This window comes from Eikenella halliae (assembly GCF_001648475.1).
GTDB classification, from domain to species: domain Bacteria; phylum Pseudomonadota; class Gammaproteobacteria; order Burkholderiales; family Neisseriaceae; genus Eikenella; species Eikenella halliae.
On record NZ_LXSQ01000019.1, the window covers coordinates 1 to 109965 of the forward strand.

Annotated in this window: 118 protein-coding genes, 3 tRNA genes, 1 other RNA gene, 6 pseudogenes and 2 riboswitches (1 of these 130 only partly in view); of the genes and pseudogenes, 61 read left to right on the top strand and 67 right to left on the bottom strand. The window is 56.3% G+C overall.

The window, feature by feature from the left end; genetic code table 11:
- The 3 genes and pseudogenes from A7Q00_RS07140 to grcA all read left to right on the top strand — a co-directional run.
- Nucleotides 1–308 (top strand): annotated as a pseudogene (locus tag A7Q00_RS07140) (IS630 family transposase); the annotation flags it as partial.
- A 295-nt stretch (nucleotides 309–603) separates the two neighbouring features.
- Entirely contained in the window at nucleotides 604–942 is a 339-nt protein-coding gene (locus tag A7Q00_RS07145) for a cupin domain-containing protein (protein ID WP_064089901.1), read from the top strand.
- An 83-nt stretch (nucleotides 943–1025) separates the two neighbouring features.
- Nucleotides 1026–1415 (top strand): autonomous glycyl radical cofactor GrcA, encoded by a 390-nt coding sequence (grcA, locus tag A7Q00_RS07150; protein ID WP_064089902.1) that lies wholly within the window; start codon nucleotides 1026–1028, stop codon nucleotides 1413–1415.
- A 159-nt stretch (nucleotides 1416–1574) separates the two neighbouring features.
- Here grcA and A7Q00_RS07155 read toward each other — a convergent pair whose 3' ends face one another.
- The 3 genes from A7Q00_RS07155 to A7Q00_RS07165 form a co-directional block, all read right to left on the bottom strand.
- Entirely contained in the window at nucleotides 1575–1979 is a 405-nt protein-coding gene (locus tag A7Q00_RS07155; protein WP_156503768.1) for a hypothetical protein, read from the bottom strand.
- Nucleotides 1980–2304: 325 nt separating this feature from the next.
- Nucleotides 2305–3675, bottom strand: a complete 1371-nt coding sequence (gene glmU, locus A7Q00_RS07160) for a bifunctional UDP-N-acetylglucosamine diphosphorylase/glucosamine-1-phosphate N-acetyltransferase GlmU (RefSeq protein WP_064089904.1) — start codon at nucleotides 3673–3675, stop codon at nucleotides 2305–2307.
- 93 nt (nucleotides 3676–3768) lie between these two features.
- Nucleotides 3769–4038, bottom strand: coding sequence for a hypothetical protein (locus tag A7Q00_RS07165; protein ID WP_003824232.1), 270 nt, complete (start codon nucleotides 4036–4038; stop codon nucleotides 3769–3771).
- Between the two features lie 197 nt (nucleotides 4039–4235).
- Here A7Q00_RS07165 and A7Q00_RS07175 point away from each other — a divergent pair, with 197 nt between their 5' ends.
- The 4 genes from A7Q00_RS07175 (at nucleotide 4236) to A7Q00_RS07190 (ending at nucleotide 8318) form a co-directional block, all read left to right on the top strand.
- Nucleotides 4236–5147, top strand: coding sequence for a hypothetical protein (locus tag A7Q00_RS07175; protein ID WP_156503769.1), 912 nt, complete (start codon nucleotides 4236–4238; stop codon nucleotides 5145–5147).
- 230 nt (nucleotides 5148–5377) lie between these two features.
- Nucleotides 5378–5665: a co-chaperone GroES gene (groES, locus tag A7Q00_RS07180; protein WP_003824210.1), complete on the top strand. Its 288-nt coding sequence runs from the start codon at nucleotides 5378–5380 to the stop codon at nucleotides 5663–5665.
- 55 nt (nucleotides 5666–5720) lie between these two features.
- Complete coding sequence (gene groL / locus A7Q00_RS07185; RefSeq protein ID WP_023887198.1) at nucleotides 5721–7364, top strand: chaperonin GroEL; 1644 nt, start codon at nucleotides 5721–5723, stop codon at nucleotides 7362–7364.
- A 423-nt stretch (nucleotides 7365–7787) separates the two neighbouring features.
- Nucleotides 7788–8318, top strand: coding sequence for a hypothetical protein (locus A7Q00_RS07190; RefSeq protein ID WP_156503770.1), 531 nt, complete (start codon nucleotides 7788–7790; stop codon nucleotides 8316–8318).
- A 318-nt stretch (nucleotides 8319–8636) separates the two neighbouring features.
- Here A7Q00_RS07190 and ispH read toward each other — a convergent pair whose 3' ends face one another.
- Nucleotides 8637–9569 carry a 4-hydroxy-3-methylbut-2-enyl diphosphate reductase gene (gene ispH / locus A7Q00_RS07195; RefSeq protein ID WP_064089908.1) on the bottom strand — a complete coding sequence of 311 codons (933 nt, stop codon included), beginning with the start codon at nucleotides 9567–9569 and terminating at the stop codon, nucleotides 8637–8639.
- A gap of 50 nt (nucleotides 9570–9619) precedes the next feature.
- Nucleotides 9620–10126, bottom strand: a complete 507-nt coding sequence (gene lspA, locus A7Q00_RS07200) for a signal peptidase II (RefSeq protein WP_156503771.1) — start codon at nucleotides 10124–10126, stop codon at nucleotides 9620–9622.
- A 249-nt stretch (nucleotides 10127–10375) separates the two neighbouring features.
- On the opposite strand from lspA, the gene A7Q00_RS07205 reads away from it, so the two are divergent.
- Both A7Q00_RS07205 and A7Q00_RS07210 read left to right on the top strand, forming a co-directional pair.
- Nucleotides 10376–10576, top strand: coding sequence for a (2Fe-2S)-binding protein (locus A7Q00_RS07205; RefSeq protein WP_064089909.1), 201 nt, complete (start codon nucleotides 10376–10378; stop codon nucleotides 10574–10576).
- A gap of 98 nt (nucleotides 10577–10674) precedes the next feature.
- Nucleotides 10675–11178, top strand: coding sequence for a hemerythrin domain-containing protein (locus A7Q00_RS07210; RefSeq protein WP_064089910.1), 504 nt, complete (start codon nucleotides 10675–10677; stop codon nucleotides 11176–11178).
- A 249-nt stretch (nucleotides 11179–11427) separates the two neighbouring features.
- Here A7Q00_RS07210 and A7Q00_RS13875 read toward each other — a convergent pair whose 3' ends face one another.
- The 14 genes and pseudogenes from A7Q00_RS13875 to A7Q00_RS07265 all read right to left on the bottom strand — a co-directional run.
- Nucleotides 11428–11577, bottom strand: a complete 150-nt coding sequence (locus A7Q00_RS13875; RefSeq protein ID WP_179946215.1) for a hypothetical protein — start codon at nucleotides 11575–11577, stop codon at nucleotides 11428–11430.
- Between the two features lie 49 nt (nucleotides 11578–11626).
- Complete coding sequence (gene ftsH, locus A7Q00_RS07215; RefSeq protein ID WP_064089911.1) at nucleotides 11627–13651, bottom strand: ATP-dependent zinc metalloprotease FtsH; 2025 nt, start codon at nucleotides 13649–13651, stop codon at nucleotides 11627–11629.
- 79 nt (nucleotides 13652–13730) lie between these two features.
- Nucleotides 13731–14351 carry an RlmE family RNA methyltransferase gene (locus A7Q00_RS07220; protein WP_064089912.1) on the bottom strand — a complete coding sequence of 207 codons (621 nt, stop codon included), beginning with the start codon at nucleotides 14349–14351 and terminating at the stop codon, nucleotides 13731–13733.
- Nucleotides 14352–14452: 101 nt separating this feature from the next.
- Nucleotides 14453–14773, bottom strand: a complete 321-nt coding sequence (iscA, locus tag A7Q00_RS07225) for an iron-sulfur cluster assembly protein IscA (RefSeq protein WP_064089913.1) — start codon at nucleotides 14771–14773, stop codon at nucleotides 14453–14455.
- Between the two features lie 73 nt (nucleotides 14774–14846).
- Nucleotides 14847–15332: a toxin-antitoxin system YwqK family antitoxin gene (locus A7Q00_RS07230; RefSeq protein ID WP_156503772.1), complete on the bottom strand. Its 486-nt coding sequence runs from the start codon at nucleotides 15330–15332 to the stop codon at nucleotides 14847–14849.
- Between the two features lie 130 nt (nucleotides 15333–15462).
- Nucleotides 15463–15705 carry a Rossmann-fold NAD(P)-binding domain-containing protein gene (locus A7Q00_RS07235; protein ID WP_064089915.1) on the bottom strand — a complete coding sequence of 81 codons (243 nt, stop codon included), beginning with the start codon at nucleotides 15703–15705 and terminating at the stop codon, nucleotides 15463–15465.
- 147 nt (nucleotides 15706–15852) lie between these two features.
- Entirely contained in the window at nucleotides 15853–16119 is a 267-nt protein-coding gene (locus A7Q00_RS07240) for a DksA/TraR family C4-type zinc finger protein (protein WP_003824194.1), read from the bottom strand.
- A 1-nt stretch (nucleotide 16120) separates the two neighbouring features.
- A complete protein-coding gene (iscU, locus tag A7Q00_RS07245) occupies nucleotides 16121–16504 on the bottom strand; it encodes a Fe-S cluster assembly scaffold IscU (RefSeq protein ID WP_064089916.1) in 384 nt (127 codons plus the stop codon).
- A 64-nt stretch (nucleotides 16505–16568) separates the two neighbouring features.
- Nucleotides 16569–16745: a hypothetical protein gene (locus tag A7Q00_RS13530; protein ID WP_156503773.1), complete on the bottom strand. Its 177-nt coding sequence runs from the start codon at nucleotides 16743–16745 to the stop codon at nucleotides 16569–16571.
- Nucleotides 16746–16757: 12 nt separating this feature from the next.
- A complete protein-coding gene (locus tag A7Q00_RS14170) occupies nucleotides 16758–16892 on the bottom strand; it encodes a hypothetical protein (protein ID WP_281179007.1) in 135 nt (44 codons plus the stop codon).
- A 115-nt stretch (nucleotides 16893–17007) separates the two neighbouring features.
- On the bottom strand, nucleotides 17008–17301 hold the full coding sequence (locus A7Q00_RS07250; RefSeq protein WP_064089917.1) for a hypothetical protein: 294 nt from the start codon (nucleotides 17299–17301) through the stop codon (nucleotides 17008–17010).
- A gap of 86 nt (nucleotides 17302–17387) precedes the next feature.
- Nucleotides 17388–18602 (bottom strand): IscS subfamily cysteine desulfurase, encoded by a 1215-nt coding sequence (locus A7Q00_RS07255; protein ID WP_064089918.1) that lies wholly within the window; start codon nucleotides 18600–18602, stop codon nucleotides 17388–17390.
- Between the two features lie 87 nt (nucleotides 18603–18689).
- The gene (locus A7Q00_RS07260) at nucleotides 18690–19145 is read right to left on the bottom strand and encodes an Rrf2 family transcriptional regulator (RefSeq protein WP_064090008.1); all 456 of its coding nucleotides are present in this window, start codon (nucleotides 19143–19145) and stop codon (nucleotides 18690–18692) included.
- A 192-nt stretch (nucleotides 19146–19337) separates the two neighbouring features.
- Nucleotides 19338–19622, bottom strand: a pseudogene (locus A7Q00_RS07265) (glutamine--tRNA ligase); the annotation flags it as partial.
- Here A7Q00_RS07265 and A7Q00_RS07270 point away from each other — a divergent pair.
- A pseudogene (locus A7Q00_RS07270) lies at nucleotides 19518–20117 on the top strand (DNA topoisomerase IV subunit B); the annotation flags it as partial. The pseudogenes A7Q00_RS07265 and A7Q00_RS07270 sit on opposite strands and share 105 nt — an antisense overlap.
- Nucleotides 20118–20203: 86 nt before the next feature.
- Here the strand turns inward: A7Q00_RS07270 and A7Q00_RS07275 are convergent.
- The 7 genes from A7Q00_RS07275 to fur all read right to left on the bottom strand — a co-directional run bounded on the left by A7Q00_RS07275 (nucleotide 20204) and on the right by fur (nucleotide 25543).
- Complete coding sequence (locus A7Q00_RS07275; RefSeq protein WP_064089921.1) at nucleotides 20204–20713, bottom strand: hypothetical protein; 510 nt, start codon at nucleotides 20711–20713, stop codon at nucleotides 20204–20206.
- A 98-nt stretch (nucleotides 20714–20811) separates the two neighbouring features.
- On the bottom strand, nucleotides 20812–22503 hold the full coding sequence (locus A7Q00_RS07280) for a glutamine--tRNA ligase/YqeY domain fusion protein (RefSeq protein WP_064089922.1): 1692 nt from the start codon (nucleotides 22501–22503) through the stop codon (nucleotides 20812–20814).
- 138 nt (nucleotides 22504–22641) lie between these two features.
- Nucleotides 22642–23238, bottom strand: coding sequence for a bifunctional nicotinamidase/pyrazinamidase (pncA, locus tag A7Q00_RS07285; protein WP_064089923.1), 597 nt, complete (start codon nucleotides 23236–23238; stop codon nucleotides 22642–22644).
- 69 nt (nucleotides 23239–23307) lie between these two features.
- Entirely contained in the window at nucleotides 23308–24129 is an 822-nt protein-coding gene (gene dapD / locus A7Q00_RS07290) for a 2,3,4,5-tetrahydropyridine-2,6-dicarboxylate N-succinyltransferase (protein ID WP_064089924.1), read from the bottom strand.
- Nucleotides 24130–24195: 66 nt separating this feature from the next.
- Nucleotides 24196–24321, bottom strand: coding sequence for a hypothetical protein (locus tag A7Q00_RS14175; protein ID WP_281179008.1), 126 nt, complete (start codon nucleotides 24319–24321; stop codon nucleotides 24196–24198).
- Nucleotides 24318–25067, bottom strand: a complete 750-nt coding sequence (gene aat / locus A7Q00_RS07295) for a leucyl/phenylalanyl-tRNA--protein transferase (RefSeq protein WP_064089925.1) — start codon at nucleotides 25065–25067, stop codon at nucleotides 24318–24320. Before aat ends, A7Q00_RS14175 begins: the two co-directional genes overlap by 4 nt.
- A 47-nt stretch (nucleotides 25068–25114) precedes the next feature.
- Nucleotides 25115–25543, bottom strand: a complete 429-nt coding sequence (gene fur, locus A7Q00_RS07300; protein ID WP_064089926.1) for a ferric iron uptake transcriptional regulator — start codon at nucleotides 25541–25543, stop codon at nucleotides 25115–25117.
- Between the two features lie 123 nt (nucleotides 25544–25666).
- Here fur and A7Q00_RS07305 point away from each other — a divergent pair, with 123 nt between their 5' ends.
- From A7Q00_RS07305 to A7Q00_RS07335, 7 genes are all read left to right on the top strand, one after another.
- Nucleotides 25667–26050: an outer membrane protein assembly factor BamE gene (locus A7Q00_RS07305; RefSeq protein ID WP_064090009.1), complete on the top strand. Its 384-nt coding sequence runs from the start codon at nucleotides 25667–25669 to the stop codon at nucleotides 26048–26050.
- A gap of 18 nt (nucleotides 26051–26068) precedes the next feature.
- Nucleotides 26069–26884: a 4-hydroxy-tetrahydrodipicolinate reductase gene (gene dapB, locus A7Q00_RS07310; RefSeq protein WP_064089927.1), complete on the top strand. Its 816-nt coding sequence runs from the start codon at nucleotides 26069–26071 to the stop codon at nucleotides 26882–26884.
- 31 nt (nucleotides 26885–26915) lie between these two features.
- The gene (locus A7Q00_RS07315; RefSeq protein ID WP_064089928.1) at nucleotides 26916–27191 is read left to right on the top strand and encodes an oxidative damage protection protein; all 276 of its coding nucleotides are present in this window, start codon (nucleotides 26916–26918) and stop codon (nucleotides 27189–27191) included.
- Between the two features lie 97 nt (nucleotides 27192–27288).
- Nucleotides 27289–29079, top strand: a complete 1791-nt coding sequence (gene dnaG / locus A7Q00_RS07320) for a DNA primase (protein ID WP_064089929.1) — start codon at nucleotides 27289–27291, stop codon at nucleotides 29077–29079.
- Nucleotides 29080–29124: 45 nt separating this feature from the next.
- A complete protein-coding gene (rpoD, locus tag A7Q00_RS07325) occupies nucleotides 29125–31071 on the top strand; it encodes an RNA polymerase sigma factor RpoD (RefSeq protein ID WP_064089930.1) in 1947 nt (648 codons plus the stop codon).
- Nucleotides 31072–31119: 48 nt separating this feature from the next.
- Nucleotides 31120–31195, top strand: a tRNA-Ile gene (locus A7Q00_RS07330).
- A gap of 118 nt (nucleotides 31196–31313) precedes the next feature.
- Nucleotides 31314–31403, top strand: a tRNA-Ser gene (locus tag A7Q00_RS07335).
- Between the two features lie 135 nt (nucleotides 31404–31538).
- On the opposite strand, the gene trpE is transcribed toward A7Q00_RS07335, so the two are convergent.
- Together trpE and recA are read right to left on the bottom strand one after the other, a co-directional pair.
- Nucleotides 31539–33017, bottom strand: coding sequence for an anthranilate synthase component I (trpE, locus tag A7Q00_RS07340; RefSeq protein ID WP_064089931.1), 1479 nt, complete (start codon nucleotides 33015–33017; stop codon nucleotides 31539–31541).
- Nucleotides 33018–33307: 290 nt separating this feature from the next.
- Nucleotides 33308–34354: a recombinase RecA gene (gene recA / locus A7Q00_RS07345; RefSeq protein ID WP_064089932.1), complete on the bottom strand. Its 1047-nt coding sequence runs from the start codon at nucleotides 34352–34354 to the stop codon at nucleotides 33308–33310.
- A gap of 253 nt (nucleotides 34355–34607) precedes the next feature.
- Between recA and trmB the strand changes: the two genes are divergently transcribed.
- Together trmB and A7Q00_RS07355 are read left to right on the top strand one after the other, a co-directional pair.
- Nucleotides 34608–35303 carry a tRNA (guanosine(46)-N7)-methyltransferase TrmB gene (trmB, locus tag A7Q00_RS07350; RefSeq protein ID WP_064089933.1) on the top strand — a complete coding sequence of 232 codons (696 nt, stop codon included), beginning with the start codon at nucleotides 34608–34610 and terminating at the stop codon, nucleotides 35301–35303.
- 250 nt (nucleotides 35304–35553) lie between these two features.
- Complete coding sequence (locus A7Q00_RS07355) at nucleotides 35554–36132, top strand: DUF4184 family protein (RefSeq protein WP_064089934.1); 579 nt, start codon at nucleotides 35554–35556, stop codon at nucleotides 36130–36132.
- A 299-nt stretch (nucleotides 36133–36431) separates the two neighbouring features.
- On the opposite strand, the gene A7Q00_RS07360 is transcribed toward A7Q00_RS07355, so the two are convergent.
- The 3 genes from A7Q00_RS07360 to A7Q00_RS07370 form a co-directional block, all read right to left on the bottom strand.
- Entirely contained in the window at nucleotides 36432–36698 is a 267-nt protein-coding gene (locus tag A7Q00_RS07360; RefSeq protein ID WP_064089935.1) for a DUF4926 domain-containing protein, read from the bottom strand.
- Between the two features lie 183 nt (nucleotides 36699–36881).
- Complete coding sequence (locus tag A7Q00_RS07365; RefSeq protein ID WP_064089936.1) at nucleotides 36882–37601, bottom strand: beta-ketoacyl synthase chain length factor; 720 nt, start codon at nucleotides 37599–37601, stop codon at nucleotides 36882–36884.
- 145 nt (nucleotides 37602–37746) lie between these two features.
- Nucleotides 37747–38637: a LysR family transcriptional regulator gene (locus A7Q00_RS07370; protein WP_064089937.1), complete on the bottom strand. Its 891-nt coding sequence runs from the start codon at nucleotides 38635–38637 to the stop codon at nucleotides 37747–37749.
- Nucleotides 38638–38755: 118 nt separating this feature from the next.
- Between A7Q00_RS07370 and A7Q00_RS07375 the strand changes: the two genes are divergently transcribed.
- Both A7Q00_RS07375 and A7Q00_RS07380 read left to right on the top strand, forming a co-directional pair.
- On the top strand, nucleotides 38756–39331 hold the full coding sequence (locus A7Q00_RS07375; RefSeq protein WP_064089938.1) for an NADPH-dependent F420 reductase: 576 nt from the start codon (nucleotides 38756–38758) through the stop codon (nucleotides 39329–39331).
- Nucleotides 39332–39425: 94 nt separating this feature from the next.
- Nucleotides 39426–39908, top strand: coding sequence for a YybH family protein (locus A7Q00_RS07380; protein ID WP_064089939.1), 483 nt, complete (start codon nucleotides 39426–39428; stop codon nucleotides 39906–39908).
- Between the two features lie 157 nt (nucleotides 39909–40065).
- Here A7Q00_RS07380 and A7Q00_RS07385 read toward each other — a convergent pair whose 3' ends face one another.
- The 5 genes from A7Q00_RS07385 to A7Q00_RS07405 all read right to left on the bottom strand — a co-directional run bounded on the left by A7Q00_RS07385 (nucleotide 40066) and on the right by A7Q00_RS07405 (nucleotide 44255).
- Nucleotides 40066–41169 (bottom strand): beta-ketoacyl synthase N-terminal-like domain-containing protein, encoded by a 1104-nt coding sequence (locus A7Q00_RS07385; protein WP_064089940.1) that lies wholly within the window; start codon nucleotides 41167–41169, stop codon nucleotides 40066–40068.
- A gap of 17 nt (nucleotides 41170–41186) precedes the next feature.
- On the bottom strand, nucleotides 41187–41663 hold the full coding sequence (locus A7Q00_RS07390) for a hypothetical protein (protein ID WP_064089941.1): 477 nt from the start codon (nucleotides 41661–41663) through the stop codon (nucleotides 41187–41189).
- Between the two features lie 65 nt (nucleotides 41664–41728).
- Nucleotides 41729–42016, bottom strand: coding sequence for an acyl carrier protein (locus tag A7Q00_RS07395; protein WP_064083480.1), 288 nt, complete (start codon nucleotides 42014–42016; stop codon nucleotides 41729–41731).
- A gap of 1 nt (nucleotide 42017) precedes the next feature.
- Nucleotides 42018–43265, bottom strand: a complete 1248-nt coding sequence (locus tag A7Q00_RS07400; RefSeq protein ID WP_064089942.1) for an ABC transporter permease — start codon at nucleotides 43263–43265, stop codon at nucleotides 42018–42020.
- Nucleotides 43266–43361: 96 nt separating this feature from the next.
- On the bottom strand, nucleotides 43362–44255 hold the full coding sequence (locus A7Q00_RS07405; protein ID WP_064089943.1) for an ABC transporter ATP-binding protein: 894 nt from the start codon (nucleotides 44253–44255) through the stop codon (nucleotides 43362–43364).
- Nucleotides 44256–44411: 156 nt separating this feature from the next.
- Here A7Q00_RS07405 and A7Q00_RS07410 point away from each other — a divergent pair, with 156 nt between their 5' ends.
- Complete coding sequence (locus A7Q00_RS07410) at nucleotides 44412–45458, top strand: 2,3-butanediol dehydrogenase (protein ID WP_064089944.1); 1047 nt, start codon at nucleotides 44412–44414, stop codon at nucleotides 45456–45458.
- A 217-nt stretch (nucleotides 45459–45675) separates the two neighbouring features.
- Here A7Q00_RS07410 and A7Q00_RS07415 read toward each other — a convergent pair whose 3' ends face one another.
- The 10 genes from A7Q00_RS07415 to mltA form a co-directional block, all read right to left on the bottom strand.
- Nucleotides 45676–46287, bottom strand: coding sequence for a hypothetical protein (locus A7Q00_RS07415; RefSeq protein ID WP_064089945.1), 612 nt, complete (start codon nucleotides 46285–46287; stop codon nucleotides 45676–45678).
- A gap of 185 nt (nucleotides 46288–46472) precedes the next feature.
- Nucleotides 46473–47765: a 3-phosphoshikimate 1-carboxyvinyltransferase gene (gene aroA / locus A7Q00_RS07420; RefSeq protein WP_064089946.1), complete on the bottom strand. Its 1293-nt coding sequence runs from the start codon at nucleotides 47763–47765 to the stop codon at nucleotides 46473–46475.
- 276 nt (nucleotides 47766–48041) lie between these two features.
- Nucleotides 48042–49706: a DNA repair protein RecN gene (gene recN, locus A7Q00_RS07425; RefSeq protein WP_064089947.1), complete on the bottom strand. Its 1665-nt coding sequence runs from the start codon at nucleotides 49704–49706 to the stop codon at nucleotides 48042–48044.
- Nucleotides 49707–49815: 109 nt separating this feature from the next.
- Nucleotides 49816–51252 carry a signal recognition particle-docking protein FtsY gene (ftsY, locus tag A7Q00_RS07430; RefSeq protein ID WP_064089948.1) on the bottom strand — a complete coding sequence of 479 codons (1437 nt, stop codon included), beginning with the start codon at nucleotides 51250–51252 and terminating at the stop codon, nucleotides 49816–49818.
- Between the two features lie 126 nt (nucleotides 51253–51378).
- Nucleotides 51379–51747 carry a roadblock/LC7 domain-containing protein gene (locus A7Q00_RS07435; RefSeq protein ID WP_064089949.1) on the bottom strand — a complete coding sequence of 123 codons (369 nt, stop codon included), beginning with the start codon at nucleotides 51745–51747 and terminating at the stop codon, nucleotides 51379–51381.
- A 23-nt stretch (nucleotides 51748–51770) separates the two neighbouring features.
- Nucleotides 51771–52430 carry a roadblock/LC7 domain-containing protein gene (locus A7Q00_RS07440; RefSeq protein ID WP_003824087.1) on the bottom strand — a complete coding sequence of 220 codons (660 nt, stop codon included), beginning with the start codon at nucleotides 52428–52430 and terminating at the stop codon, nucleotides 51771–51773.
- 2 nt (nucleotides 52431–52432) lie between these two features.
- Nucleotides 52433–52969, bottom strand: a complete 537-nt coding sequence (locus tag A7Q00_RS07445) for a GTP-binding protein (protein ID WP_064089950.1) — start codon at nucleotides 52967–52969, stop codon at nucleotides 52433–52435.
- 11 nt (nucleotides 52970–52980) lie between these two features.
- Nucleotides 52981–54108, bottom strand: coding sequence for a hypothetical protein (locus A7Q00_RS07450; RefSeq protein ID WP_064089951.1), 1128 nt, complete (start codon nucleotides 54106–54108; stop codon nucleotides 52981–52983).
- A gap of 3 nt (nucleotides 54109–54111) precedes the next feature.
- A complete protein-coding gene (locus tag A7Q00_RS07455; protein WP_064089952.1) occupies nucleotides 54112–55620 on the bottom strand; it encodes a hypothetical protein in 1509 nt (502 codons plus the stop codon).
- Between the two features lie 222 nt (nucleotides 55621–55842).
- Nucleotides 55843–57150 carry a murein transglycosylase A gene (gene mltA / locus A7Q00_RS07460; RefSeq protein ID WP_064089953.1) on the bottom strand — a complete coding sequence of 436 codons (1308 nt, stop codon included), beginning with the start codon at nucleotides 57148–57150 and terminating at the stop codon, nucleotides 55843–55845.
- Nucleotides 57151–57414: 264 nt separating this feature from the next.
- Between mltA and mutS the strand changes: the two genes are divergently transcribed.
- The 7 genes from mutS (at nucleotide 57415) to A7Q00_RS07495 (ending at nucleotide 64604) form a co-directional block, all read left to right on the top strand.
- On the top strand, nucleotides 57415–60006 hold the full coding sequence (gene mutS / locus A7Q00_RS07465) for a DNA mismatch repair protein MutS (protein WP_064089954.1): 2592 nt from the start codon (nucleotides 57415–57417) through the stop codon (nucleotides 60004–60006).
- A 393-nt stretch (nucleotides 60007–60399) separates the two neighbouring features.
- On the top strand, nucleotides 60400–60870 hold the full coding sequence (locus A7Q00_RS07470; RefSeq protein WP_064089955.1) for a hypothetical protein: 471 nt from the start codon (nucleotides 60400–60402) through the stop codon (nucleotides 60868–60870).
- 254 nt (nucleotides 60871–61124) lie between these two features.
- Entirely contained in the window at nucleotides 61125–62282 is a 1158-nt protein-coding gene (locus A7Q00_RS07475) for an alpha-hydroxy acid oxidase (protein WP_064089956.1), read from the top strand.
- Between the two features lie 133 nt (nucleotides 62283–62415).
- Nucleotides 62416–62859 (top strand): hypothetical protein, encoded by a 444-nt coding sequence (locus tag A7Q00_RS07480; protein ID WP_064089957.1) that lies wholly within the window; start codon nucleotides 62416–62418, stop codon nucleotides 62857–62859.
- Nucleotides 62860–62969: 110 nt separating this feature from the next.
- Nucleotides 62970–63419, top strand: a complete 450-nt coding sequence (locus tag A7Q00_RS07485; RefSeq protein ID WP_064089958.1) for a hypothetical protein — start codon at nucleotides 62970–62972, stop codon at nucleotides 63417–63419.
- 88 nt (nucleotides 63420–63507) lie between these two features.
- Nucleotides 63508–63942 (top strand): hypothetical protein, encoded by a 435-nt coding sequence (locus tag A7Q00_RS07490; RefSeq protein WP_064089959.1) that lies wholly within the window; start codon nucleotides 63508–63510, stop codon nucleotides 63940–63942.
- Between the two features lie 101 nt (nucleotides 63943–64043).
- A complete protein-coding gene (locus A7Q00_RS07495) occupies nucleotides 64044–64604 on the top strand; it encodes a hypoxanthine-guanine phosphoribosyltransferase (protein ID WP_064089960.1) in 561 nt (186 codons plus the stop codon).
- On the opposite strand, the gene A7Q00_RS14300 is transcribed toward A7Q00_RS07495, so the two are convergent.
- The 3 genes from A7Q00_RS14300 to A7Q00_RS07505 form a co-directional block, all read right to left on the bottom strand.
- A complete protein-coding gene (locus A7Q00_RS14300; RefSeq protein ID WP_082887789.1) occupies nucleotides 64489–64875 on the bottom strand; it encodes an AHH domain-containing protein in 387 nt (128 codons plus the stop codon). The two genes, A7Q00_RS07495 and A7Q00_RS14300, sit on opposite strands and share 116 nt — an antisense overlap.
- A 14-nt stretch (nucleotides 64876–64889) precedes the next feature.
- Nucleotides 64890–65432 (bottom strand): SMI1/KNR4 family protein, encoded by a 543-nt coding sequence (locus A7Q00_RS07500; RefSeq protein WP_064089961.1) that lies wholly within the window; start codon nucleotides 65430–65432, stop codon nucleotides 64890–64892.
- 350 nt (nucleotides 65433–65782) lie between these two features.
- The gene (locus A7Q00_RS07505) at nucleotides 65783–66334 is read right to left on the bottom strand and encodes a nitroreductase family protein (RefSeq protein ID WP_064089962.1); all 552 of its coding nucleotides are present in this window, start codon (nucleotides 66332–66334) and stop codon (nucleotides 65783–65785) included.
- 161 nt (nucleotides 66335–66495) lie between these two features.
- On the opposite strand from A7Q00_RS07505, the gene A7Q00_RS07510 reads away from it, so the two are divergent.
- From A7Q00_RS07510 to guaA, 7 genes are all read left to right on the top strand, one after another.
- Nucleotides 66496–66942, top strand: a complete 447-nt coding sequence (locus tag A7Q00_RS07510) for a peroxiredoxin (protein ID WP_064089963.1) — start codon at nucleotides 66496–66498, stop codon at nucleotides 66940–66942.
- Between the two features lie 12 nt (nucleotides 66943–66954).
- The gene (locus A7Q00_RS07515) at nucleotides 66955–67416 is read left to right on the top strand and encodes a methylated-DNA--[protein]-cysteine S-methyltransferase (RefSeq protein WP_064089964.1); all 462 of its coding nucleotides are present in this window, start codon (nucleotides 66955–66957) and stop codon (nucleotides 67414–67416) included.
- Nucleotides 67410–68315: a site-specific tyrosine recombinase XerD gene (gene xerD, locus A7Q00_RS07520; protein ID WP_064089965.1), complete on the top strand. Its 906-nt coding sequence runs from the start codon at nucleotides 67410–67412 to the stop codon at nucleotides 68313–68315. Before A7Q00_RS07515 ends, xerD begins: the two co-directional genes overlap by 7 nt.
- 129 nt (nucleotides 68316–68444) lie before the next feature.
- On the top strand, nucleotides 68445–68981 hold the full coding sequence (locus A7Q00_RS07525; protein ID WP_064089966.1) for an RNA pyrophosphohydrolase: 537 nt from the start codon (nucleotides 68445–68447) through the stop codon (nucleotides 68979–68981).
- Nucleotides 68978–69769 carry an indole-3-glycerol phosphate synthase TrpC gene (gene trpC, locus A7Q00_RS07530; protein WP_064089967.1) on the top strand — a complete coding sequence of 264 codons (792 nt, stop codon included), beginning with the start codon at nucleotides 68978–68980 and terminating at the stop codon, nucleotides 69767–69769. The genes A7Q00_RS07525 and trpC overlap by 4 nt, the downstream gene beginning before the upstream one ends.
- A gap of 206 nt (nucleotides 69770–69975) precedes the next feature.
- Nucleotides 69976–70695 (top strand): CAP domain-containing protein, encoded by a 720-nt coding sequence (locus A7Q00_RS07535; RefSeq protein ID WP_064089968.1) that lies wholly within the window; start codon nucleotides 69976–69978, stop codon nucleotides 70693–70695.
- A 337-nt stretch (nucleotides 70696–71032) separates the two neighbouring features.
- Nucleotides 71033–72601 (top strand): glutamine-hydrolyzing GMP synthase, encoded by a 1569-nt coding sequence (guaA, locus tag A7Q00_RS07540; RefSeq protein WP_064089969.1) that lies wholly within the window; start codon nucleotides 71033–71035, stop codon nucleotides 72599–72601.
- A 95-nt stretch (nucleotides 72602–72696) separates the two neighbouring features.
- Here guaA and A7Q00_RS07545 read toward each other — a convergent pair whose 3' ends face one another.
- The 3 genes from A7Q00_RS07545 to A7Q00_RS07555 all read right to left on the bottom strand — a co-directional run bounded on the left by A7Q00_RS07545 (nucleotide 72697) and on the right by A7Q00_RS07555 (nucleotide 74512).
- Nucleotides 72697–73083 (bottom strand): hypothetical protein, encoded by a 387-nt coding sequence (locus tag A7Q00_RS07545; protein ID WP_064089970.1) that lies wholly within the window; start codon nucleotides 73081–73083, stop codon nucleotides 72697–72699.
- Between the two features lie 329 nt (nucleotides 73084–73412).
- The gene (locus A7Q00_RS07550; protein WP_064089971.1) at nucleotides 73413–74051 is read right to left on the bottom strand and encodes a DUF3304 domain-containing protein; all 639 of its coding nucleotides are present in this window, start codon (nucleotides 74049–74051) and stop codon (nucleotides 73413–73415) included.
- An 83-nt stretch (nucleotides 74052–74134) separates the two neighbouring features.
- Entirely contained in the window at nucleotides 74135–74512 is a 378-nt protein-coding gene (locus A7Q00_RS07555) for a hypothetical protein (RefSeq protein WP_064089972.1), read from the bottom strand.
- A gap of 552 nt (nucleotides 74513–75064) precedes the next feature.
- On the opposite strand from A7Q00_RS07555, the gene A7Q00_RS07560 reads away from it, so the two are divergent.
- Entirely contained in the window at nucleotides 75065–75937 is an 873-nt protein-coding gene (locus A7Q00_RS07560) for a YwqG family protein (RefSeq protein WP_064089973.1), read from the top strand.
- Between the two features lie 135 nt (nucleotides 75938–76072).
- Here A7Q00_RS07560 and tgt read toward each other — a convergent pair whose 3' ends face one another.
- Entirely contained in the window at nucleotides 76073–77188 is a 1116-nt protein-coding gene (gene tgt, locus A7Q00_RS07565; protein ID WP_064089974.1) for a tRNA guanosine(34) transglycosylase Tgt, read from the bottom strand.
- A gap of 211 nt (nucleotides 77189–77399) precedes the next feature.
- Between tgt and A7Q00_RS07570 the strand changes: the two genes are divergently transcribed.
- From A7Q00_RS07570 to A7Q00_RS07595, 6 genes are all read left to right on the top strand, one after another.
- A tRNA-Val gene (locus A7Q00_RS07570) sits at nucleotides 77400–77476 on the top strand.
- Nucleotides 77477–77838: 362 nt separating this feature from the next.
- On the top strand, nucleotides 77839–79758 hold the full coding sequence (gene thrS, locus A7Q00_RS07575; RefSeq protein ID WP_064089975.1) for a threonine--tRNA ligase: 1920 nt from the start codon (nucleotides 77839–77841) through the stop codon (nucleotides 79756–79758).
- Between the two features lie 136 nt (nucleotides 79759–79894).
- On the top strand, nucleotides 79895–80518 hold the full coding sequence (locus A7Q00_RS07580; protein ID WP_064089976.1) for a hypothetical protein: 624 nt from the start codon (nucleotides 79895–79897) through the stop codon (nucleotides 80516–80518).
- An 83-nt stretch (nucleotides 80519–80601) separates the two neighbouring features.
- Nucleotides 80602–81111, top strand: coding sequence for a hypothetical protein (locus A7Q00_RS07585; RefSeq protein WP_064089977.1), 510 nt, complete (start codon nucleotides 80602–80604; stop codon nucleotides 81109–81111).
- A gap of 125 nt (nucleotides 81112–81236) precedes the next feature.
- Nucleotides 81237–81785 (top strand): hypothetical protein, encoded by a 549-nt coding sequence (locus tag A7Q00_RS07590; protein WP_064089978.1) that lies wholly within the window; start codon nucleotides 81237–81239, stop codon nucleotides 81783–81785.
- A gap of 207 nt (nucleotides 81786–81992) precedes the next feature.
- The gene (locus A7Q00_RS07595; RefSeq protein ID WP_064089979.1) at nucleotides 81993–82583 is read left to right on the top strand and encodes an NAD(P)H-dependent oxidoreductase; all 591 of its coding nucleotides are present in this window, start codon (nucleotides 81993–81995) and stop codon (nucleotides 82581–82583) included.
- A 123-nt stretch (nucleotides 82584–82706) separates the two neighbouring features.
- On the opposite strand, the gene metK is transcribed toward A7Q00_RS07595, so the two are convergent.
- The 3 genes from metK to A7Q00_RS07605 all read right to left on the bottom strand — a co-directional run bounded on the left by metK (nucleotide 82707) and on the right by A7Q00_RS07605 (nucleotide 85797).
- On the bottom strand, nucleotides 82707–83876 hold the full coding sequence (gene metK, locus A7Q00_RS07600; protein WP_064089980.1) for a methionine adenosyltransferase: 1170 nt from the start codon (nucleotides 83874–83876) through the stop codon (nucleotides 82707–82709).
- 52 nt (nucleotides 83877–83928) lie between these two features.
- Nucleotides 83929–84051 carry a hypothetical protein gene (locus tag A7Q00_RS14180; protein ID WP_277600820.1) on the bottom strand — a complete coding sequence of 41 codons (123 nt, stop codon included), beginning with the start codon at nucleotides 84049–84051 and terminating at the stop codon, nucleotides 83929–83931.
- Nucleotides 84052–84597: 546 nt separating this feature from the next.
- Nucleotides 84598–85797, bottom strand: a complete 1200-nt coding sequence (locus tag A7Q00_RS07605; protein WP_064089981.1) for a hypothetical protein — start codon at nucleotides 85795–85797, stop codon at nucleotides 84598–84600.
- Nucleotides 85798–86384: 587 nt separating this feature from the next.
- Here A7Q00_RS07605 and nrdG point away from each other — a divergent pair.
- The 4 genes and pseudogenes from nrdG to A7Q00_RS13545 form a co-directional block, all read left to right on the top strand.
- A complete protein-coding gene (nrdG, locus tag A7Q00_RS07610) occupies nucleotides 86385–86939 on the top strand; it encodes an anaerobic ribonucleoside-triphosphate reductase activating protein (RefSeq protein ID WP_064089982.1) in 555 nt (184 codons plus the stop codon).
- 60 nt (nucleotides 86940–86999) lie between these two features.
- Nucleotides 87000–88802, top strand: a complete 1803-nt coding sequence (gene nrdD / locus A7Q00_RS07615) for an anaerobic ribonucleoside-triphosphate reductase (RefSeq protein WP_064089983.1) — start codon at nucleotides 87000–87002, stop codon at nucleotides 88800–88802.
- A 100-nt stretch (nucleotides 88803–88902) separates the two neighbouring features.
- Nucleotides 88903–89009 (top strand): annotated as a pseudogene (locus A7Q00_RS13540) (IS5/IS1182 family transposase); the annotation flags it as partial.
- Between the two features lie 141 nt (nucleotides 89010–89150).
- A pseudogene (locus A7Q00_RS13545) lies at nucleotides 89151–89257 on the top strand (IS5/IS1182 family transposase); the annotation flags it as partial.
- 86 nt (nucleotides 89258–89343) lie between these two features.
- Here the strand turns inward: A7Q00_RS13545 and A7Q00_RS07620 are convergent.
- Nucleotides 89344–89828, bottom strand: a pseudogene (locus A7Q00_RS07620) (Lrp/AsnC family transcriptional regulator).
- Nucleotides 89829–90204: 376 nt separating this feature from the next.
- Nucleotides 90205–90296, top strand: a riboswitch (glycine riboswitch).
- A gap of 33 nt (nucleotides 90297–90329) precedes the next feature.
- Nucleotides 90330–90423, top strand: a riboswitch (glycine riboswitch).
- A gap of 30 nt (nucleotides 90424–90453) precedes the next feature.
- Here A7Q00_RS07620 and gcvT point away from each other — a divergent pair.
- The 6 genes from gcvT to A7Q00_RS07650 all read left to right on the top strand — a co-directional run bounded on the left by gcvT (nucleotide 90454) and on the right by A7Q00_RS07650 (nucleotide 94864).
- Entirely contained in the window at nucleotides 90454–91554 is a 1101-nt protein-coding gene (gene gcvT, locus A7Q00_RS07625) for a glycine cleavage system aminomethyltransferase GcvT (protein ID WP_064089984.1), read from the top strand.
- 84 nt (nucleotides 91555–91638) lie between these two features.
- Nucleotides 91639–92412 (top strand): hypothetical protein, encoded by a 774-nt coding sequence (locus A7Q00_RS07630; RefSeq protein WP_156503776.1) that lies wholly within the window; start codon nucleotides 91639–91641, stop codon nucleotides 92410–92412.
- 83 nt (nucleotides 92413–92495) lie between these two features.
- A complete protein-coding gene (locus A7Q00_RS07635) occupies nucleotides 92496–92687 on the top strand; it encodes a YqaE/Pmp3 family membrane protein (RefSeq protein ID WP_064089986.1) in 192 nt (63 codons plus the stop codon).
- A gap of 207 nt (nucleotides 92688–92894) precedes the next feature.
- A complete protein-coding gene (gene gcvH, locus A7Q00_RS07640) occupies nucleotides 92895–93281 on the top strand; it encodes a glycine cleavage system protein GcvH (RefSeq protein WP_064089987.1) in 387 nt (128 codons plus the stop codon).
- 96 nt (nucleotides 93282–93377) lie between these two features.
- Nucleotides 93378–93998 (top strand): GDSL-type esterase/lipase family protein, encoded by a 621-nt coding sequence (locus tag A7Q00_RS07645; RefSeq protein WP_064089988.1) that lies wholly within the window; start codon nucleotides 93378–93380, stop codon nucleotides 93996–93998.
- Between the two features lie 287 nt (nucleotides 93999–94285).
- Nucleotides 94286–94864 (top strand): hypothetical protein, encoded by a 579-nt coding sequence (locus A7Q00_RS07650; RefSeq protein ID WP_064089989.1) that lies wholly within the window; start codon nucleotides 94286–94288, stop codon nucleotides 94862–94864.
- A gap of 239 nt (nucleotides 94865–95103) precedes the next feature.
- Here A7Q00_RS07650 and hscA read toward each other — a convergent pair whose 3' ends face one another.
- The 9 genes from hscA to hslU form a co-directional block, all read right to left on the bottom strand.
- On the bottom strand, nucleotides 95104–96963 hold the full coding sequence (hscA, locus tag A7Q00_RS07655) for a Fe-S protein assembly chaperone HscA (RefSeq protein WP_064089990.1): 1860 nt from the start codon (nucleotides 96961–96963) through the stop codon (nucleotides 95104–95106).
- Between the two features lie 167 nt (nucleotides 96964–97130).
- A non-coding RNA gene (gene ssrS / locus A7Q00_RS07660) (6S RNA) lies at nucleotides 97131–97309 on the bottom strand.
- A 17-nt stretch (nucleotides 97310–97326) separates the two neighbouring features.
- Entirely contained in the window at nucleotides 97327–97623 is a 297-nt protein-coding gene (locus A7Q00_RS07665; RefSeq protein ID WP_064084499.1) for a cell division protein ZapA, read from the bottom strand.
- On the bottom strand, nucleotides 97620–97955 hold the full coding sequence (locus tag A7Q00_RS07670; RefSeq protein WP_064089991.1) for a hypothetical protein: 336 nt from the start codon (nucleotides 97953–97955) through the stop codon (nucleotides 97620–97622). The genes A7Q00_RS07665 and A7Q00_RS07670 overlap by 4 nt, the downstream gene beginning before the upstream one ends.
- 158 nt (nucleotides 97956–98113) lie before the next feature.
- Nucleotides 98114–99094: an NAD(P)H-dependent glycerol-3-phosphate dehydrogenase gene (locus A7Q00_RS07675; protein WP_064089992.1), complete on the bottom strand. Its 981-nt coding sequence runs from the start codon at nucleotides 99092–99094 to the stop codon at nucleotides 98114–98116.
- A 97-nt stretch (nucleotides 99095–99191) separates the two neighbouring features.
- Nucleotides 99192–100439, bottom strand: a complete 1248-nt coding sequence (fabF, locus tag A7Q00_RS07680; protein WP_064089993.1) for a beta-ketoacyl-ACP synthase II — start codon at nucleotides 100437–100439, stop codon at nucleotides 99192–99194.
- A gap of 116 nt (nucleotides 100440–100555) precedes the next feature.
- The gene (gene acpP / locus A7Q00_RS07685; RefSeq protein ID WP_003824915.1) at nucleotides 100556–100792 is read right to left on the bottom strand and encodes an acyl carrier protein; all 237 of its coding nucleotides are present in this window, start codon (nucleotides 100790–100792) and stop codon (nucleotides 100556–100558) included.
- A gap of 278 nt (nucleotides 100793–101070) precedes the next feature.
- Nucleotides 101071–103095, bottom strand: a complete 2025-nt coding sequence (locus A7Q00_RS07690; RefSeq protein ID WP_064090010.1) for a prolyl oligopeptidase family serine peptidase — start codon at nucleotides 103093–103095, stop codon at nucleotides 101071–101073.
- Nucleotides 103096–103235: 140 nt separating this feature from the next.
- Complete coding sequence (hslU, locus tag A7Q00_RS07695) at nucleotides 103236–104573, bottom strand: ATP-dependent protease ATPase subunit HslU (RefSeq protein WP_003824898.1); 1338 nt, start codon at nucleotides 104571–104573, stop codon at nucleotides 103236–103238.
- A 392-nt stretch (nucleotides 104574–104965) separates the two neighbouring features.
- Here hslU and rpsP point away from each other — a divergent pair, with 392 nt between their 5' ends.
- The 4 genes from rpsP to rplS are packed head-to-tail and all read left to right on the top strand — an operon-like array spanning nucleotide 104966 to nucleotide 106875.
- Entirely contained in the window at nucleotides 104966–105214 is a 249-nt protein-coding gene (gene rpsP, locus A7Q00_RS07700) for a 30S ribosomal protein S16 (protein ID WP_023887900.1), read from the top strand.
- Between the two features lie 16 nt (nucleotides 105215–105230).
- Nucleotides 105231–105743, top strand: coding sequence for a ribosome maturation factor RimM (gene rimM / locus A7Q00_RS07705; RefSeq protein WP_064089994.1), 513 nt, complete (start codon nucleotides 105231–105233; stop codon nucleotides 105741–105743).
- Complete coding sequence (gene trmD, locus A7Q00_RS07710; RefSeq protein ID WP_064089995.1) at nucleotides 105743–106486, top strand: tRNA (guanosine(37)-N1)-methyltransferase TrmD; 744 nt, start codon at nucleotides 105743–105745, stop codon at nucleotides 106484–106486. The genes rimM and trmD overlap by 1 nt, the downstream gene beginning before the upstream one ends.
- A gap of 17 nt (nucleotides 106487–106503) precedes the next feature.
- Nucleotides 106504–106875 (top strand): 50S ribosomal protein L19, encoded by a 372-nt coding sequence (rplS, locus tag A7Q00_RS07715; protein WP_064089996.1) that lies wholly within the window; start codon nucleotides 106504–106506, stop codon nucleotides 106873–106875.
- Between the two features lie 386 nt (nucleotides 106876–107261).
- Here rplS and A7Q00_RS07720 read toward each other — a convergent pair whose 3' ends face one another.
- Nucleotides 107262–107609: a MerR family DNA-binding transcriptional regulator gene (locus tag A7Q00_RS07720; protein ID WP_064089997.1), complete on the bottom strand. Its 348-nt coding sequence runs from the start codon at nucleotides 107607–107609 to the stop codon at nucleotides 107262–107264.
- 68 nt (nucleotides 107610–107677) lie between these two features.
- Between A7Q00_RS07720 and A7Q00_RS07725 the strand changes: the two genes are divergently transcribed.
- The 4 genes from A7Q00_RS07725 to A7Q00_RS07740 all read left to right on the top strand — a co-directional run.
- Nucleotides 107678–108358 carry an RBBP9/YdeN family alpha/beta hydrolase gene (locus A7Q00_RS07725; RefSeq protein WP_064089998.1) on the top strand — a complete coding sequence of 227 codons (681 nt, stop codon included), beginning with the start codon at nucleotides 107678–107680 and terminating at the stop codon, nucleotides 108356–108358.
- Nucleotides 108351–108713, top strand: a complete 363-nt coding sequence (locus A7Q00_RS07730; protein ID WP_064089999.1) for an EthD domain-containing protein — start codon at nucleotides 108351–108353, stop codon at nucleotides 108711–108713. Before A7Q00_RS07725 ends, A7Q00_RS07730 begins: the two co-directional genes overlap by 8 nt.
- A 447-nt stretch (nucleotides 108714–109160) precedes the next feature.
- A complete protein-coding gene (rpsO, locus tag A7Q00_RS07735; RefSeq protein ID WP_003823508.1) occupies nucleotides 109161–109430 on the top strand; it encodes a 30S ribosomal protein S15 in 270 nt (89 codons plus the stop codon).
- A gap of 294 nt (nucleotides 109431–109724) precedes the next feature.
- Nucleotides 109725–109965, top strand: the start of a protein-coding gene (locus A7Q00_RS07740; protein WP_064090000.1) for a PTS sugar transporter subunit IIC. It continues 800 nt past the right edge of the window; the window shows 241 of its 1041 coding nt (coding positions 1–241); it begins with the start codon at nucleotides 109725–109727; its stop codon lies beyond the right edge, outside the window.

A 109965-nucleotide genomic window follows, 5' to 3' on the forward strand; every position in this document is an offset into this window, starting at 1 on the left:
TTGCTCCGATGGTTTATCAAAATACGATGACCGGAGTCTTTTTTGAAGCGTGGTTTCAGCAATGCCTACTGCCCGCATTGACTCAAAAATCGGTGATTATTTTAGATAATGCACGATTTCACCGTATAGGTGTCTTACGGGAAATGGCGGAAAAATTGGGACATAAGGTATTGCCTCTTGCACCCTATTCACCTGAGCTCAATCCGATTGAGAAGGTGTGGGCGAATATTAAGCGGTATCTTCGAACCGTATTGTCTGATTACGCCCGATTTGACGATGCGTTACTGTCCTATTTTGTTTTTAATTGACTATAATTCACTATACTTGGTTACTTTCTCTAATCAAACACAGCCGCCATGCCGGTTTGAAACAGCAGAGATTTGAGAAAACCCATTAAAATCTGTAAAATAGCTGCCAGGAGCAGAATAAGGCGGCAGGTTAGGAAGGCTGTTCACATCCTTATTTCCAACCTAAGCCACGCCAGCTTAACCAATGGCACATTTTCTGCCGTATTTAATTTAAAACCGAACGTTTGCCGCATTCCAACGGCCTATCGCAGCATATCCCGGCCTTGGCGGCATCCGGATTTTCAGGAGAAATACCATGCGAGGCTATCAGCTAGACCCACACCAAACCGTAGGCGGCGTGATTGCGGAGGACGCCGACCAGCAAATCGTGCAGCTCAACCTGCAAAAAGGCAACGAAGTGCCGCCCTACTCCGCCGAAGCCATCATCACCATCACCGTGCTCTCCGGCGCGGTGTGCCTGAAAACCGAGCAGGGGCAGATTGATTTGCAGCCGATGACCCTGGCGCGGCTCGAGCCGCATGAAACCCATGCCTTGGTGGCCCTGGAAGACAACACTTCCGTGCTGGTGGTGAAACAGCTGTGCTACCACGCCCTGCTCAACCAAAAACTGCGCTTTGGCCGCTGCTGCATTTAACCGTTTTCACACCGTATTGCCCGGCAATGCGGAATGATTTTAAAACCATGGCTTTACAACACAACTTTTGGAGATGAATCATTATGATTAAAGGCATTCAAATCACTCAATCCGCCCAACACCCCGCCTTGGTGCACTCTTTCTGGCTGTTGGACGACGAAACCCGTCAGGCACGCTGCCTGTGCAGCAAGGACGAGCATTTCGCCGCCGACCAAACCGTTACCCTGAGCGACTTGGGCGATGTGGCCTACCGGGAAGTGGCCGTAGACAGCTACGTGCGCCCGAAAGTGGAAGGCGGCCAGCACCTGAACGTGAACGTGATGAGCCGCGAAATGCTGGAAGACGCAGCCGCCAACCCCGACAAATACCCGCAGCTCACCATCCGCGTATCCGGCTATGCCGTGCGCTTCAATTCCCTCACGCCCGAGCAGCAGCGCGACGTGATCACCCGCACCTTCACGCAGCATATGTAAGCCTGTAAGCCGGAATCGCAACACAGCCCCGCCGTTTCAGATGGCGGGGCCGGTTTTTGTGCGTACGGTAAAGGGGCTACCTGAAAATCTATAGCCGGTAGGCGAAAGATATCGTTGGTTAGCAAATATCGTGATATTTGAAACGGATAGAGGCGGCATTCACCGCACCGTAAAGCCGTCAAACCGGTTTATCTCTTTCTCAATATCGGCCATGGCCTGCAGGCAGCGGGTGGTTTCGTGGCGGAAGGCGTTGCGCTGGTTTTCGGTTTGGGCGCAGTTGAGCTTGGCGTTCCACGCGCGAAATTGGCGCTCCAGAGCCGCCAGCCGTTCATACGGGCGGCTGTCAAAGAAGGCGCAGCGCTCTTGCCGGTATTGCTGCATAACCGCCTGCAACTGCCGCCAGGCGTATTTGTGCCGTTTGGGCGGAATGGCGAGTTTGTAGGTAACGAAGGTGCAGCGTTGGCCGCACTCGGGGCAGTTCGGCGCGGGTTTCCGCCTGCCGTAAACGTGCGGGCGGCGCAGGGCGGTGCGGCATTCGAAGCAGACGTAATAATGGTTGGACACGGGGTTTCCTTGTGCGGCGGGCGGCTGGATTTGCCGAAACGCGGGCTGCTTGGAACGGCTATTCCATGCATAACGGCAGCGGGGATACGCTTCTGAATAATCTTTCAAATCAATCGGGCGGCTTGCAGCAAAAGCCGTTTTCTCTCCTACCGTTCGGCTGCCCGGCAAAAGCAATGCGGATTTTGCGACCGGGCATATCAGGGCGATAACCCATCCTACCATGTTTGGCTGCGCAGAATAAAGGCTACCTGAAAATTGAAAACCATTGCTTCCATTGGTATATATTTTTTCAGGTAGCCTTAGGCTACGGAAGCGAAACCCCAGCCTATTTTTTCTCTTTTTCAGGCCGCACCCAGCCGGGGATAGTGGTTTGGCGGGCGCGGGTGAGGGTGAGTTCGCCTTCGGGGCAGTTGCGGGTGAGCGTGCTGCCGGCGCCGGTGGTGGCGCGGTGGCCGATGGTGAGCGGGGCGACCAACATATTGCCGGAGCCGATGCGCACTTCGTCGCCGATAACGGTTTGGTGTTTGTGCACGCCGTCGTAGTTGCAGGTGATGGTGCCGGCGCCGATGTTGCTGCGGCTGCCGATTTGCGCGTCGCCGAGGTAGGTGAGGTGGTTGGCTTTGCTGCCGCGGCCGATGGTGCTGTTTTTCACTTCCACGAAGTTGCCGATGTGCACTTCGTCGGCCAAATCGGCATTGGGGCGCAGGCGGGCGAAGGGGCCGATGCGGGCGCTGCTGCCGATGCGGCAGTTTTCGAGGTGCGAGAAGGGCTCGATAACCGTGTTATCGCCGATGACGGCGTTTTTAATCACGCAGTTGGCGCCGATGGATACGTTGTTGCCGAATTGGTTGTCGCCTTCCAGCACCACGTTCACATCAATCACCACGTCTTGGCCGTGCCGAAGGCTGCCACGCAGGTCGAAGCGGGCCGGGTCGCACAGGGTGAGGCCGGCTTGGAGCAGGCTTTGCGCCTGTTCGCGCTGGAAGATGCGCTCGAGTTCGGCAAGCTGGATTTTATTGTTTACGCCGGCGGCAAGGTGGGAGGAGGCTACCTGAACGGGATGCACGGCCACGCCGTCGGCGCGGGCAAGGGCGATGACATCGGTGAGGTAGTATTCGCCTTGGGCGTTGTTGCTGGAGAGGCTGCCCAGCCAGCGGGCGAGGTGGGCGTTGGGCAAAACGAAAATGCCGGTGTTGGTTTCGCGGATGGCTTTTTGCTCAGGCGTAGCGTCTTTTTCTTCCACAATGGCGGCCACTTGGCCGTTGGCCTCGCGGATGATGCGGCCCAGCCCGAAGGGGTTGGGCGGGATGTCGGTGAGCAGGCCGATTTCGCTGCCGGCGGCTTGCAGCAGCTTTTCTAGGGTGGCGCGGTTAATCAGCGGCACGTCGCCGTAGAGCACGAGGGTGCGGCCGGTGTTGCCGAGGTGCGGCAGGGCGGTTTGCACGGCGTGGCCGGTGCCGAGCTGTTCGGTTTGCTCCACCCAGCGGATGCCTTCGCGCTGCACTTGTTCGCGCACCTGCTCTTTGCCGTGGCCGATCACCACGTTGATACTTTGCGGGCTGAGGCTTTGTGCAGTATCGATAACGCGCTCGAGCATGGTTTGGCCGCCGATGCGGTGCAGCACTTTGGGAAGGGCGGAATACATGCGCGTGCCTTTGCCGGCGGCGAGGATAACGATATGGAGGGGCTGGTGCATGAGGGAGCTTTCTGGAAACGATTTCGTTGAAATGATGGTTTTCAGGTAGCCTGCTTGGGGCTACCTGAAAAAAGAGGATTCAAACTGCCGATATTAATGGCTGCTTGGCGCTTCGGGCACGCTGTCGCCGCTCCAGGTGGTGCGCGGCACGCTGTGTTGGTGTTGTTCGCGGGTAACAGGCACGGGCACGGGGCGGTATTCGTTGTAGCGTTGGTCGCGGGCGAAAGTGCCGTCTTGGTATACCACGGGCGTGCCCGGGGCGTAACGCTGGCGCAGGCCGGTTTTGCCTTGTTGGTCTTGGTAGGTTTCCCAAGTGCAGGCGGAAAGGGCGATGAGGGCGAGCAGTAGAACGACGGGGCGCATGACTTTATCCTTTTTCTAGTTGTGAGACGGGGGTTGCTTTGGATGCCAATTATAACGCGAACGGCCGGGGCTGGCTGTAAGGCTACCTGAAAAAGGGAAGATGGATTTTCATTCAGTTGAATCTTACGTTGTCAGATAGTTTTCTATACTACAATTCGTGCGATTTTGAATTTGCATCAAGACAAAGGGAAAAGGATATGCATGAACGGCAAGACAACCGCTATGCGCCGCCGTTGAGTATGGCGGAAAAAGCTGCGAACCCGGTGGGCGGGCAATATTTGGCTGTGGCCAACTCGTTACCGTCGATACGGGCGTTTGCTTGGTTTGGGGCGGCTTGGGCTTTGTTTCGGCAGCGGGCTGGTTGGTGGTTTTGGCTGGTGTTGGCTTGGACGATACTGTCGTATATTTTGGCTGCTGCGATGCAGGCATTCATGCCTTCAGTTATTCCTTTTTTCCCTGCCGTGCGAGATTTTGCCGCCGTGTTTGCCACGGCGGGGGTGGCTTATGCGGCAGAACGGGTGGAGCAGCAAGCCCGTATTAATTGGCGTGCCAGTTTGGTGGTGTTGGTGCGGTGTGCAGGAGCATTAGTGCTGTTGGGTTTGTTGAATGTGGTGTTTGAACAACTGCTGCTTAGGGTGGGGGCAAGACTGGAGGACTATGCTATGCATATGTCGTTTCAATCGCCGCAATCGCCGTTGCTAAGGCTTGTGTCTTTGATCAATTCTTGGAAATGGCTATTTTTTATGTTGGCATGTCTGCTGCCGAACGGCGTAGCGCCGATGTTGGTCGTGTGCCGCAGAATGGGTGTGCTACGGGCTTGGGCAGCGGGTTGGCACGGGATGGGGCGCAATGCCGGCGGAGTGGTAGTGGCTGTGGCGTTGGCAACATTATTGGTCTGGATCGAGCGGCTGGTGTTGGGGATAGCCGTGGCGCTGACTCAACCCACATTGGCACTGATAGAGACGATAGATGCGGTACCGCCCGTGTGGATGATTCGGGTGGCGTCGCTAGTGAACAATATGATTGGCTTACTGCTGATGTTGGTATTGTATGCGGCATATCGGGATGTATTCCTTAAAAGAGAAACAAGTGTAAAACAGGCTACCTGAAAATTACCGACTAATCTTCTCCAGCATCAAACCAACCCTTCCAGGCCGCCCCTGCCCCCCTTCCCACCCAGGTAAACCCGCCTACCGGATATTTTTTCCCGCCCTGCCCTTGAATTCGCCGACGCCAGCCTTATTTTTAAGCCCGCACAAGCGGTGTGCCGCGTTTGGCGCGGCGCATTTCTGTTTACCCTCAATCGGGTAGGAACATTTTTGATTTGGAGATTCGATTTATGAAAATTCGTCCGTTACACGACCGTGTGGTTATCAAACGCCTCGAAGCCGAAGAAAAAACCGCTTCCGGTATTGTTTTGCCCGGCTCTGCCGCTGAGAAGCCCGATATGGGCGAAGTGGTGGCCGTGGGTGCTGGTAAGCTCACTAAAGGCGGCGAGCGCCGCAAGCTGGATGTGAAAGTGGGCGACCGCGTGATTTTCGGCAAATACAGCGGCCAAACCGTAAAAGCCGACGGCGAAGAGCTGCTGGTGATGCGCGAAGAAGATATCTTCGGCATCGTGGAATAAACAGCTCTGATTCAAGAACAGAAATTACTGATTTTTTATTTTAGGAGTCATACACATGGCAGCAAAAGATGTACAGTTTGGCAATGAAGTCCGCCAGAAGATGGTAAACGGCGTAAACGTTTTGTCTAACGCCGTGAAAGTAACTCTCGGCCCGAAAGGCCGCAACGTGGTGCTCGACCGCGCTTTCGGCGGCCCGCACATCACCAAAGACGGCGTGACCGTGGCCAAAGAAATCGAACTGAAAGACAAGTTTGAAAACATGGGCGCGCAGATGGTGAAAGAAGTTGCCTCCAAAACCAACGACGTGGCCGGCGACGGCACCACCACCGCTACTGTATTGGCACAAGCCATCGTGGCCGAAGGCATGAAATACGTTACCGCCGGCATGAACCCGACCGACCTGAAACGCGGTATCGACAAAGCCGTGTCCGCTTTGGTAAAAGAGTTGCAGAATATCGCCAAACCCGTGCCGGAAAAATCTAAGGAAATCGCCCAAGTGGCTTCTATTTCCGCCAACTCCGACGAATCCATCGGCAACATCATCGCCCAAGCCATGAACGAAGTGGGCAAAGAAGGCGTGATCACCGTTGAAGACGGCAAATCGCTGGAAAACGAAGTGGAAGTAGTGAAAGGTATGCAGTTCGACCGCGGCTACCTCTCTCCCTATTTCGTCAACAACCCGGAAAAACAACTGGCCGAACTAGACAGCCCGTTTGTTCTGCTGTTTGACAAAAAAATCAGCAATATCCGCGACCTGCTGCCTGTGTTGGAGCAAGTAGCCAAAACCAGCCGCCCGCTGTTGATTATCGCTGAAGACGTGGAAGGCGAAGCCTTGGCCACTCTGGTGGTGAACAACATTCGCGGCATCCTGAAAACCGTGGCCGTGAAAGCCCCGGGCTTCGGCGACCGCCGCAAAGCCATGTTGCAAGACATTGCCATCCTCACCGGCGGCACCGTGATCGCTGAAGAAGTGGGCTTGTCTTTGGAAAAAGCCACGCTGGAAGATTTGGGCCAGGCCAAACGCATCGAAGTGGGCAAAGAAAACACCACCATCATCGATGGTTTGGGCGACAAATCCGCCGTGGAAGCCCGCGTGGCCGAAATCCGCACCCAGATTGAAACTGCCACCAGCGAGTACGACAAGGAAAAACTGCAAGAGCGCGTGGCCAAACTGGCCGGCGGCGTGGCTGTAATCAAAGTGGGTGCGGCCACCGAAGTGGAAATGAAAGAGAAAAAAGACCGCGTGGACGACGCGCTGCACGCTACCCGTGCCGCCGTTGAAGAAGGCGTAGTGGCTGGTGGCGGCGTGGCTCTGCTGCGTGCGCGTGCGGCGTTGAAATCAGTGGAAACCGCCAATGCCGACCAAGAAGCCGGCGTGCAAATTGTATTGCGTGCGGTTGAGTCTCCGCTGCGCCAAATTGTGGCCAACGCCGGCGGCGAGCCGAGCGTGGTGGTGAACAAAGTGCTGGAAGGCAACGGCAACTTCGGCTACAACGCCGGTAACGACAGCTACGGCGATATGCTGGAAATGGGCGTAATCGATCCGGCCAAAGTTACCCGCTTCGCGCTGCAAAACGCCGCTTCCATCGCCGGACTGATGCTGACCACCGAATGCATGGTGGCCGACATTCCGGAAGACAAACCCGCCGCTCCCGATATGGGCGGAATGGGAGGCATGGGTGGAATGGGCATGATGTAATCATCCCAAACGCCATGCAAAAGCACCCTCGCCTGAGGGTGCTTTTTCTTGCCTGCCGTTTACCGTTTAAAGGCTACCTGAAATTTTATAGTGAATTAAATTTAAACCAGTACAGCGTTGGCTCGCCTTGCCGTACTATCTGTACTGTCTGCGGCTCGCCGCCTTGTCCTGATTTAAATTTAATCCACTATAGCTTCACAGAAACTTCGCTGCGCCTTCAGGTAGCCTCTTCCCATTGCTATATACATCCGTATGATAAAAAATTTATATATATAACAATAAAAAATATAAATTTTCCACACCAAATCCAACCCAGCATCAGACTTTGGCACGCTTTATGCTTACCCACTATCGAAATTTCTTTTTCTAACTATCCAAACCATCTCAACAATTATTAGGAAACCCAATACAATGGCTACAGCAGTGAGAAAATTATCCCGTAACAACAAATCCCGCAGCAAACGCAGCGGCAATAATGGCGGCGGCGCATTGCGCGCAATCGGCCTGTTGCTGGCTCTGATTCTGGTGGGCGGTGGTGTTTATGCCTATATGAACCCGGAAATCATCGAGCAAGCCAAAGCCATGGTCGGCTTGGCCGAACCGGCCAATGAGGGCAATATGGGCAGTGGTGCGACCGCCCAACAGGCTCCCGCCGCCCCCACCATCACCGATCCGAAAGCCGTTGAGGCACTGAACATGGCGAAGGTATGGGTGGAAACCCGCTTGGCCAAAGGCACTCGCCTGAATGAAATCAACGAAGCAATTGATGTGCCCGCCAGCCAGAAGGAATTCTGGCAGAGCATTACCCTCAGCCAAGGCGCGATTACCGCTATTCCAGCCGGCAGCACTGCCGAGCGTGCGGTTCTGCTGTTGCCGATGCAATCGCAAGGCCAGCTGATTTGGGCTTGTGCAGGCGACATCCCGCAGGCTATCGAAAGCATCTGCGCCCAGTAAAAGTTACTCTCTAGCTGTTCTTTTAGGCTGCTTGATTTTTCAGGTAGCCTGTTTTTTTCTATGGCTAAGGCTTAGTGAATCCAACTTAAATCAGAACCAAATGACGAGCCGCAAAGAATATGCGGCATGCAGCAAACACCATACTGGTTTAAATCGAATCCACCACCCTTCTCCATACCAAACAAAAGGCTACCTGAATATTTTTCAGGTAGCCTTTTGCTATATCATTTGTTTTATAGTGGATTACAACAAGAATGAGACAAAGCAAGCCAACGCAGCAGCATGCTTAATTTTATCCTACTATAAATCTGCCCAACCTCACCCACGCAGCTCTTTGGGCAGCACAAACACAATACTCTCTTCTTCCCCTTCACCTTCCCGCACCGTCTCAAAGCCCCAGCCGTGCACGGTGTCCACCACCTCTTGCACCAGCACCTCCGGTGCGGAGGCTCCGGCCGTAATCCCCACCCGCTCTTTGCCAGCAAACCATTCCTTTTTCAGGTAGCCCGCATTGTCCACCATATAGGCATCCACGCCATGTTGTGCGGCCACTTCGCGCAAACGGTTGCTATTAGAAGAATTGGGCGAGCCCACCACCACCACCACATCACTGGCCGCCGCCAGTTGCTTTACCGCCTCTTGGCGGTTGGTGGTGGCATAGCAGATGTCTTCCTTGTGCGGGCTGCGGATATTGGGGAAACGCGCCCGCAGCGCATCGATGATTTCCTTGGTTTCATCAATAGACAGCGTGGTTTGGCTCACGTGCGCGAGCTTATCGGGATTGCGCACTTCCAAATCGGCCACATCCGCAGCTGTTTCCACCAAAAGCATACTGCCCGGCGGCAGCTGCCCCATGGTGCCTTCCACTTCCGGGTGGCCGGCATGACCGATCATGATGATTTGGTAGCCGTGCTCATCCAAACGCGCCACTTCGCGGTGCACCTTGGTAACCAGCGGGCAAGTGGCATCAAACACGCGGAAACCGCGCTCCGCCGCTTCCTCCTGCACCGCCTTAGATACGCCGTGCGCCGAGTAAATCAGCGTGGCACCGGGCGGCACATCTGCCAATTCTTCAATAAAAACAGCTCCTTTGGCGCGTAAATTATCCACCACGAATTTATTGTGCACCACTTCGTGCCGCACATAAATCGGTGCGCCAAACAGCTCCAATGCCCGCTCCACAATATTGATGGCACGGTCCACCCCCGCGCAAAAGCCGCGCGGATTGGCCAGCATAATGGTTTTCGCCATGTTTTTTCCTCTGAGTGTGGTTGGTCTAGCTATCACTGAAGCTGACGCTTTCAGGTAGCCTGATTACGCTTACCCTGACGGAAACCGTCAATTACGAACAATGCTGCGCCAACGCAGATAAAACTGTCGGCCACATTAAATGCCGGATAGTAGTGATTATTCCAATAAAACAATAAGAAATCGATGACATGGCCGTAGTTGATGCGGTCGATAACATTGCCGATGGCACCGCCGATAATCATCGCTGCCGCCACATCGCCCAAGCGGCCAAACTTCCCCGAACGGATACCCAATGCCAAATACAGCGTCACCACCACCGCCAAGCCAGCAAACAAGTATTTCTGCCAGCCTGAAGCACCGGCCAAGAAACTAAACGCCGCACCGGGGTTGTACACATGCGTCAAATCGAAAAAACCCTCGATCACCGGCTCGCGCCAGTTGAACATAATATGATCCACCACCCACAGCTTGCTCCACTGATCCAACACCACCACCAAAGCAGCCAGCAAAGCATACGGCCACAGCCGGAACCACGAAACTTCTTTCATATTCATCATTACCCAACAGATAAAAAAGTGGCCGCATTTTACTATAAAGCACCAGTAGGCAGCCAAACTTATGGCACAAGCCCGGTCGTGCAAACCAATACACCACCATCAGGCTACCTGAAACCACTATTGCAACATAATTGCCCAACCTTCTCTTTTATTAAATAAAAAACCTATTGCCAGGCTAATTGGTTTCCATTACCATACACCAATAATACTGATTATCAATAGAACAACTATTTTCAAGGGGGCACACCCATGTTCGTCTGCGTTTGCAATGCCATTTCCGACCGTCAAATCCAAGAAACCGTTGCCGCCGGAGCCACCAGCCTTACCGATCTGCAAAACGCCTTGGGCGTGGCCACCTGCTGCGGCTGCTGCGCCGATTTGGCCGTTTCCTACCTAGGCAACCACAGTGAAAATCATCAGGCTGCTGCCGGCAAAAACAACCTGCAATAGCCGCGTTGCCGCCGCCCAGCAAATCCTGCCCACACATTGACACTGCTGCCGTATTACGGCAGCATTTTGCTTTTCAGGTAGCCTCAACAATACACATCATGGACTTATTCAACACCCGATCCGTTACCTTCGAGCAACCCACCGCCATGCTGCGCGCCTGCCACGGCAAAGTAAAACGCTTCTGCAGCCAGCTGCACGCCCTGCCCGACTATCTGCAACAGCACGGCTACAACACCGTGGCCGAACAGGCCGTTGCCCAAATCCGCCACTATTTCAACGTAGCCGCCCCGCTGCACCACCAAGACGAAGAAGAAGACTTTTTCCCCTTGCTGCTGCAATACGCCCCCGAAGCCAAAGCGCTGATTCAAGAATTGGAAAACGAACACCAATCCCTGCATGGCAGCTGGGATTTGCTCAACCGACACCTAGCCTCCCTCACCGACGGCACGCCGCTCAATCCCGAGCTCATCACCCACTTCACTGCCGGCTACGACTTCCACATTCCGCGCGAAGAGCAGCTGTTCGACCTAGGCGACCAAAAAATTCCCGAAGCCGAACTGCGCATCATCGGCAAACGCATGGCCGCCAGGCGGCAAGGGTAAAGGCTGAGTACTGTTCGGCAATAAAAAAAGGCTACCTGAAAATCGGCTTCGCAGATATGTGCAAAGCCTACTTTCAGGTAGCCTTTCTGATATTCAAAACGGCTTCTGCATACCTCGTTGGTCTACATCACCCACATTTTACCGAAAGCTTTATCGCTATACTTGAACAGTATAACCAAAAGGCTACCTGAAAGTTTAGCGTTGAAGCTCACGCTTTCAGGTAGCCTTTATTGAAAGAACTAACTAAGCTTAGCCGCCGCAAACGCCGCAGCAGCCGCTTTCGGTGGTTTCGCCGTTGTTGCTGTCGGCATTGTTGAGCACCTTCAGCTCGATATCTTCCTGTACTTGCGGTACATGGTTATCGGCAGCTTCCAGCTGGAGATTTTCGTTTTGGCTCATCGTTTTTCCTTTCATCGGATATGTGGGTGGGGAAATATATACCGTGATTTCAGGGCTGTTTGTCGGCAGCAGCCTCTTGCTGATCCGTATCCTCTGCAGCCTGCGTGCTCAATGGGGCGGCAACTTGGTCTTGCCCTGCGGCTTCATCTGCCAAAGCCGGAGCGGGGTCGGCAACTGGCCGGTCGGTTTCGTCCGCATCCGTTGCCTCATTATTGCCCGCATCAACATCGTTGTCGCCACGCACATTGTGGCTATAGTCTTTCGGCGGGCTGGGCTGCTTGCCTGCCATGATCTCCAGCACTTGATCGCGATCGATGGTTTCCCATTCCATCAAAGCCTTGCACATGGTTTCCATCTTATCGCGGTTTTCATCTAGGATTTTGTAGGCCACTGCATATTGTTCGTCCAGAATGCGGCGGATTTCGGCATCTACCTCCTGCTGGGTTTTCTCGGAAATATGCTGCGAACGGGTAACGCTGCGGCCGAGAAACACTTCGCCCTCGTTTTCGGCATACACCATCACGCCCATTTTCTCGCTCATGCCGTAACGCGTTACCATCTCCCGCGCCATCTGCGTAGCGCGTTCGAAATCATTGGACGCGCCGGTGGAAATGCGGCCGATAAAAATATCTTCGGCAATACGCCCGCCAAACAGGATGGCCAGCTGGCTGAGCATTTGGTCTTTATACATCGAGATGCGGTCGCGCTCCGGCAGCTGCCAGGTCAAGCCCAGCGCACGGCCGCGCGGCATGATGGTTACTTTGTGCACCGGATCGGTAAACGGCAGGCTCTCGGCCACGATGGCATGCCCGGCTTCGTGATAAGCGGTGGCGCGTTTTTCGTCTTCATGCATCACCATGCTGCGCCGCTCGGGGCCCATATAGATTTTGTCTTTGGCGTCTTCAAAGTCGCTCTGATCAACCTTGATTTTATTGCGGCGGCCGGCAAACAGAGCAGCCTCGTTCACCAAGTTGGCCAAATCCGCACCGGAAAAACCGGGTGTGCCGCGCGCCAGCGACACCAAATCCACCGAAGCATCCAGCGGCACTTTCTTGGCGTGCACCTTCAAAATCTGCTCGCGGCCGCGGATATCGGGCAGCGGCACCACCACTTGGCGGTCGAAACGGCCGGGGCGCTGCAAGGCCGGGTCGAGCACGTCTGGGCGGTTGGTGGCGGCAATCACGATAACAGTCTGATTGCTTTCAAACCCATCCATCTCCACCAGCAGCTGGTTCAAAGTTTGTTCGCGTTCATCGTTGCCGCCGCCCAAACCGGCACCGCGCTGGCGGCCCACGGCATCGATTTCGTCGATAAAGATGATGCAGGGCGCATTTTTCTTGGCCTGTTCAAACATATCGCGCACGCGGGAAGCGCCCACGCCCACGAACATTTCCACAAAGTCCGAACCGGAAATGCTGAAAAACGGCACGCCCGCTTCACCGGCAATCGCCTTGGCCAGCAAGGTTTTGCCCGTACCCGGGCTGCCGGCCAGCAAAATTCCGCGCGGCACGCGGCCGCCCAGGCTCTGATAGCGGTTCGGCGCTTGGAGGTAGTCCACGATTTCCTGCACTTCTTCTTTCGCCTCGTCGCAACCGGCCACGTCGGCAAAGGTTACGCGGTTGGCATCTTTATCCAGCAGCCGGGCACGGCTTTTGCCGAAGGAAAACGCCCCGCCCTTGCCCCCGCCGCCGTTTTGCATACGCAAAAAGTAAAACCAAGCGCCAATCAGCAGCAGCACCGGCAGGAGGCTGGTGAAGAAAATATTGCTCCACAGGCCAGGCTTTTCTTCAGGTATGTATCGGAAATCAACGTTCTTGTCCTGCAACATCGTCAGGAGTTTGTCGTCCATCGGCGCATTGGTATAGAACTTGGATTTGTCGGTGCGCTCGCCTTTAATCACATAACCGCTCAGCAGCGTGCCTTCAATATCCACCTTGGCTACTTCGCCTTTGTTTACCTGCTGGATAAACTGCGAATAGTTGATCAGCTGTTTGTCTTCCCTCTTGCCCAGCAACGCTTGGGCCGAGGCAAGCAGCACCCCGGCCAGAAACAGCCAAACCAAAATCGTCCTCATGGTGTTACGCACGGTAACAAGCTCCTAACTATATAAATATAAAGTGCAAAAAACAGATGATAACCAGCACCTTGCCTGATTACCGCTTATTCCTGCCCAGCAGATATACCTCGCTGGAACGGCTGCGCGAGGCCTTAGGCTTGCGCACCTGTACTTGGGCAAACACCCCGCGCATGGCCTGCATATATTCCTGAAAACCCGCGCCTTGAAACACTTTCACCAGCATATTGCCGCCCGTTTTCAGGTGCTCGGCGGCAAAATCCAGCGCCAGCTCGCACAAAACATAGCTGCGCGCCTGATCGGTTACCGCATTGCCCGACATATTGGGTGCCATATCGCAAATTACAAGGTCTAGCGCGCGGCCTTCGAGCAGATTTTCCAACTCCTCCAGCACCTCGTTTTCGCGGAAATCGCCTTGGATAAACGATACGCCCGCAATCGGCTCCATCGGCAAAACATCCAAGGCAAACACCCTGCCCTGCGCCCCCGCCAACTTAACCGCTACCTGCGACCAGCTGCCCGGCGCGCTACCCAAATCGGCCAGCACGGTGCCGTTTTTAATCAACTTGTCTTTTTCGTTGATTTCCAGCAATTTGTATGCTGCCCGGGCACGGTAGCCGTCTTTTTGCGCCTGATGCACATAGGGGTCGTTCACGTGTTCGTTCAGCCAGCTTTTGGAGGATTTGGAACGGGTTGCCATCATCAATCCAATCGAAGAAACGGCTGCATTGTAGCCGATAAGGCTACCTGAAAACCACAATCGGGATTTCAGGTAGCCTTATGACGCACCAATCCAGAGGCTCAAACATTAAAGCTTTCGCCGCAACCGCATTCGTTTTTCACGTTCGGGTTGGCGAATTTGAAGCCTTCCTGCAGGCCTTCTTTGGTGAAGTCCAGCTCGGTGCCGTCGAGGTAAACATGGCTTTTCGGATCAACCAATACTTTCACGCCGTGCCCTTCAAACACCAAATCATCGGGCAGGATTTCATCGGCAAATTCCAGCGTGTAGGCCATGCCGGAGCAGCCGCTGGTTTTCACACCGATGCGGATGCCTTCGCCTTTGCCGCGTTTGGTGAGGAAGTTGCGGATATGGTCGGCAGCGTTGGGAGTGAGTGTAATCATGGGGGTTTCCTTTGTTTTAAGTTCTTGATAGAGGCTACCTGAAAAACAGTATCGGGTTCAGGTAGCCTTTCGGTTAAGGTTTGGCATTATCCGGCTCTGCCGCCACGGGTGTTTTCGTGCGGGCGGCGCAGTCGATGATTTCGTCTTTTTCCAAACGGCCTGCCCGATTGTATGCCTGTAGGCGGGTAACGATGCCGTTTCGGTAGAGCAGGCGCAGGCGCAATGTGCCGTCCGATAGGTAGCCGTGCGACCATCCTTCAATCTCGCCCTGTGCGTTATAGCTGTGCCGGGTACGGACTCTGCCGTTTGGATGGAATATTTCCAACTGCAAGGGCCGGCCGTTTTTGATCACGACCTGCCTGTCTCCCCGGGGAGGCCAGCGGTATTTGCCGTCGGGCAGGCCTTCCGGCAGCGGCGGGAGGATGCGGGCATGCTGTTTTTCGCACATCCACAGGCTCTCTTCATTTTCCGCCGTGAGCGCTGGCAGGTTGCGGACGGAGGCGGCGCAACCGGCCAGCAGCAATATGGCAGGGATTGGAAGGAGTAATTTGGTTTGCATAAGGCCTCGTTGTTCGGGCGGCAGATATAGCGGATTAAAATCGCCATGCTACGGCATTGATCCGCCTTGACGTATTGCCTTGTACGCCTCGTAGCTCGCTGCTTTTAACCCACTTATTTTCAGGTAGCCTTTATCCCGCCGTCTGTCGCCGCTTTGCCCAATCCACAGCGGCCTGCATGGCGGCGCGCGCCTGCGGGCTGTTTTTCCAGCAGGTGCTGCCGGTGAGCGCCGCGCCCTGTTGCAGCATATCGTCCACATCGGCGGCGGCGAGCTTGTCCACGTCGTCCAAGCCCATTTGTTGCAGGCGTTGCAGCACGGTTTTGCCGATGCCTTTTTCAGCAAGCAGGGATTGGGTTTCTTCGGGGGTAAACATGGGTTTGTTCGGTATTGGCGTCGGCAGGATTTTTTGGGATGGGCTACCTGAAAATCGTCAGGCGGCGAAGCGGTCATACACGGCATTGCCGACGCAGGCGCGTTGCCGAGCAACTCGGTTGCGCTGAAACCATCGGTTCCAGGTAGCCTATTTCAGCTGGCTGTCCTTACTGCCGCGCCGGTTGTAGGCGGAGCGGAATTGCTGTTGTTTGTCGGCCTCTTCTTGGCAGGCAATGCACAACTGTACGCCGGGCAGGGCGCGGCGGCGGGCTTCGGGAATCGGCTCGCCGCATTCGGCGCATTCGCGTGCGCTTTCGCCGGAGGGCAGGTTTTGCCGGGCGGCAGCCAGCGCGTCGTCCAAATTGGCGTCGATTTGCGCCTGCTCCGCGCCGTCGGGCGCCCAACCGCCGGCCATGTTATACGCCTTTTTTCTTTTTGTAGTCCGCCACGGCGGCTTTCACCGCGTCTTCGGCCAAAATCGAGCAGTGGATTTTCACGGGCGGCAGTTCCAATTCTTCGGCGATTTCGCTGTTTTTAATCGCCAGCGCGTCGTCCAGGCTTTTGCCTTTCACCCATTCGGTAATCAGGCTGGACGAGGCAATGGCGGAGCCGCAGCCGTAGGTTTTGAATTTGGCGTCTTCGATGATGCCTTGGTCGTTCACTTTGATTTGCAGGCGCATCACGTCGCCGCAGGCGGGCGCGCCCACCATGCCGGTGCCGACGTCGTTGTCGTCTTTGTCGAACGTGCCGACGTTGCGGGGGTTTTCGTAATGGTCGATGACTTTGTCGCTGTATGCCATGATGTGTTTCCTTGTATTTTTAGCGGGTTAGTAAAATTTCTTGGGTGCAGGCTGCTTTTTGCGCCTACGGGTGCGGGGTAACGGTTTCCACCTTGATTTGCCCGTCCGGCTGCTTGTGCGTGCGCACATAAGGCGTGGATGATTTCTGCGTGCGGGCTTCGGGACGCGTATCCGTGTGGTCGGGCGTAGCGCAGGCGACCAGCGCGGTTGCGCCGATAATCGTTAAGAACAGGTGTTTCATTTCAGGCTGCCTTTAAATTTTGCACGCGCCGCCTTCGCAGCCGTCGTCGCTGTTTTCGGGGTCGGTGCCGCCTTCTACGGTGATGCCGTCAAAGCTGTCGAGGAGTGCGTCCAAGTTGTCGAAATCGTCTGTAGTTTGGTCGTTCATGGTTATTCCTTGTGTGTGCAGGCTGCTTTTGGGCGGAGCAACCTTGCCCGCGCGGTATAGCGGAGTAGAATTGCAATGATACGGCGTTGCCAACGCCCTTATGTACTACCCATAATCAAAGATATGCCGTCAGATGCAGGCTGCTTTTCAGGCTGCCTGAAAAACGGTTGCCGTGCGGCGCATCGCCCTGCGGCGAGATTTTGCCGTCCAACAGCCACGGGGCAACGTGTTTCGCCTGTGTTTGGTACACATTGGGATAGCCGCCTTTGTTTTCGGTCTGCTCGGCGTGCCCTGCTTGGCAAAGTTCGTTCAGCCAATCCGCACTGAAAACACCGAACTCCCACGAGGCGATGAGGTGCGGCTCTTGCCTGTACGCATCGCTGAAACCGGTTATCCACCAGCCCAGCATGATTTGCTCCTTGTGTTATCGGTTTTCAGGTAGCCTGAAACGCGAACTTAAACGTTCACACTCCATTGCCAAAGTGCAGGCTGCTTTTAATGCGCCGCCCATTCAATCGAATTCAAATCAATCCCGTCTTTAAACATTTCCCACAACGGAGAAAGCTCACGTAGTTTGCCGATTTTAGATTTAATCAGCTCTGCGGCAAACTGCACTTCTTCTTCGGTGGTCATGCGGCCGAAGGTAATGCGCAGGGAGGAATGCGCCAGTTCGTCGTTGCGGCCGAGCGCGCGCAGGACGTAGCTGGGTTCGAGCGAAGCGGAGGTGCAGGCGGAGCCGCTGGATACGGCGAGTTCTTTCACGGCCATAATCAGGCTTTCGCCTTCGACGAAGTTGAAGCTGACGTTCAGGTTGTTCGGGGTGCGGTGTTCGAGGTCGCCGTTGATATAGACTTCTTCGATGCCTTCGATGCCTTTGAGGAAGATGTCGCGCAGTTTGCGGTAGTGCGCCATGTCTTGCTCGAGTTCTTCTTTGGCGATGCGGAAGGCTTCGCCCATGCCGACGATTTGGTGGGTCGGCAGGGTGCCGCTGCGGAAGCCGCGTTCGTGGCCGCCGCCGTGCATTTGGGCTTCGAGGCGGACGCGGGGTTTGCGGCGGACGTACAGCGCGCCGATGCCTTTGGGGCCGTACACTTTGTGGCCGGACATGGACAGCAAGTCGATTTTGGCGGCTTCCACGTCCACGGGCACTTTGCCGCAGGCTTGGGCGGCATCGACGTGGAAGACGATTTTGCGTTCGCGGCAGATTTCGCCGATGGCGGGAATGTCTTGCACCACACCGATTTCGTTGTTCACCCACATCACGGAAATCAGAATGGTGTCGGGGCGGATGGCGGCTTTGAGTTCTTCCAAATCAATCAGGCCGTTTTCCTGAACGCCGAGGTAGGTGACTTCAAAACCTTGGCGTTCGAGTTCGCGCATGGTGTCGAGCACGGCTTTGTGTTCGGTTTTGACGGTGATGAGGTGTTTGCCTTTGGTTTTGTAGAAATTTGCCGCGCCTTTGATGGCGAGGTTGTCGGACTCGGTCGCACCGCTGGTGAAGATGATTTCTTTGGGATCGGCGTTAATCAGGGCGGCAATGTCGGCGCGGGCTTTTTCGACGGCTTCTTCTGCTTCCCAGCCAAATGCGTGGCTGTTGGAAGCAGGGTTGCCGAAGGTTTCGGTTAGGTAGGGAATCATTTTTTCGGCCACGCGTTTGTCAACGGGTGTGGTGGCGGCGTAGTCGAGGTAGATGGGGGTTTTGATGGTCATGATGTTCTCTTTTAGGTGTGGTTGTGTAATTCATTCATAGTTGGAGCACATTCCCAGAGCGGCAAACCAGCGCCGCAGAGAAGTGCTTTAGCTATAGCGGATATGGGTAAGGCTGATGGCAGCCTCATGATGGCGGTGGCTAGCCCTTTTATCCAGCACGTCTTGCAGGGAGACACTGTTCAGGTAGCCTTGGATGGTTTGATTGAGACTTTCCCACAAATCGTGCGTGAGACAGGGCGCGCCTTTGTGGCAGTTGGTTTGGCCGCCGCAGCGGGTGGCGTCCAACTTGTCTTCGGCGGCGTGGATGATTTCGGCAATGTTAATGCTGCCGGGCTGTCGGCTGAGCAGATAGCCGCCGCCGGGCCCGCGCACGCTTTCTACCAGCCCGGCACGGCGCAGTTTGCCGAAAAGCTGCTCGAGGTAGGATAAGGAAATATTCTGCCGACCGCTGATGGCATTGAGGCTGACGGGATTTTCGCACCCATACAGCGCCAAATCCAGCATGGCGGTTACGGCGAAACGGCCTTTGGTGGTTAATCGCATAGGGCTATGGTCTTGTTGCATCAGGGGGATGCGGATTTTCCAATACCCAAGTGATTTAGTCAAGTATAGATACTGCCCGGCATGAAAGCAGGCTACCTGAAAACGATGTTTCGGCGTAGCCGAAGCAAAGTTTCTGCGAAGCTAAAACGACGTTTCGGCTTTTTCAGGTAGCCTTCACATCCGACACAGGGCTTATTGTGCTTTCGCCTGCCAAGTGTCGCGCAACCCCACCGTTTTGTTAAACACGGGTTTGCCTTTCGCGTGGTCTTTGCGGTCGGTGACGAAATAGCCCAGCCGTTCAAACTGCCAGCGGCTCTCCGCAGGCAAATCGTTGGCGGCGGCTTCAACGTAGGCGGTGATTTCTCTAGCTGATTCGGGGTTGAGGAAATCGGTGAACGGCAGGTATGCGCCGTCTTCACCGCGCACGGCATCAGGGCGGGGTTCGGTGAACAGGCGGTCGTACAGGCGCACGGTGGCGGGAACGGCCTGCGCTACGGCAAAATCGCCATTTTGTCGGATGCCGATGTGGACGGATCGCACATCCAAGTGCTGCTGCTCACCCTGTTTTACCGCCACTTCCCCGCGCTGATCCGCCACGGCCATATCTACGTTGCCCAGCCGCCGCTGTTCCGCGTGGACGTAAACGCCCAAGGCAAAGGCCGCCCCGCGCGCAAATTCTACGCGCTCGACCAGGGCGAACTCGAAGGCATCTTAGAACGGCTCGCCGCCGAAAAAGTTAAGGAATCCGCCTATTCCATCAGCCGTTTCAAAGGCCTGGGCGAAATGAACCCCGACCAGCTCAAAGACACCACCATGAACCCCGACACCCGCCGCCTGCTGCGCGTCGGCATCCCCGAGCACGACAGCGAAACCACGCTCGCCGCCTTCACCCGCCTGATGGGCAAAGGCGAAGCCGCCGCCCGCCGCAGCTGGATGGAAGCCGAAGGCGACCGGGTGGAAGCGGATATTTAGGTTTTCAGGCAGCCTGAAACCGTTTTGGCGCGTAAAGGCAGCCTGAAAACCTTTCAGGCTGCCTTTACGTCCGTCTGAAAGCGGATTTACGGCACGATGTTTACTTTCACGTTACGCACATTGAAGGTGTCGATAAAGACCTCGTCTTGGCTCGAGCACACCTCAAAGCTGGTTCCAAAGAAACCGAGGGGTGCCTCGTCTTCAATACTGCCGTCTACGAACCGGTAGATTTTGGTCTGCCAGCCGGTATAGCCGCCGAAGGTGTTTTTGGCGTTCACTTCTGCGCACACTACGTAATATTCGTTGGTTTTCAACTCTCTGGGTGTTTCTGGCGGATATGTATTTGCCAGAGGATTGTATATTTGGAACACTTTGTGCGGCGTGCCGATGCGGATTTTCGCGCTGTCGGGGTCGAGCAGGGTGTCGTTGAGGTATTGGCGGATTTGCCGTTGGTAGTTTCTGGGGTAGCTGCCGTAGTTTGCGCTGCGCACGGTTTTCATGCTGACTTGCGCGGACGGGGGCGTGTAGGCGCAGGCGGCTAAGAGTAGGGACAGGCTGCCGATCAGGGCGGCGCGGGTGGGAAGTTTGGTTGTCATATTTTCTTTCCTTTTGGTTTTGGGGTGGGACGATGTTTTCGCTTCGCTATTTTTCAGACTGCCATTTTGGCGAACGGCGAAGGCAGCCTGAAATGCGTTTAAGCTTTGGCCTGCCAAGTGTCTTTCAGCGTAACCGTGCGGTTGAACACGGGTTTGCCTTTCGCGTGATCTTTGCGGTCGGTAACGAAATAGCCCAGCCGTTCAAACTGCCAGCGGCTCTCCGCAGGCAAATCGTTGGCGGCGGCTTCAACGTAGGCGGTGATTTCTTTAGCCGATTCGGGGTTGAGGAAATCGGTAAACGGCAGGTATGCGCCGTCTTCGCCACGCACGGCATCGGGGCGTTCCACGGTGAACAGGCGGTCGTACAGGCGCACGGTGGCGGGCACGGCATGTTCGGCGGAGAGCCAGTGGATAACGCCTTTTACTTTGCGGCCTTCGGGGTTTTTGCCCAAGGTGTCGTAATCCAAGCTGCATTTGAGTTCGACGATGTTGCCGGCGGCGTCTTTCACCACTTCGTCGCACTTCATCACATAGCTGTGGCGCAGGCGCACTTCACCGCCAAGGGTCAGGCGTTTCCAGCCTTTGGGCGGGTTTTCGCTGAAATCGTCGGCTTCGATGTAGAGCGTGGACGAAATCGGCAGTTCGCGGCTGCCCATGTCTTCGCGGTTCGGATGGTAGGGCGCGGTGCGGCTTTCGGCTTGGGCTGCATCGTAGTTGGTAAGCGTTACCTTGAGCGGGTTGAGCACGGCCATCATGCGCGGGGCGGAGTTTTCCAACTCTTCGCGAATCGCGCCTTCCAACACGCTCATATCGACCACGTTTTCAGATTTGGAAATACCGGCGCGTTTGGCAAACAGGCGCAGGCCTTCGGGCGTGTAGCCGCGGCGGCGCATGCCGGAAATCGTCGGCATACGCGGGTCGTCCCAGCCGGCAACGTGGCCTTCTGAAACCAGTTGATTCAGTTTGCGCTTGGAGGTGATGGAATACAGAAGCTCCAAACGGGAAAACTCGTATTGGCGCGGGCGGGTGGCGTGCGGCGCGGGGATGTTGTCCAACACCCAGTCGTAAAGCGGGCGGTGGGCTTCAAATTCGAGCGTACACAAGGAATGCGTGATACCTTCGATAGCATCGGAAATGCAATGCGTGTAGTCGTACATCGGGTAGATGCACCATTTGTCGCCGGTATTGTGGTGATGGGCGCGGCGGATGCGGTAGATGACGGGGTCGCGCATATTGATGTTGCCTGATGCCATGTCGATTTTCAGGCGCAGGGTTTTGCTGCCGTCAGGGAACTCGCCGTTTTTCATGCGTGTGAACAAGTCGAGGTTTTCTTCGACGCTGCGGTCGCGGTAAGGGCTGTTTTTGCCGGGTTCGGTCAGCGTACCACGGTATTCGCGCATTTCTTCGGGCGTCAAATCATCGACATACGCTTTGCCGTCTTTGATTAAACCGACGGCGTAGTCGTAAAGCTGGTCGAAATAATTGGAAGCGAAACGCGGTTCACCCGCCCAATGGAAACCGAGCCACTCGACATCTTCTTTGATGGCGTTGACGTATTCGTCGTTTTCTTTTTCGGGGTTGGTGTCGTCGAAACGCAGGTTGCACAAGCCGTCGTAAATATACGCCAAACCGAAGTTCAGGCAGATGGATTTGGCGTGACCGATGTGCAGGTAGCCGTTGGGTTCGGGCGGGAAACGGGTTTGGATGGCGCTGTGTTTGCCGCTTTTGAGGTCTTCTTCGATGATGGTACGGATGAAGTGGTTATCGGCGAATTGGTCTTTATTGAGCATGGTTTGGGCTACCTGAAAATAATGATGGTCGGGCGGATTTTACCTGAAAGCGCGGGCGGCTGTCAGATGCGGCGTTGGCTAAAATTTTTCAGGTAGCCTTTGATAACGCAGAGGCTACCTGAAAAACGCGAACCCAAGCTAATCGGCCAGCGAAAAATTCGGATGCGCCAGCAGTTCGGCTTTTTTGGCGGCGAAGCCTGCAGCATCGATAGCACGGGTGGCGTGCTCGAGCAGGCGCACGCGGAAGCCTTCGGCGAGCGCGTCGGCCATGCTGAAATACACGCAGAAATCGGCAGCCAGCCCCGCCACATCAATATCGGTTACGCCGTGGGCGCGCAAATAGGCGGCAAGCTGGGTGCTGCGACGGCGGCCGTTGTCGTAAAACGCGCTGTAGCTGTCGGTGTGCTTGTCCATGCCCTTGCGGAACACGGCGGCGATGGGCGTGGTGTTGAGCTCGGGATGGAACGCTGCTCCGCTGCTGCCGGCAATACAGTGGTCCGGCCACAGCACTTGCTCCAAACCGTGCAGGTTGATGACGTCGAACGGCTTTTTACCGGCATGGGCGGAGGCGAAGCTCTCGTGTCCGGCGGGATGCCAGTCTTGCGAGGCCACCACCAGCGGATAGCCGCCGATAATCCGGTTTACCGGCTCGATAATGGCATCGCCTTCGGCCACAGGCAGGCGGCCGCTTGGCATGAAGTCGTTTTGGATATCGACAAGAAGAAGGGCTCGCATGGTTTTCTCCTAAGTTAAATAGCTTTCAGGTAGCCTTCTTGCAAACAGGCTACCTGAAAATCCGGCAAGCTACACGCCGCGCAGCAGTTCGTTCACGCTGGTTTTGGCGCGGGTTTGCGCGTCTACTTTCTTCACGATGACGGCGCAGTATAGGCTGTGCGTGCCGTCTTTGGCGGGCAGGCTGCCGGACACCACCACCGAACCGGCGGGCACGCGGCCGTAGTGGATTTCGCCGGTTTCACGGTCATAAATTTTGGTGGACTGGCCGATGTACACGCCCATGGAAATCACGCTGCCCTCTTCCACTATCACGCCTTCCACAATTTCGCTGCGCGCGCCGATGAAGCAGTTGTCTTCAATAATGGTGGGCGCGGCCTGCAAAGGCTCTAGCACGCCGCCGATGCCCACGCCGCCGCTCAGGTGCACGTTTTTGCCGATTTGCGCACAAGAGCCCACGGTGGCCCAAGTGTCCACCATCGTGCCCTCGTCCACATAGGCACCGATGTTCACATAAGAGGGCATCAGCACCACGTTTTTGCCGATGAAGCTGCCGCGTCGCGCCACGGCGCCGGGCACGGCGCGGAAACCGGCTACCTGAAACTGCTGCGGAATCCAATCGGCGAATTTAGTCGGCACTTTGTCAAAATATTTACTCACCCCGTCGCTGGATACTTCGTTATCGGCAATGCGGAAGGAAAGCAGCACGGCCTTTTTCGCCCACTCGTTCACTTTCCACTGCCCCACGCCCTGCCGCTCGGCCACGCGCAGGCTGCCGGAATCGAGCTGATAAATCGTATCGAGCACGGCTTCTTTCACTTCGGCGGAAACGCTGTGCGGGGTAATTTCGGCGCGCTGTTCAAACGCGGTTTCGATGATATTTTGTAGAGACATGGTTTTTCCTTGCAGGTGATGGGTGATACGGCGGATTCACTTCTGCAGAAGCGTGACAGCCCGGTACTAAAGCAGGTTTATCCGCCATAGAGTAAGCGGGAGGCTACCTGAAATTTTCAAGTAGCCTGCAATCTGAAACAGCCGATATTGTGCCATGTAACACGCCTCTTGCGAACCGGTTTCGGCAATCATTCTTCCTTGCCAAACCACGCGCCCTGCTGTTGGAGCAGGCGCTGGCCAATGGGCTCGGCAAGCGTTTGTGCAGTCAGGCGGTTTAATTCGGCCTGGAAATCGTCAAAAGCCAGCAGCTCCGAGCCGAAACGCGCCAGATGCGGCGTGTCTTGCTGGCAATCGATTAAGGCGATGCCGCAGCGCTGCAAAAACGGCACGGCGTGGGCAAAGGCGATTTTCGAGGCGTCGTTCTGCCAGGCAAACATCGATTCGCCGAAAAACATCCGCCCAATCTGCACGCCATAAAGCCCGCCGGCCAACAGCAGATGCCCGCCCTCATCGGGATACCAGCATTCGAACGAATGCGCATGGCCGATGTGGTGCAGCTCGTTGTAGGCTACCTGAAACGCCGGTGCGATCCAGCTGCCGCCCTGATGCGGCCTGGGCGTGGCGGCGCAGGCGGAAATCACGGCGTGGAAGTTTTGATTAACCGTTACCGCATAATGCCGATTGCGCATGGTCTTGGCCAGCGAGCGGCTGATGTGCAGCCGCTGAGGGTACAGCACCGTGCGCGGCGCGGTGGCAAACCAAAAAAACAGGCCATCCTCCTCAAACCACGGGAAGATGCCCTGTTGATAGGCTGCCAAAAGCCGTTGTGCCGTCAAATCCCGGCTCACTGCCACCAGGCCGTCGTGTTCGGCAATGGCCTGATGCGGGTCTGGGAACTGCAAACAGCCTTCCGGCAGCAAAGGAATATTTTGAGCCATAAAGGCCACCTTTCGGAGCCGTGAGGCTACCTGAAAATGCCGCCTGCTTATAAATGGTGTTTCTGCTGACAATCGCCGCACACGCCATACAGATACAGCGCGTGATCCACGATGCGGTAGCCGTTATCTTCGGCAATTTTACCCTGCAGGCTTTCGATGGTGGGGTTGTGAAACTCGGTAACCTTGCCGCATTTCACGCACACGATGTGGTCGTGGTGGTCGCCTTTATTCAGCTCGTACACCGCCTTACCGCTCTCGAAATGGTGGCGCAACAAAATATCGGCCTGTTCGAACTGGGTTAAAACGCGGTAAATGGTGGCCACGCCGATTTCAACGCCCTCTTCTAGGAGGATGCGGTATACGTCTTCCGCGCTCAGATGCTCTTCGGCGTGGGTTTCAAACAAATCCAAAATCTTCAGGCGCGGGCCGGTTACTTTCAGGCCGCTGCCTTTGAGTTGTGCAATATTGTTTTCCATGATGTATGATGTTCTGTCGCTCAAATTTGTCAGCAACCGTTATAATACGCATTTTTAAGGCACTTGCCCACCTTTAAATTACTCAGCCGGGGCGGTGCGCGATTTATCTTGAAAGGCATGTTTGTGAATAAATCCGTTTATTTGGCCTTGGCCGCCTGCATCGGTTTGGCCGCGTGCAGCACCGAACGCCTCGCCCGCTTCCCCTCCTACAAGCTCACTATCGTGCAGGGCAACGAACTCGACTTGCAGGCCGTAGCCTCGCTGCACCAAGGCTTGAGCAAAGAGCAGGTGCAGCACATCCTGGGCACGCCGCTGCTGCGCGACCCGCTGCACGGCAACCGCTGGGACTACGTTTTCGAAGTGAGCCGCGGCGGCAAAGTGCGCGAACGCAAAAACCTCACCCTGTATTTCGATGCGAACGATTCCCTGGTTAAAGCCGAAGGCGACGTATTGGACGAGTTGCGCAAACAGCAACAAGCCGCGCCTGCCGGCCAAACCGCGCAATAATCCCGCTTGAGGAATATTATGTCTGCCATCATTAAAGTTGCCTTGGCCGGGGTGAACGGCCGCATGGGCAAAGTGCTGGTTGAAGCCGTAGCCGCCAATCCGCACACCGTGCTCACCGGCGCGCTGGAACACGCAGGCTCCGAAGCTTTGGGTTTGGATGCCGGCCATGCTTCCGGCTTGAAAACGGGCGTAGCCATCAGCAGCGACGTCGATGCCGTGCTCGCCAACTGTGACGTGCTCATCGATTTCACCCGCCCCCATGTTTCAGGTAGCCTTTTGCCCCGCTGCGCCGAACGCGGCATCAAAATGGTTATCGGCACCACCGGTTTCGACGAAGCGGGCAAAGCCGCCATCGCCGCCGCCGCCGAACACACCGGCATCGTGTTTGCCGCCAACTTCAGCATCGGCGTCAACCTCACCTTCCACATCCTCGACACCGTAGCCCGCGTGCTGAACGAAGGCTACGACATCGAAATCATCGAAGCGCACCACCGCCACAAAGTGGACGCCCCCAGCGGCACCGCGCTGCGCATGGGCGAAGTGATTGCCCGCGCCCTTGGCCGCAACCTGGCCGACTGCGCCGTGTATGGCCGCGAAGGCCACACCGGCGCGCGCAACCCGCAAACCATCGGCTTTGCCACCGTGCGCGGCGGCGATATTGTAGGCGAACACACCGCCCTGTTTGCCGGCGAAGGCGAACGCGTGGAAATCACCCACAAAGCCTCCAGCCGCATGACCTTCGCCGCCGGCGCCGTGCGTGCCGCCGTATGGCTGCAGCAGCAACGCACCGGCCTATACGACATGCAAGACGTATTGGGCCTAAACAACCGTTAAACCCACCCGCACCACCTAAAAAGGAAATCACATGACCCGCATGGTAAACTGCATCAAACTGGGCAAAGAAGCGCCCGGCCTCAAATTCCCGCCCCTGCCCAACGATTTGGGCAAGCGCATTTTCGAACACGTATCGCAAGAAGCATGGGATGCCTGGACGCGCCACCAAACCATGCTCATCAACGAAAACCGCCTCAGCCTGGCCGACCCGCGCGCCCGCCAGTATCTCGCCCAGCAGATGGAAAACTACTTCTTCGGCGACGGTGAGGCCGACACGGTGCAAGGCTACGTTCCGCCCGCCGAATAACCCCGCCCGACAAAGGCTACCTGAAAAAGGCTACCTGAAAATCCCCGCCATGGTTTTCAGGTAGCCTCAATCCGTTTCCCAAACCAAGCGCCGAAGCATGATTCCCAGCGAATTCATCGACGAGCTGCTGGCCAAAACCGATATTGTCGACATCATCGACGAGAGCGTGCCGCTGAAGAAAGGCGGCGCCAACTACATGGCCTGCTGCCCGTTCCACAAAGAAAAGACCCCGTCGTTCTCCGTCAGCCCGAGCAAACAGTTCTACCACTGCTTCGGCTGCGGCGCACACGGCACGGCCATCGGTTTCGTCATGGAATACCAAGGGCTGGGCTTCACCGAAGCCGTACAGTATCTGGCCGACCGTGCCGGCATGGCGGTGCCGCAGCAAAAAGGTCGGCAAGAAAGCCCCGAAGCGCGCGCGCGCCGCAAACAGCGCCAGCAAACCCTGGAAGAAACCACCGCCCAAGCCGCTGCCTTCTACACCCGCGAGCTGGCTGCCAACGAAGCAGCCAAAGGCTACCTGAAAAAACGCGGCCTCTCCGACGAAGTCGCCGCCCACTACGGCCTGGGCTACGCGCCCGACAGCTGGCGGCCGCTGGCGCAAAGTTTCACCCCCTACCCTTCCGAAGCGCTGGTCAACAGCGGCATGGTGATTGAAAAAGACGGCAGCCACTACGACCGCTTCCGCCACCGCATCATGTTCCCCATCCGCAACAGCAGCGGGCAGGTTATCGGCTTCGGCGGCCGCGTGTTGGACGACTCCAAACCCAAATACCTCAACTCGCCCGACACCCCGCTGTTCGATAAAGGCAAAAACCTCTACGGCCTCTACGAAGCCCGTGCTGCCGTAAAAGAAGCCGGCCGCATCCTAGTGGTGGAAGGCTATATGGACGTGGTTGCGCTGGCGCAGTTCGGCATCGGCTATTGTGTGGCCGCACTGGGCACCGCCACCACCGCCGAGCACGTTAAAATCCTGATGCGCCAAACCGACAGCATCTATTTCTGCTTCGACGGCGACGCGGCCGGCCGCAAAGCCGCCTGGCGTGCATTGGAAAACGCCCTGCCCCAGCTGAAAGACGGCAAATCGCTGCACTTCCTCTTCCTGCCCGAAGGCCACGACCCCGACAGCTATGTGCGCGAACACGGCCGGGAACGTTTTGAAGATATGCTGCTGCACCAAAGCAAGCCGCTTTCCGCCTATTTTTGGGACGCGCTCACCGCCAAGCTTGATTTGCGCAGCCAAGAAGGCAAGGCCGAACTGGTGAAAAACGCCACCCCGCTGCTCACCCAGATTACCGCCCCCGCCCTCGCCTTCCTGCTTAAGCAGGAACTGAGCAACTTAGTGGGCATCGACCCGGCCAATCTGGCGCATCTGATGGGGCAGGAAGCCCCCAAACGCCACGTTGCCCAGCAACGCTACACCCTGCCGCGCCAAACCTTCCGCCAACCGCAAATGCTGAGCTTGGCGCAACAACAAATCCGCCGCCTATTGATAAATCCGCAATGGGCTACATATATCGACCTACCCGACCATCTGGAACTGGATACCGACCTTGCCTGCCTGAGCGTCATGGCCGCCCATGTGCGCCGCAGCCCTTCGCCGCTATCCAGCGCCGGATTGATGGAAGCCATGCGCAACACCCCCTATTACGGCAATATTAGCCGCATCATGCAGTCCGGCACGGACAGCGCTCACTTTGAGGGGGATGGCGAATCCGACGCACTGAATTTCCAATCGGGTATGCAAAAATTGATGAACGCCTTGAAAACCCAGCAAGTTGAAGCGTTGAAACGCAAACGCATCGAACACGGCTTGAGCGATGACGAAACCAAACTGCTGCTGGAGCTTTTAAGGCATCCTCCCGCCAACGGCAACGGCACCACCTAGGGCAATGCCGATTACACCGACCGACCTGTGAACAACGAGAGAAACATGTCCGAACAGAACAATCCCGCCACCGAAGAACAAGACGAAAGCAACCGCCCGCTCACCCCGGAGGAGCAAAGGGCACGGCTCAGACAGCTGATTCTGCAAGGTAAAGAACGCGGCTACATCACCTACGCCGAAATCAACGACGCCCTGCCCGACGATATGTCAGATGCCGAGCAAATCGACAATATCGTCAATATGATTTCCGGCCTGGGCATTCAGGTAACCGAAGAAACGCCCGACAGCGAAACCCTGCTGATGGCCGACAACACGGCCAACATGACCGACGACGACGCCGTTGCCGAAGCCGAGGCCGCCCTCTCCAGCGCCGACTCAGAATTCGGCCGCACCACCGACCCGGTACGCATGTATATGCGCGAAATGGGGCAGGTGGATTTGCTCACGCGCGAAGACGAAATCGTTATCGCCAAAAAAATCGAAACCGCCCTGCGCAACATGATTCAGGCCATCTCCGCCTGCCCCGGCTCGGTTGCCGAAATCCTCGAACTGATTGAAAAGGTTCGCAACGACGAAATCCGCGTGGACGAAGTGGTGGAAGACATCATCGACCCGCATGAAGAGCTGCTCGACGAATTGGGCATCGGCGTGGAAAAGGCCGAAGAATCTGCGCCGGATACCGATTTGGAGGAAAGCGAAGACGAAGAGGCCGACGAAGAAGACGCCGACGAAGAGGATGCCGGCGCCATCTCCGCCGCCAACCTCGAAGAGCTCAAACAAAAAGTGCTGGCCCACTTCGAAGGCATCGAAGCCACCTACAAAAAAATGGTTGCCGCACTGCAAAAACACCACAGCCAACACAAAACCTACCTCACCCTGCGCAACCAGATCGCCGACCAGCTGCTCAACGTGCGCTTTACCACCCGCCAGATTGAAACCCTGAGCAACAATCTGCGCACCCGCGTAGACAGCATCCGCCGCCTGGAGCGCGAAATCCGCGACATCTGCCTCAACCGCGTGCACATGGATCGGGACTACTTCATCAACAACTTCCTGCCCAATATCACCGATTTAAACTGGGTGGAAGCCGAAATCGGTAAAAACCGCGTGTGGAGCGAAGCCCTGAGCCGCTTCCAATACGCCATTATCGAAAAGCAGAATATTCTTATCGAACAAGAGCAGCACGCGCAGATTTCCATTGCCGAGCTGAAAGAAATCAGCAAAAACATGGTGGCGAACGAAAAAGAAACCGCCGCCGCCAAGCAGGAAATGATTCAGGCCAACTTACGCCTGGTGATTTCCATCGCCAAAAAATACACTAACCGCGGCCTGCAATTCCTCGATTTGATTCAGGAAGGCAATATCGGTCTGATGAAAGCGGTGGATAAATTCGAATATCGGCGCGGCTACAAATTCTCCACCTACGCCACCTGGTGGATACGCCAAGCCATCACCCGTTCGATTGCCGACCAAGCGCGTACCATCCGCATCCCGGTGCACATGATTGAAACCATCAATAAAATGAACCGCATCTCGCGCCAGTATCTGCAAGAAACCGGCGAAGACCCGGATGCCGCCAAATTGGCCGAACTGATGGAAATGCCAGAAGACAAAATCCGCAAAATCATGAAGATTGCCAAAGAGCCGATTTCCATGGAAACCCCCATCGGCGATGATGACGACAGCCACTTGGGCGACTTCATCGAAGACGTGAACAACATCGCTCCGGCCGACGCCGCCATGTATTCCAGCCTGCGCGAAGCCACCAAAGACGTTTTGGAAAGCCTTACCCCGCGTGAAGCCAAAGTTTTGCGCATGCGTTTCGGCATCGACATGAACACCGACCATACGTTGGAAGAAGTGGGCAAACAGTTCGACGTAACCCGCGAGCGCATCCGCCAAATCGAAGCCAAAGCCCTGCGCAAACTGCGCCACCCCACCCGCAGCGACCGCTTGCGCAGCTTCCTAGACAGCGAGGAAAACAAACAGTAATCCTTGCTAGACCGGCGGCTTATCGGTACAATGCCGCCCTTCCTAGCCGGGTCTGTAGCTCAGGGGTTAGAGCAGAGGACTCATAATCCTTTGGTCGCTGGTTCGAGACCAGCCAGACCCACCAAGAATAGGCTCACAGGCTGCACACCGTTGCAGCCTGTTTTCTATTAGAAGCCCTCCTGCTACCAAAAATAATGCTGGTCAAACTCCCAAAAATCCTGTATAGTTCGCGCTCTTGAACTGGAAGCGTGGCAGAGTGGTTTAATGCAGCGGTCTTGAAAACCGTCGTGGGGTTAGACCCACCGTGAGTTCGAATCTCACCGCTTCCGCCAAATTGAAAAAACCTTCGTTGCAAAACGAAGGTTTTTTGTTTGGGCTGTTCTGTTGGCTGGGAAAAGGCTACCTGAAAACTTCGCTTCACTCTGTTTTCAGGTAGCCCTATCTTTTTCAGGTAGCCTTTCCTGACTCTATCCATCCAACCCCTGCTGCACCATCTCGGCAGCGCGCAACACGGCGCGAGCTTTGTTTTGGGTTTCCTGCCATTCGGCTTCTTCGTCGGAATCGGCCACGATGCCGCCGCCGCTTTGCACGTAGAGCGTGCCGTTTTTGATCACGGCGGTGCGGATGGCGATGGCTAAGTCCATGTCGTTGTTGAAGCTCCAGTTGCCCACGGCGCCGCCGTAGATGCAGCGTTTGGCCGGCTCGAGCTCTTCGATGATTTCCAGCGCACGCACTTTGGGGGCGCCGGAGAGTGTGCCGGCGGGGAAGGTGGCGGCGAGGATGTCCATGTTGCCGATGCCGGGTTTGAGCTCGCCTTCCACGTTCGACACAATGTGCATCACATGCGAATAGCGTTCAATCACCATTTTATCGCTTACCTTCACGCTGCCGGTTTGGCTGATGCGGCCCACGTCGTTCCGGCCCAAGTCGATAAGCATAACGTGTTCGGCGATTTCTTTGGCATCGGCCAGCAGGCTCTCGGCTTGAGCAGCATCTTCTTCCGGCGTTTTGCCACGCAGGCGAGTACCGGCGATGGGGCGCACGGTGATTTGGTTGCGCTCGCGCCGCACGAGGATTTCGGGCGAAGAGCCGACGATGTGGAAATCGCCGAAATCGTAGTAAAACAGATAGGGCGAGGGATTGAGCGTGCGCAGGGCGCGGTAGAGGCTGAGCGGTTTGTCGGCGAAGGGCAGGCTCATGCGCTGGCTGGGCACCACCTGCATGCAGTCGCCGTCTAAAATATATTGGCGGATGCGGCGCACGTATTCTTTATAGCGCGCTTCGCCGGTTTCGTGCTGCGGGGCGGTTTGGGCGCTGCCGAGCGAGAGCGGCAGGGCAACGCTTTGGCGCAGCTGTTCACGCAAGGCTTCGAGCCGCTCGCGGGCTTTCAGGTAGCCTGCTTCGTCGGCAGCGGGGTCGGCATACACGATGAGGTGGATTTTGCCGCTGAGGTTGTCCACCACGGCCAGCTCTTCGGAGAGCATGAGCAAAATATCGGGCGTGCCGATTGGGTCGGCTTTCGCAGGCTGTTTCAGGCGGTGGGCAAGCTGCTCGAAGTGGTAGATGGTTTCATAGCCGAAGTAGCCCACCAAGCCGCCGATGAAGCGCGGCAAGCCGGGGATTTCGGGCACTTTATAGCAGGCGTGGAACTGCTCGATGAAGGGCAGCGGGTTGCCTTCGTATTGCTCGACGATTTGGCCGTTGTGGTACACCTCTACCCGCCGGCCGCTGGCTTTCAAATAGGTGCGGCTCGGCAGTCCGATAAAGGAATAGCGGCCGAAACGTTCGCCGCCCACCACGGATTCGAGCAGGTAGCTGAAGGGGCGGTTGGCGAGCTTGAGGTAGATGGAAAGCGGGGTGTCCAAATCGGCCAGCAGCTCTTGCACCAGCGGGATGCGGTTGTAACCGGCGGCGGCTTGTTCGCGGAATTGTTGCAGGGTAATCATGGTGTGGGTTTAAAGCGGTTGGGATGAGGGCTACCTGAAAAATTATAGTGAATCAAAATTGCCATGCTACCGCGTTGGTTCGCCTTGACGTACTGCCTGTACGCCTTGCAGCTCGCCGCCTGGTATCATTTTTATTTTAATCCACTACTAAAGGCTACCTGAAAACGGAGCGAAGCGAAGTTTCTGCGAAGCTAAAACGTAGCGTAGCGAAGTTTCTGCGGAGCTCAAGCGCAGCTTCAACGAAGCTAAAACCTTTCGCCAAATATTTTCAGGTAGCCTTTACAACCGGCCTACTCTTCCGGCTGTTCGCCGTCAGTTTCGTCGCGCTGGCCTTCGGTAATCTCGATGTTGATGCCGACTTCCTTGCGGATTTGTGCTTCGATTTCGGCGGCCACTTCCAGGTTTTCCTTCAGCCACACGCGCACGTTGTCTTTGCCTTGGCCGATTTTGTCGCCGTTGTAGCTGTACCACGCGCCGGATTTTTTGATGATGCCGACTTTGTCGCCCCAATCGATCAGCTCGCCTTCGCGGCTTACGCCTTCGCCGTAGAGGATGTCGAACTCGGCTTGACGGAACGGCGGCGCCACTTTGTTTTTAATCACTTTCACGCGGGTTTCGTTGCCCAGGATGTCGTCGCCTTTTTTAATCTGGCCGATGCGGCGGATATCGAGGCGCACGGAGGCGTAGAACTTGAGCGCGTTGCCGCCGGTGGTGGTTTCCGGGCTGCCGAACATCACGCCGATCTTCATGCGGATTTGGTTGATGAACACCACCAAAGTGTTGGTTTTCTTAATGTGGCCGGTGAGCTTGCGCAAGGCCTGGCTCATCAGGCGGGCCTGCAGGCCGACGTGGCTGTCGCCCATTTCGCCTTCGATTTCCGCTTTCGGCACCAGCGCGGCCACGGAGTCGATCACCACCATGTCCACCCCGCCGGAGCGCACCAGCATATCGCAGATTTCCAGTGCCTGTTCGCCCGTGTCCGGCTGCGATACCATCAACTCTTCCACTTTCACGCCCAGCTTGCGCGCGTAAATCGGGTCGAACGCGTTTTCCGCATCGATAAAGGCACACACGCCGCCGTTTTTCTGACACTGCGCAATGGTTTCCAAACACAGCGTGGTTTTGCCGGAAGATTCCGGGCCGAAGATTTCCACAATGCGCCCGCGCGGCAAACCACCCACGCCCAGCGCCAAATCCACGCCCAAAGAGCCGGTGGAAATCACTTCCAAGTTTTCATCCTGATGGCTGCCGTCCATCTTCATGATGGCGCCTTTGCCGAAATTCTTTTCAATCTGCGCCAACGCGGCGGCCAGAGCCTTTGCTTTATCGTTTGACATGAGCTAATCCCGTATGAAGTGTGAATAAATCTGGCGGATTATCGCACAAAGCACCGCCGCTGTGTTTGCCGGAAAGCGGTTGAAACTTGAGCGCCCTGCCCGATGCTGGCAATATATAGTGAATTCACAAAAACCGGTACAGCGTTGGCTTGCCTTGCTGTACTATTGTACTATCTGCGGCTCGCCGCCTTGTCCCGATTTAAATTTAAATCCACTAGAGCGCCATTTAATCCATACATTGCAGATACCCAACATGACTCAATCCGATGCCCAACACGAACAACACCCGCGCAGCATCAAATCCTTCGTTTTGCGCCAAGGCCACATGACCCCCGCCCAGCAGCGCGCCATCGATGAAAACTGGCCGCGCTTCGGCCTAGATTTCCAACACGCGCCCGTTGATTTAAACGCCGCCTTCGGCCGGGAAGCCCCGAAAATCCTCGAAATCGGCTTCGGCATGGGCACCGCCACCACCGAAATCGCCAAAAGGCTACCTGAAAAAGATTTTCTCGCCATCGACGTGCACGGCCCCGGCGTGGGCAATTTGTGCAAACTCATGGCCGAGCAGGATATTGCCAATATCCGCGTGATGCGCCACGATGCCGTGGAAGTGGTGGAAACCATGCTGCCCGACGCCTGCCTGAGCGGCATCCACATCTTCTTCCCCGACCCCTGGCACAAAAAACGCCATCACAAACGCCGCCTGATTCAAGCCCCCTTCGTGGCCAAACTGCTGCCCAAACTCAAAAGCGGCGGCTATATCCACCTCGCAACCGACTGGGAAGAATACGCCGTGCAGATGCTCGAAGTGCTGGGCAGCTTCCCCGAGCTGCGAAACACCGCCGAAGCCTACGCCCCCACCCCGGCCTACCGCCCCGAAACCAAATTTGAAGCCCGCGGCAAACGGCTCGGGCACGGCGTGTGGGATTTGGTGTTTGAAAAACGCTGACGGCAATTTTCAGGTAGCCTTTGTCTACCGTTCTTTGCCCGCATACCAACATTTTTCTACCCGACTCAAAACAGGCTACCTGAAAGTGCAGCTTCAATATAGTGAATTAACAAAAATCAGGATAAGGCAACGAGCCGCAGACAGTACAGATAGTACGGCAAGGCGAGGCAACGCTGTACTGGTTTTTGTTAATTCACTATAAAACCCGCTTCAGGTAGCCCCTTGCCACACCCGCCCATCTTCTCCCGCCATGCCCTTCACCCTTGCCCACCCCGTTGCCGTGCTGCCCTTTGCCCGCTGCCGCCGCGTCCACTTCCCGGCCATGGTTATCGGCAGCCTCGCGCCGGATTTCGTGTATTTCCTGCACGGCCGCGCCGTGCCGGGCGGGCATGGTTTGACTAATCTGCTGTGGCCGAACCTGCCGCTGTGTTTCGCCCTCTACGCGCTCTATCTTGCCTTGTGGCACCGCACCCTGTGCAACTTCCTGCCCGACTGCCTCAATGCGGCCTACAGGCTACCTGAACATGCCCTAGCCGCCGACCCGCAAAACTGCCGCCAAATAGCGGCCGTACTGTTTACCTTTGTTTTCAGCGCCCTGTTCGGCATGATTACCCATCTGTTTTTAGATGCCTTCACCCACCCGACCGGCTGGTTTGTGCAACACTTTGCCCCGCTGCAACAGCCGCTGCTCGTCCTGCCGGCCTATAAGTGGCTGCAATATGGCGGCGGCGTGTTCGGCTTGGGCGGCTGCCTGCTGTTTGCACTCCACGCCGCCCGCCACCGCCCGCACCGCTCGGCCAAAACCGCACGGCAGAAAAGCCGCTTCTAGGCAGCCTGCGCCCTGCTGACGCTCTGCGGCTGGGCACTCTGGCAAACCGCCGCGCCTATCCCGTTGGCTCACGCCGCCACCCAAACCATCCGCCTCATCGACTGCGCCGTGCTCGGCTTTTCACTGCTGTGCGCGGTATGGCGTTTCGTTTGCAGATAGCAAACCAACTTAACTCCCGCTACTATAGTGGATTAAATTTAAATCAGGACAAGGCGGCGAGCCGCAGACAGTACAAATAGTACGGCAAGGCGAGCCAACGCTGTACTGGTTTTTGTTAATTCACTATACAAACTGCTTTTTCAGGTAGCCTCTTGCTTGGCTGTGCCAACAACCGGCGCGGCCTCGTTTGGGTTCTCGGGCAAGCTCTCCGAAACGGCTGCCCTTTTTAAATCCGATTTCCCGTTTAAGGCGAGCAGGGCTAAAGTTTCGCCGTTCCCGCCCACAAATTCGACTTCGTATTCATCATTTCCGTATCTGTCCACAACCGCGCCGCGCATGCCTGCCCGCAGGCGGTGTTCGGGAAGGTCTTTAATCAGTTCGACCACATCTAATAATTGATACGGCATAGTGCTGCTCCATCAAAGGGATAGTGGATGAACAAAAACCAGTACGGCGTTGCCTCGCCTTGCCGTACTATCTGTACTGCCTGCGGCTTTGTCGTTTTGTCTTGATTTTTGTTCATCCACCATAAACCAAAATAAGGCCGCGGGCGGCAGGGCTGGCCAATGCGGCAGCATTGCTATGTTTATTCACTCATCGGCAGCAAGCGGCTCTATCTGCAAGGCAGGCCAGATGCCGTGCGGCGGCAGCAGAAGCCCGCCCCGCTCGTGCAAGCGCCCGTCCAAAGCCAGCGCTGCGGGCAGGAAGGCGCTGTGGTGCGGCAGATCGGCGGATGCGCTGCCTGCGGCCATGATTATCCGCCAGCCCTGCCGCTGCGGCATCGGGCTACCTGAAATTTTCCACCACACGCTGCCTTCCTGCTCGTCCTGCCCCGACTGCTCATAGGCCCAGCCCAACAGCACGGTTTGCCCGGGCTCGGCCAGTAATGCGTTCAGCACGGCATACAGCGGGTTGAGGCAGCTTTCGGCATCGGCGGCGAGAAACACGCTGTTGCCGCTGCTGCCGAGGATTTGCGCCAGCTGGAACGTGGCGGCGTTGTGGAGGTTGGCCATGAAGTCGAGCGGCGAGGGCTGTCCGGCCACCAGTTTCTGCCGCATCGAGACCATGCGGGAGGGGGAGCTGAACGGCGAGGCGAGATAAATGGCAGGGTTTTCAGGTAGCCCTTGGCACAGCGGCAAAGCGCCGAGCAGGGCGAGCAGGGTGAAACGGCTCAGGCGGCGGGCATCGATGCCGTATTGCTCGCGCAAAAGGCGGCGCAGTTCAGCATCAGGCTGCTGCGGCTCGGCCAAGAAGCGGCTGCCGGCCTGGATGCGGCACAGTGGCCGATTAGGGGAAAAATCTGCCAGCATATTCGGCAATCGTCCTTTCTGTTTTCAGGTAGCCCGATATAGTGGATTAAATTTAAATCAGAACAAGGCGGCAAGCCGCAGACAACACAGGGACACGGCAAGGCGAGGTAACGCAATCCCTGTTTTTATTAATTCACCATATTTTTCAGGTAGCTTTCTTTCCGCCAAACACTTCTTTCAACGCTTCCAGCACAGCCGTGTTTTTCGCCGACTGTTTGGCATGGGCAACGACGGCATAGATATTCTTTTCGGCAATCCGATGTTGCGGCAACACGATTTTCAGGCGCCCGCTGTCGAGCAATGAGGCGATTTCGAGCGACAGGGCAAGGGTCAATCCCAGCCCTTCAGCGGCAAGATAGTAGGCGCTGGCGGCGGATGAAGGGCATTCGGTCAGGCTGTCGGGCCAACGCCCAGACAGGCCGAGTTCGGCCAAGGCGGCGCGCAGAATAGCCTCGCTGTGGCACAGCCAGTGTGCCGCAAGCAGGTCTTCAACCTGCTTAACGGGATGCGCGGCCAGATAATCCGGGGCGGCGCAGATGTGCATTAGGCAGCTAGTCAGACGGCGGGCAACATTATCAGGAGACGCGGCAATTTCGCCGGCGCGGATGGCAATGTCGGCATCATTATGCTGCAAATCAACGGCTTCATCTTGCGCCATCAGGATGATGCGAATGTCAGGATGGCGTTCGCGCACCGTACCCAGCAGGCGGCGGGTTTCGGGCGCGTTGACGAAGCCTGTGGGCAGCGAAATCCGCACCTGCCCGCTCGGGCAGTGTTTCAGCGCGGCCATGTCGTCGTCGGCCTGCCGCATGGTTTGCACCAAATGCTCGGCATGGTGCAGCAGCACCTGCCCGGCTTCGGTCAGCTCCAGGCGGCGCGTGCTGCGGTTGAGCAGTTTTACGCCGTAGAGCCGCTCCAAATGCCGCATGTGCTGGCTCACCGCGCTAGCGGTCATGCCCAGCGGCACAGCGGCGCGGCTCATATTGCCCTGTTTGGCCACTTCGGCAAAAATCAGCAGCAGTTTCGCCTTTTCCATCTCAAGCTCCGCTTCAAACTGTTTCAAGAAATATACGGATTATCAAGCAATGCTTATCCGAATACAATGCGCTCCAAGGTTAAGCAATTCTTTTCAACTCGTATCTTAGGAGCAAAAAATGGCAAATATTTCTATTTTCGGACAAGGCAATATGGGCAACGCCATCGGCGGTCTGTTTCAGGCGGCAGGGCATCAGGTTTCATTTGTGAAGCGCGGAGAGGCAAACTCACAGTTGGGCGACATTATCGTGCTGGCCGTGCCCTTTGCCTCGGTAGACGGCATTATTGGCCAATACGCCGCGCAGCTCGCAGGCAAAACCGTGGTGGACATCACCAATCCGGTTAATTTCGACACGATGGATGGCCTACTGGTATCCGCAGGCAGCTCCGCCGCCAAGTACATCGCCACCAAATTGCCGCAAAGCCGTGTGCTCAAAGCCTTCAACACCAACTTTGCCGCCACCCTCGCCAGTCGCAAAGTGGCCAACAAAGCAAAAACCACCGTGCTGATTGCCGGCGACAGCGATGAAGCCAAGCAGCAGCTGGTCGACGCACTGAAAGGCAGCGGCGTGTACAGCAAAGACGCGGGCAGCCTGAAACGGGCACGCGAGCTGGAAGCCTTCGGCTTCCTCGCCATCACCCTGGCCGTGCGCGAGCAAATCGGCTGGACGGGCGGCTTTGCATTGTTTGACTGATTCAGCCCGAAAGGCTACCTGAAAAGCAAAACAACTTTTCAGGTAGCCTTACCATAACCAACCGACATTTTTCCTTCTTTTAAGGAGTCAACACGTGAAAGAACTGATGACCATCCTCGTGGCCGCCGCCGCATTTGCCGTACCCGCCGCCTATGCCGACACCCAAACAGCACCCGATGCCGTGATTCATGCCAACCGCCAAGACCAAACCGCCATCAACCGTCTGTTGGCCGATTACGCTGCCGCACTCAAAACCGAATCACCGCAAGCCGTTGCCGCCCTGTTTACGGCAGACGGCGTGGTTATGCCGTATTCCTCGCCCACGGCTGCCGGTAAGCAGGGGCTGGAGGGCAACTACTCGGGGCTGTTTGCCAATGTCGGTTTGGATTTGGATTTCACCGTGCTGGAAATGAACGTGCTGGGCAGATACGCCTTCGTACGCTCCACTTCCAAAGGCCCGGTTACCGTCAAATCCACCCGACAAACCGCGCCCGATGACTTCCGCGAACTTTGGGTGATGGAAAAAGTAAACGGCCAATGGAAAATCGCACGCTATATGTTCAACCAATCGCACTAACGCTTACACCATAAAGCCAGGGCAAACCGCTCTCACCCGTAAATTTGCCCTTTGCCGCATCTTTCCAAAGGCTACCTGAAAATACCGGGAATCTGTTTTCAGGTAGCCTTATCAATCCACGCCGCACAACATCCGCACCATTTCATGCGAATCTGCTTCAACCCCGCCAATCCAACACCCAGGCGCAATGGCTGCCGCCGAAGCCGAGGAAATAGTTCAGATAACTGCCGTTTGGCAGCGGCTGGCCGTGCAGGGTGGGCAAGGGGAAATCGGGGGTGGATACAGGCAGGGGCGGCAGGCGGCCTTGTTGCAGGGCGGCGTGCAGCAGGGCGGTTTCCAAGGCGGCGGTGGCGCCGAGGGTGTGGCCGGTGTAGGGCTTGAACAGCAGGGCGGGGGTATGCGGCCAGATTTGGCGGCGCACCTGCATTTCTACTTCATCGCTCAGGCCGCCGCTGCCGTGGGTTTTCACGCCGCGCAAATCCGGCGCAGTCATTCCGGCGCGGCGCAGGCATTCGGCAAGCAGGCTGTGCAGCGGTTCGGCGGAGGAGGCGGTGAGGTTGAGGTGGTCGGTTTGCGCGGTAAAACCGTGCAGGCGGCAGGCATAATCGCGGTGCGGCTGGGTAGAGAGTGCCAGCGCGGCCATACCTTCACCCAACACCAGCCCGCCTGCATCGAGAAACGGCAGCCTGCCCGGCTCGGTGTCGAGCAGATTCATGGCATAGAAATGCTCGAAGGTGAGCCGGTTGAAGCTTTCAAAACCGACCACGATGGCGCGTTCGGCCAAGCCGTTTTCGATGCTGCGGGCGGCGGCGAGCAGGGCTTGGGCGGCGGCGGTGCAGGAGGTGGCGAAGCTGAATACGTTGGGACTGCGCAAACGGGTTTTCAGGTAGCCTGCAATTTCACACAGGGTGTAGTGTTCTTCTTCTGGGCTGGCAGCCGGTGCCGCTTCGCGGTCGGGCATCACATAGGAGGTGGAACCGATAAACACGGGAATACCGGCCAGGTTGTCTGCCTCCCAGCCAGCTGCTGTAGCGGCTTGGCGGATTTGAGCCTCAATCCAGTCGCACAGCTGCGCTAGTGTGGCCGGGGCGGCGAAATACGGCAGCTCGCGCGGCTGCCCCAGGCCGTGTGCGGTACGGATGGCGGGCGGCAGAAAGGGCGTTTCAGGTAGCCCGAACGGGCGGCTGCCCTGCCCTTGTGCGCACCAATAGCTGCTGCCGCACAAATAGGCGGCTCGGGATGGGGTGTTTGTGGTGTTCATTTTTCAGGTAGCCCTTTTCAGGTAGCCTCAGGCGGTCTGCCCGGCGTTTCCAGCACTTCCCATTCGTACTCCGCCTCATGGATGGCCAGCGCATGGCCGTTTTCTAGATACAGCCCGAAATCGCCGTATTGTTCAAACCAATGATCCAAAGCGGCCTGCAAGGCGGGCAGGGAAATGAGTGCCCAGAAGCCGAAGCCGTTTTCTTCCAGGCTTATCCACGCCTTATCGGCTACCAAGGCGCGTATCCGGCGCAGCATGTCGGCGCGAGCAGCTTGATGCTGGGCTTGGCGGAGCAGGTGGCCGATGATGCCGTTTTGATGGAACGGGAAGGCGGCGGCGGCCGGGTTAGTAAGCCGATAGATGCCGCTGTCGACAAACCGGCGGGCAATCTCGCCATCTGTGGATTGGATGTCGGCAATGTTTAAAAAGGCGTAGCGCTGCCGCAGGCGGGTTTGGGCGTTGCGCTGTTGGAGTTGGACGATTTTGGGGTTCATGCGGTGTGCTTAGCGATACGGCAAAGGCTACCTGAAAACAGGCAGAACGGTTTTTCAGGTAGCCTTTATGCGCCGTGCTGTTCGCGGATAAAGGCGGCCAAATCGCGCACGTTCATCATGTGTTTGCGCACCATGCGGTCGCCGTTGAGGCGTACGCCGTAATGGGCTTGCAGGGCGACGGTGATTTGCAGCGCGTCGAGCGAATCGAGGCCGACCGGGCTTTCCGGGCCGAACAGCGGGGAGTCGTCGGCAAAGGCGGCCATGTCTACGTCGTCTTGTTTTTCGGTTTCGCGCACAATCAGGCTTTTCAAGGCCTGCTCCAGCGCGGGGGAGCTTAAATCGGGCGTGTTCACTTTAAAATCTCGCTTGGGTTTTGAGTTGGCGGCGGTAGAGCGCGGTGGCAGCGGCGAGGGCGGCCAGGCCGAAACCGGCCAGGCGCAGCAACTGCGGGGCGATTTGCGCCAGGGTGTAATGGTTTAACAGCAGCTTCTGGAAGGCGGACAAGCCCCAGCCCATCGGCGAGAGCTGGGAGAGCTGCTGCATCAGCGCAGGCATGATGTGCACCGGCACCATCACGCCGCCCAGTGCGGCCATGATGATGATGCCCCCGCCGCCCAGCACCACGGCGTGTTCGGAGGTTTTGGCCAGCACGCTCACCAAAAGCCCGTAGCCCAGCGCGGCCAGGCTCACGGCGCAGGATACGGCGGCATAGCCCGCCCAGCCCCCGGCCAGCGCAAAGGCGGGCATACCGAGCAGGGGCAGCACCCATGCGCCCAGCGCCACCATGCCGACAAACTGCAACTGGTTGATTAAGAAGTAGGGAATCAGTTTCGCAGCCAAGAGTTTCCAAGCGGGGGCACGCGCCATGTTCAGGCGGGTGAGCGTATTGGTCTGCCGCTCCATCGCCATCACGTTGGATAGCGGTATCATGATGAAAAACATGCCGAAAATCAGCCAGGCGGGCACGCTGTGCTGCACGGAGTTGGGCTGCTCCACCGCCTCGCCCTGCCGGTTCATATAGGTTTCCTGCCACATTTCGCGCCCCAGATAAGTTTCGATTTGGCCGAACTTATTGTCCAATTCTTTGTTCACTTGGTCTTGAATGCGGCGCACGGCGGGGTTTTTGTTGTTGTCCAACACGATTTCGTTGCCATCGAAATACTGCGCCAGGCGCGCCTGGGTGTAGTGCTGGCGCATCAGGCCTTTGATGCCGAGCAGCCAGCCGCGGTCGGCATCGGGCTGGAGCCACAGGCGCAGGGGCTGTTCTTTTTCCAGCGGGGTGGTTTCATCGTTTGGATTGAGCAGCAGCAAATCGGCCTCGCCGCGCTGTAAGGCTACCTGAAACTCGGCCAGGCGGCTTTTATCGGCCAGCTGCACTTTCAGCTTCTCGTTTTGCAGGGCTTGCAGAAACTGTTGGTTAAGCGGGCTGTCGGGTTTGCCAAGCAGCACGATTTGCGCGTCGGGATTGAGGTTTTCCCGGCTGCTGCTCAAGGCGGCCGACATAATCAGCATAAACAAAATCGGCATCACAAACAGCACAGCCACGCCGTGCAGGTCGCGGCTGAGCAGCTTGAGTTCTTTGGTGATGGCGGCGGCTAGCATGAGGCCGGTCTCGCGGGGGAAAATGGTTGCATATGGTTAATTATATGATGCTTATTGGTTTCAGGTAGCCCTTGCTTGCGGGCGGCTGTTTTCTTTTCAGGTAGCCTGTTTGGCCAAAAAGTCCAAATAAAAGCTTTCCAGCGAAGCAAAGCCGAAACGGCAGGCTTCGGGGGCGTAGCCTTTATCTTGCAGCGCGGCCAGCAGTTCGGCGGGCGTATCGGTATCGAAATGCAGCGTGCCGTCGGCGGCGCGGCGGCCTTGCAGCGCGGCCAGCTCGGCATCGGGCAGCGGCGGCACGGTGCGCAAGGCCAGGCCGGATTGCCCGCCTTGGCGCAACACCTCATGCAGGCCGCCGTGATACACCAGCCGCCCGCCGTACAGCAGCGCAATATCTCGGCACAACAGCTCGATTTCCTGCAAATAATGCGAGGTGTAAACCACCGTGATGCCCTGCCGCGTGAGCGCGGCCACGCTGTCCAAAATAAAGCGGCGCGATTCGGGGTCGATGCCCACGGTGATTTCGTCCAAAAAAATCAGCTTGGGGCGGTTGATGAGGCCGATGGCGAAGTTTAAGCGCCGCTTCAGGCCGCCGGAGAGGTGTTTGGCTAACTTGGCGCGGTGTTCGGCCAAACCGGCCTGCTCCAGCAGGGTTTTCAGGTAGCCTTCGTCGCGCACGGCATACAGCGCGGCGAAAAAGCGCATATTGTCCCACACCGAGAGCAGGGGATAAAAGGCGAAATCCTGCGGCACCAGCGAAATACGCTGCCGCTCTTTGGCCGGCAGCCTACCCAGCGGCACGCCGTCAAACAAAATCTGCCCGCCCTGCACCGGCAACAGCCCGGCCAAAAGCGACATCAGCGTGGTTTTGCCCGCGCCGTTGGGGCCGAGCAGGCCCAGCGCCGCTCCTTCGACTATCGGCAGGCTCACGCCGTTGAGCGCGTTTTCCCGCGATTTGGGGTAGCGATAGGTAATTTCTTGTATTTCAATCATAAATTTCTAAATTTTAAACCAAATCAGCGGCAGCCGGCCGTTTTGCCAGGCTACCTGAAAAATAAATCCGAATAATAGCCCAAATTCGCTTGAAACTGCCGCCCAAAGTTCCTACAATCGAATCTCCTTCTCAACCCAACCTCAAAGGATACTGATATGAGTACAATGAAAGCTGCAAGATGGTACGGCCGCCGCGACATCCGCGTGGAAGACGTAGCCGTTCCCGAAATCACACGCCCCTCCCAAGTGAAAATCGCTGTGAAATACACCGGCATCTGCGGCAGCGACCTGCACGAATACCTCGGCGGCCCTATCTTTATCCCGGTAGAGAAAGAGCATCCCTATTCCGGCCGCAAAGCTCCGCTCACGCTCGGCCATGAATTTGCCGGCGAAATCGTGGAAGTGGGCGCGGACGTAACCAACGTAAAAGTGGGTGACCGCGTAACCGTTGAGCCGATTTTGGCCAAAGACGGCCTCAAAGGCAAATACAACCTCGACAAAAACCTCGGCTTCGTCGGCCTGGCTGCCGACGGCGGCTTCACCAGCTACTGCGTGGTAGACGGCGAATTGTGCCACAAATTGCCCGACAGCATCGACTACGAACAAGGCGCGCTCACCGAGCCTGCCGCCGTGGCCCTGTATGCCGTGCGCCAGAGCAAACTGAAAGCCGGCGACACCGCCGCCGTATTCGGCTGTGGCCCCATCGGCCTGCTCACCATCGAAGCCCTGCGCGCTGCCGGCGCCACCACCATCTACGCCGTCGAGCTTTCTCCCGAGCGCCAGGCCAAAGCCCGCGAACTGGGCGCCGTGGTCATCGATCCCTCCAAAGTAAACGTAGTAGAACACATCAAAGCCGAAACCAATGGCGGCGTGAACGTATCGTTTGAAGTAACCGGTGTCGCCCCCGTGCTGAAACAGGCCATCGAAGCCGTGGAAAACGACGGCGAATGCGTGATCGTGAGCATTTGGGAAAACGAAGCCTCCATCCACCCGAACGAAATCGTGATCAAAGAAAAAACCGTGAAAGGCATCATCGCCTACCGCGATATTTTCCCCGCCGTGCTGCAACTGATGGAACAAGGCTACTTCCCGAAAGACAAGCTGGTTACCAAACGCATCAAGCTGCAAGACATCGTGAGCGAAGGCTTTGAAGCGCTGGTGAAAGAGAAGAGCCAAGTGAAGATTTTGGTGTCTCCGAACTAAGCGCACGGTTGGCTTAAACCGAACAGCCGCCCGCAGGGAAACTTACGGGCGGTTTTTCGTGAAAGGCTACCTGAAAAACAGTTTTCAGGTAGCCTTTCACGTTACAGGCATGCAGGGAACCGCATACGGCTTCAGATTACTTGGCAAACAACCGCGTGCGTGAGCTTACTCACGCACCCTACGTCGGGATTGGAAGTTTCATGCGGGCTACGGCTTGTTAAAATAAATATAAAGAACCAGCTGAATAATTAAAAGACTTTTCAAAACCATTGAGATTTTCTTCCAAAGACTCTTCAATATACGTTAAAGGATTATAAGATTGATCTTCCTGAGCAAACGAATATTTCCAACCACATGGTAAGTAGCCTGCATTCAATATCTTTAATAAGTTTCTATTAAAATCAATCAGCATTTCTTTATATACCTTAGATAAATAGAATTCTTGAAAAGCTCTAATTAAAGTTGGCATTAAAATATAATCCACAACACTTTCCTTTAACTTATATCTTAATAATACACTATTCAATGAATTACGATATTCATCAAATATTCTCTTCCCTTCCACAGCCAACTCATTAATAATATTTTTATTTTTTGAATAAAAATCTAAGAAAGCTAACATATTATTGAAAACCTCAATATCAATATTTGTCCATTCATCAGACCTCATAAGTTTATATGCTTGCTCTTTTCTTTTAACATGTTGAATATTAAAAGGCAAGAATATACGATCATCTAAATCATGATCGTTTCCAATATTAGTTAACCAATTATTGATACAAATTGTTTTTTTAAACTCTTCAGACAGATATTGAATATCGAGCTTCATAACATTACCTATAATTTCCATATTTTAAACGATTAACGTTACCTTTTTTGATTTATGCGTCCCGGTATCCTAGCAAGAGTAGGTTGGGTTAGCCGCAGGCGTAACCCAACAAATAAAGCGAATGTTGAGCTTCACCGCCCCAGCTACCGGCCATCCATAGCGTTTACAAGCTTTCAGGTAGCCCATTATGCCCGCATGGATTCAAACAATCGGAAATAATCGGGAAAGGTTTTGTTCACACATTGCGGATCGTTGATATACACGGGCACGCCGAGCAGGGAAACCAGCGAGAAGCACATGGCCATGCGGTGGTCGTCGTAGGTGTCGATACGGGCGTTGGCGGCCAAGCGGGGCGGCGGGGTGATGTGGATGGCTTCGGCTTCCTCTTCCACCCGTGCGCCGAGTTTGCACAGTTCGGCGGCCATAGCGGCGATGCGGTCGGTTTCTTTCACGCGCCACGAGCCGATGTTGCGCAGGCTGCAACGCGCGCCGGCCGCAAGGGCCACCACGGCCAGGGTCATTGCCGCATCGGGGATGTGGTTGGCATCCAAATCAAAGGGGCGGATGCGCTGGCCGGGGCGGCGGGCTACCTGAATATAATTTTCGCCCCACTCCACGGCGGCGCCGATTTTTTCCAGCTCGGCGGCAAACGCGGTGTCGCCCTGGATGCTGTGCCGCCCGATGCCGTACACGCGCACGGGGGCGGCTGCAAGCAGGCCGGCGGCGAGGAAATAGGACGCGCCGGAGGCATCGCCTTCCACATGGAGGGTGGCCGGGGCGTGGTAGCGGGCGCTTTCAGGTAGCCTGAACAGGCGGTGGCTGTCGTGGGCTACCTGAATGCCGAATTGCGCCATCAATTTGAGCGTGATGTCGATATAGGGTTGGGAAATCAGCTCGCCCTGCACTTCGATTTCGTGCGCCCGGCCGGTGAGCGGCAGCGCCATCAGGAGGGCGGTGAGGAATTGGCTGGACACGTTGCCGCGCACGGCAATGCGGCTCTGGCCGCCGGCCTGCCGTTCGTTGATGTGCAGCGGCGGATAGCCTTCCCGGCCTTCGTAGCGGATAGTTGCCCCGGCTTGGCGCAGGGCATCGACCAAATCGCCGATGGGGCGCTCGTGCATCCGCGACACGCCGTGCAGGCGGTAGTCGCCGCCGAGCAGGGCCAGGGCGGCGGTGAGCGGGCGGAAGGCAGTGCCGGCGTTGCCGAGGAACAAATCGGCCTGCCGCTGCGGGAAACGGCCGCCGCAGCCGTGCACGGTGTAGCTGCCGCCGCCATGATGTTCGATGCGGACGCCGAGGCTTTGCAGCGCAGCGAGCATGTGGCGGGTGTCGTCGGCATCGAGCAGGTTTTCAATGCGGCAGGCATTGTCGGACAGGGCGGCCAACAGTAGGCTGCGATTGCTGATGCTTTTGGAGCCGGGCAACGTGATGGCGGCGGGGCGCAGGCGGGCGGCGGGTAGATAGAGGGAATCGGTCATGATGGGATGGGCTTGGGATAGGGAGGGAGGATGGCTGCAAACAGGCAGCGGGTTTTATAGTGGGATGGCTGCTTTCAGGTAGCCTTTGTGTTTTCGGGCTACCTGAAATTTTGGCGGGTTTATAGTGGATTAAAATAAGGATGGGACAAGGCGGCAAGCCGCAGATAGTATGAGCAATACGGCAAGGCGAGCCAACGCTGTAGCATTCTTATTTTAATCCACTATATTTTTCAGGTAGCCTCTTTCTTGGCCTACAGGCTACCTGAAACAAGCGCCCTACTCTGCCGCCGCCATTTCCAGCATTTCGGCGGCATGGCGGCGGGTGGTGTCGGTGAGGGTTTCGCCGCCGAGCATGCGGGCGATTTCTTCGACGCGCGCACTGCCTTCGAGCTCGCGGATGGTGCTCACGGTTTGCCCGCCGTCACTGTGTTTGCTAACCTGCCAATGCTGCGCGCCGCAGGCGGCCACTTGCGGCAGGTGGGTAACGGCGAGTACTTGGTGCTGCCGACCCAACGTGCGCAGGGCGCGGCCGACGGTTTCGGCCACGCCGCCGCCGATGCCGCTGTCTACTTCGTCAAAAATCAGGGTGGGAATCTGCGTGTATTGGCTGGCGGTGACCTGCAGGGCCAGGCTGATGCGAGCCAGTTCGCCGCCGGAGGCGACTTTGTTCAACGGCCGCAAAGGGCTGCCTTGGTTGGCGGCTACCTGAAACTGCACCTGCTCCAGCCCGTATGCCTGCGCTTCGCACGGAATAAGCTCGATGTGGAAACGTGCGCCGCGCATGGAAAGCTGCTGCATGTGTTCGGTGGTTTCTTCGGCCAATTTGGCGGCGGCCTGCTGCCTTTGGGCGGACAGCTCGCGCGCAGGCTGCTGGTAGGCGACTTCGGCCAGGCGCACTTGTTTGCGCAGGGCTTCGATGTCGGCGGCGGCTTCGGAATCGGCCAAATCCTGCTGCAACTGCGCCAGGCGGGCGGGCAATTCTTCGGGCTCGATGCGGTGGCGGCGGGCGGCAGACATCAGTTCGGCCATGCGCTCTTCCTGCGCAGCCAATTCGGCGGGGTTGATGTCGGCACGGGCGGCCACGCTGTGCATGTGGCTGCTGATTTCGCCCAACTCGGCTTCGATGCTGTCGAGCATTTCCAAGCTTTCGGCAAAACGCGGTTCGATGCCGGAGAGGCTTTCCAGCTGGCGGCGGCAGCGCCCGGCCAGGCTGTGCAGGCCGTTGTCGCCGTCGATGTGGGCGGCCACTTCTTCGGCGGCCTGCAACAGTTCGGCGGCGTGCGCCAGGCTGTCGTAGCTTTGCGAAAGCTGCGCCCATTCGCCTTCCACCGGGGCAAGTTTTTCCATTTCGCCCACCTGCCAGGCCAGCCGTTCGCGCTCTTCGGCCAAACGCTCACCCTCGGCCTCAGCGGTGGCCAAATCCTCCTGCGCCTGCCGCCATTGCCGATAAGCGGCTTGCACTTGTTCGGCCAAGGGTTTGCTGTTGGCAAAAGCGTCCAGCAGATTGTGCTGCACGGCTTCGCTGTTGAGCGAGTGGTGCGCGCTTTGGCCGTGGATGTCCACCAGGCGGCTGCCGATTTGGCGCAGTTGGGCCAGGGTGGCGGCCTGATTGTTGATGAAACTGCGGCTGCGGCCTTTGCTGTCGATGGTGCGGCGGATGGAAAGCTCGACCTCGTCTGCGCCGAGCAAGCCTTGCTTCGCCAGTTCGGTTCGCAATTCGGGCAGGCCGCTCAAATCAAACAGGGCGGAAAGCTGCGCTTCGGGGCAGCCGTGGCGGATTTGGCTGTAGTCGGCCTTGTCGCCGAGCAGCAGGCTGAGCGCATCCAGCGTAATGGATTTACCGGCGCCGGTTTCGCCGGTGAGCACGGTAAAGCCGGGCTGGAAATCCAAATGGAGTTGCTCAACAATCACAAAATCGCGCAAAGAGAGGGCAAGCAGCATGGTGTTCTCGAAAGGAAAGGGTGAGGCGGATTATATAACAGGCTACCTGAAAACCGAGAGGCTACCTGAAAACGGTTTTTCAGGTAGCCTTTTGCTGTGCATAGTGGAATTACAGCAGTGCGTCTACAAACTCGCGGGCGTTGAACGGGCGCAAGTCGTCGATGCCTTCGCCCACGCCGATAAAGCGCACCGGCACGGGGCGACGGCTGGCGAGTGCGGCCAGTACGCCGCCTTTGGCTGTGCCGTCGAGCTTGGTCACGATGAGGCCGGTAAGCCCCAGCGCGTCATCGAAGGCAATCACTTGGTTCACAGCGTTCTGCCCGATATTGGCATCCAGCACCACCACGATTTCGTGCGGCGCGTCGGGCATGGATTTCTGCAACACGCGCTTCACTTTTTTGATTTCTTCCATCAAATGGGTTTGCGTAGGCAGGCGGCCGGCGGTGTCGGCCAGCACGATGTCGATACCGCGTGCTTTGGCGGCTTCCACAGCATCAAAGCAGACGGCGGCAGAATCGCCGGAGGCTTGGGAAATCACGGTAACGCCATTGCGCTCGCCCCATTCGGCCAGCTGTTCGCGGGCAGCAGCGCGGAAAGTGTCGCCGGCAGCCAGCAACACGCTTTTGCCCTGGCCTTGGAAATATTTGGCCAGCTTACCGATGGAAGTGGTTTTGCCTGCGCCATTGATGCCGGCGAGCATAATCACAAACGGCCGTTTGCCTGCGGGCAAGGTCAGCGGCTGTTCCAGCGGTTTAATCAGCTCGTAGATGGCCTCTTTCAATGCGCCGCGCAGTTCTTCGCCGTCTTTCAAGCCGCGCAGGCTCACGCGCTGGCGCACTTCTTCCATCAGATGCTCGGTGGCTTCAATGCCCATATCGCTGGTGAGCAGCACGGTTTCCAGCTCTTCATACAGGTCTTCATCTATCTTACCGCCGCCAAACACGCTGGCCAGCGACTTGGCCATCTGCTGGCGCGATTTGCTCAAGCCTTGCTTGAGTCGGGCAGCCCAGCCAAGCGAGGCCGGCTGCTCTGGAACTGGCTCGACAGCGGCTTGGTCGGTACTGGATGGCACTACAGATTCCACAACTACTTGTTCGCTGACTGCTTGCTCGTTGCTTGCCTGCCCATCAGCGTCGCACTTATCGAACGCGGCAGCTTCTTCGGCTTTAGCCGCGGATGTTTCGCCCATTGCTTGTTCGGCTGTTTCTACAATAGGCAAGGCATTGGCCGTTTCATCTGTCTGTGTTGCAGCGAGGCCTGGTTCCAACAGAGTTTCCAGTGGTGCGGGCGCTGCTTCAGCGCTTACCACTTCTGTGCTTGCGGTTTTGTGTGCCGATGCTTCCTTGGCTAAATCAGTCGATTCCGATTCGGCCGCAGGCATTGCATCATCCGGCGCTTGGGCAGCGGCTTGCTCTGCGGTTTCTGAGGCCGGTTGTGCCGCAACCTCTTCGGTTTGCACTGCTTCTTCAACCGCCTGTACCAACTCGGCTTCCTGTTGCTGGGCGGCAGGTTGCGCTTTGCGCTTTCTAAAAAATCCAAATACCATCGGTTGGCTATACTCCATAAACAAACCGGTTTACCAACCGGCAATGGAACAAAGGCTACCTGAAACAGATTGGCTGTATTTTCAGGTAGCCTGGCGTGCGGCAATCATTGCGTATTGGAGAGGCGTTTAGCTGCTTTCCAAATCCACAATGCTGCGGGCTGCACGGCGGGCGTCGAGCAGAATCAGGCCCAGTTTGGCGCTTTCGCGGGCGGTTACCACCAATACGGTGTCCTCGCCGGCCTGAATCAGCAGAATGTAGCCGTCGGTGCCTTTCACAATCACCTGCTCCAATTCGCCACACAACAGCTCTTTGGTGGTACGGTTACCCAAGGCCAGCAGGGCTGCAGACATCGCACCCACGCGGTCAGGGTCGATATTGGCTTGTAGCATGGAGGCAATCGGCAAGCCGTCGCTGGAAATAACGGCGGAAGCGGTAATATCAACAGACGAGCTGTTCAAATCGCTCAATACGGAAGAAACTAATTGTTGTTGCATATCGTGTTTTCCCAATAATTTAATCAGAATGTTTCAATTTGGTTCGCAGAATCAACGATTTGATACAGCGCCCGCACCAAAGATACAAATTCGTCTTTATGCAGCTGCGGCACGCCGCCAGTCACCAGGATAAATTTCAAATCACCGATATACAGCGGGAAGAAGGTCAGCTCACTTTGGCCTGACGGATCACAAATGCCCACCGCGTTGTGGTAGATGTTCAAGTTGTTCTTAATCAGTAGGCTGTGCTGTTCATACAGGCGTACGGCTTCACTGGCCAGCACGGCGATTTCTTCGGCAGCTTCGTGGTTGAAACCGGAACTGGAGAAATAGAAACCGTCTTGATCCACCAACAATGCTTTTTGCACATCAGAAAGATGCATCAAGATATTGGGCAGGCCGGTACCGCTGAGCAAATCGGTTTTTTTGTCCGGCTCGTCTTCGCCATACAAAAATTCCAAACGCTGCATGCGGTACAACAAGTTGAGCGCAGCATCAATATCATTGGTTTGCGCCCAGCGCAATACGTTTTCGCGGCTAACGGTTTCCTGCTCGCCGGCTTGCAAAATACCGCCCAGCAGAGTACGGCTGGCGCTTTGGCCTTTATTGGAAACTGCATAATATGCGCCGGCAGGAGTTACTCGTGGGTATAGATTAGGCTGCAAAAGTAGTGTCGAATCCATTTTTATACCTCCAAACCAGGATCAATTGAATACAGCATCGCGGTAACCAGCTGTTTCACATCGTTTTCGTTACGTGCATCGATTTCAAACACCGGCACGTTCATGCCGTATTGCAACAGGTATTTCTGATACACCTCGATACCGGGCGTGGCTTTCAAATCCATCTTGGTTACGCCCACTACCACAGGTGCGGTTTTGAGCAAATCACTAAACGAATCCAAGAAGAATTTCAGGTCTTTCAAAGGATTGGAACGGGTATTATCCAGCAGCAACACCAAACCCATACTGCCTTGGCTCAAAATGTCCCACATGAAATCGAAACGTTCCTGCCCTGGCGTGCCGTACAAATGCACCTTGGTATTCTCATCCAAGTGAATCACACCGTAGTCCATGGCCACGGTGGTGTGGCTTTTCATGGAGGTAGTCATATCAGATGCACGGGCATCGGTCTTAATCGGCGGGTCGTCCGACAGTGCAGCAATAGCGGTAGTTTTCCCCACGCCGACCGGGCCTGTAAAAATAATCTTATTCTCTGCCATGTTATATTCCTTTATCGGCCAATAATTTTATTCATCAAACGTTGCAGCAGTCCGCGCTGTTTCGGTACTTCTTCGTCGCCATCATCTTCATGCGTTCTGGCATGAACTCTCTCCGGACGCTGTATAGTTTGCGTTTGGGCGGCAGCCCTAGCTTGTCCTGATCCAACAGCCTGAGGCTCAGCCTGCCCGGCCGATTCCACAATCAGATGATCAGTAACATAGACTGCCGTAAGATAATCAGCCAAGTCTTTGTTATCGATAATCATCAGTTTGTGAAGGATAGTCAGGCTACCTGAAGCCTTGGTCAAAAAGGCAGATAGGCGCATTGATTCGGCAAGCGGTGCCAAACGGGTCAGGTTCGGCCAGTTTCGAACTTTAAATACGGTATTTTTGTTGATGACTTTGGGGAAACGGCCATTACCTGTCCAAATAGCCAGCTGCCACAGACAAGCAGCGATGGATAATTTGGCCTTAGCCTTCAAATGCTCCTCGGTGATCACTCGTGTCTGCAAATCAACGAATTTTTGCTCACACAAAGATTGGAGCGTTTCAGAATCAGTTGCCAGCAGTACTTTCTGAATAGAAGGAAATACCAACAGCACAGGTTTACCATTGTGCATTACAGCCACATCGTTATCCTGCTTGGCTGCTTTGCGCACTTCACCTAACAAGCCGCTATCTTCATCAAAATTCTCGATGGTAATGCTTGCAGAATGGGATTGTGCGGCAGCCGGCACAGCTTCTTGTGCTAGCTGTCTGGAAGTATGTGCCCCAGAGCTGCCGCTACTGCTGGCTACCCAAATACCATTGCCCTGTTGCAAGTTCTTTAAGTTCAAAAACAGAGTATCGAACTTGATTGGCTTGGCCAAATAAGGAGCGGTTACCGGAGGCGGAGAGCTGGAGAAATACACCACTTTCGCATCGGGAAACTGGTTTTTTGCATCTTTCCAAATCTCTATATCGGTATCGGCATCGGCCAATACCATATCCGGCTGAATACCCTGCTCCATCGTAACCAGTTCATAATTGGTAATGCCGTGCATTTTGAATGCCATGCGGAACATCGCATATTGGCGCTCATCCATGCCCAACAGCATAATGTGAACCGTCTTCACTTGGGGGATTGCGTTATTAGTCATTTATTATGTCCGAACAGAACCGTAGTTGATTTTTTGTAGCAACTGGCTCATTGCCAATACTACCTCCTCTGGCGGATGCTGGATATTGGCACGTATTTTATGCAATACCTGCTCCAAGCGCTCCCATTCTTCCGCACGTTCGCAAATATCGAACAGCGTGATATACAGCTGTGATTCGCCGGGATACTCCAAAATAGATTCCTCCAGCAAATTCATTGCCTCATCCAACTGACCGTACATCAACAAAGATTCGACATCACGCAACACTTTTTCTGCCGGCGTCTGTTTTACGCTGACATCATCAGTACGGGTTCTAATAAGGGGTTTGCGGTGCGCTTTTTGGGTACTGGTGCCTCGATCCAAGAAACCGTTGGCAATCCCGATTTCGCGCAATTGAGCCTCATTCGGATTAGCTTCCAACTGAGTAAAGATGGGGTGTTCGCCCAAATTGAGACCCCAGCCTAGCATTCTTTCTTTCACTTGGCGGCCATACGAGCCCAAGGTGTAATAAAGCTGCCAAAGATGCTGGGCAAAGCGGTCGATATTTTGATTTTTATAGTCCAGGCTCAGCGCATCAATAATCAACGCTGCCGGTTTATTGGCTTGGCGGATGGCCTTATTGGCATAGCTGACTGCCGCATCGTAGGCCAATCTGTCCTTCATCAATCGATAGCCGGATTCGGGTTCCATAAAACCCATAAGTGCCGCCTTTTCCTCATCGTGCACAAGGATGGCACCGGCGTATTTAGAATTGGTAACCAACTCTTTTCGGGATTTGGTGGGAGACGAATCCACCACTTTCTGCTCGCTCTCGGCTTCTGCAACTGCACGGCGGCTTTTCTGCTTGGTCTGTTTGGCCTGAGTCGGCGTATCCAATCCGCCGCGCTCGCCAATTTCGGCAGAAGTCTGCTGTACACCCCAGCCCAACAGTTCTTCGGCCAGCACGCGCAGGTTGAGGTTGTTTTTATCAACCGCCAAGCCTTGCTTGATGTAGTCCTCGGTTTGGGCTTTGGTGAGCAGGTTGCCGAACTGGCGCAAGGTTTCGGCTAATTCATCCGGCTTTTTAGCATCTAGCCACAGCTGCACCAACTCATTAACCAAAGTGCTGCGCATACCGTCGCTCACGGCTGCCGAGCCGGAAGTGAGATATTGAGACAGCGATTCGGCTGCTTTTTCATGGTAGCCGAATTGCTTATAGACTTTATATTCCGTGAGCGCATCAACTTCTTGCGCCACATTGGCGGCTGCTTCTTCAGCCTCCACATCAGGCACAGCCTCCCAACCCCAGTCTTCACTCACCTCAACCTCTTCAGGCTCAGACGACGAAGCAACTGCAGCTGGACGATCGGCCACCGAAGCCGCCTTCTTACCGGCCGATCTCGCGGCGGCACGCTTACCTCTGCCTTTTTTCTCTTCATCAACAGCGGCTTTCGCCTGCTGTTTTTGGCGGCGTTGCACGAAAATCAAGCCGGCCAAAACTACTAATAGCGGAACCAGAATCGTCAGATCCATTTATCCCACCCTCCCTAAACATAATTGAATGAAAACATTCATCCTACTTCTCTTAACATCTTTCCAAACACAAATGTCGGAAATTTAGCCTAAAGTATATATTAATTTACACGTTCTATTCAAACGGATTCGCCAAACTCTCCGCCAAAAGGAAAGAGATTACACACTAACGGCATATCTTTACACCCCGTCAGCGGGTAATAATGAATAGTATAGGCGATTTCACGGCAACACCCCGTTAGGCAACAGCAGCCAAACATAGCCTGTCTGCTTCATACGGCCGGCCACCCTGCCCGCCTCATCGCCATAACCCCAGAAAAAGTCTACCCGCACCGCGCCGTTGATGGCGCTGCCGGTATCTTGCGCCATAATCAGGCGGTTGAGCGCATGTCCGGTTTCAGGATGTGCGGTGGCCAGAAACAGCGGCGCGCCCAAAGTGATGAAGCGTTTATCCACCGCGCCGGAATAGCCGCCGCTCAGCGGCACACCCAATGAACCAATCGGCCCGTCGTTGCCGTCCGGCAGTTGGCGGAAAAACACATAACTGGGATTTTTCCCCAACACTTCGGCCAGTTTGTCCGGATGTGCACGCAGCCAATCGCGGATTTTCGGCATACTGGTTTGCGCCAGCGGCAGATAGCCTTTATCAGCCATATAACGACCGATGGAGGCATAGGGATGGTCATTTTTATCGGCGAATCCCAGGCGGATATAGCGGCCGTCCGGCGTACGGATTCGGCCGGAACCTTGGATATGCAGGAAAAACAATTCAACCGGATCATCGGCATAAGCCAACACCGGCGCACTGCCGTTTACCGCGCCGGCATTGATTTGCGCACGGGTGTAATACGGCACGAAGCGGCTACCTGAAACCCTTCCTTTCAAAGACCGGCTCTTCTCCCGCCCCGGGAAATCGGCCAGATTGGCTGTGTATTCGCCATTAGCGGCAATTTGGCCGCTGTTGCGGCCGGTGAGGCGGATACGCACCATTCCCGATTGCGACGCACCGGCCAGCGGCACCGTAACCAAATCAGCGGGCACGCCATAAATCGGGAATCGCGCCTGCGCCGTTTGCCGCGCACTGCCGTGCAACACCGGCTCGTAGTAGCCGGTTATCATGCCGCCCAACTGCCCGTTGTGGCTTACTTCCCACGGCGTGAAATATTGCTCGAAAAACTGCTTAGCCGCCGCAGGCTGACTGCCCACCCTGTCGGCCTGGGCACACACATTCTGCCATTGCGGCTTGTTCTTCAAAGCAGTGCAGCTTTTGCGAAACGCATTCAGGCTGGCCGCAAAATCCTGCTGCGGCCACTGCGGCAATGCCGCAAACGACACCGCCTTATACCCAGCCAGGCTACCTGAAACCCGGTGCTGATAGCCTTCCGCATAACGCTGGCCGGGCGGCAAAGCCGGCATAGCGCCGACACCGCCGCCGGAAGGCTTGGGCCGGCTATGAAAAAAACAGCCGCCCAGCAATAATGCCGACAGCAGCAGCCAGCCGCTACGAGAAGAAAGAAATTTGCCTGCCATTTCCGTTTTCATTCCATGAAGTTGAATTTATACCACTGAAAGAAATCGATAAATAATATATAAACATCACTGCGCGCCCCGTGCCGCTTTAAGTGCATTCCGGCCAAATCCTGCCCGTTTACGGCGGCCGCAGGCGCAAACGGGCAGGATTTAACCACCCGCCCAAGCCGTCGGGCAAATCATTTTACAAGCACAAACATTTCGCCCGCCGCCGCATCAGCTACAATACCGCCTTCCGCCTTTCCATTTTTCAGGTAGCCTTTCATGAGCCGCAAAAGCGCCGTATCCCCCATGATGCAGCAGTATCTCGAGATCAAAGCCCAACACGCCGACAAACTCTTGTTCTACCGCATGGGCGACTTCTACGAACTCTTCTTCACCGACGCCGAAGAAGCCGCCCGCCTGCTCGACATCACCCTCACCACCCGCGGCCAAATCAACGGCGAACCCATCAAAATGGCCGGCGTGCCGCACCATGCGGCCGAGCAATACTTGGCCAAACTGGTCAAACTCGGCCGCAGCGTGGCCATTTGCGAGCAAGTGGGTGAAGTAGGCGCCAATAAAGGCCCCGTGGCGCGCGAAGTGGTGCGCATCATCACCCCCGGCACGCTCACCGATGCCGCCCTGTTGGAAGACAAAGAAACCAACCGCATCGCCGCCGTGGCTTGGAACGGCAAGCCCAAGCAGCCGGTCGGCCTCGCCTGGGCCTCCCTGCAAAGCGGCGAATTCAAGGCCAAAATCATCACCCCAGCCCAACTACCCGACGAACTCGCCCGCCTGCAGGCCGCCGAAGTATTGCTGCCCGACCAAGCCGCCGCCAAACTGAGGCTACCTGAAAACTGCAACCCCACCCGCCTGCACGACTGGCAATTCGCCCCCGACAGCGCCCACACCCTGCTCACCGACTACTTCGGCTGCCAAGACCTGCTCGGCTTCGGTCTTCGAGCAGGCGAACACGACCCCGCCATCGGCGCCGCCGGCGCCCTGCTCAACTACATCCGCCACACCCAATCCCGGCTGCCGCGCCACCTCGACAACCTCAGCCTCGAAACCGAACAGCAATACATCGGCATGGATGCCGCCACCCGCCGCAACCTTGAAATCACCGCCACCCTGTCCGGCAAAAAAGAGCCCACCCTCTTCTCCACCCTCGACCGCTGCGCCGGCAACATGGGCAGCCGCCTGCTCGCCCAATGGCTGCACAACCCCCTGCGCAACCGCGAACACATCCGCGCCCGCCAAGAAGCCGTATCCGCCCTGCAAAGCGATTATTCCGCCCTGCAAGGCTACCTGAAAACCATCGCCGATATCGAGCGCATCGCCGCCCGCATCGCCGTCGGCTCCGCCCGCCCGCGCGACCTCTCCGGCCTGCGCGACAGCTTATTTACCCTCACCCAGCTCAGGCTACCTGAAAGCAGCCTGCTCAACACCCTAGCCGACATCTTCCCGCAAGGCGCCGGCATTGCCGAGAAGCTGCAACAGGCCATCCTGCCCGAGCCCGCCGTATGGCTGCGCGACGGCGGCGTAATCAACCACGGCTTTTCCGCCGAGCTCGACGAATTGCGCCGCATCCAAAACCACGGCAGCGACTTCCTGCTCGAACTCGAAGCCCGCGAACGCGAGCGCACCGGCCTTTCCACCCTCAAAGTCGAATACAACCGCGTACACGGCTTCTACATCGAGCTTTCCAAAATCCAAGCCGCCGAAGCCCCCGCCGACTACCAGCGCCGCCAAACCCTGAAAAACGCCGAACGCTTCATCACTCCCGAGCTCAAAACCTTCGAAGACAAAGTGCTCAACGCCCAAGAGCGCGCCCTCTCCCTCGAAAAACGCCTCTACGACAGCCTGTTGCAAGAGCTCCAGCAGCAACTGCCCCTGCTGCAGCGTACCGCCAAGGCCGCCGCCGCGCTGGACGTCCTCTGCTGCTTTGCCCACTTTGCCGCCGAACACGATTACCACGCCCCCCGGTTCACCGACTATCCCGGCATCGAAATCGAAAACGGCCGCCATCCCGTGGTTGAAGGCCAAGTGCCGCACTTCACCCCCAACCACACCCGCCTCGACCACAAACACCGCCTCATGCTGCTCACCGGCCCCAATATGGGCGGCAAATCCACCTATATGCGCCAAGTTGCCCACATCGTCTTGCTCGCCCACACCGGCAGCTTCGTACCCGCCGAAGCCGCCCGCATCGGCCAAATCGACCAAATCTTCACCCGCATCGGTGCCTCCGACGACCTCGCCGCCAACCGCTCCACCTTCATGGTGGAAATGAGCGAAACCGCCTACATCCTGCGCCACGCCACCGAGCAATCCCTAGTACTCATGGACGAAGTCGGCCGCGGCACCTCCACCTTCGACGGCCTCGCCCTCGCCCAAGCCGTGGCCGAACATCTAATCCAAAAAAACCAATCCTTCAGCCTGTTTGCCACCCATTATTTCGAGCTCACCCGCCTGCCCGAGCAGCACAGCGCCGCCGTCAATATGCACCTCTCCGCCCTGGAAGAAGGGCAAGACATCGTCTTCCTACACCACATCGAGCCCGGCCCAGCCGAAAAAAGCTACGGCATCGCCGTAGCCAAACTCGCCGGCCTGCCCGCCCCCGCCCTCAAAGCCGCGCAGAAACACCTCGAACAGCTCGAAGCCCAAGCCGCCCACCGCCCGCAGATGGACATGTTCAACCTGCCCGAAGACGCCGCGCCCGAACACAGCCCTGCCGAACCCGCCCCGCCTGTAGCCCACCCACTGCTACAAGAGCTCGCCGCGCTGCACCCCGACGAACTCACCCCGCGCCAAGCCCTCGAGCTGCTGTATCAACTGCAAAAACAGGCTGCCGCCGCGCAAGAGGCTACCTGAAAGCGCAGGTTTCAACGAAATATAGTGAATTAACAAAAACCAGTACAGCGTTGCCTCGCCTTGCCGTAACGTGTGTACTGTCTGCGGCTCGCCGCCTTGTCCTGATTTTTGTTAATCCACTATAAAATGAAAACCATGCCCGAGGCGGCCGGGGCGTTTTGATGAAGCCGAAACCGTCCACTCCATTTTTCAGGTAACTTTTTTCAGCAATCCCAAACCGCAGAAGGCTACCTGAAAATATCAGCATCGGTTTCAAACAACCTTGCCGAGAGTGCTATCTGGAAACATAATAATTTGTATATTTTCCATAAACCAGCGATAATACGTTCACTTTCGGAACTACCGAGAAACCCTTTGATTTAATCGTTAATGTTAATTTTAGGAAATCCTTTCATGAAACAACGTTTATTTGCCCTCGCCCTCATTTCCGTTTTGGCTGCCTGTGGCGGCCAAACCAACAACTCCACTTCCGCCCAATCTACCGCTGCTGACAATACACAGCCCGCTGCCGCCAGCAATGTGCAACCTACCGCTGCTACTGCTGCCGGACTCGACCCGATTCTGGCCGAACCTAAAGTGGGCGACCTCTATGCCGCCAAAGTCAGCGCCTTCTCCAAAGAAGGCTTCGAAGAGCACGGCGTGGCCTACGGCCTGATGAAAGTGGTAGACGTACAGGCTGATAAAATCATCGTTATCACCGAAGATGCTGCTTGGCCGGAAGCCGCTGGTGCCCAAAAAGATCTGAACGGTGACCTCTCCGACATTACTTGGGACGAATCTGAACGCATCGAAGTGAAACGTGCCGATCTGCCCCGAATGGTGGCCGACGGCCGCATCGTGGAAACCCGTCGCATGGACAAATAATCTGCGTTGCATATTATTCAAAGGCTACCTGAGAAACTTTCAGGTAGCCTTTTCCATTGCCCAATATCCCATTTATTACAGCCGAGTTAATCCACTTTCGACACAAGCCAGTGCACTACATGCAATATGCGCAATGCGGCATAGCGAAGCCAAGTTGCACGAGAGTGAATATAATTCGCGGTAGCTATATAATCCTTATCACCTCCCGCCACACATCAGCGGCGGCCTCATTCCAACAAGCAAAAGGCATTCCCATGACTTCCCATCTCAGCAAAATCACCTGCATCGCCGACCTCCAGCGCATCGCCCGGCGCAAAGTGCCCAAAATGTTCTACGAATACGCCGACACCGGCTCGTGGACCGAATCCACCTACCGCGCCAACGAAGCCGATTTCCAATCCATCCTGTTCCGCCAGCGCGTACTGGTGGACATGGAAAACCGCAGCCTCGAGAGCAAAATGATCGGGCAAACCGTGAAAATGCCGCTCGCCCTCGCCCCCGTCGGCCTCACCGGCATGCAGCATGCCGACGGCGAAATCCTCGCCGCCCGCGCCGCCGCCAAATTCGGCGTACCCTATATCCTCTCCACCATGAGCATCTGCTCCATCGAAGACGTGGCCGCCAACAGCCCCGATCCCTTCTGGTTTCAGCTTTATGTGATGCGCGACCGCGAATTCATGCGCGACCTCATCCGCCGCGCCAAAGCCGCCCAATGCTCCGCCCTCGTGCTCACCGCCGATTTGCAGGTGCTCGGCCAGCGCCACAAAGACATCAAAAACGGCCTATCCACCCCGCCCAAGCCCACCCTGATGAACCTGCTCAACCTCGCCACCAAGCCCGAATGGGGTTTGGGCATGCTCAACACCCGGCGGCGCGGCTTCGGCAACATCGAAGGCCACGTCAAAGGCGTGAGCGACATGAGTTCCCTCTCCGCTTGGACGGCCGAGCAGTTCGACCCCAGCCTGAGCTGGGATGACGTGGCCCGCATCAAAGACGAATGGGGCGGCAAACTCATCATCAAAGGCATCATGGAGCCGGAAGACGCCGAAGCCGCTGTGAAAAGCGGCGCGGACGCCATCGTGGTATCCAACCACGGCGGCCGCCAGCTCGACGGCGCCCCCTCCTCCATCCGCGCCCTGCCCCGCATCGTTTCCGCCGTCGGAAACGATATCGAAGTATGGATGGACGGCGGCATCCGCAGCGGGCAAGACATCCTGCGCGCCTGGGCATTGGGCGCGCGCGGCGTGCTCATCGGCCGCGCCTACATCTACGGGCTGGGCGCCTACGGCGAAGCAGGCGTCACCCGCGCGCTGGAAATCCTCTACAACGAAATGGACATCACCATGGCCTTCACCGGCCACCGCAATATCCAAACCGTTACCCGCGATATTTTGGTGGAAGGCACATACTAACGCCCCTTGCCCCGTACTATAATTCAGGCTACCTGAAAAACAGCGCGGCAGCCGCCCGGCCTTTTCAACTTCCGTTGAAACCCCCGTTTTCAGGTAGCCTTTCTTAATCCACCCTTTGTATAGGAAAACCCAAATGCGTACCCAACCCCTACTGCTCGCCCTTCTCATCGCCGCGCCCTTCGCCGCCGCCGGCAATCTCGAATGCAACCCCCAGCCGGTCAAACAAGGCGTACCCACCGTATACCGCTGCACCTATCACAACGGTAGCCTCGCCCAAGCCTACGCCGCCCTGCGCGCCAACCGCAGCGAAGACGATGCCCTGCGCCTCGACCACCCCCACCTGCCGAACACCCTGCCCGCCCGCAACTTTACCCATCGCAGCCAAAACCAATACGATTACGACGGCGACGGTAAAAACGAGTCCTATCCGGTTGAGCTAACCCTGCGCCATCAGGGCGCAAACCGCGTGTTGGTAAAATATATGCAAGACAGCCCCGCCAGCCCATACAGCCGCGAAACCCTGTTCCTGCGCAAAGGCCGTAACGTGGAAATCACCATCAAGGACTACATGTCCTAAACCCGCTGCCGGGCAGCTATTTCCCGCTTTTGAAAGAAACTGTGCCTCCACAGAACGGAGGCACGGTTTTCAGGTAGCCTTTCTTACCAACCTTAATTAAGGGAAACCCCATGCGTATCCGCTCCCTAATCCTCACCCTCCTTCTCGCCTCCCCTTTCGCCGCCGCAGGCAATCTCGAATGCAATCGCGAAACGCCGCTGGAATACGTACTAACCACCTATCGCTGCGTGTATCACAACGGCAGCCTTGCCCAAGCCTATGCCGCCATGCGTACCAACCGCTTCGAAGATGGCCGCCTGCGCCTCGACTTCCCAGGTATGCCGCGCAGGCTGCCTGCAAACAACTTCCAATATCGAGGCAACGTGCGGTTCGACCTTCATGGAAACGGCAGAAGCGAACGCTACCTGGCTCAAACTTCCATCAAATATTCCTCACCCGACAGCGTGATGATAAAATATCTTTACGAAGACCGGAATAACTCCATTTACACCCACGAAGCCCTGTTTCAACGCAAAGGCTCCGATGTGGAAATCACCAGCGAACTGGTAGCGGCACCCTAAACCGGCCACCGAACCAGCCTGTCCCGCTTTAGGAAACACCGCTTTCAGGTAGCCTTTCTCAACCCACCCTAATTATAGGAAAACCCAAATGCGTATCCGCTCCCTAATCCTCTCCCTCCTTCTTGCCACACCCTTCGCCGCCGCAGGCAATCTCGAATGCAATCAGGTGCAGGAAGGCATGCCCACCATCTACCGCTGCATATACCACGGCAACCTCGCCCAAGCCTACACCGCCCTGAGCACCAGCCGCAGCGACGATCGCATCCTGCGTTTCAATTTCCCACACATGCCGCGCCAGCTGCCCGCCCGCAATTTCACCTACCGCAGCCACAACCTGTACGATGAAGACGGCGACGGCAAAAACGAAATCTACCCGCTTGAGCTAACCATACGCCATCAAGGTTCAAACCGTGTACAGATAGACTACATGGAATCCAATCCCGGTTCCATCTACAGCCGTAAAACCCTGCTCCGGCGCAAAGGCCGCAATGTGGAAATTATCATCAAGGACTATGCGGCATAATCTACCGCCGATCCGCTATTTCCGGCTTTAAGAAAACCGTGCCTTCGCAGCAAGAAGGCACAGTTTTCAGGTAGCCTTTACACCGCCCAAGGATTCCCACCATGACCGTCAAAGAAAGATTCCAGCAAGCCAACGGCATCCTGGAAGAGGCCGACCTCCTATTCGACGAAGCCGCCTGCCGTGCCGCCCTGGAGCGCATGGCCGCAGAGATTAGCGCCGATCTGGCCGAACAATACCCCCTGCTCCTGCCCGTGATGGGCGGTGCCGTTGTATTCACCGGCCAGCTGCTGCCCCTGTTGCGCTTCCCGCTCGATTTCGACTACGTGCACGTTTCCCGCTACGGCAGCGAACTGAGCGGCAGCGTGCAGCTCAACTGGCTGCGCGCCCCGCAAAACAGCGTGGAAGGCCGCCACGTTTTGGTGCTCGACGACATCCTGGACGAAGGCCACACCATGGCCGCCATCCACAAACAAGTGATGGACATGGGCGCCGCCTCCTGCCGCACCGCCGTGTTTGCCAACAAAAAAATCAACCGCCCCAAGCCCATCACCGCCGACTATGTGGGCATCCACGTGCCCGACCGCTACGTGTTCGGCTACGGCATGGACGCAGGCGGCATGTGGCGCAACCTCGGCGCGATTTATGCCCTGTCCGGGAAATAACGCAAGGCCGGACGCCAACCGCCCGAATGCACCAAACTGCCTGCAGGCAGCCTCCGGCTCGTGCAGGCAGAAACCTGAATCGGCCCACCCCGCCCGGCCGCGTCGGCCAAAATATGGCGGATAATAGTGGATTAAAATAAACACGCCCTCCATTTTTTTCAGCATTCTTCAATCCGTCATAAACCAATTTCGCATACGCCTTTGTATGTTGACCGCAATGAATGGAACCAGACATAGAGCTCTTGCATCCAGGCAAATAAACTCCATTCATGGAGGAATTAATATCTATACCGTTTTGCACAGCAATTCTATAAAGTCAACAAAATTTTTAGCCACGACATACACAATAGCCTCATCGCCCATATAATAGAAGAAAACAATTTGCCCCACATTCCCACCCAATGGTGGATTCATGTCGAAATACCAATAGAACCCTGAGCTTATTGAAAATAATATCTTTCCTTTAATCCAATCCTTGTTAGTTGGCTTTTCTGTTTTCCCAATAACATTTATCTCCTCGTCCCCCCACTCTTCGAGTAAAATATTAATTTCTGGCAAGAATTCATTATTTAACTGCTCAAGCTCCTGAAATTTTGGAATCCCCAGAAATGGAACTGGTCCAATTTCAAGGCCAAGATCAAGTTCCAATGGGATTTCTATTCCATCAAAAAATTCAAGCATGGCTGTATAGTCGACAGGCAACTTATCAAAAAGACCCCCTTCCGGTTTATTAGAAACTTTCTTTAACTCGTAGCCTGAGCCATAAATTTTATTATAAATGCAATGAATTTTTTTAAATTTCACATACACATCGTTATATTTACTCATGTTCTCTCCTATCAAAGCGGATGATTATGCCCTTTTCTATCAATAATGAGACAAGGCGGCAACGCCCGCCGTGTACGGGTAGTACATAAGGGCGTTGGCAACGCCGTATCATTGCAATTTTAATCCACTATAACGAAACCGATGTGCCGCATTAGCCCGCCGCCTTGCCCCCGTTCCCTTAATCCGCTGCCTATACGGAAAGGCTGCCTGAAAAAATTTCAGGCAGCCTTTCTATAGCGGATTACATTTAAATCAGGACAAGGCGGCGGGCCGCAGACAGTACACACGCTACGGCAAGGCGAGCCAACGCCGTATTGGTTTTTGTTAATCCACTATACATACCGGCCGCATTACCAACGGCTGACCAACTCGCTCAAATCCGTATTTTTCGGGCCGCTGGCCTCTTTCTGCGCCGTACCGATCATCAGCAGGCCGATGATTTTGTCGTGTTCGCCGCAGCCGAAGGCTTCGCGCAGCGCGGCAGTGTTGACCCACAGGCCGGTAATCCACACATTGTCGAAACCTTGCGCCTTGGCGGCCAGTTGGGCGGCATAGGCGGCGCAACCGGCGCTGAGCATCTGCTCCCATTCCGGCTTCGGCTTGGGGCAGTCCAACTTGGGCTTGGACACCACGCCGATCACCATCGGCGCCATCTGCCCCACCACTTCGGCCTTGCGCGCCGCTTCGCCGCCGATTTCTTCGGCACACTGCTGCAAAATTTGGCGGAAGGCCTGCCGCCCCTCCTCGCTTTGCACCACCACAAAATGCCACGGCGTAAGGTTGCCGTGGTCGGGCACTTGCGTGGCGGCCTGCAAAATGATTTCCAGCTGGGCATCGTTGGGGGCGGGTTCGGTGAGGAGGCGCACCGAGCGGCGGGTAGTGAGCAAATCGATTGCGTTCATGGGTTTAATCCTTAAAGTGTGCGTTGGAAACAAAACGCCGTGCTTATACCACACATTAAGGCTACCTGAAACACCCGCACTAATCCAATCCCAACTGCCCCCGATACCCGCCCCGGTTTAACGCTATAATGCCAGCCGATTTCATCCCCTTAGGAGCCGCCATGAGCACAAATTACCTTTTCACCCTGCCCGACCAAAACGGCAACGATTTCGCCGCCGCCGACCACCTGCCGCTGGTGCTGTATTTCTACCCCAAAGACAGCACGCCCGGCTGCACCACCGAAGCGCAGGAATTCAGCGCGCTCTTGCCCGAATTTCAGGCGCTCGGTTTTCAGGTAGCCGGCGTATCGCGCGACAGCGTGGCCAGCCACCAGAAATTCGTGTGCAAATACGCGCTGGAAGTGCCGCTCTTGTCGGATAAGGATGAAACCGTGTGCCGCCTGTTCGATGTCATCAAAGAGAAAAACATGTATGGCAAAAAAGTGTTCGGCATCGAACGCAGCACCTTCGTTTTGGATGCGCAAGGCCACATCTCGCGCGAATGGCGCAAAGTGAAAGCCGCCGGCCACGCCCAAGCCGTGCTCGACGCGCTGCGCGAAACGGCCTAGCGGAACACCGCCATGCAATACTGCTATCAAACCCCCTTCGGCACGCTGCTGTGCCGCCTGCACAACGGCCTGCCCGCCGAAATCCTGCTGCAGCACAGCGCCGCACCCTTCCTGCCCACCCTGCCCAACGACACCCTGCTGGCACAATGGCTGGACAGCTATTTTTCAGGTAGCCCTGCCCCGCTGCCGCCGTTTGCGCCGCCCGCAGGCACGGCGTTTCAGCAGGCCGTGTGGGTGCAGATTGCCCGGATTCCGTTCGGCGAAACCCGCAGCTACCAATGGATTGCCGGGCGCATCGGCAGCCACCCGCGCCCCGTGGGCGGCGCCTGCGGCAAAAACCCGCTGCCGCTCCTGATTCCCTGCCACCGCGTGCTCTCGGCCAACGGGCTGGGCGGCTTCAGCATGGGCGGCGATGCCGAGCGCAGCCTGGCAGTGAAACGCTGGCTGCTCGCGCACGAAGGGGTGGCATGGTGAACCCTGCCGAGCCGCTGCCCGCCGCCTGGCAAGAGCCCATCGAGCAAACGCTGGACGAGCTCTTCCTCACCCGCCGCCTCGCCGCCAACACCCTGGCGGGCTACCGGCGCGATTTGGAAAAAGTCGCCCGCCGCCTGCACGCGCAAGGATTGGATTGGCAGCAGGCCGATGCCGACGCCTTGGCCGATGCCGTGTATGCCCCGAATGAAAAACCCGCCTCCCAAGCCCGCGCCCTCTCCGCCGTCAAACAGCTCTACGGCTTTTTGCAGCTGCAAAACCGCCGCAGCGACAACCCCGCGCAACACCTGCGAGCGCCGCGCCAAGGCCGCGCCCTGCCGCCGCTGATCGGCGAAGCGCAAATCGACGCGCTGTTGGCCGCGCCTGATACGGAAACCATCTTCGGCCTGCGCGACAAAGCCGTGCTGGAAACGCTGTATGCCACCGGCCTGCGCGTGTCCGAAGCCGCCCAAATGCAGCTGCAGGATTTAGACTTGCAGCGCGGCGTGGTTACCGTCATCGGCAAGGGCAACAAGCAGCGCATCGTGCCGCTGGGCGCCGAAGCCGTGCATTGGCTGGAACGCTACCTGAAAACCGCGCGCGGCGAATTGCTCAAGCACACCCCGTGCGATTTCGTATTCGTGGGGCAAAAACGCAGCGGCATCAGCCGCCAATTGGTGTGGCAGATGGTGAAACGCTACGCCGCACAAGCCGGCATCAGCGAACTCAGCCCGCACGGCCTGCGCCACGCCTTCGCCACCCATCTGGTAAACCACGGCGCCGACCTGCGCAGCGTGCAGATGATGCTCGGCCACGCCAGCCTGAACACCACGCAAATCTACACCCACGTGGCCAACGAGCGGCTCAAACAGCTGGTGGCGCAGCATCATCCGCGTGGGTAAACAAGATAGCGGATTCAAATGAAAATAGGGCAAGGCGGCAGGCTACCTGAAAGCTTTCAGGTAGCCTGCCGTGCCGTTTTGTGGGAAAATCCGTACGTTTAAAATTATTCAAATTGGGCGAAAAATATTATGTTGGACAGAGAAGGTTATCGCCCCAATGTCGGCATCATCATCACCAACCAGCGCAACGAAGTATTCTGGGGCAAACGCGTGCAGGAGCATTCCTGGCAGTTCCCGCAGGGCGGCATCAAGCCCGGCGAAAGCCCTGAGGCCGCCATGTATCGCGAGCTGGCCGAAGAAGTGGGCCTTTTGCCGCACCACGTGAAAATCCTCGGCCGCACCCGCGACTGGCTGCGCTACGACGTGCCCGGCAACTGGGTGCGCCGCCAATGGCGCGGCGCGTATCGCGGGCAGAAACAGATTTGGTATTTGCTGCGGCTCACCGGCCGCGAAAGCGATGTGCACCTGCGCGCCAGCAGCCAGCCGGAGTTCGACGCCTGGCGCTGGCACGACTATTGGGCACCCATCGACGAAGTGATTGAATTTAAAAAAGACGTATACGCCAATGCCCTGCAGGAGCTCTCGCGCTTCCTGCACAATCTGGAAACCCTGGAGCAATTCAACCGGCGCCACGCCGCCCTGCCCGAAGAGCACACCCCCCGATGAGCGACATCCTCACCCGCATCCTCGCCACCAAACAGCAAGAAGTGGCCGCCGCCCAAGCCGCCCTGCCCCTGGCCGAACTGCGCGCCCGGGCCGCCGATATGCCGCCGCCGCGCGGCTTCGTGCAGGCCATGCGCGACCAACACAGCCAAGGCCGCGCCGCGCTGATTGCCGAAATCAAAAAAGCCAGTCCTAGCAAGGGGCTAATCCGGCCGGACTTCCATCCCGAGCAGCTGGCGCGCGCCTATGAGGCCGCCCGCGCCGCCTGCCTTTCCGTGCTCACCGACGAACCCTACTTCCAAGGCTCGGCAGGCTACCTGAAAGCCGCCCGCGCCGCCGTGGCGCTGCCCGTGTTGCGCAAAGACTTTATGGTGAGCGCCTACCAAATCTACCAATCCCGCGCCATGGGCGCCGATGCCGTGCTGCTGATTGCCGCCGCGCTCAGCCAAACCCAGCTGGAAGAATTCGAAGGCATCGCCCATGAGTTAGGCATGGCCGTGCTGCTGGAGCTGCACCACGCCGACGAATTGGAAAAATGCCGCCGCCTCACCACCCCGCTGTGCGGCGTGAACAACCGCAACTTGCGCACCTTCGAAGTGAGCCTGCAGCAAACGCTGGATTTGCTGCCCGAAATCGCCGGCGAAGGCCGCATCGTGATTACCGAAAGCGGCATCCGCAGCCGCGAAGACGTGCAATTCATGCGCAGCCATGGCGTGCACAGCTTCCTAATCGGCGAAACCTTCATGCGTGCCGACGATGTGGGCGCGGAAGTGAAAAAACTGTTTGCTTGAGTTTTCAGGTAGCCTCGCAAAAGCAAACAGGAGGCTACCTGAAAACATAGTGAATTAAAATTAAGAATGCCACGGCGTTTGCTCGCCTTGTCCCATTCTTATTTTTATCCATTACAAAAAGAACCCGTCAATCCACAAAACCAGAAGAGAAACCTTCAGGTGCAGCCCAAGGAAACAAAAAGCCGCCCGAAGCCCGAAAAATAAAAATGCCAGCCCGCAAATCCGCCGCCCTGCTCTACGCCCTCCTCGCCGCAACCGCCCAGGCCGCCCCGCCTGCCGATTTGGCTGCCGTGCGCATCCGGCTGCTCAACGCGCACAACACCATCCGCCTCGAAAAAACCGTGCGCCCGCTCGCGTCCGACCCCATCCTCACCCGCCATGCCCAAGCCTGGGCGGAAAGCATGGCGCGCAAAGGCAGACTGGAGCACAGCAACCTGAACAACGTACGAGTGCTCAATCCGCAGGATTTCGTGGGCGACATTGCCGAAAACATCGCCAAAGGCTACCCGCCCGACGGCGTAACCGAAGGCTGGCGGCAGTCGCCCGGCCACTTTGCCAACATGACCAACCCCTTAGTGGATGCCGTAGGTTTCGGCTACGCCACCGCCGAAGACGGCACTCCGTACTACACCGCCGTATTCGCCTACACCCACAAAAGCCCGTTGGCGGCCATCGCTTCGCAAGGCTATATTTTTGCCGCCCCGCCCCTCTCCGAAGCCACCGGCACAGCGGCCGCCAACCCGGCCGAGCCCGCAACCACAGCGGCAAAACCGCCCGCCGAGCCAGCCCGCCGCCCGGCAGGCAGAAACACAAGCCGGCCCGCCACAGCGCAACAAACACCACAGCACACCGACGCCAAAAAACGCCTCACCAACGCCGGCCACCCCACCGCACGCGGCCACAGCACCGCCCACCTGCAACTATAGTGGATTAAATTTAAATCAGGACAAGGCGGCGAGCCGCAGACAGTACAGATAGTACGGCAAGGCGAGCCAACGCTGTACTGGTTTAAATTTAATTCACTATAAGTGCCCTGCGCCGACACGAGGCGCAAAGGTGAAGATGCCGCAAAGGAATCAGGCTGCTTGGAATTTGGCTGACTGCCTAAAACTCAAACTTTGCCTTGTGTAAAAGTATTAGTTGCCAAGTTTCATTAGCTTCTCTGCAACACCATATTTGGAAACAATGATATAGATATTTTCAGGTAGCCTCTGCCACAGGCTGCCTGAAAAAGAAAACCCCAACTCAACCACGGATACCGCTATGACCAGCCCCGACAAAATCCTCATCCTCGACTTCGGTTCGCAAGTCGCCCAGCTCATCGCCCGCCGTGTGCGCGAAGCGCATGTGTATTGCGAGCTGCACCCCTACGACATGCCGCTGGCCGACATCAAAGCCTTCAACCCCAAAGGCATCATCCTTTCCGGCGGCCCCAATTCCGTGTACGACAGCGAATATCAGGCCGACACGGGGCTGTTCGATTTGGGCGTGCCCGTGCTCGGCATCTGCTACGGCATGCAGTTTATGGCACACCATTTGGGCGGCGAAGTGCAGGCCGGCAACCAGCGCGAATTCGGTTACGCGCAAGTGCAAACGCAAGACAGCGCGCTCACCAGCGGCATTCAAGACGGCGCACCGAACACGCTGGACGTGTGGATGAGCCACGGCGACAAAGTGTGCAGGCTGCCCGAAAACTTCCGCACCATCGGCAGCACGCCTTCCTGCCCCATCGCCATGATGGAAAACGCAGATAAACACTTCTACGGCATCCAGTTCCACCCCGAAGTCACCCACACCAAACAAGGCCGCGCCCTCATCAACCGCTTCGTGCTCGACATCTGCGGCGCACAGCCCGGCTGGACCATGCCGAACTACATCGACGAAGCCGTGGCCAAAATCCGCGAACAAGTCGGCAGCGACGAAGTGATTTTGGGCTTGTCCGGCGGCGTGGACTCCTCCGTGGCCGCCGCGCTCATCCACCGCGCCATCGGCGACCAGCTCACCTGCGTATTCGTCGACCACGGCCTGCTGCGCCTGAACGAGGCCGAAAACGTGATGAAAATGTTTGCCGACAACTTGGGCGTGCGCGTGATTCACGTGGACGCGAGCGAACAGTTTATGGCGAAACTCGCCGGCGTGACCGACCCCGAGCAAAAGCGCAAAATCATCGGCGCAGAATTCATTGAAGTATTTGACGCCGAAGAGAAAAAACTCACCAACGCCAAATGGCTGGCGCAAGGCACGATTTACCCCGACGTGATCGAATCCGCCGGCGCGAAAACCAAAAAAGCCCACGCCATCAAATCGCACCACAACGTGGGCGGGCTACCTGAAAACATGAAGCTGAAGCTGCTCGAACCGCTGCGCGATTTGTTCAAAGACGAAGTGCGCGAACTGGGCGTAGCGCTCGGCCTGCCGCGCGAAATGGTGTACCGCCACCCCTTCCCCGGCCCCGGCCTGGGCGTGCGGATTCTGGGCGAAGTGAAGCGCGAATACGCCGACCTGCTGCGCCAAGCAGACGACATTTTCATTCAGGAACTGCGCAACCACAAAGACGAAAACGACACCTCTTGGTACGACCTCACCAGCCAGGCATTCGCCGTATTCCTGCCCGTGAAATCCGTCGGCGTGATGGGTGACGGGCGAACTTACGACTACGTGGTCGCCCTGCGCGCCGTCATCACCAGCGACTTCATGACCGCACACTGGGCGGAACTCCCCTACTCGCTCTTGGGCAAAGTGTCCAACCGCATCATCAACGAAGTGCGCGGCATCAACCGCGTGGTGTACGACGTGAGCGGCAAACCGCCCGCCACGATTGAGTGGGAATAAGCCGGAATGGCAACATCAGAAAGCCCTGCCAGATAATGGCAGGGCTTTCTGTTTGGCTGTGCTTGAGGCTACCTGAAAACGGCACGGTCGGCTTTTCAGAATGCCAACCAGCCCAGCTCCTCAAACCAAAGCAGCAGGGGCAAGGCCAGCGCCATACCGCGTTGCAGCAGTATGACGCCGTACAACATCAGCACATACGGCCGCAACACGGCATAATCATATGGCCGGATATAAGAGTTTTCCGCCACCTCCCTCTGCTTCCACACCAGCCTCTCCACCGGCCGCGCACGCCAATAATCCCCTCCCCGCCATATAATTGAATTAGGCAGGAAATAATCATCCTTTATCTGCCCGCCTTGCGGCGCAGCCTGCCGATACCAAGCCAAAAGCGGCGCGGCATATTTGTCCACATGCAGGCGCAAGCCCAGCTCCACCAGCAACAGCAGCACGATGCCGCCGGCATAGATAAAAAACCAGTTCATTGGATTTCCTCGATTATGTTGCCTAGAGATGGCGGATTGATACGCTATGGCTAAGCAACTTAACTGCCGCTACCGCGTTGCCGTACTTCTGTCCGCCGCCTGCTATCCAAAGCCAATTTGGCTTGCTATACGGCACAAGGCGACGGGCTGTACAGGCATCCATGCGTTTTCAGGTAGCCTCAAGCGACAAGCCGCCACCTGTCCGATCCAACCAAAGGCTACCTGAAAATCCCTGATCAAAAACACAAGGCCTTGCCGTTGATTACCTTGTCCGTATCGTTGTAATGCGCTGTCCAGCGGATGGCATACAGGCTGCTTTTGGCGGCCAATCATTTGCTCCGTCTGGCCGGGCTTTCAATCCTGCGCAGGCTGCTGTTCTGTATTTCCACGCTTTCCGTATTAGGCACCAATGGCTCGGTATCGCAACCACCGGCCACCCATTTTCGGTAAGACGGGGTTTGCACATAGCTGTTCACGCAAACCAGGAGTTTATTGTCCGGCAGGAAATGCAGTTCGAGGTCGCTCGGGTCATACTGATAATGCGGCAGCACAAATTTGGCACGGTAATAACGCCCGCTGCTTTCATCTCTCCATTCAACCCGTATTAGGTAATCTTTGCTCCATCTTTTCGGAATATCGCGGTATATATGGTTGCTATTGCTATCTTTGATCCATGTCGGCGATTGTTGGCCTTCTTTCGCCCGCAAGTAAAAATGATTCCCGTCGTTATCCGTATCATCCCTAATACCTACAGTATAGGCGTTTGAGGTATGGTTGGACGCATAAACCGAAACCTGCTTGGCAGTATGCCCCAATGTCTGGTTGCGTTCGCGCTGCCATCTGGCCTTATTGAGGCCATCTTGAATACCCCAGATAGCGCCTAAGGTAAGGCTGGCACAACCTGTGAGCATGAGAACCGATGCCAACAAAAGGCTGCGGCGTGCAGTTGTGCGTATGATGTCTGTCATAGTGATTTCCCTTCATAATGGGTTGGAATGTGCAGGCTGCTTTTGGCGCGTTCAAAGCAGCCTGCATTTTTGCCATGCCACACTCAAAAACAGAGCGCCTTGCCGTTGATTACCTTGTCCGTATCGTTGTAATGCGCCGTCCAGCGGATGTTTTTGCCCTCTTCCTGAGGAATCAGCACCGCTTCCTGCCCGAAGCGCGGCGTGCGCAGCAGAATCCAACCGTCGCGGTTCACGGCCTGCACGCCCGGATAGTCCTGCCGAACGGTGTGCAGGCTGCTTTTGATGCCGCCGTCGGCCAATTCGGCGGCCAACTGCGCCTGCAACGGGGCAAGCCTTTGGATTTCCTGTTTCATTTCGGCAGTACGGCGGTAATCGGAATATTGCGCGGACAGCAGGAACAGCGCGGCAACGGCGATGATTGCGCCGAGGCAGAAGGCGGCGAAGGTTTGTTTGGAGGGCATGGCGGCATTCCGATGGTTGGATGTTGGCATTGGTGTTTGCAGGCAGCCTGCACTGCCGGAAGGCTACCTGAAAACAGGCAAAACGGGTTGCTGAGAAACTAAACACGGGTTTGCAAAGATAAACTCCGCATGGAGACGAAATTCTCTGCGTCATATTTTGACTTACTGTCGGCGTGCAGGCTGCTTTGGGCGCGTTCAAAGCAGCCTGCAAAGCATCGTCTGTTTTAAGCTTTACCCAGCTCATGGCTTCTCGGCCCTCTTTGTCGTAGTTCCAATACAGGCCGAACAACATGTGCAGCCATTCCGCAGCCAAGCGTATGACTTTGGCCATGTTGGAATGGTACGCTTTACGCCTGTGCTTTGGTTGATTTGAATGATGCCGAGTGTTTTGACCATGTTTTTTGCTTTCGGAATATATGATGCTGTTTGCGACTGTTTTAACTCATAACCAAAGCGATTTATAAATCAGGTAAACAAGCCATCTTACTTGTTTTATAATGCAAAGCTATTTTACTGCATAAAGCAGCCAACATTTTTCAAGGAGGTAATCCTATGTCTAAAAAAACCAAAGCCGACCCTAAGCTCATTAGGGAATGCTACCAATGGGTCAAACAGCAGTTTTTTACCCAATATGCAGCCAAACATTACGCCAAAGCAGACTTCACCACTGCCAAAACCGCGCTAACCGAGAGCAAAATCGGCGGACTGCCCTATCTGCCAAAAGGCGATTCCGCCCCGCAAAATGCGGATGGCGAAACCCTGCGTTTGCTCGCCCAAATCAACTGCGCCGACCTAAAAGGTTTGGAACACTTCCCCTCAGCGGGCATACTGCAATTTTTCATCTTGGACAACTGGGAATTCGGCATAGAAAGCGGGCGGGACGGCTATGCCGTGCGCTACCATCCCGAAATCGGCGAACATTACACAGAAGCAGAGCTTGCCGAATGCTACCAACCTTATACGGAAGACGACGAGTGCTTTCCTGTGTTGCAAGAGTGCAGGCTGCAATTCGAGCTTGCCGAACAAGACCCCGTTTTGGATTACGCCACCAGCGATCTGCTATGCAACAAATACTTGGCGGCACATAACATAGAACTCGATTATCACACCAAAGCACATCTGCAACGCGCCATGCAACACGAATACGAAAATGAATTCGGCGCATACGATGAAGAAGATGGGGGCGAAGATAACCACAGCCAATGCGGCGGCTATCCGTATTTCACGCAAGAAGACCCGCGCAACAGAGATGAAGGCTTAACCGACTACAACGTCCTGCTGTTCCAACTGGACAGCAGTTTTGACGAAGACGGCGAGGAAATCGTGATGATAGGCGATATGGGTGTGATGAACTTCTTTATCCGGCAAGACGATTTACAGCGCAGAGATTTTTCCGACGTACTGTATTCTTGGGACTGCTGTTGAGCTTGTTGCGCTTTAACTGAAAATATGTACTGTATTTGCTGAATATCAATGCCTACACTACGGTATTTCTCCATTTAAATCATCTTTCAGACGATCTAAAAAAGGCTACCTGAAAACTTTCAGGCAGCCTGCACCTTAATCCGTCCCCCTCGCCCTGTTCTCATGAAACTGCGCCTGCCAGTCGGCGAATCTGCCCTGTTCGATGGCTTCGCGCATTTCCGCCATAATGACTTGATAAAAATGTAGGTTATGGATGGTGCACAGTTGCGCGCCGAGGATTTCGCCGACTTTGTCCAGATGATGCAGGTAGCTGCGGCTGAAGTGTCGGCAGGCGTAGCAGGTGCAGGATTCGTCCAGCGGGCGTTTGTCGTGGCGATGCTTGGCGTTGCGGATTTTGAGGTCGCCGAAACGGGTGAAGAGCCAGCCGTTGCGGGCGTTGCGGGTGGGCATGACGCAGTCGAACATGTCCACGCCGTGCGCCACGCCGTACACCAAATCTTCGGGTGTGCCGACGCCCATCAGGTAATGCGGTTTGTGTTCGGGCAGCATGGGGGCGAGCGCGCGGAGCATGCGGTACATTTCGGGCTTGGGTTCGCCCACGGAGAGGCCGCCGATGGCGATGCCTTTGAAGCCGATGTCTTCCAGCCCGCGCAGGCTTTCTTCGCGCAAATCTTCGTACATCGCGCCTTGGATGATGCCGAACAGGGCATTGGGGTTGTTCAGGTCTTCAAAGGCTTTTTTGCTGCGTTCGGCCCAGCGCAGGCTCATTTGCAGGGATTTTTTGGCTTGTTCGTGCGTGGCTTCGCCGGGCGTGCATTCGTCCAGCTGCATGACGATATCGGAATTGAGCACGGTTTGGATTTTCATGGAGATTTCGGGCGAAAGGAAGAGTTTATCGCCGTTAATCGGGCTTTTGAAGGTGCAGCCTTCTTCGGTGAGTTTGCGCATGTTGGACAGCGAAAATACTTGGAAGCCGCCGGAATCGGTGAGGATGGGTTTGTTCCAGCCGATAAAATCATGCAGGCCGCCGAATTGTTCGATGACTTCGAGGCCGGGGCGCAGCCAGAGGTGATAGGTGTTGCCGAGGATGATTTGGGCTTTGATGTCGTGCAGGTTTTGCGGGGTCATGGCTTTGACCGAGCCGTAGGTGCCGACGGGCATGAATACGGGGGTTTCGATGCTGCCGTGGTTGAGTTCGAGCGTGCCGCGGCGGGCGTAGCCGTCTTTTTTGTGCAGGGTGAAGTTGAGCATGGGAATAAAACGTTATAAATAATCTGGTGATTATAGCTAAAGCACTTCTTTCTTCCTACTGCGTCAGCCCGCCTTGCCGTCTTGACCATACTGTCTGCCGCCCGATGCCTAGCGGGAAAAATGATTACTCCAGCGATATGGCAAACCGCCGCCAGCCCTGCGTTTTCTTTGCGCGGGGGGTGGGAAAACAGTATAATGCTGCCCCTTAAACAGGCACGTAGCTCAGTTGGTTAGAGCATCACCTTGACATGGTGGGGGTCGTTGGTTCGAATCCAATCGTGCCTACCAGAATTCGTGGAACAACAGGGGTTTCTGGGGAACTTCAGTTGTTCTTTTTTGTTTGGCCGCCCGCAATTAGTTTTAACTTTATAGCCATTCCGCTCCCTTCAGAAACATTGTTTCAGGTAGCCTTTTGGATTGCTGTTCAGGCTACCTGAAACTTCGGCCAAACCGCTATAAGGAAGCCGCCATATGCGCCGTTTACCTCCCGCACTTGCGCTATTGCTCACACTGGCCGCATTGGCCGCCATAGCATTGGCCGGCCTGTTCCTGCTGTTTTACTTTTTCGGTTTCGCCTAATGCAGCGATAAAGGCTACCTGAAACCCAAACCATTCATCCGTTTATCCATTTCACAGAAAGACAAACCATCATGCCCCAAATCAACATCACCCTGCCCGACGGCAGCATCCGCCAATACGAATCCCCCGTCACCGTTGCCCAAATCGCCGCATCCATCGGCTCCGGATTGGCCAAAGCCACTGTGGCGGGCAAAGTGAACGGCGTATTGCGCGATGCCTGCGACCCGATTACCGAAGACGCCGCCGTGCAAATCATCACGCCCAAAGACCCCGAAGGCGTGGAAATCATCCGCCATTCCTGCGCGCACTTGGTTGGCCATGCCGTGAAACAGCTCTATCCCAATGCCAAAATGGTAATCGGCCCGGTGATTGAAGAAGGCTTCTACTACGACATCGCCACCGAAAAACCCTTCACGCCCGAAGACGTAGCCGCCATCGAAGCACGGATGAAAGAGCTGATTAATCAAGATTACGATGTGATCAAAATCATGACCCCGCGCGCCGAAACCATCAAAATCTTCCAAGAGCGCGGCGAAGAATACAAACTGCGCCTGATTGAAGACATGCCCGAAGTGGAAGCCATGGGCATGTACCACCACCAAGAATATGTGGACATGTGCCGCGGTCCGCACGTGCCCAACACCCGCTTTTTAAAGAACTTCAAGCTCACCAAGCTGGCCGGCGCCTATTGGCGCGGCGACAGCAACAACGAAATGCTGCAGCGTATCTACGGTACAGCCTGGGCCAGCAAAGACGAACTGAAAGCCTACATCACGCGCATTGAAGAAGCCGAAAAACGCGATCACCGCAAACTCGGCCGCCAGCTCGACCTGTTCCACCTGCAAGACGAAGCGCCCGGCATGGTGTTCTGGCATCCGCGCGGCTGGACGCTGTGGCAGGTCATCGAGCAGCACATGCGCCGCGAATTGGACGCAGCGGGCTACCGCGAAGTGAAAACGCCGCAAATCATGGACAAAACGTTTTGGGAGAAATCCGGCCACTGGGCGAACTACAAAGACAACATGTTCCTCACCGCCTCCGAAAAACGCGAATACGCCGTCAAACCCATGAACTGCCCCGGCCACGTGCAGATTTTCAACAACACGCTGCGCTCCTACCGCGACCTGCCCATGCGCTTGGCGGAATTCGGCTCGTGCCACCGCAACGAACCTTCCGGCGCGCTGCACGGCCTGATGCGCGTGCGCGGCTTTGTGCAGGACGACGCGCACATTTTCTGTACCGAAGACCAAATCGCCGAAGAAACACGCAAATTCAACCTGTTGGTGATGAAAATCTATCAGCAGTTCGGCTTCGAACACGTCAACGTCAAACTCTCGCTGCGCCCCGAACAGCGCGCCGGTTCGGACGAAATTTGGGACAAGGCCGAACAAGGCCTGCGCGACGCGCTCACCGCCTGCGGCGTTGAATGGCAGGAATTGCCCGGCGAAGGCGCGTTCTACGGCCCGAAAGTGGAATACCACATCAAAGACGCGCTCGGCCGCTCCTGGCAGTGCGGCACCATCCAGCTCGACTTCGTGCTGCCCGAACGCTTGGACGCGGAATACGTGGCCGAAGACAACAGCAAAAAACGCCCTGTGATGCTGCACCGCGCCATTTTGGGCTCGCTGGAGCGCTTCATCGGCATCTTGATTGAAGAACACGCCGGCTCCTTCCCGCTGTGGCTTGCGCCCGTGCAGATGGTGGTGATGAACATTACCGAAAAACAGGCCGATTACTGCCGCGAAGTGGTGGAAAAACTCAAAGCCGCCGGCTTCCGCGCCGAACTGGATTTACGCAACGAAAAAATCGGCTACAAAATCCGCGACAACAGCCAAATGCGCTACCCCTATCAAGTGGTGGTGGGCGACAAGGAAATGGAAAACGGCCAAGTGGCCGTGCGCCGCAAAGCGGAAGATTTGGGCAGCATGAAAGTGGAAGACTTTATCGCGCTGCTGCAAAAAGAGATTGCGGACACCATTGGGAAAGTCTGATTTTGTGTTGATGAGTTTCAGGTAGCCTGCACTTGGGTTTTACAAGGTGTGGGCTACCTGAAAACCAATCCGGCTCTGCAAAACCGCAAAAGCAGCCTGCGCCGAACCCAAAATCCACATGGAGGATACCCCGACGATGGAAATCATTATCCTGCTACTGCTGTCTTACGTGGTTCCGCCCGTCCTCGTGCTATGCAGCCTTTGGCAAGTATGGCGGCGGCGCGAACTGGTTATGCCGACTGATGCAGGCATCCTGCATACGGTTTCGGCAATTTTGTGGGCAGCGGCAGCGACATATCTCTTTTGCCCCGCCCTGTACAGCACTTTAGCCACCGCCTCACACACTGCAGAATACAATCCCCATATTAGCGAAATCCGCTGGTTTATCAATGGATGGCTGTATTGCCTGCTGCTCTTCGCCGTCCTGCTGCCCGGTGTTCTGGCGTTACGGAGCCGTTGGCACGGCGTGCGGGTCTTCGGCAGGCTGGCTGCACTGTATGCGGGCACAGCCATGCTTTTGACCGCCGTTTTCACGGGAACGAATCCGGGCGGCCAAACAGTATCGCAGCTGTTGCCGTTCTTGTGGGGCTGGTGGGAAACGCTGTTTGAGCAGCACGGCTGGGGCGGGACGATTTACGATTTGCGGCATTGCAGATACGGCAGCATGTCTTTTTTTCTATGGCTGTGGTGGGTAAGTCTCGGCAGCATTGCCTTGTTTGCCGCACGGTTTCTGTGCGTCGATCGTGCAAAATCTTCGTAGCCGGAGCGGCGGTTTAAACGGTGCGGTTAAAGGTTCGGCGTGCAGGCTGCTTTTGCCCATATCAGAATGTGGAAGGAAGAGCGATGAAGATATATTTAGCGGCAGCATTGCTGTTTTTATCTGCCTGCCGCAGCGGAGAGCCGCCGCTGGTGAAGCATGAGCTATACCTGCCGGAAGCCGTGCAGGGGCAGGGTTATTATGCGGAAGTGGAGTTGCCGTTTCTCCATTTGGATGAGCGGTGGACGGTGCCGTTGAACAGCGGTTTTGCGCTGTCTTCGTTAAATTCGGGCGGCGGTACGCGCATTGCCCTGAGCCACAGCGGCGCGCAGCCGTATCACGAATTGGGAGAGCGGCTGACGTTGAACGGCAGCACGGGCGGCGGCAGCCTGTATGAACGCCATCAGGCGGAGTTGTATGTCAAAGTGCACCGCGCAGACGCCCCGGAGTTACAGCATTGCACACCGCTGCGCCCCAAGCCGGACGTGCTGATGTACGATTGCGGCAGGCAGAACCCCCGCTACGAACAGTCAAAACAGGGCGGCTGGCAGTGCAAAACGCCGCAACAGTGCAGTTTGACGATTGAAAGGCCGTAAGGTAGCCCGAAGATGAATCGGCAACCTACAAACGGAAGCTGGAAGGCGGACAATTTTTCAGGTAGCCTTGGGCTGCATGAGGCTACCTGAACATTCTTTCAGACAGTCATTTTGGAGGAGGAGAAATGGGGCAGAAGCGCTGGAAGAAGATCGCGCTGGCGGTGTTGATAGTGTTTGCACTCATCGGTATGGCTGCTACCGTGGCAATTATCCCGTTTGTTGGCAACTATATCAGCGATATGAATCGAGAAGTGGATACCACGCCGCTGGTTTCTGTGCCGTTCAGTACGCAGCAAATAGGCCATCAGCAGACGATAAACGATGTACCGATTCCGCATCACGGCTTGTTTGCGCTCACGGTGAGGTTGAAGCCGAAAACCGGAACACTTCTTTCAAAAGAAGAGATAGACAATTTATTTTATCAGGCCAGGCATACGCCTTTTGTGGTGAAGTATGAGGTGCAAACAGCGGGCAATCCCGGCCTGCTTTATGGGAAAAACACGGTTGTGGCTGATTTCTCCACAGAGGAAAATGGCGATTTCATTTTCTCCGTTCACTCCGGATTTGTCCGCCAAGAGGGTAGATTGATGATACGGGCGGAGAACCTTATCCAAGTGCCGGAGTTTGCGAAGTTTGATGCATTTTTAGAGCTTAGGGAAAAGAAACCCAATTAAATATAGTGAATTAACAAAAATCAGGACAAGGCGGCGAGCCGCAGACAGTACAAATAGTACGGCAAGGCGAGGCAACGCTGTACTGGTTTTTGTTAATTCACTATAAGTAGGCATGGAAGGTTCTTCAGCCATTCTGCCCGCACATTAAAGAGGCTACCTGAAACACCGCAAATTTGATAAACCGCGTTCTTACCAAGGAGTCTTGTCATGAAAGTTTTGGTTAATCTGTTCCATCCTCATCTTGAACGTTCTGTTGTAAACCGCGCTTGGGCGGATCGTCTTGCCAACCAGCCTGGCATTACCCTGCGCAACTTGTATGCGCTTTATCCCGACGGCAAAATCGACGTAGCCGCCGAACAACAGGCTTTGGCCGAACACGACCGCTTGGTGTTCCAACACCCGTTCTATTGGTATTCCACCCCACCGCTGATGAAGCAATGGCTCGATGATGTACTAACCTACGGCTGGGCATACGGCCCGGGCGGCAACGCGCTGGCAGGCAAAGAGTGGCTGTCGGCCATTTCCACCGGCGGCCCGGCAGATTCCTACCAGGCAGGCGGCTATAACCGCTTTTCCATGAGCGAGTTTTTGAAACCCTTGGTGCAAACTGCCTCCTTGCTGCAAACCGTTTTCCTGCCGCCGTTTATTTTCCACGGCGCAGTGGTGGCCGATAGCGAAGCCGTTCGCGCTTCTGCCGATGCACTGCTGGACTACATCCGCAATCCGCTGCTCGACCCGCAGAAAAAGCTGGCGGCACTGCAGGCCAAAATGGAAAGCGAAGGCGTGAAGCTGGAGTAGCAACTACATGGCACACCTATTGCCCACTCAGTTTGAGGCTACCTGAAATATAGAACTACTTAATTGCATAAAAAGAGGCTACCTGAAATTTCAGGTAGCCTCTAATCTGTTTGACAAACGGGATTACAAACCTGCTGCCGCCTTCAAGGCTGCGGCCTTATCGGTGCGCTCCCAAGTGAACTCGGGCTCCTCGCGGCCGAAGTGGCCGTAGGCGGCGGATTTGCTGTAAATCGGGCGCAGCAGGTCGAGCATCTGCACGATGCCTTTCGGGCGCAGGTCGAAGTGTTCGCGCACGATGGCGATGAGCTTGTCTTCGCTGATTTTGCCCGTGCCGAAGGTGTCGATGGCGATGGAAGTGGGCTCGGCAATGCCGATGGCGTAAGACACTTGGATTTGGCATTGGGTCGCCAAACCGGCGGCCACGATGTTTTTCGCCACATAGCGGCAGGCATAGGCAGCGGAGCGGTCTACTTTGCTCGGGTCTTTGCCGGAGAATGCGCCGCCGCCGTGCGGGGCTGCGCCGCCGTATGTATCGACAATGATTTTGCGGCCGGTGAGCCCGCAGTCGCCCTGCGGCCCGCCAATCACGAAGCGGCCGGTGGGGTTGATGAGGTATTTGGTGTCGGCGGTGAGCATTTCGGGCGGCAACACGGGTTTGATGATGTGCTCAATCACGGCTTTGCTCAGCTCTTCGTGGCCGATTTCGGGATTGTGCTGGGTGGAGAGCACCACGGTGTCGATGCGTTTCACTTTGCCGGTTTCGCTGTCGTAAACCACGGTCAGCTGTGCTTTGGCATCGGGGCGCAGCCAGGGCAGTTGGCCGCTTTTGCGCACTTCGCTCTGGCGTTGCATCAGGCGGTGGCTGTAATAAATGGCAAAGGGCATCAGGGTGGGGGTTTCGTCGCAGGCGTAGCCGAACATCAGGCCTTGGTCGCCCGCGCCTTGGTTCAGGTCGAGGCCTTCGCCTTCGTTCACGCCTTGGGCGATGTCGGGGGATTGTTGGTCGTAATACACGCCCACTGCACAGCCGTTGGCGTCAAAGCCGAGTTCGGAGGCGTTGTAGCCGATTTTGGCAATGGTTTCGCGGGCGACTTTGATGTAGTCCACGTGCGCGGTGGTGGTGATTTCGCCGGCCAGCACGCACAGACCGGTGTTCACCAGCGTTTCGGCAGCCACGCGGGCTTTGGGGTCTTGGGCGAGGACGGCATCGAGGATGGCATCGGATACTTGGTCGGCCACTTTGTCGGGATGGCCTTCAGATACGGATTCGGAGGTGAAGAGGTATTCGCTCATGATATGTCTTTCGGATAAATAGATAAACCTTGCGGCGCTTAGCAAGGAGGGCTCAACGGGCAATAAAAAATCCCGCACTAAGCGGGAAGAGATATTGCCCGGCCTGATTCAGACGAGCCACATCGGCCTCTCGGCCGTCCACCTTACGCGCCGTTTGCGGCGGGCAGGTTGGCATGGATTCCCAACTCTTAATGCGCCGCAGATGATAACAAATCCCGTCTGCAGCGGCAAGCGGCGGGATGGGTTTCAGGTAGCCTCGACAGGAAGAAGGCTACCTGAAAATTCATAAAGGCAAATCAAACCAAACATCGGCATAACAACACCGCCCTGCCCCAACTTCTCCTAGCGTGTAAATCAACAGGGTTGTTTACACTTCGGTTTTTGTTTGAAGACTTGCTTGGACAACTATCAGGCATGGTTAAGGATATCAATCAACATGGAAAACCCGCCCTATTCTTGATAATGCCGGATGGCTGTTTAAAAGTTATCTAAGCAAAAAAAGCGGCCCGATATAGAAAAAGTGTAACCAACGTAACGATTTCCTATGCTGGTCGGCATTCTCATGGCTCTAATATAGCTGCGCTAAGTTACGTTAGCCCTTAATCGGTGGGTCAGATACTGCCTTTGTCATTAGGCTCCAATTTTTGTTTATTTGTTGTACCGTTGATAAAAAGGCTACCTGAAATTTCAGGTAGCCTTTTTCTGGTTACGCACAGCTTAATTAGCGGCCATTGTTGTCGTACACCATTTTGGTGCCTTCAAAGATGTGGATGCTGGCGGCGCAGGTGGCGGTGGAGCATGTTTTCATCGGCAGGGTGACGCTGTAGCGGCCGCTGCGCGGGGCGCGGTAGCTGAACAGGGGCACGCTGTCGCCCATCACGTCTTGTTTCACCACGCGGCCATTGTGGCGCACGATGAGGTCGATGTCGGTGCAGTTGTCGTCGCAGTCGCCGTAGAAGGTATAGACTTTGCCGGCGGTGAGGTTGAGCTGCTCGGTGTGGCTCTGGCCGGCGGCGAGGCGTTGCTGGCGCAGCAGGAATACTCGGGCAGCCGGGTCTTTGTCTTTAACGATTTCCACGTTGCTCCGTTGGGCGCGCTGCAGAGAGGGATCGGTGTCGGTGCTGCTTTCAAATACCTGTACGGAATAGGCGCAGGTGTCGTTGTCGCAGTCTTCCATGCTGGCCTTGATTTGATGACGGCCGCCCTGTTCTGCACGGAAGGTTAGCTGGGGTACGTCATCGCTATCGGTGTCGGCGGCAATGGTTTTACCGTTGGCGCTGACGGTGAGGTCGAGGTCGCCGCAGGCTGAGTCGCAGCGGCCGAACACGCTGTAATACTTGCCGACGGTGAGTTCGACTTCCGTGCTGCGGCTTTGGCTGTCGGCAAGCTGGCCGCTGATCAGGGGCAGTTCGCGGGCTTTTTCATCGGCATCCTGCTGTGCTTCGCGGATCCGTTTCTGGGCAGATTCCAAGGATGCGCCTTCGTCGTCGCTGTTGCCTACTTTGCCGCCGCTGAATACTTGCAGTGCGGAGCGGCAGCGGTTGCGGGAGCATTCGTCCATGGTGGTGTTAAGCTCCACGCGGCCGTCGCGGTCGGCCTGCCAGGTGAAGCGGGAGCCGTCGCCACGGTTTTTACGGAATAGGACGGTGCGGCCTTGGGTAACGCTGAATTTGATGTTGGAGCAGTTTACGGAGCAGTCGGCGAATACGGTGTATACCTGGCCGGACTTCACGTCCAGCGGGGTGGTGTTGCTTTGGCCTTCTTCTAGGCGCACGGTGCGCTGGAACAGCAGCTGCGCGGCGGGGTCTTCGTTCTTGATGGCTTCGCTGTGGGTGGATGCCTGGTCGGCGAGGTAGCGTTCGGCGGCGAAGGCGGGGACGGAGAGGGCAGCCAAAATCGGCAGCAGGGCGAGTTTTTTCATGAGTTATTTCCTTTTATTGGGGGATAAATTTTGCCGAAGTGAAGCTGTGCAAAATTTCGCGATATTATGCCTAATCCTGTTAATTTTTCCAACCGTTTTACTCGGATTTGTGTATTTGGCTGATGCTTTGAAGGCTACCTGAAAGTACGGATTTCGGCAAAGTAATGGAAGTTTCTCCAAAAATGCTACGGCATCGGCTGAGTTTTGCCATACTGCTTATATCGTTTACAGTTTGCCGTGTGCCGCTTTGGCCTGTGTTTGTTTCTACTAAAAGAGCCTACGGTTTTAGATAGCCTTTTTCAGGTAGCCTTTTCGATACGGCCTCTTTTGAGTCAAGTCAAACTTTGTAGCCGCAGTAGGGCGGTGGGAATCTGTTTTCCATTGCATGATAGTCGGCCGCAACCCCTTGTTCTGCACAAAACTCTCCAGCTTGCCTGCGCAAGCTCACATTTAATAATCACTCTCAATTAACCCGATTTAACGGCGAAGCCGCTTGCGTTTTCCCCGGTAAAGCACGACAATCCACCACAACATATAGTGTTTAGAAATATTTTCTACACTATATATTGTATTTTAAGGATAGGGCTATGGAAACGCTGAATTTTACCCGCGAGCAGATCGTTTGGCAGGAAGTGCCGGGCGAGGTGTCGCTGGCGTTTCTGTTTTCCGGCTGCCCGCTGCGCTGCCAAGGCTGCCACAGTGCCGACAGCTGGAAGGGCAGTTTGGGCACCGAACTGACTGCCGGATACCTGCAAAGCCGCTTGGAACGCTATCGCGGGCTGATTAGCTGCGTGCTGTTTATGGGCGGCGAGTGGCTACCTGAAAAATTGCTGCCGCTGCTGGCGCAGGTACGCGAAGCTGGGCTGAACACCTGCCTCTACACCGGCCTAGAGCAAGACGAACTGGAGCGCACCTCCATCGCCATCATCCCGCAGCTCACCTATCTGAAAACCGGCCGCTGGAAAATGGAGCTCGGCGGCCTCGACAGCCCGCACACCAACCAGCGCTTTATCGACCTGCGCAGCGGCGAAGTGCTGAACCATCTGTTTGTGAAAGACACGCCCGCCGCCCGCCCCAAAATCATCCCCTTGGCGCCCGCCCCGCAACCGGCCACCGAGGGCGCGTTTTCCCCGCCGGCCTAATGTAGGCCTTCCCGATAGCGGAATCCCGCTATCCCATCCACATCAATAAGGAGAGTAAACATGATTCGGCTGCATCCCGAACAGTTAAACGGCAAACTGCAATTCATGCACGACTACATCAGTGCGCAAAACGCGGCGGACGGCTCGAAAATGGACGCCAACGCCAACGTTACCCAGAAAAACATCGCCACGATGGAAGCGGAAATCATGAAAGACTTTTTCGTGCAGATGAACCGCGCCCAAGTATCGCGCAAAATTGCCGAAATTTTCGACCAATCAGTGGCCGACGAATACATCCGCCAAATCGAAGCGCACGAGATTTATGTGCACGACGAAACCAGCCTCAAGCCTTATTGTGTGTCGGTTACGCTGTATCCCTTCCTGCTCGACGGCTTAAGCAAACTCGGCGGCGAATCCAAAGCGCCGCAGCATCTGGCATCGTTTTGCGGTTCGTTTATCAATCTTGTGTTTGCCATCAGCGCGCAGTTTGCCGGTGCGGTGGCGACGGTGGAGTTTCTGACCTATTTCGACTATTTCGCCCGCAAAGACTACGGCGACGATTATTTGGAAACCCACGGCAAAGAAATCGCCAACCACATGCAGCAGGTGGTGTACAGCATCAACCAGCCTGCCGCCGCGCGCGGCTATCAGAGCGTATTTTGGAATATTTCCGTTTACGATCAATATTATTTCGATGCGATGTTCGGCGATTTCGTCTTCCCCGATTTCAGCAAACCGGTGTGGGCGAGCGTGGCGAAGCTGCAAAACTTCTTCCTCAAATGGTTCAATCAGGAACGCACCAAAGCCGTTTTGACTTTCCCCGTCGTTACCGCTGCGATGCTGACCGACGGCGGAAAATGCAAAGACACCGTGTTTGCCGACGAAATGGCGAAAGAGTTGGCGGAAGGCAATTCCTTCTTCGTCTATCTTTCCGACAACCCCGACTCCTTGGCTTCCTGCTGCCGTCTGCGCAACGCCATTGAAGACCGAACCTTCAGCTATACACTCGGTGCGGGCGGTGTAGCGACCGGTTCCATCAACGTCATCACCATCAATATGAACCGGTTGGAGCAAGACGGGCGCGACCTTGCCGCCGAAGTCGCCAAAATCCATAAATACCAATATGCCTACCGCAAACTGATGGAAGAATACCAAGCCGCCGGAATGCTGCCCGTTTACGATGCAGGCTTCATCACGCTGGACAAACAGTTCCTCACCATCGGCATCAACGGCATGGCGGAAGCCGCCGAATCGCAAGGCATCAAAGTCGGCTACAACGACGATTACATCAACTTCGTTCAAGGCCGTCTGAAAACCATATTCGAAGCCAACCAAGCTGCCAGCAAACATTACGGCGTGAAGTTCAACACCGAGTTTGTCCCCGCCGAAAACCTCGGCGTGAAAAACGCCAAATGGGACAAAGCCGACGGCTACCAAGTCAGCCGCGAATGCTACAACTCCTATTTCTACGTCGTTGAAGACGAAGAAATCAACGCGCTCGACAAATTCCTGCTGCACGGCAAAGAACTGGTGGACTGGCTCGACGGCGGCTCCGCGCTGCACCTGAACCTCGACGAAGCCCTGCCCGAATCCGGCTACCGCTCGCTCTTGGACATCGCTGCGCAAACCGGCTGCAACTACTTCTGCGTGAACGTGCGCATCACTATCTGCAACGAATGCGGTCACATCGATAAACGCACCTTGCACGCCTGTTCCGCCTGCGGCAGCCACGACATCGACTACGGTACCCGCGTCATCGGCTACCTGAAACGCGTATCTGCCTTCTCAAGCGGACGTCGCAAAGAACATGCGCTGCGGCACTACCACCGCGAGCAGCAGCAGAAATGGCGCAAAGTGGTCTAAGCCGTTTGCAATAAAGCCTGCCCTTTCAGGTAGCCTTTCCCCCTCCCATTTCCGGGCTACCTGAAAACTTAAAGCACACCGCCTTTGCGGTGTGCCTTTTTATAGTGAATTAAATTTAAATCAGGACAAGGCGACGAGCCGCAGACAGTACAGATAGTACGGCAAGGCGAGCCAACGCTGTACTGGTTTAAATTTAATTCACTATATGGGGAGAGGGAAGCAACTGCATTGCCATAGCCCATCAATTTGCAAAGCGGGTCAACTCCGTAACAGAGCTTGGGTGAACGGCTATAAAGCCCGCCCCGAAAAGTTTCAGGTAGCCTGGCTGTTGCAGGATACCTGAAACTTTATAGTGGATTAAATTTAAATCAGGACAAGGCGGCGAGCCGCAGACAGTACAAATAGTACGGCAAGGCGAGCCAACGCTGTACTGGTTTAAATTTAATTCACTATACAGACGTAAAAAAATCAGGTGCCCGTATACAAAAGGCTACCTGAAATTTTACTTTTCCTAATCATTCAATAATCTGGCAATAAAACCCTATTCCGTTTGCAAATGATCCAGCGGCAATACGGTGGAGTTTTCACTTCCTGCAATACAAAGCTGGAGCGCGCGTCCACCACGCCGGGATGTGCCAAGAGGGTATCGAGGATAAATTGGGAGAAGCTTTCCATATCGGCGAAAAAAGCGTGCAGCATATAGTCGGTTTCGCCGGTGAGTGCGAAGCAGCGCAGCACCTGCGGCCAATCGCGTACGGAATCGGCAAAGCCGTCGCGCAGATGGTTGCTCTTATCCACTGATACGCGGATAAACACCTGCAAGCCGAGAGCCACGGTGGAAGGATGCACTAAGGCAGCATAGCCGCGGATAATGCCGCTGGATTCCAGCTGCTTGAGCCGCCGCAGGCAGGGGGATGGGGAAAGGGCAACGCGTTCGGACAGTTCAACGTTGCTCAATCGTCCGTTGTGTTGCAGGGCCTGAAGGATTTTCAGGTCGATTTTGTCAAGCGAAACAGTGGTTGTCATGATTCGGTATCCAATCATACTACTGGGTTAGAGATATGCTGCACGCCGGTGAGCTGGCAGCCAAACGGCGCTTATGGAGGCTTGTGGCCAACCATTAAACTACACTTGTCTCTCCGGGCGGTATTATATGGGAAACACCTTGAAATAATCCGCCATATTTCTTACCAACAGCGGAATATACCGCCTGTCCGCCAGCTTTGCCGGACACTTTCAGGCCTGAACCCGAAAAGGGTGTCAAGCCAAACTCCAAAACCATTCGTGTTTCTGTTTAGCTATAGTGTAAGCATAATGTAGCTAGAATTGCTATTCTAATCATGGAAATGTGATTGAAAATGCCAAGAAATCTTGCCCGAATACTCGCTTTCAGGCGATAATCAAGGCGTTTGCAGGAGAGCCCATTAATACAACAATGGCACCGAAGGCGCAAATTCCCTTAAATCGCTCAGGTAAAAGGACTGCAAGCCCGTTTCATTATTATCAATTGCCCAAGCGGCTTCTGAAACGGCCTCATCTGGAGAGCGGCGCAGCGCGCCCACCGAAGGATATAAGGCATCATCTGCCGAAAATCTCAGGTACCCGGGACAGATAGGGAGGCTTCCCCATTTTCGCCCCACAGGAGATCCTTATGTCCGCCATCAAAACCACCCCCTTCCATCAAGCCCACAAAGACGCAGGCGCCAAGCTGGTTGATTTCGCCGGCTGGGAGCTGCCCATCCACTACGGTTCGCAGATTGCCGAACACGAAGCCGTGCGCACCGACGCCGGCATGTTCGACGTGTCGCATATGCTGGTTACCGACGTGGCCGGCGAAAAAGCCAAAGCCTTCTTCCGCAAACTTTTGGCCAACGACGTGGCCAAGCTCGGCTTCGTGGGCAAAGCCCTCTATTCCGCCATGCTCAACGACAAAGGCGGCGTGATTGACGACCTTATCGTGTACCGCGTGAGCGAAGACGAAACCCGCTATCGCATCGTATCCAACGGCGCCACCCGCGAAAAAGACTCCGCCCAGTTCCAAAAAATCGGTGCCGAATTCGGCATCAAGCTCACCCCGCGCTACGATTTGGCCATGCTCGCCGTGCAAGGCCCCAAAGCCATTGCCAAGCTGCTCACCGTGAAGCCCGAATGGGCCGACACCGTAAACAACCTCAAGCCCTTCCAGGGCGCGGATTTGGGCAACGACTGGTTCGTCGCCCGCACCGGCTACACCGGCGAAGACGGTGTGGAAGTGATTCTGCCCGGCAGCGAAGCCGGAGCCTTCTTCAAAGCATTACAACAGGCCGGCGTGAAACCCTGCGGCCTCGGCGCGCGCGACACCCTGCGCATGGAAGCCGGCATGAACCTCTACGGCAACGACATGGACGACGACGTGAGCCCGCTCGAAGCCGGCATGGCCTGGACAGTGGATTTGAAAGACGAATCCCGCGATTTCGTCGGCAAAGCCGCGCTGGTGGCCTTGAAGGAAAAAGGCGTGAGCGTGAAGCAGGTCGGCCTGCTCTTGGCCAAAGGCGGCGTGCTGCGCGAGCACATGGAAGTGATCACCCCCGAAGGCAAAGGCATCACCACCAGCGGCGTGTTCTCGCCCAGCCTCAAGCAGTCCATCGCCATCGCCCGCGTGCCCAAAGCCTTTGAAGGCGATACCGCCAAAGTGGTGATTCGCGGCAAAGAAGTGGATGTGCGCGTATTGAAACTGCCATTCGTGCGCAACGGCCAGAAGCAGTTTGATTAAGTGCGGTTAGGTTTTTCAGGTAGCCTCAATCCATTGAGGGAAGGGCTACCTGAAAAAACATTTCATCTTTTCCCGAAAACCATCATGCGCCACTCTTTGATCATTACATTATTGATAGCCGCATTAGGACTTACCGCCTGCTCGCAGCAGCAAGAAAATCTACCTGTCTCCGCATCGGCCGCTTCTGAAACCTCCGCTGCTGTAGAGCAAATAGCTAGCGCCGCATCAGATGCAGCAAATGATAAAAGCGATGAGAGCGAAATAGCCTTGTACTACCAACAGCCCGATCCAGAACTCAAGCGGGCGCGTTCCGTGCTGCACCGATTTTTCAACAGCCCATATGCACAAAAAGAAAGTGCGCTGTTCAACCTATCCGTTTGGGGCGCACAGATTTTGGCACGGCATCCCGAGCAAACCATGGCCTGGTGTCAGGAACTGCGCACCCGTCATCCCAACAAGCTGCTTGCACCGCTGTTTAAAATTGCCGCTACACCCGATAGCGGCAAATGCCTCAGCCAGCTGGATTTAACCACGGAAGAACGACAGGCCTACGCCGAAGACTACTTTACCGTCGGCGATATTTTAAATATGCCGTACATGCCAGCCACACTAGATGCCCGGTGGGTCAGCTTTTTTGCTACCGGTAAAGCCGAATACATTTACGGCATTGTTGATTATGTGGCTGATAACGCTAAAATCGAGGATAAACAGCACCAGCCCGAAGCAGGAGACGACATCCTAACCTATGGTGCCGCCCGCTGGTCGCTCGGCTCGAACATGAAGCAATATCCGCAGATTAAAGCGCTGGTGGAAAAATATACTGCCGGCTGGCCGTCTGAAAGGCAGCAGGCATTATAAAGGGCGTTAAATCTACCCCAGCAATAATGCAGGCTACCTGAAAATATCCGCTTTACCACACCACTCAAGAAAGGAAACCCACTATGCGTCTTATCCTCGCCCTGCTTCTGCCCTGGTTGCAATTTTTTACCATCGGCAAGCCTATTTCCGGCATCATTTGCTTACTGTTGCAGCTCACGCTCATCGGCTGGATTCCCGCCGCCATCTGGTCGGTGTATGCCCTGAGCCAATACAAAACCGATCAGAAAATCCGCCGTGCCCTGCAAGATAAATAAGGCTACCTGAAAGCGAGGCTTCTGCAGGAAGTTGAGTGTCTGCGAAGCCGAAAAAACAGCAAGCCATTTAGCACACACCACGAATTTGCCCTGCGCAAGCTACCCAGTTTTCAGGTAGCCTTGCGTCAGCGCAAACCCGATACAGGCAAAACCTGTATAATGTGAATGACCTTACGTCAGCCCACCTTCTAATTACGGAGAAAAACCATGAGCAACAACATTCCCGCCGAACTCAAATACGTTTCCAGCCACGAATGGCTGCGCGCCGAAGCCGACGGTAGCGTAACAGTGGGCGTAACCCACCACGCACAAGAGCTTTTGGGCGACATTGTATTCGTTGAACTGCCCGAAGTGGGCGCCTCGCTCGCCGCCGAAGACCAAGCCGGCGTAGTGGAATCGGTGAAAGCCGCTTCCGACGTGTACGCCCCGATTGCCGGCGAAGTCGTGGCCGTAAACGAAGGCCTGCCCGATGCGCCCGAAACCGTCAACAGCGATCCCTACGGCGAAGGCTGGTTCTTCCGCATCAAGCCGGCCAACCCTGCCGACTTGGACGGCCTGATGAACGCCGAGCAATACGCCGCTGAAATCGCCTAATCCGCCAAACAACAGCCTGAAAGCCGCAACGCTTTCAGGCTGTTTCCATTTCCGCCCACAGCAGGTTTGCCCAAAGGCTACCTGAAACCCATATCCATGAACAGACGACAATTCCTCATCGGCAGCGCCATCCTTGCCCTGGCCGCCTGCGGCAAACGCCGCAACCGCGCCCAAGCCCTCCTCAAAGGCAGCACCGTGCTCGCCTTGGGCGATTCCCTCACCTATGGCTACGGTGCTGCTCCCGCCGCTGCCTATCCCGTGCAGCTGGCCGGGCTCACTGGCTGGAAAGTCATCAATGGCGGCGTATCCGGCGACACCACAGCCGACGCCCTCGCCCGCCTGCCCGAGCTGATGCGGCAACAGCCCAAGCTCGTTATCATCAGCATCGGCGGCAACGACTTCCTGCGCAAACTGCCCGAAAGCACCACCCGCGCCAACATCGGCAAAATCATCCAAACCGTGCAGACCGCCAGCATCCCCGCCGTACTGGTGGCCATCCCCCATTTCACCGTGGGCGCACTGTTCGGCAAACTCAGCGACCATCCGCTCTACCAAGAAATAGCCGAGCAATACCAAATCCCCCTGCTGAGCGGCGCTTGGTCGGAAATTCTCGGCGATAAGGATTTGAAGTCCGACCAAATCCATGCCAACGCCGAGGGCTACCGCAAATTTGCCGAATTACTGAAAGCGTTTTTGGAAGAACAAGGGTTGGCCTGAAACCGCCATTGAGGCTACCTGAAAAACAAAAGCATCAGGCAGCAAAGGCTGTCTGATGCCGGTGGGCTGTGTGGGTTTAGCTGCCCGCCGCGCTGAAGGCTACCTGAAAACGAGGCTTCCGAAGGGAAGCCGAGTTTCTGCAGAGCTAAAACGGGCTACAGCCAAACGGCCGCGCCGCTTCTAACCCACATTGTGCCGCAGGCAATAAGTGAGTCGGAATTGCAATGATACGGCGTTGGCAAACAAGCCCGTCCAATCCGCCAACCCAGCCAAACGGATACACAAACATGACACCCGAAACACAAGAATGGGTATTCCAACCGATGCGCCACCCGCTTGTCGGTACATTGATTTTCGCCTTTATCGCCGCCTTTATCCTGATTGGCGGCATCCTTACCGCATGGCTCGGCAGGCTGATGGACGGCACCATGTATATTTTTTCCGGCGCCGCGCTGTCTGCCTGGCTGTTTTTCTCGCCCAACCTGCCCTACCGCAAATGGCGGCAATACCACCGCTGGCACACGGGGCAGCCTGAATTTTTGCGGCTGGACGGCACAGGTATTCATTTTCACATCTTCCCCTGCACGGGCAGCCTGAAATATTCGGAAATCCGGCGCGTTGCCTATTTCTACCAAGATCGTTTGAATATTAACCGGTATTTGGCAGATACCGGCAAATACCGGGCGTACAATGCCCCGATGTTCATTCCCGTGAAAGTCGGCGTGGCAATCTATACCCAATCCGGGCAGGAAATCGAGCTGGATTTGTCGCGTATGGCGCAGCAGCCGGACGACGGCATTCTGCTCGAACAAGAAACCCGCGAAACGCTGATATTGAACGAATTGGAACGCCACATCCGCACCTGACGACACTCATTGCACAAGAAAAATAGAGCGCATCAGCCACCCGTGCTTTGGCACGTCATCCACATTTCGGCTGAGTCGAAACCTCAGTCTGTTTCGTAAAAACTCGCCTTCTCTTCGAAAACCTCGGTCCGCTCCGTAGAGACTCGGCTTCCCTTCAGAAACCTCGTTTTAGCTTCGCAGAAACTCGCCTTCCTTCGGAAGCCTCGTTTTCAGGTAGCCTTTATCAGACTCTGCCCTATTCACGCCATATCTTCCACCCGCTGGCCGGTGAGGGCGCGCTGGATGTTGCGATCCATGCGTTTGGCAGCAAAATCGTCGGTGTCGGCGGCAAGGGTGGCGGTGGCGTTGCGGATGGGGTTGGCTTCGGCTTCGGGGAGCAGGCTTTGCAGGGTGGAGATTTGGGCGCGGATAGCGGCAAGGCTGCTCTCATCGAGCAGGTCGCCATCCAGCTCCAGCGCGGCCTCCACTGCATCAATCAGGCTTTCGGCTTCCACCACGGCTTCAGCACGGGCACGGGCGGCGGCATCGCCTCCGGCGTGGCTGATGCTGTCGGACAACATTTTGGTGATGGTTTCGTCGTCGAGGCCGTAGGAGGGTTTCACTTCGATTTGCGCCTGCACGCCGGTGGTTTGCTCGCGGGCGGACACGGAAAGCAGGCCGTCGGCATCGATTTGGAAGGTTACGCGGATGCGGGCGGCACCGGCCACCATCGGTGGTATGCCGCGCAGGGTGAATTTGGCGAGGCTGCGGCAGTCGACCACCAGTTCGCGCTCGCCCTGCACCACGTGGATGGTCATGGCGGTTTGGCCGTCTTTGAAGGTGGTGAATTCTTGGGCGCGGGCGGTGGGCAGGGTGCTGTTGCGCGGGATGATTTTTTCAGCCAGCCCGCCGTAGGTTTCGAGGCCGAGCGAGAGGGGGGTAACGTCGAGCAATAGCCAGTCGTTGTCACGCTTGTTACCGGCCAGCACGTCGGCCTGCATGGCGGCGCCGAGTGCGACCACTTGGTCGGGGTCTAAGTTGGTGAGCGGGGTTTGGCCGAAGAAGTTGGCCACGGCCTGTTGCACATGCAGCATGCGGGTGGCGCCGCCCACCATAATCACGCCGCCGATATCGCCTTTGCTGATGCCGGCGTCTTTCAACGCCTGTTTCACCGGCACAAGGGTTTGCGCCACGAGGTGCTGGGTGAGGGCGTGGAATTGGGTGCGGGTCAGGGCGGTGTCGATTTGCGTGCCGTCGCTTAGCACCGCTTGGATACGGCTTTCAGGTAGCCTGCTGAGCTCTTCTTTGGCTTGGCGCACCAGGCTGAGAAGCAGTCGGCTGTCTTGGGCGTTGGTGATGGAAAGGCGGTTGGCTTCAATCAGGTGGCACAGCACGCGGTGGTCGAAATCGTCGCCGCCGAGCGCGGAATTGCCGCCGGTGGCCTTCACTTCGAACAGGCCTTTGGAAAGCTGCAACACGGATACGTCAAACGTGCCGCCGCCGAGGTCGTACACCACGAATGTGCCTTCGGCGGCATTATCCAGCCCGTAGGCGATGGCGGCGGCGGTGGGCTCGTTGAGCAGACGCAGCACATTCAGCCCGGCCAGGCGTGCGGCATCTTTGGTGGCTTGGCGCTGGGCATCATCAAAATAGGCCGGCACGGTGATGACCGCGCCCACCAATTCGCCGCCAAGGCTCTGCTCGGCACGGGCTTTGAGTGCGCGCAGGATGTCGGCGGATACGTCGATCGGCGTTTTCGCGCCTTGGCGGGTCTGCAGGTCGATTAGTTGGTCGGATTGGCCGAAACGGTAGGGCAGATGGCTGGTATCGATGTCTTCCAATTTGCGGCCGATCAGGCGTTTGGCGGAGCTGACGGTGTTGGCCGGGTCGGCGGTTTGGCTTTGCAGGGCAGCCTGGCCGGTGATGATTTGCCCGTCGGCGCCGTAGCGCACCACTGAAGGCAGCAGGAAGCGGCCTTCTTCATCGGGCAGGCAGACGGCATGGCCGCTTTTCACGGTGGCAACCAGGCTGTTGGTGGTGCCCAAGTCGATGCCGACGGCTAGGCGGTGTTGGTGCGGGGCGGCAGAGAGGCCGGGCTCGGCGATTTGTAGGAGTGCCATGGTGATTGGTGTGTGTTTAGGTGTGGGAATAAGCGGCTATTTTAACATATTGGCCGAGTGCTTCGGTCGGAATTAAGTTTTCAGGTAGCCTCAAACGGAATAGAGGCTACCTGAAAATCTTGCAGCCAACGCAAAAGCCGGCATCTAAGATACCGGCTTTTAGTATGGGTAACCCCGCGAATGCCGCTTCGGCTCGATTCGCTTGAACCTTGAATCAAGGTTGGCCACTTCCGGCAGTTTCGGGTACGTCCACCAGGGACGCGCACGCCCACCACTCAATCTGCAGCCTGAAGCGAAATTATTGGTTCAAAGGAATAGTGTGCCTTCACAAACACCGCAGGGTTATAAAGAAGAATAATCGGTTTATTTTTCCAAATCAAGTGCTTTATCGCAACTTTCTATCATGGTGCTTATTCTACGCTCAATTTCGCCGATTGCCAAACCGTCTTTCGCGCTCATTTTAAGCAGGTCGTGGGTGAGGTTCAGCGCGGCCATAATCACGATTTTATCGGTTTCCACAATCCGGCCGGAAGATTGGATGACGCCGATCTTCTGGTTCAGCATATGCACCGCCTGCAGCAGGGTTGCTTTCTCGCTGTTGGGCGTGCCGATATTGAACTGGCGGCCCAATATGTCCACATTGACTTGTTCGATACTCATACGACCTGCTCCTTGGCGGCGGGCACGGGCAAGCGTTGGAGCAAGGCGCGGATATCGGCGGCACTTTGTTCCAACAGTTTGCGGTAAACGGCATTTTCTTGCTGCAAGGCTTCAATCTGGCCGCTGAGCTCGCGCTCCATACGCGACATCCTTTCGCTGTAGGCCAGTTGCAAACCGTCCACGGTAGCGCGGTGGTCATGGCGCTGTTTCTGCCATGCGGCATCCATCTCGCTGATTTTTTTGCTCAGCGCCTGCTTTTCACGCACAGCGGTCTGATAACGGTTCACCAGCGTTTCGATGGAGTTTTGCAAATGTTCGAGTTGATTATTCATGAATCTGTCTCTTGCTAAATCTCTAGCCGCAAGAAGCGGCAGCCTGGCCGCATTATACTGAAACTTGCGCCATACGGAACAAGCGCCGGGAAAATTTATAATTAAATACCTTCCTTAAATCCGCCCGCATTACGATGACAAGATAGGCTAAACGGCGATTATTCGCTGCGGATTTCACGCAGCATCAGCCGCTCGGCCACATCATTCACATCAACACGGCCGTCTAGGAGCTCGTTCAGGATACGCGTAATCGGCATTTCGATGCCGAGTTTGGCCGCTTGTGCGCCCGCTTCGCGGATGGTGTACACGCCTTCGGCCACATGGCCGAGTTCGGACAAAATCACGGGCAGCGGTTTGCCCTCGGCCAGCTTGAGGCCAACTTGTCGGTTGCGCGAGAGCGAGCCGGTGCAGGTGAGGATGAGGTCGCCCATCCCGGCCAAACCCATCAGGGTGGTTTGCTTTGCGCCCAAGGCCAGCGCCAGGCGGTTGATTTCGGCCAGGCCGCGCGTCATCAGGGCGGCGCGGGCGTTGAGGCCGTATTGCAGGCCGTCGGCGATGCCCACTGCGATGGCCATCACGTTTTTCACCGCCCCGCCCACGCCCACGCCCACCATATCGTCGTTGGCATACAGGCGCAGCACGGCGGAGCTGAGCGCGGCGGCGAGCGGTTCAATCCAGGCTGTGTTGTCGGAAGCGAGGGTAACGGCGCAGGGCAGCTGTTGCGCCAATTCCTGGGCGAAGCTGGGGCCGGACAGGATGCCGATGCGCGTATTGCCCGGCAGCTCTTCGCGGGCCACCTGGTGCGGCAGCAGGCCGCTGCCCTGCTCGAAACCTTTGCAGGCGGTGAGCACGGGAATATCGCCCCAGCCCCATTGCCGTATGGTTTGCAGGCTGCCGCGCAGGCCGGCGGTGGGCGTGGCGATGATGACTAGCTCGGGCTTGGGCGGCGGCGTGTCGGCCACGGCCAGTTGGTCGGGGAAAGGGAAATCTTTCAGGTAGCCTGAGTTGATGCGCTCGGCACACATGGCGGCGGCATGTTCGGCATCGCGTGTCCACAGGCAAACTTGCTGGCTGTTTTGGGCAAAGTGGATGGCCAGTGCCGTGCCCCAAGCGCCGGCGCCGATGATGCAGATTTGCATGGTGTGCTCCTGTGTTGGTTGCTTGCGATAAAGGCTACCTGAAAACGGCAAACGGGTTTCAGGTAGCCTTCCTATACATTTGATTCCTGCTTTTCAATTAGCCGTCAAAGCGTTTGAACGCCAGCGTGCCGTTGGTGCCGCCGAAGCCGAATGAGTTGGAAATGGCGGCACGGATGGGCAGGTCGCGGGCTTCGTTGGCGCAATAATCCAAATCGCAGCCGCCTTCAACGTCTTGCTCGAAGATGTTGATGGTGGGCGGTGATTTTTGGTGGTGCAGCGCCAACACGGAATACACGGCTTCCACGCCGCCGGCGCCGCCGAGCAGGTGGCCGGTCATTGATTTGGTGGAGTTGACCACCAGCTTTTTGGCGTGCTCGCCGAAGGCAAGTTTCAGCGCGGTGGTTTCGTTGGCATCGCCCAGCGGGGTAGATGTGCCGTGCGCGTTCACATAATCGATGTCGCTCGGGTTGAGGCCGGCGTCTTTCAAGGCGCGTGCCACGGCCAAGGCGGGGCCTTCAGCATTGGGCGCAGTAATGTGGTGCGCATCGGAGCTCATGCCGAAACCGGCCAGTTCGGCGTAGATTTTCGCACCGCGTTTTTTGGCGTGTTCGTATTCTTCCAACACCAGCACGCCTGCACCTTCGCCCATCACGAAGCCGTCGCGGTCTTTGTCCCACGGGCGGGAGGCAGTGGCGGGGTCGTCATTGCGGGTAGACAACGCTTTCATGGCGGCAAAACCGGCCACGCCGAGCATGCATACCGCGCTTTCCGCGCCGCCGGCCACCATCACGTCGGCATCACCGTATTGAATCATGCGGGCGGCATCGCCGATGCAGTGCGCACCGGTGGTGCAGGCAGACACGATGCCGTAGCTGGGGCCTTGATAGCCTTTAAGGATGGTCACGTGGCCGGCAATCAGGTTGATCAGCGAGCCGGGAATAAAGAAGGGATTGATGCGGCGCGGGCCGTTTTCGTGCACCACGATGCCGGTTTCCTCAATGGAAGGCAGGCCGCCGATGCCGGAACCGATGTTCACGCCCACGCGGGTTTTATCCAGGGCAGGATAATCGTCCAGCCCGGCATCGGCCACGGCCTGCAAGGCAGCGGCAACACCGTAGTGGATGAAGGTGTCCATGCGGCGCGCTTCTTTGGCGCTAATGTAATCGCCGATTTGGAAATCTTTCACTTCACCGGCAATTTGGGCGCTCAGTTCGCCCGCGTCAAAACGGGTAATCCGGCCGATACCGCTCACGCCGGCCAACAGGTTTTGCCAGGCATCGGCCACATTGTTGCCCACCGGGGAAATCTGCCCCAGCCCGGTTACCACCACTCTTCTCTGACTCATGATTGTTTATCTATCCTTCGGCCTGCCCGAAAGCGGCCGCAATAACAAAACCCCTGCCCTTGGCGGGAAATACGCCGGGGCAGAGGCTGATATTCTGCTGTTAAACCTGCTGCCGATTAGTTGGAGCGGGAAGTAACAAAGTCAATGGCTTGTTGAACGGTAGTGATTTTTTCAGCTTCCTCATCGGGGATGTCGCAGCCGAAAGCTTCTTCCAAAGCCATTACCAGCTCAACCACGTCCAGAGAGTCGGCGCCCAAATCTTCGCTGAAGGAAGATTCGTTTTTCACTTCGCTTTCGCTCTTACCCAGTTGTTCGGCAACGATTTTCTTCACACGTTGTTCGATATTTTCCATTGCGGGGTCCTTGTCCTTAAATAAACGGGGAAAAATTTAAAGGTAGTTCTCTAAAAGCGGCATTGTAACGGATTTATATGCGTTTTGCTATCCGTGCCCTGCAAGATTCGAGGCTACCTGAAAACAACGGTGCGCATATTAGCATAGCGCACGGCCTTTGCAAACTGCGCCAAAAAGCCGATATCAACAGGCAATGGCAGGCATCTGCCTTTATAGTGGGATTTCGGCAGCTGCTGCGGCAGCGGCCAATCAATCCGGCATCTGCTGCAGCCATGCCGCTATTTGCCCACTGTTTGCCGCAAAAATACCAACACGGCAGCCAGCTCGGCGGCCACTTCTTCCTGCGAGGCATTGCCCGCATGGCCGCCGGCTTCGGGGGCGTAGAGGCGGCTGTTCACACCGATTTCGCGCAGGCGGGCGTGGAATTTAAGCGCATGGGCGGGGTGCACGCGGTCGTCGCTCAAATTGGTGGTGATGAGGGCGGACGGGTAGGTTTGGTTGTCGTGCAGATTGTGATAGGGCGAAAGTTTTTTCAGGTAGCCTCTATCCGGCTCGGCATCGGGGTTGCCGTATTCTTCCTGCCACGAAGCACCGGCCAAGAGGTGCGGATAGCGCAACATATCGGTGAGCGGCACTTCGCACACCATGCCGCCGATGCTTTGCGGGGCGGCACAATAAGCAGCGGCGCACACCAGCCCGCCGTTGCTGCCGCCCTGCAACACGATGCGTTCGGGCGCAGACAAACCGCGTGCAGACAAATCCTGCGCCACGGCCACCAAATCTTCCACGCTTTTATGTTTGCGTGCCGCGCCTTGGGCGGCAGCATGCCAAGCCGGGCCGAATTCGCCGCCGCCCCGGATGTTGGCCAACACAAACGCACCGCCCCGTGCAAGCCAATGCCGGCCGATGATGCCCAAATAATGCGGCAATTCCGGCACGCCGAAGCCGCCGTAAGCATACACCAGCGCAGGCGCGTTCGGTTCGCCGTTGCCCACGTGATAATACGGAATGCGCTCGCCATCGGCCGACACAGCGTGCAACTGCTGCACACCCAACCCATCCGGATCAAACTGCGCAGGCTGGCGGCGCATCACGCACCACTCCTGCCGCTGCAAATCCAGCGTATAGAGCGTGAGCGGCGAAAGGAAGCTGCTGGCCGCGATATACAGCACATCGCCGCCCCAAGGCTGGTCGGCAAACTCCAGCACACCCGCCCCTTCCAGCGGCAGTTCGGGCACTTCGGCCGGCTGCCATTGCCCCTGCTGCAAACGCCAAGCCTTGAGGCTACCTGAAACATTATCCAACAAAGTAGCGGCCACAAAATGGCGCGTAGTCTCCACGCCCTCCACCGATTGCCCCGCCTGCGGCGCAAACAGGCATTGCGCCTGCCCCAACACACCCTTGTTCAGCTTCACCGCCACCAGGCTGCCCGCCGCATAGCTTTGGTTTGCCCGCTGCCAGTCGTGCTTGAGCAACACCAGCAGCCAACCGCCCAAATAACCGCAGATTTCGCAAGTTTCAGGTAGCCCCAAAGGCAGCAGCGCCCCATCCGAGGCTACCTGAAAATAACGGCGGCTGAAAAAGCCTGTGCTTTCTTCCAGCAAATCCAGCGGTGCGCCCTGCGCATCCAGATAACGCCAAGCATGCACCCACACCGACTCCGCCGCCGTTTGCAGCAGCGGCTGCGCTTCCTCAAAGCTCTGCCCGCGCCGCAACAACCACGCCTCGCGCGGATAGCCCGAAGCCGTAAGCTGGCGCTCGTCCCAAGCCGGGCACACCCACACGCTGTCTTCATCACGCCAGGTAATATGGTTTTTGCCCGCCGGAAAGTGGAAACCGTTGGGCACCACTTGGCGCGTTTCCAAATCGAATTCCAGCGTAAACGCTGCATCGCCGCCGCACGGGCTGAGCGAGAGCAACACCCGGTTCGGCTGCTCCACATAGTGCGACACGCCATCTAAATACACATCCTCGCCCAGCACCTCATCGAAATCTGCCACCGAAAACAACACCTCCCATTCCGGCAGCCCGGCGCGATACGAAGCCGCACTGCACACGCGGTACACGCCCTTCGGAAACTCCTCGCTCTGATAAAAGTGATACATCCGCGCGCGGTGCTCCTGGCAAAACGGAATCTGCTGCTCGTCTTGCAACACCGCCAAAATATCGCGGCGCAGCGGCTCGTAATCCGGCTGGCTCTCCAGCCAGGCCTGCGTTTGCGCGTGTTCAGCGGCGACAAAAGCGGCGGTTTCCGGAGCGTTTAGGTTTTCAAACACGGCATAACGGTCGGCAGACATTTTCAGGTAGCCTTTGGCGGGTGGTTGCGGAAGGCGGGCATTGTAGCAGCATTGATGAGGTGGCAAGAGGAAAGGCTACCTGAAATTTTTAGCTTCGCGGAAACCCGCAAATCTATTTTCAGGTAGCCTGTTCTTATTCAAACAGCTTACAGCACGTACCGCGCCAAATCTTCCTGTTCGGCCACTTCGGCCAGCCGCTCGTCTACATAGGCGGCGGTAATTTGCGTGATGCCTTGCGGGGCGTGGAAGGATACGTCTTCCAGCAGTTTTTCCAGCACGGTGTGCAGGCGGCGGGCGCCGATGTTTTCGGTTTTCTCGTTCACCTGGAAGGCGATTTCGGCCAGTCGGGTGATGCCGTCGGGGGCGAAATCGAGCTCTACGCCGTCGGTGGCCAGCAGAGCTTGATATTGCTTGGTGAGACTGGCATCGGTGCTGGTGAGGATGGCTTGGAAGTCTTCCACAGTAAGGCTGCTCAATTCCACGCGAATGGGGAAGCGGCCTTGCAGCTCGGGAATCAGGTCGCTGGGTTTACTTAAATGGAAGGCGCCGGAAGCGATGAAGAGGATGTGGTCGGTTTTAATCATGCCGTATTTGGTTTGCACGGTGGTGCCTTCCACCAACGGCAAAAGGTCGCGCTGCACGCCTTGGCGCGACACGTCGCCGCCGTGTCGGTTGCTGTCGGCCGCGATTTTGTCGATTTCATCGAGGAACACGATGCCGTGTTGCTCCACAGCGTGCACAGCCTGCTCGCGCAGTTCTTCTTCGTTAATCAGTTTGGCGGCTTCTTCGTCCAGCAAGAGCTTCATGGCGGCCGCTACTTTGATTTTGTGCGGTTTGGTGCGGCCTTTGCTGAGGTTGGCAAACATGTCTTGCAGCTGGCTGCTGAATTCTTCCATGCCGGGCGGGCCCATCACTTGCATGGACGCGGGGGAGGCCTGGCTCAGTTCGATGTTGATTTCTTTATCATCCAATTCGCCCCGGCGCAGCATTTCGCGGAATTTTTTGCGAGTGTGGCTTTCGGGCTGCGGTTCGGCCGGTTCGCCTTCGAAGCCGGTTTGCGGCGGAGGCGGCAAGAGCGCGTCGAGCACGCGATTTTCGGCAGCATCTTGGGCGCGGTCGCGGTTTTTACGCACAGCCTGTTCGCGCAAATTCTTCAGGGCGATTTCCATCAAATCGCGCACGATGCTGTCGACATCACGCCCCACATAGCCCACCTCGGTGAACTTGGTGGCCTCGATTTTGATAAACGGCGCATTGGCCAGCCGCGCCAAACGGCGGGCAATTTCGGTTTTGCCCACGCCGGTGGGGCCGATCATCAGGATGTTTTTCGGCACGATTTCGCTTTGCAGCGGCTCGGCCACCTGGCTTCTGCGGTAGCGGTTGCGCAAGGCCACGGCCACAGCCTTTTTAGCCTGCTGTTGGCCGATGATGTGTTTGTCCAGCTCATGGACGATTTCTTGCGGGGTCATCACGGAAGTGCTCATAAAACGGCTCCCAAATAGCTTGGTCAAATATAGGGCGGATTAACCTGGTTTTTACGCCAGCATTGGCTTGCCTGGTAGCAAAAGGCAAGTTAATCCGTCATCACGAATAGCAGGCAAATGGCACCGCCAAGACGAAAATCAAGGGCAGCCGGCTGGTTTGCCCAAAGGTTTGGATTTCAGGTAGCCTGCTGGCAGGGCAACCGTCAGGGAAAAGGCTACCTGAAAACGGCGCAACCCTGTGCCCAAAGCAAGTCGCTTGCGGCATATCGTCCACCCGATACCACGGTAAAACGGTATTTTTTCAACAAATGCTTGCGCCCGCATGGCAAATTACCCTAAAATCCGCTGTTTTCTTATTGATCAAATTTCCCGAAGGAAGAAGGAATAATAATATGGTAGTTATCCGTTTTTCGCGCGGCGGCTCCAAGCATTCTCCGTTTTTCAACATCGTGGTAGCCGATTCACGCAACCGTCGTGACGGCCGCTTCATCGAGCGCGTTGGCTTCTACAACCCCGTAGCCAACGAAAAACAGGAGCGCGTGCGCCTGAACACCGAACGCCTGAACTACTGGGTGAGCCAAGGTGCGCAAGTAAGCGATGCCGTTGCCCGCTTGGTAAAAGAGCAGCAGAAAGCCGCTTAATTCTGGAATACCCGCCATGAGCCGCAGCCAAGACAACTGGGTAGCCATGGGCTATGTGAAAGGCGCTTTCGGCATCAAAGGCTGGGTAAAAGTGGCCGCCGATACCGAATATGCCGACAGCCTGCTGGACTACCCTGTATGGCAGCTGAGCAAAGATGGCGTTTCCCGCAGTTATACGCTGGAAAACGGCCAGGTGGCCGGCGGTGAATTGCAGGTAAAATTTGCCGAAATCAGCGACCGCGATGCCGCACAGCTGTTGCGCGGCTACACCATCGAAATCAAACGCAGCGATTTTGAGCCCGCCCAAGAAGGCGAATACTACTGGGCCGACTTGGTCGGCTTGACAGTATACAACCGACAAAACGAGCTCATCGGCACAGTAAGCAGCCTGATGGAAACCGGTGCGCACGATATTTTGGTGGTAGATGGTGAGCATGGCCGCAAACTGATTCCGTTTGTCGACCACTACATCGACAATGTGGATTTGGAACAAGGCAGCATCATTGCCGATTGGGGCTTGGATTACTGATGTATATCCAAGCCGTTACCCTGTTTGGTGAGATGTTCCGCAGCATCACCGACTACGGCGTAACCGGCCGGGCCCTGCAACGCGGTTTATGGCAGTTCAACAGCATCAACCCGCGCCGGTTTGCCGACAACAAATTGGGCTACATCGACGACAGGCCTTTTGGCGGCGGCCCCGGCATGATTATGATGGCCGAACCGCTGCAATCAGCAATCGATGCCGCCAAAGCGCAGCATAACGGCAAAGTGGTTTACCTCAGCCCGCAAGGCAGCCCGTTCACGCATCAAAAAGCAGCCGAACTGGCTAAACTGGACGGTTTGATTTTGGTGTGTGGCCGCTACGAAGGCATAGACGAGCGCCTGTTAAGCAGCGCCATTGATGAAGAAATCAGCATTGGTGACTTTGTGGTATCTGGAGGCGAATTGCCGGCCATGATGCTGATGGATGCAGTGTTGAGGCTGATCCCTGGCGTACTGGGCGATGCCGATTCAGCCGGACAGGATTCGTTTGCCAATGGCCTTTTAGACTGCCCGCACTACACCCGCCCGATAGAATTTCAGGGCATGACCGTGCCCGCTGTATTGCGCAGCGGCAACCATGCCCTGATTGCGGAATGGCGCTTAGAACAAGCGTTGCGCCGCACCCTGCAGCGTCGGCCAGACCTTTTGGCCGACCGCGCATTAACCCCAGAGGAATCTAGGCTCCTGCAAAAAATTCAGCAGGAGGAACGAGATATCCCATCATAAACTTAAGGACTATAGCAATGAACTTGATTCAACAGCTCGAACAGGAAGAAATCGCCCGTTTGAACAAAACCATCCCCGAATTCGCTCCCGGCGACACCGTATCCGTTTCTGTGCGCGTAACCGAGGGTAACCGTACCCGTCTGCAAGCCTACGAAGGCGTGGTAATTTCCCGCCGCAACCGTGGCCTGAACAGCAATTTCATCGTGCGCAAAATCTCCAGCGGTGAAGGTGTGGAGCGTACTTTCCAGCTATATTCTCCCAACGTGGAAAAAATCGAAGTGAAACGCCGTGGCCACGTTCGTCGTGCCAAACTGTACTACCTGCGCGGCCTCACCGGTAAAGCTGCCCGCATCAAAGAAAAACTGCCTGGCCGCAAACAGGAAGATTAATCTTTGCTGTTATCAAAAACCTGCCCGCTGCGGCAGGTTTTTGTTTGCAGATTAGGTTAACGACTGGCTCTAGCATAGAAAAAGGCTACCTGAAAGAGCAGCCCTAACGAAGTTGGGGCTCCACGCAGCACAGTTTCTGCATGGCAGATGAGCAAACCCATTTAACTTTCGCTACGGTGTCAGTTCATCTTACTGTGTTCCTATACCGTCTGCACCCCATCACCTTCATCGAAAGCCAACTCGGCTTGCTATATATTTTCAGGTAGCCTGAAACCTTATTCCCGTTATATAGTGAATTAACAAAAACCAGTACAGCGTTGCCTCGCCTTGCCGTACTATCTGTACTGTCTGCGGCTCGCCGCCTTGTCCTGATTTTTGTTAATCCACTATATTTTTCCCTCCGCTACCAGCAAATCGGCTAGTAGCTGTTCCGATTGGCGCAGGCTCTCGATTTGGCTGCCGATATGTGCGAGTGTGTCGGCCAGTTTGCCGCGCAACGCTGGGCAAAAGTCTTGCGGCTCGTCGTTTAGGCAGTCGCGCATTAGGGCAATGTCTTTCAGGGCGAGGCCGGCGCGGTTAAGCAGCACCACCTTGCGGGCAAAGCCGATGTCTTGCTCGCGGTATTCCCGATAACCGCCCGGTGTGCGCGCAGGCACAAGGATGCCGGCACCCTCATAAAACCGCAGCATCCGCACACTGATGCCGCTTCGCTTGGCAAATTCGCCGATTTTCATCTTGACCCTTACACTGTGTCATTCTGTAAGCTCCCATCCATTGTAAACAAACAGGAGCACCCATCCCCATGAACCGCAGACAATTTTGTGCCGCTGCAGGCGCGGGCGTATTGCTGGCAGGCTGCAAAAACCTAGCCAAACCGCAGAACGAGCCTGTACGCGTGTTTATCATTCACGGCTACGGCGCCACAGTGGCCGACCATTGGTTTCCATGGCTGGCACGGCAACTGCAGCAACAAGGCATAACCGCCCTGCCCGTTGCGCTGCCCGACAGTATGCAGCCCGATTACCACCGCTGGCAAGATGCGCTCTCGCAGGCAGTAAGCATGCCGTCCGGGCGCACAATCTTAGTGGCACACAGCCTGGGCACGATTTCATTGCTGCATTATCTGAGCCGAGTTCGCCCGCACAAAGTAGGCGGGCTGGTGCTGGTGTCTGCCTTCGGCGCACGCGTTCCCACGCTGCCGCAGATTAACGGTTTTAATGTAGACAACTATGTCGACCAGTGCCCGGTAGATTTTGCCGCCATCCGCCAAATGACGAGCCGGATTGCCTTATTTACCGCCGATAACGACGATATCGTGCCGCCGGAAAACACCCGCCGTTTGGTGCGGCAGTTGGACGGCAAATTGGAAGAAATTCCCGGCGGCGGCCACTTTTTGGGCAGCGAAGGTTTCACCGAATTTCCGCAGGTATTGCAAGCGGTAGAACATATGGCAGCGGCCATTCAAGGAGAAAACCATGTTTAAAATCACCATGCTGGTGAAGAAGAAAGCCGAATTATCGCAACAAGAATTTTTGGCACACTGGGCGGCGCATTCGGCCAAAGTGTTGCAATACCAAAGCGTCCTCCACATCCGGCGCTATGCCAAAACCCTACCGCTGGATGCAGCCTCCCAGCAGGCCACACAACGGCACACCCAAGCATTCCGCTTCGATGCCATGGGCGAATTATGGGATGACAGCCGCGAAGACTTCGCCGCCGCCCGTACCACGCCGGAAGGCGCCGCCGCGCTGGCCGAGCTGCGGGCAGACGAAGTGCGTTTTGTGGATATGGCGCAATCGGTGATGTGGTTGGGTGAGGAAGAATGTGTAATTGGGTAGCAGCCTGACAACCGACAGGCGATTACCTACTTTCCTGTTTGCAAGCCACAGCCTTGCAAAGGCGGCAGGCAAAATTGACGCCTTCCGTATGCCCGCCAACCTGCTGCGGCATCAAGAAGTATAAAAGGAAACGGCAGACTGCTTGGTTTGACAGTGGATTAAAAAAGCATGCTACGGCGTTGGCTAGCCTTATCGTATGTCTGTTCTGTCTGCTGTTGGTTGCCTGATTTTCATCCACTATAGTCTGGAAAAACCAGTTTTCAGGTAGCCTTTTGGTTGCACCGCGGCATCATCTTGGCGCGATTTTGCCTATGCGGCTGTTTTTGGCAGCAGTTTTGTGCCATAATCCGCGCCTGCCTGTTTCAACAGGCATTCAGGAGTTGGCGCGGGTCTTCCCGGCTCGGCCAGCTTGTCCGGCCCGCAAGGCTATATTTTTGGAGTTTTATTATGGCATTAACCGTAGAACAAAAAGCGCAAATCATCAAAGATTTCCAGCGCAAAGAAGGCGATACCGGCTCTTCTGAGGTGCAGATCGCTCTCTTGACTTTCCGTATCAACGATTTGGCTCCGCACTTCAAAGCCAACCCGAAAGATTTCCACAGCCGCCGCGGCCTGCTGAAAATGGTGAGCGCCCGCCGCCGCCTGTTGGCCTACCTGCGCAACACCGATGTGGATACCTACCGCGATGTGATTACCCGCCTGAACCTGCGTAAGTAATCTTTGTCCAATAAAAACTATGCCGCCGGAGCCTTTCGGCGGCATGGTTTTTTGTTTTAGCCATACTTTAACTTGTAATCAACTCAGCTTCGATTTTGTCAAACCCCGATCTGCTTCACAGAAATTCAGCTTCCCTTCAGAAGTCTCGTTTTAGCTTCGCAGAAACTTGGCTTCCCCTTAGGAAACTTCGTTTTCAGGTAGCCTTTCTCTTTTCATGCCCACGCAAATTTGCGCTCTTTTATCGGCGGCGTTATATTGCCTCATGCACCAATCTTCCGCCAAAGGAGCAAAATCATGGAAAAACTCACCCCGAAATCCTTCATGATGCACCTGCTCAACGGCTCGGCCTTGGGCATTGTGGTCGCCCTTGTGCCGGGCGCGCTGTTGGGCGAATTGTTTAAGGCGCTTACGCCGTATTGCGAGCCGCTGGGCATGCTTACGCAAATGATCGGCGCCACCAACGCCATGGTCGGCATCGCTGTGGGCGTGGCCATCGGTTATATGTTTAAATTCACACCGATTGAATCGATTTCGG

Bases quoted from the DNA above. Each gene is read 5' to 3' on its own strand.
- A7Q00_RS07555 (WP_064089972.1), bottom strand. From the start codon at position 74,512: ATGCCCTCCAAACAAACCTTCGCCGCCTTCTGCCTCGGCGCAATCATC.
- nrdG (WP_064089982.1), top strand. From the start codon at position 86,385: ATGGAAACGCTGAATTTTACCCGCGAGCAGATCGTTTGGCAGGAAGTG.
- pncA (WP_064089923.1), bottom strand. From the start codon at position 23,238: ATGCGAGCCCTTCTTCTTGTCGATATCCAAAACGACTTCATGCCAAGC.
- trmD (WP_064089995.1), top strand. From the start codon at position 105,743: ATGTATATCCAAGCCGTTACCCTGTTTGGTGAGATGTTCCGCAGCATC.
- A7Q00_RS07670 (WP_064089991.1), bottom strand. From the start codon at position 97,955: ATGAATAATCAACTCGAACATTTGCAAAACTCCATCGAAACGCTGGTG.
- A7Q00_RS07605 (WP_064089981.1), bottom strand. From the start codon at position 85,797: ATGAAAAAACTCGCCCTGCTGCCGATTTTGGCTGCCCTCTCCGTCCCC.
- A7Q00_RS07445 (WP_064089950.1), bottom strand. From the start codon at position 52,969: ATGGCAGAGAATAAGATTATTTTTACAGGCCCGGTCGGCGTGGGGAAA.
- glmU (WP_064089904.1), bottom strand. From the start codon at position 3,675: ATGCACCAGCCCCTCCATATCGTTATCCTCGCCGCCGGCAAAGGCACG.
- A7Q00_RS07175 (WP_156503769.1), top strand. From the start codon at position 4,236: ATGCATGAACGGCAAGACAACCGCTATGCGCCGCCGTTGAGTATGGCG.
- xerD (WP_064089965.1), top strand. From the start codon at position 67,410: ATGGTGAACCCTGCCGAGCCGCTGCCCGCCGCCTGGCAAGAGCCCATC.
- A7Q00_RS07220 (WP_064089912.1), bottom strand. From the start codon at position 14,351: ATGGCAACCCGTTCCAAATCCTCCAAAAGCTGGCTGAACGAACACGTG.
- A7Q00_RS14175 (WP_281179008.1), bottom strand. From the start codon at position 24,321: ATGATTGCCGAAACCGGTTCGCAAGAGGCGTGTTACATGGCACAATAT.
- A7Q00_RS07480 (WP_064089957.1), top strand. From the start codon at position 62,416: ATGCGTACCCAACCCCTACTGCTCGCCCTTCTCATCGCCGCGCCCTTC.
- A7Q00_RS07580 (WP_064089976.1), top strand. From the start codon at position 79,895: ATGGAAATCATTATCCTGCTACTGCTGTCTTACGTGGTTCCGCCCGTC.
- rpsO (WP_003823508.1), top strand. From the start codon at position 109,161: ATGGCATTAACCGTAGAACAAAAAGCGCAAATCATCAAAGATTTCCAG.
- A7Q00_RS07645 (WP_064089988.1), top strand. From the start codon at position 93,378: ATGAACAGACGACAATTCCTCATCGGCAGCGCCATCCTTGCCCTGGCC.
- iscA (WP_064089913.1), bottom strand. From the start codon at position 14,773: ATGATTACACTCACTCCCAACGCTGCCGACCATATCCGCAACTTCCTC.
- A7Q00_RS07440 (WP_003824087.1), bottom strand. From the start codon at position 52,430: ATGGATTCGACACTACTTTTGCAGCCTAATCTATACCCACGAGTAACT.
- metK (WP_064089980.1), bottom strand. From the start codon at position 83,876: ATGAGCGAATACCTCTTCACCTCCGAATCCGTATCTGAAGGCCATCCC.
- A7Q00_RS14300 (WP_082887789.1), bottom strand. From the start codon at position 64,875: ATGAATGGAGTTTATTTGCCTGGATGCAAGAGCTCTATGTCTGGTTCC.
- A7Q00_RS07230 (WP_156503772.1), bottom strand. From the start codon at position 15,332: ATGCAAACCAAATTACTCCTTCCAATCCCTGCCATATTGCTGCTGGCC.
- aat (WP_064089925.1), bottom strand. From the start codon at position 25,067: ATGGCTCAAAATATTCCTTTGCTGCCGGAAGGCTGTTTGCAGTTCCCA.
- dnaG (WP_064089929.1), top strand. From the start codon at position 27,289: ATGATTCCCAGCGAATTCATCGACGAGCTGCTGGCCAAAACCGATATT.
- A7Q00_RS07400 (WP_064089942.1), bottom strand. From the start codon at position 43,265: ATGCTAGCCGCCGCCATCACCAAAGAACTCAAGCTGCTCAGCCGCGAC.
- ftsH (WP_064089911.1), bottom strand. From the start codon at position 13,651: ATGAGGACGATTTTGGTTTGGCTGTTTCTGGCCGGGGTGCTGCTTGCC.
- iscU (WP_064089916.1), bottom strand. From the start codon at position 16,504: ATGGCATACAGCGACAAAGTCATCGACCATTACGAAAACCCCCGCAAC.
- A7Q00_RS07550 (WP_064089971.1), bottom strand. From the start codon at position 74,051: ATGACAGACATCATACGCACAACTGCACGCCGCAGCCTTTTGTTGGCA.
- lspA (WP_156503771.1), bottom strand. From the start codon at position 10,126: ATGATGAATATGAAAGAAGTTTCGTGGTTCCGGCTGTGGCCGTATGCT.
- gcvH (WP_064089987.1), top strand. From the start codon at position 92,895: ATGAGCAACAACATTCCCGCCGAACTCAAATACGTTTCCAGCCACGAA.
- A7Q00_RS07585 (WP_064089977.1), top strand. From the start codon at position 80,602: ATGAAGATATATTTAGCGGCAGCATTGCTGTTTTTATCTGCCTGCCGC.
- A7Q00_RS07675 (WP_064089992.1), bottom strand. From the start codon at position 99,094: ATGCAAATCTGCATCATCGGCGCCGGCGCTTGGGGCACGGCACTGGCC.
- A7Q00_RS07545 (WP_064089970.1), bottom strand. From the start codon at position 73,083: ATGAACTGGTTTTTTATCTATGCCGGCGGCATCGTGCTGCTGTTGCTG.
- A7Q00_RS07730 (WP_064089999.1), top strand. From the start codon at position 108,351: ATGTTTAAAATCACCATGCTGGTGAAGAAGAAAGCCGAATTATCGCAA.
- A7Q00_RS07375 (WP_064089938.1), top strand. From the start codon at position 38,756: ATGGCAAATATTTCTATTTTCGGACAAGGCAATATGGGCAACGCCATC.
- hslU (WP_003824898.1), bottom strand. From the start codon at position 104,573: ATGAGCACTTCCGTGATGACCCCGCAAGAAATCGTCCATGAGCTGGAC.
- acpP (WP_003824915.1), bottom strand. From the start codon at position 100,792: ATGGAAAATATCGAACAACGTGTGAAGAAAATCGTTGCCGAACAACTG.
- A7Q00_RS07250 (WP_064089917.1), bottom strand. From the start codon at position 17,301: ATGCTGGGCTGGTGGATAACCGGTTTCAGCGATGCGTACAGGCAAGAG.
- A7Q00_RS07470 (WP_064089955.1), top strand. From the start codon at position 60,400: ATGAAACAACGTTTATTTGCCCTCGCCCTCATTTCCGTTTTGGCTGCC.
- gcvT (WP_064089984.1), top strand. From the start codon at position 90,454: ATGTCCGCCATCAAAACCACCCCCTTCCATCAAGCCCACAAAGACGCA.
- A7Q00_RS07500 (WP_064089961.1), bottom strand. From the start codon at position 65,432: ATGAGTAAATATAACGATGTGTATGTGAAATTTAAAAAAATTCATTGC.
- A7Q00_RS13875 (WP_179946215.1), bottom strand. From the start codon at position 11,577: ATGAGCCAAAACGAAAATCTCCAGCTGGAAGCTGCCGATAACCATGTA.
- A7Q00_RS07595 (WP_064089979.1), top strand. From the start codon at position 81,993: ATGAAAGTTTTGGTTAATCTGTTCCATCCTCATCTTGAACGTTCTGTT.
- A7Q00_RS07725 (WP_064089998.1), top strand. From the start codon at position 107,678: ATGAACCGCAGACAATTTTGTGCCGCTGCAGGCGCGGGCGTATTGCTG.
- rplS (WP_064089996.1), top strand. From the start codon at position 106,504: ATGAACTTGATTCAACAGCTCGAACAGGAAGAAATCGCCCGTTTGAAC.
- groL (WP_023887198.1), top strand. From the start codon at position 5,721: ATGGCAGCAAAAGATGTACAGTTTGGCAATGAAGTCCGCCAGAAGATG.
- recA (WP_064089932.1), bottom strand. From the start codon at position 34,354: ATGTCAAACGATAAAGCAAAGGCTCTGGCCGCCGCGTTGGCGCAGATT.
- rpsP (WP_023887900.1), top strand. From the start codon at position 104,966: ATGGTAGTTATCCGTTTTTCGCGCGGCGGCTCCAAGCATTCTCCGTTT.
- A7Q00_RS07455 (WP_064089952.1), bottom strand. From the start codon at position 55,620: ATGGATCTGACGATTCTGGTTCCGCTATTAGTAGTTTTGGCCGGCTTG.
- trpC (WP_064089967.1), top strand. From the start codon at position 68,978: ATGAGCGACATCCTCACCCGCATCCTCGCCACCAAACAGCAAGAAGTG.
- A7Q00_RS07240 (WP_003824194.1), bottom strand. From the start codon at position 16,119: ATGGCCGGCGGTTGGGCGCCCGACGGCGCGGAGCAGGCGCAAATCGAC.
- A7Q00_RS07235 (WP_064089915.1), bottom strand. From the start codon at position 15,705: ATGTTTACCCCCGAAGAAACCCAATCCCTGCTTGCTGAAAAAGGCATC.
- A7Q00_RS07315 (WP_064089928.1), top strand. From the start codon at position 26,916: ATGACCCGCATGGTAAACTGCATCAAACTGGGCAAAGAAGCGCCCGGC.
- A7Q00_RS07365 (WP_064089936.1), bottom strand. From the start codon at position 37,601: ATGCTGGCAGATTTTTCCCCTAATCGGCCACTGTGCCGCATCCAGGCC.
- fabF (WP_064089993.1), bottom strand. From the start codon at position 100,439: ATGAGTCAGAGAAGAGTGGTGGTAACCGGGCTGGGGCAGATTTCCCCG.
- dapB (WP_064089927.1), top strand. From the start codon at position 26,069: ATGTCTGCCATCATTAAAGTTGCCTTGGCCGGGGTGAACGGCCGCATG.
- A7Q00_RS07385 (WP_064089940.1), bottom strand. From the start codon at position 41,169: ATGAACACCACAAACACCCCATCCCGAGCCGCCTATTTGTGCGGCAGC.
- A7Q00_RS07495 (WP_064089960.1), top strand. From the start codon at position 64,044: ATGACCGTCAAAGAAAGATTCCAGCAAGCCAACGGCATCCTGGAAGAG.
- A7Q00_RS07490 (WP_064089959.1), top strand. From the start codon at position 63,508: ATGCGTATCCGCTCCCTAATCCTCTCCCTCCTTCTTGCCACACCCTTC.
- thrS (WP_064089975.1), top strand. From the start codon at position 77,839: ATGCCCCAAATCAACATCACCCTGCCCGACGGCAGCATCCGCCAATAC.
- A7Q00_RS07205 (WP_064089909.1), top strand. From the start codon at position 10,376: ATGTTCGTCTGCGTTTGCAATGCCATTTCCGACCGTCAAATCCAAGAA.
- trpE (WP_064089931.1), bottom strand. From the start codon at position 33,017: ATGATTACCCTGCAACAATTCCGCGAACAAGCCGCCGCCGGTTACAAC.
- A7Q00_RS13530 (WP_156503773.1), bottom strand. From the start codon at position 16,745: ATGAAACACCTGTTCTTAACGATTATCGGCGCAACCGCGCTGGTCGCC.
- trmB (WP_064089933.1), top strand. From the start codon at position 34,608: ATGACTCAATCCGATGCCCAACACGAACAACACCCGCGCAGCATCAAA.
- dapD (WP_064089924.1), bottom strand. From the start codon at position 24,129: ATGTCTCTACAAAATATCATCGAAACCGCGTTTGAACAGCGCGCCGAA.
- A7Q00_RS07435 (WP_064089949.1), bottom strand. From the start codon at position 51,747: ATGCAACAACAATTAGTTTCTTCCGTATTGAGCGATTTGAACAGCTCG.
- recN (WP_064089947.1), bottom strand. From the start codon at position 49,706: ATGCTGCTTGCCCTCTCTTTGCGCGATTTTGTGATTGTTGAGCAACTC.
- A7Q00_RS07415 (WP_064089945.1), bottom strand. From the start codon at position 46,287: ATGAAGCTCGATATTCAATATCTGTCTGAAGAGTTTAAAAAAACAATT.
- aroA (WP_064089946.1), bottom strand. From the start codon at position 47,765: ATGACCGATTCCCTCTATCTACCCGCCGCCCGCCTGCGCCCCGCCGCC.
- mltA (WP_064089953.1), bottom strand. From the start codon at position 57,150: ATGGCAGGCAAATTTCTTTCTTCTCGTAGCGGCTGGCTGCTGCTGTCG.
- A7Q00_RS07515 (WP_064089964.1), top strand. From the start codon at position 66,955: ATGCAATACTGCTATCAAACCCCCTTCGGCACGCTGCTGTGCCGCCTG.
- A7Q00_RS07280 (WP_064089922.1), bottom strand. From the start codon at position 22,503: ATGCTCAATAAAGACCAATTCGCCGATAACCACTTCATCCGTACCATC.
- tgt (WP_064089974.1), bottom strand. From the start codon at position 77,188: ATGCTCAACTTCACCCTGCACAAAAAAGACGGCTACGCCCGCCGCGGC.
- A7Q00_RS07475 (WP_064089956.1), top strand. From the start codon at position 61,125: ATGACTTCCCATCTCAGCAAAATCACCTGCATCGCCGACCTCCAGCGC.
- A7Q00_RS07535 (WP_064089968.1), top strand. From the start codon at position 69,976: ATGCCAGCCCGCAAATCCGCCGCCCTGCTCTACGCCCTCCTCGCCGCA.
- A7Q00_RS07510 (WP_064089963.1), top strand. From the start codon at position 66,496: ATGAGCACAAATTACCTTTTCACCCTGCCCGACCAAAACGGCAACGAT.
- A7Q00_RS14170 (WP_281179007.1), bottom strand. From the start codon at position 16,892: ATGAACGACCAAACTACAGACGATTTCGACAACTTGGACGCACTCCTC.
- A7Q00_RS07275 (WP_064089921.1), bottom strand. From the start codon at position 20,713: ATGACAACCAAACTTCCCACCCGCGCCGCCCTGATCGGCAGCCTGTCC.
- ftsY (WP_064089948.1), bottom strand. From the start codon at position 51,252: ATGGTATTTGGATTTTTTAGAAAGCGCAAAGCGCAACCTGCCGCCCAG.
- A7Q00_RS07560 (WP_064089973.1), top strand. From the start codon at position 75,065: ATGTCTAAAAAAACCAAAGCCGACCCTAAGCTCATTAGGGAATGCTAC.
- A7Q00_RS07720 (WP_064089997.1), bottom strand. From the start codon at position 107,609: ATGAAAATCGGCGAATTTGCCAAGCGAAGCGGCATCAGTGTGCGGATG.
- A7Q00_RS07210 (WP_064089910.1), top strand. From the start codon at position 10,675: ATGGACTTATTCAACACCCGATCCGTTACCTTCGAGCAACCCACCGCC.
- grcA (WP_064089902.1), top strand. From the start codon at position 1,026: ATGATTAAAGGCATTCAAATCACTCAATCCGCCCAACACCCCGCCTTG.
- A7Q00_RS07370 (WP_064089937.1), bottom strand. From the start codon at position 38,637: ATGGAAAAGGCGAAACTGCTGCTGATTTTTGCCGAAGTGGCCAAACAG.
- mutS (WP_064089954.1), top strand. From the start codon at position 57,415: ATGAGCCGCAAAAGCGCCGTATCCCCCATGATGCAGCAGTATCTCGAG.
- nrdD (WP_064089983.1), top strand. From the start codon at position 87,000: ATGATTCGGCTGCATCCCGAACAGTTAAACGGCAAACTGCAATTCATG.
- A7Q00_RS07630 (WP_156503776.1), top strand. From the start codon at position 91,639: ATGCGCCACTCTTTGATCATTACATTATTGATAGCCGCATTAGGACTT.
- A7Q00_RS07260 (WP_064090008.1), bottom strand. From the start codon at position 19,145: ATGCGATTAACCACCAAAGGCCGTTTCGCCGTAACCGCCATGCTGGAT.
- fur (WP_064089926.1), bottom strand. From the start codon at position 25,543: ATGGAAAACAATATTGCACAACTCAAAGGCAGCGGCCTGAAAGTAACC.
- A7Q00_RS07355 (WP_064089934.1), top strand. From the start codon at position 35,554: ATGCCCTTCACCCTTGCCCACCCCGTTGCCGTGCTGCCCTTTGCCCGC.
- A7Q00_RS14180 (WP_277600820.1), bottom strand. From the start codon at position 84,051: ATGCCAACCTGCCCGCCGCAAACGGCGCGTAAGGTGGACGGCCGAGAG.
- A7Q00_RS07505 (WP_064089962.1), bottom strand. From the start codon at position 66,334: ATGAACGCAATCGATTTGCTCACTACCCGCCGCTCGGTGCGCCTCCTC.
- A7Q00_RS07590 (WP_064089978.1), top strand. From the start codon at position 81,237: ATGGGGCAGAAGCGCTGGAAGAAGATCGCGCTGGCGGTGTTGATAGTG.
- rimM (WP_064089994.1), top strand. From the start codon at position 105,231: ATGAGCCGCAGCCAAGACAACTGGGTAGCCATGGGCTATGTGAAAGGC.
- A7Q00_RS07525 (WP_064089966.1), top strand. From the start codon at position 68,445: ATGTTGGACAGAGAAGGTTATCGCCCCAATGTCGGCATCATCATCACC.
- A7Q00_RS07360 (WP_064089935.1), bottom strand. From the start codon at position 36,698: ATGCCGTATCAATTATTAGATGTGGTCGAACTGATTAAAGACCTTCCC.
- A7Q00_RS07410 (WP_064089944.1), top strand. From the start codon at position 44,412: ATGAGTACAATGAAAGCTGCAAGATGGTACGGCCGCCGCGACATCCGC.
- hscA (WP_064089990.1), bottom strand. From the start codon at position 96,963: ATGGCACTCCTACAAATCGCCGAGCCCGGCCTCTCTGCCGCCCCGCAC.
- A7Q00_RS07145 (WP_064089901.1), top strand. From the start codon at position 604: ATGCGAGGCTATCAGCTAGACCCACACCAAACCGTAGGCGGCGTGATT.
- A7Q00_RS07165 (WP_003824232.1), bottom strand. From the start codon at position 4,038: ATGCGCCCCGTCGTTCTACTGCTCGCCCTCATCGCCCTTTCCGCCTGC.
- groES (WP_003824210.1), top strand. From the start codon at position 5,378: ATGAAAATTCGTCCGTTACACGACCGTGTGGTTATCAAACGCCTCGAA.
- A7Q00_RS07405 (WP_064089943.1), bottom strand. From the start codon at position 44,255: ATGATTGAAATACAAGAAATTACCTATCGCTACCCCAAATCGCGGGAA.
- A7Q00_RS07665 (WP_064084499.1), bottom strand. From the start codon at position 97,623: ATGAGTATCGAACAAGTCAATGTGGACATATTGGGCCGCCAGTTCAAT.
- guaA (WP_064089969.1), top strand. From the start codon at position 71,033: ATGACCAGCCCCGACAAAATCCTCATCCTCGACTTCGGTTCGCAAGTC.
- rpoD (WP_064089930.1), top strand. From the start codon at position 29,125: ATGTCCGAACAGAACAATCCCGCCACCGAAGAACAAGACGAAAGCAAC.
- A7Q00_RS07635 (WP_064089986.1), top strand. From the start codon at position 92,496: ATGCGTCTTATCCTCGCCCTGCTTCTGCCCTGGTTGCAATTTTTTACC.
- A7Q00_RS07650 (WP_064089989.1), top strand. From the start codon at position 94,286: ATGACACCCGAAACACAAGAATGGGTATTCCAACCGATGCGCCACCCG.
- A7Q00_RS07390 (WP_064089941.1), bottom strand. From the start codon at position 41,663: ATGAACCCCAAAATCGTCCAACTCCAACAGCGCAACGCCCAAACCCGC.
- A7Q00_RS07485 (WP_064089958.1), top strand. From the start codon at position 62,970: ATGCGTATCCGCTCCCTAATCCTCACCCTCCTTCTCGCCTCCCCTTTC.
- A7Q00_RS07450 (WP_064089951.1), bottom strand. From the start codon at position 54,108: ATGACTAATAACGCAATCCCCCAAGTGAAGACGGTTCACATTATGCTG.
- ispH (WP_064089908.1), bottom strand. From the start codon at position 9,569: ATGGCGAAAACCATTATGCTGGCCAATCCGCGCGGCTTTTGCGCGGGG.
- A7Q00_RS07255 (WP_064089918.1), bottom strand. From the start codon at position 18,602: ATGACCATCAAAACCCCCATCTACCTCGACTACGCCGCCACCACACCC.